This window comes from Mucilaginibacter sp. P2_D11, assembly GCF_056404435.1.
The window spans coordinates 286,992-402,334 of record NZ_JBFUEA010000002.1 but is presented as its reverse complement, the minus strand read 5'-3'; the positions used below and the strand labels follow the sequence as shown (position 1 = coordinate 402,334).

At 47.2% G+C, this 115,343-nt stretch carries 98 protein-coding genes and 1 tRNA gene (1 of these 99 only partly in view); 58 read left to right on the top strand and 41 right to left on the bottom strand.

Translation table 11 applies throughout. The features are described from left to right. Positions 1-4: 4 nt before the first annotated feature. Positions 5-463, bottom strand: coding sequence for a D-aminoacyl-tRNA deacylase (gene dtd / locus AC1DXC_RS04705; RefSeq protein ID WP_477457980.1), 459 nt, complete (start codon positions 461-463; stop codon positions 5-7). Positions 464-493: 30 nt separating this feature from the next. On the opposite strand from dtd, the gene AC1DXC_RS04700 reads away from it, so the two are divergent. Continuing rightward, positions 494-1,513 carry a hypothetical protein gene (locus AC1DXC_RS04700; protein WP_477457979.1) on the top strand — a complete coding sequence of 340 codons (1,020 nt, stop codon included), beginning with the start codon at positions 494-496 and terminating at the stop codon, positions 1,511-1,513. After that, positions 1,449-3,956 (top strand): hypothetical protein, encoded by a 2,508-nt coding sequence (locus tag AC1DXC_RS04695; protein WP_477457978.1) that lies wholly within the window; start codon positions 1,449-1,451, stop codon positions 3,954-3,956. The genes AC1DXC_RS04700 and AC1DXC_RS04695 overlap by 65 nt, the downstream gene beginning before the upstream one ends. Before the next feature lie 53 nt (positions 3,957-4,009). On the opposite strand, the gene rsgA is transcribed toward AC1DXC_RS04695, so the two are convergent. Further along, positions 4,010-4,927: a ribosome small subunit-dependent GTPase A gene (rsgA, locus tag AC1DXC_RS04690; protein WP_477457977.1), complete on the bottom strand. Its 918-nt coding sequence runs from the start codon at positions 4,925-4,927 to the stop codon at positions 4,010-4,012. Positions 4,928-5,175: 248 nt separating this feature from the next. On the opposite strand from rsgA, the gene thrA reads away from it, so the two are divergent. From thrA to AC1DXC_RS04670, 4 genes are all read left to right on the top strand, one after another. Then, positions 5,176-7,626 carry a bifunctional aspartate kinase/homoserine dehydrogenase I gene (gene thrA, locus AC1DXC_RS04685; protein ID WP_477457976.1) on the top strand — a complete coding sequence of 817 codons (2,451 nt, stop codon included), beginning with the start codon at positions 5,176-5,178 and terminating at the stop codon, positions 7,624-7,626. A gap of 51 nt (positions 7,627-7,677) precedes the next feature. Further along, entirely contained in the window at positions 7,678-8,664 is a 987-nt protein-coding gene (locus AC1DXC_RS04680; protein ID WP_477458015.1) for a homoserine kinase, read from the top strand. A gap of 102 nt (positions 8,665-8,766) precedes the next feature. After that, positions 8,767-10,077, top strand: a complete 1,311-nt coding sequence (gene thrC / locus AC1DXC_RS04675; protein WP_477457975.1) for a threonine synthase — start codon at positions 8,767-8,769, stop codon at positions 10,075-10,077. 2 nt (positions 10,078-10,079) lie between these two features. Continuing rightward, positions 10,080-10,457 (top strand): hypothetical protein, encoded by a 378-nt coding sequence (locus AC1DXC_RS04670; protein WP_477457974.1) that lies wholly within the window; start codon positions 10,080-10,082, stop codon positions 10,455-10,457. A 10-nt stretch (positions 10,458-10,467) separates the two neighbouring features. On the opposite strand, the gene AC1DXC_RS04665 is transcribed toward AC1DXC_RS04670, so the two are convergent. Next, positions 10,468-10,629 carry a hypothetical protein gene (locus tag AC1DXC_RS04665; protein WP_477457973.1) on the bottom strand — a complete coding sequence of 54 codons (162 nt, stop codon included), beginning with the start codon at positions 10,627-10,629 and terminating at the stop codon, positions 10,468-10,470. A 78-nt stretch (positions 10,630-10,707) separates the two neighbouring features. Between AC1DXC_RS04665 and AC1DXC_RS04660 the strand changes: the two genes are divergently transcribed. Further along, positions 10,708-11,313, top strand: a complete 606-nt coding sequence (locus tag AC1DXC_RS04660; RefSeq protein WP_477457972.1) for an HAD family hydrolase — start codon at positions 10,708-10,710, stop codon at positions 11,311-11,313. 187 nt (positions 11,314-11,500) lie between these two features. Here AC1DXC_RS04660 and AC1DXC_RS04655 read toward each other — a convergent pair whose 3' ends face one another. Next, positions 11,501-13,795: a TonB-dependent receptor gene (locus AC1DXC_RS04655; RefSeq protein ID WP_477457971.1), complete on the bottom strand. Its 2,295-nt coding sequence runs from the start codon at positions 13,793-13,795 to the stop codon at positions 11,501-11,503. A 62-nt stretch (positions 13,796-13,857) separates the two neighbouring features. Beyond that, positions 13,858-14,190 carry a hypothetical protein gene (locus tag AC1DXC_RS04650; RefSeq protein WP_477457970.1) on the bottom strand — a complete coding sequence of 111 codons (333 nt, stop codon included), beginning with the start codon at positions 14,188-14,190 and terminating at the stop codon, positions 13,858-13,860. Positions 14,191-14,328: 138 nt separating this feature from the next. Here AC1DXC_RS04650 and AC1DXC_RS04645 point away from each other — a divergent pair, with 138 nt between their 5' ends. The 5 genes from AC1DXC_RS04645 (at position 14,329) to AC1DXC_RS04625 (ending at position 18,565) form a co-directional block, all read left to right on the top strand. Next, positions 14,329-14,673 carry a hypothetical protein gene (locus AC1DXC_RS04645; RefSeq protein WP_477457969.1) on the top strand — a complete coding sequence of 115 codons (345 nt, stop codon included), beginning with the start codon at positions 14,329-14,331 and terminating at the stop codon, positions 14,671-14,673. 2 nt (positions 14,674-14,675) lie between these two features. Next, on the top strand, positions 14,676-15,383 hold the full coding sequence (locus AC1DXC_RS04640; RefSeq protein ID WP_477457968.1) for a peptidylprolyl isomerase: 708 nt from the start codon (positions 14,676-14,678) through the stop codon (positions 15,381-15,383). 479 nt (positions 15,384-15,862) lie between these two features. After that, positions 15,863-16,630, top strand: a complete 768-nt coding sequence (locus AC1DXC_RS04635) for an exodeoxyribonuclease III (protein WP_477457967.1) — start codon at positions 15,863-15,865, stop codon at positions 16,628-16,630. 39 nt (positions 16,631-16,669) lie between these two features. Continuing rightward, the gene (locus AC1DXC_RS04630; RefSeq protein ID WP_477457966.1) at positions 16,670-16,954 is read left to right on the top strand and encodes a hypothetical protein; all 285 of its coding nucleotides are present in this window, start codon (positions 16,670-16,672) and stop codon (positions 16,952-16,954) included. 42 nt (positions 16,955-16,996) lie between these two features. Further along, positions 16,997-18,565: a M1 family metallopeptidase gene (locus tag AC1DXC_RS04625; protein WP_477457965.1), complete on the top strand. Its 1,569-nt coding sequence runs from the start codon at positions 16,997-16,999 to the stop codon at positions 18,563-18,565. 3 nt (positions 18,566-18,568) lie between these two features. Here AC1DXC_RS04625 and AC1DXC_RS04620 read toward each other — a convergent pair whose 3' ends face one another. Together AC1DXC_RS04620 and AC1DXC_RS04615 are read right to left on the bottom strand one after the other, a co-directional pair. Beyond that, the gene (locus AC1DXC_RS04620; RefSeq protein ID WP_477457964.1) at positions 18,569-18,901 is read right to left on the bottom strand and encodes a HepT-like ribonuclease domain-containing protein; all 333 of its coding nucleotides are present in this window, start codon (positions 18,899-18,901) and stop codon (positions 18,569-18,571) included. Next, a complete protein-coding gene (locus tag AC1DXC_RS04615) occupies positions 18,898-19,311 on the bottom strand; it encodes a nucleotidyltransferase family protein (RefSeq protein ID WP_477457963.1) in 414 nt (137 codons plus the stop codon). Before AC1DXC_RS04615 ends, AC1DXC_RS04620 begins: the two co-directional genes overlap by 4 nt. Here AC1DXC_RS04615 and AC1DXC_RS04610 point away from each other — a divergent pair. Next, positions 19,290-20,198: an alpha/beta fold hydrolase gene (locus AC1DXC_RS04610; RefSeq protein WP_477457962.1), complete on the top strand. Its 909-nt coding sequence runs from the start codon at positions 19,290-19,292 to the stop codon at positions 20,196-20,198. The genes AC1DXC_RS04615 and AC1DXC_RS04610 overlap by 22 nt on opposite strands. A gap of 56 nt (positions 20,199-20,254) precedes the next feature. Here AC1DXC_RS04610 and efp read toward each other — a convergent pair whose 3' ends face one another. Beyond that, a complete protein-coding gene (gene efp, locus AC1DXC_RS04605) occupies positions 20,255-20,818 on the bottom strand; it encodes an elongation factor P (RefSeq protein ID WP_477457961.1) in 564 nt (187 codons plus the stop codon). A gap of 393 nt (positions 20,819-21,211) precedes the next feature. Between efp and AC1DXC_RS04600 the strand changes: the two genes are divergently transcribed. The 9 genes from AC1DXC_RS04600 to AC1DXC_RS04560 all read left to right on the top strand — a co-directional run bounded on the left by AC1DXC_RS04600 (position 21,212) and on the right by AC1DXC_RS04560 (position 32,278). After that, a complete protein-coding gene (locus tag AC1DXC_RS04600; protein WP_477457960.1) occupies positions 21,212-21,967 on the top strand; it encodes an ROK family protein in 756 nt (251 codons plus the stop codon). A 24-nt stretch (positions 21,968-21,991) separates the two neighbouring features. Then, a complete protein-coding gene (gene tkt, locus AC1DXC_RS04595) occupies positions 21,992-23,998 on the top strand; it encodes a transketolase (RefSeq protein ID WP_477457959.1) in 2,007 nt (668 codons plus the stop codon). Between the two features lie 91 nt (positions 23,999-24,089). After that, the gene (gene rpiA / locus AC1DXC_RS04590; protein ID WP_477457958.1) at positions 24,090-24,785 is read left to right on the top strand and encodes a ribose 5-phosphate isomerase A; all 696 of its coding nucleotides are present in this window, start codon (positions 24,090-24,092) and stop codon (positions 24,783-24,785) included. Between the two features lie 139 nt (positions 24,786-24,924). Further along, entirely contained in the window at positions 24,925-26,019 is a 1,095-nt protein-coding gene (gene tal / locus AC1DXC_RS04585) for a transaldolase (RefSeq protein ID WP_477457957.1), read from the top strand. Between the two features lie 164 nt (positions 26,020-26,183). Next, entirely contained in the window at positions 26,184-26,807 is a 624-nt protein-coding gene (locus tag AC1DXC_RS04580; RefSeq protein WP_477457956.1) for an HAD family hydrolase, read from the top strand. 1 nt (position 26,808) lies between these two features. Beyond that, positions 26,809-28,236 carry an NADP-dependent phosphogluconate dehydrogenase gene (gndA, locus tag AC1DXC_RS04575; protein WP_477457955.1) on the top strand — a complete coding sequence of 476 codons (1,428 nt, stop codon included), beginning with the start codon at positions 26,809-26,811 and terminating at the stop codon, positions 28,234-28,236. Between the two features lie 26 nt (positions 28,237-28,262). Then, positions 28,263-29,774, top strand: a complete 1,512-nt coding sequence (gene zwf / locus AC1DXC_RS04570) for a glucose-6-phosphate dehydrogenase (protein ID WP_477457954.1) — start codon at positions 28,263-28,265, stop codon at positions 29,772-29,774. A 4-nt stretch (positions 29,775-29,778) separates the two neighbouring features. After that, the gene (gene pgl / locus AC1DXC_RS04565; protein WP_477457953.1) at positions 29,779-30,507 is read left to right on the top strand and encodes a 6-phosphogluconolactonase; all 729 of its coding nucleotides are present in this window, start codon (positions 29,779-29,781) and stop codon (positions 30,505-30,507) included. A gap of 142 nt (positions 30,508-30,649) precedes the next feature. After that, complete coding sequence (locus AC1DXC_RS04560) at positions 30,650-32,278, top strand: NADP-dependent glyceraldehyde-3-phosphate dehydrogenase (RefSeq protein WP_477457952.1); 1,629 nt, start codon at positions 30,650-30,652, stop codon at positions 32,276-32,278. A 559-nt stretch (positions 32,279-32,837) separates the two neighbouring features. On the opposite strand, the gene AC1DXC_RS04555 is transcribed toward AC1DXC_RS04560, so the two are convergent. Together AC1DXC_RS04555 and AC1DXC_RS04550 are read right to left on the bottom strand one after the other, a co-directional pair. Continuing rightward, the gene (locus tag AC1DXC_RS04555; RefSeq protein ID WP_477457951.1) at positions 32,838-33,476 is read right to left on the bottom strand and encodes a DUF2306 domain-containing protein; all 639 of its coding nucleotides are present in this window, start codon (positions 33,474-33,476) and stop codon (positions 32,838-32,840) included. After that, entirely contained in the window at positions 33,473-35,395 is a 1,923-nt protein-coding gene (locus tag AC1DXC_RS04550; RefSeq protein WP_477457950.1) for a hypothetical protein, read from the bottom strand. Before AC1DXC_RS04550 ends, AC1DXC_RS04555 begins: the two co-directional genes overlap by 4 nt. A 183-nt stretch (positions 35,396-35,578) precedes the next feature. On the opposite strand from AC1DXC_RS04550, the gene AC1DXC_RS04545 reads away from it, so the two are divergent. Together AC1DXC_RS04545 and AC1DXC_RS04540 are read left to right on the top strand one after the other, a co-directional pair. Beyond that, positions 35,579-36,124, top strand: coding sequence for a peroxiredoxin (locus tag AC1DXC_RS04545; RefSeq protein ID WP_133226211.1), 546 nt, complete (start codon positions 35,579-35,581; stop codon positions 36,122-36,124). Positions 36,125-36,338: 214 nt separating this feature from the next. After that, complete coding sequence (locus AC1DXC_RS04540) at positions 36,339-36,923, top strand: carboxymuconolactone decarboxylase family protein (RefSeq protein ID WP_477457949.1); 585 nt, start codon at positions 36,339-36,341, stop codon at positions 36,921-36,923. A 252-nt stretch (positions 36,924-37,175) separates the two neighbouring features. On the opposite strand, the gene AC1DXC_RS04535 is transcribed toward AC1DXC_RS04540, so the two are convergent. Genes AC1DXC_RS04535 through AC1DXC_RS04520 form a run of 4 tightly spaced genes read right to left on the bottom strand, consistent with a single transcriptional unit; the run spans position 37,176 to position 41,802 of the window. Next, the gene (locus AC1DXC_RS04535; RefSeq protein WP_477457948.1) at positions 37,176-38,717 is read right to left on the bottom strand and encodes a DHA2 family efflux MFS transporter permease subunit; all 1,542 of its coding nucleotides are present in this window, start codon (positions 38,715-38,717) and stop codon (positions 37,176-37,178) included. 4 nt (positions 38,718-38,721) lie between these two features. Continuing rightward, positions 38,722-39,774: an HlyD family secretion protein gene (locus tag AC1DXC_RS04530; RefSeq protein ID WP_477457947.1), complete on the bottom strand. Its 1,053-nt coding sequence runs from the start codon at positions 39,772-39,774 to the stop codon at positions 38,722-38,724. A gap of 17 nt (positions 39,775-39,791) precedes the next feature. Further along, complete coding sequence (locus AC1DXC_RS04525; RefSeq protein WP_477457946.1) at positions 39,792-41,117, bottom strand: TolC family protein; 1,326 nt, start codon at positions 41,115-41,117, stop codon at positions 39,792-39,794. A gap of 22 nt (positions 41,118-41,139) precedes the next feature. Beyond that, entirely contained in the window at positions 41,140-41,802 is a 663-nt protein-coding gene (locus AC1DXC_RS04520; protein WP_477457945.1) for a TetR/AcrR family transcriptional regulator, read from the bottom strand. A 293-nt stretch (positions 41,803-42,095) separates the two neighbouring features. On the opposite strand from AC1DXC_RS04520, the gene AC1DXC_RS04515 reads away from it, so the two are divergent. Further along, positions 42,096-44,681, top strand: a complete 2,586-nt coding sequence (locus tag AC1DXC_RS04515; protein ID WP_477457944.1) for a PIG-L family deacetylase — start codon at positions 42,096-42,098, stop codon at positions 44,679-44,681. Between the two features lie 52 nt (positions 44,682-44,733). On the opposite strand, the gene pepT is transcribed toward AC1DXC_RS04515, so the two are convergent. Next, the gene (gene pepT, locus AC1DXC_RS04510) at positions 44,734-45,996 is read right to left on the bottom strand and encodes a peptidase T (protein ID WP_477457943.1); all 1,263 of its coding nucleotides are present in this window, start codon (positions 45,994-45,996) and stop codon (positions 44,734-44,736) included. Positions 45,997-46,073: 77 nt separating this feature from the next. Between pepT and AC1DXC_RS04505 the strand changes: the two genes are divergently transcribed. From AC1DXC_RS04505 to AC1DXC_RS04490, 4 genes are read left to right on the top strand one after another with little or no spacing between them, the layout of a single operon-like run. Further along, a complete protein-coding gene (locus AC1DXC_RS04505) occupies positions 46,074-46,793 on the top strand; it encodes a hypothetical protein (RefSeq protein WP_477457942.1) in 720 nt (239 codons plus the stop codon). Further along, positions 46,750-47,151 carry an MmcQ/YjbR family DNA-binding protein gene (locus tag AC1DXC_RS04500; protein ID WP_477457941.1) on the top strand — a complete coding sequence of 134 codons (402 nt, stop codon included), beginning with the start codon at positions 46,750-46,752 and terminating at the stop codon, positions 47,149-47,151. Before AC1DXC_RS04505 ends, AC1DXC_RS04500 begins: the two co-directional genes overlap by 44 nt. A 33-nt stretch (positions 47,152-47,184) precedes the next feature. Further along, entirely contained in the window at positions 47,185-48,930 is a 1,746-nt protein-coding gene (locus AC1DXC_RS04495; protein WP_477457940.1) for a M14 family zinc carboxypeptidase, read from the top strand. Continuing rightward, positions 48,927-49,532, top strand: coding sequence for a rhomboid family intramembrane serine protease (locus AC1DXC_RS04490; RefSeq protein WP_477457939.1), 606 nt, complete (start codon positions 48,927-48,929; stop codon positions 49,530-49,532). The genes AC1DXC_RS04495 and AC1DXC_RS04490 overlap by 4 nt, the downstream gene beginning before the upstream one ends. 325 nt (positions 49,533-49,857) lie before the next feature. Here the strand turns inward: AC1DXC_RS04490 and AC1DXC_RS04485 are convergent, their stop codons facing one another. Continuing rightward, complete coding sequence (locus AC1DXC_RS04485; protein ID WP_477457938.1) at positions 49,858-50,847, bottom strand: hypothetical protein; 990 nt, start codon at positions 50,845-50,847, stop codon at positions 49,858-49,860. 61 nt (positions 50,848-50,908) lie between these two features. Here AC1DXC_RS04485 and AC1DXC_RS04480 point away from each other — a divergent pair, with 61 nt between their 5' ends. Both AC1DXC_RS04480 and AC1DXC_RS04475 read left to right on the top strand, forming a co-directional pair. Next, positions 50,909-51,454 carry a hypothetical protein gene (locus AC1DXC_RS04480; protein WP_477457937.1) on the top strand — a complete coding sequence of 182 codons (546 nt, stop codon included), beginning with the start codon at positions 50,909-50,911 and terminating at the stop codon, positions 51,452-51,454. A 5-nt stretch (positions 51,455-51,459) separates the two neighbouring features. After that, positions 51,460-52,470: a dipeptide epimerase gene (locus AC1DXC_RS04475; RefSeq protein WP_477457936.1), complete on the top strand. Its 1,011-nt coding sequence runs from the start codon at positions 51,460-51,462 to the stop codon at positions 52,468-52,470. A gap of 8 nt (positions 52,471-52,478) precedes the next feature. On the opposite strand, the gene AC1DXC_RS04470 is transcribed toward AC1DXC_RS04475, so the two are convergent. After that, positions 52,479-53,222 carry a hypothetical protein gene (locus AC1DXC_RS04470; RefSeq protein WP_477457935.1) on the bottom strand — a complete coding sequence of 248 codons (744 nt, stop codon included), beginning with the start codon at positions 53,220-53,222 and terminating at the stop codon, positions 52,479-52,481. 223 nt (positions 53,223-53,445) lie between these two features. Here AC1DXC_RS04470 and AC1DXC_RS04465 point away from each other — a divergent pair, with 223 nt between their 5' ends. The 6 genes from AC1DXC_RS04465 (at position 53,446) to AC1DXC_RS04440 (ending at position 60,763) form a co-directional block, all read left to right on the top strand. Beyond that, positions 53,446-55,425, top strand: a complete 1,980-nt coding sequence (locus tag AC1DXC_RS04465) for a glycoside hydrolase family 97 protein (RefSeq protein WP_477457934.1) — start codon at positions 53,446-53,448, stop codon at positions 55,423-55,425. 348 nt (positions 55,426-55,773) lie between these two features. Then, on the top strand, positions 55,774-56,343 hold the full coding sequence (locus tag AC1DXC_RS04460) for a thiamine diphosphokinase (protein ID WP_477457933.1): 570 nt from the start codon (positions 55,774-55,776) through the stop codon (positions 56,341-56,343). A 69-nt stretch (positions 56,344-56,412) separates the two neighbouring features. Next, positions 56,413-56,871: a hypothetical protein gene (locus tag AC1DXC_RS04455; protein ID WP_477457932.1), complete on the top strand. Its 459-nt coding sequence runs from the start codon at positions 56,413-56,415 to the stop codon at positions 56,869-56,871. A 239-nt stretch (positions 56,872-57,110) separates the two neighbouring features. Then, positions 57,111-58,247 (top strand): DUF6515 family protein, encoded by a 1,137-nt coding sequence (locus AC1DXC_RS04450; protein ID WP_477457931.1) that lies wholly within the window; start codon positions 57,111-57,113, stop codon positions 58,245-58,247. Positions 58,248-58,392: 145 nt separating this feature from the next. Next, positions 58,393-59,517 (top strand): hypothetical protein, encoded by a 1,125-nt coding sequence (locus AC1DXC_RS04445; protein ID WP_477457930.1) that lies wholly within the window; start codon positions 58,393-58,395, stop codon positions 59,515-59,517. Between the two features lie 58 nt (positions 59,518-59,575). Next, a complete protein-coding gene (locus AC1DXC_RS04440) occupies positions 59,576-60,763 on the top strand; it encodes a class I SAM-dependent rRNA methyltransferase (protein WP_477457929.1) in 1,188 nt (395 codons plus the stop codon). 152 nt (positions 60,764-60,915) lie between these two features. On the opposite strand, the gene AC1DXC_RS04435 is transcribed toward AC1DXC_RS04440, so the two are convergent. Continuing rightward, entirely contained in the window at positions 60,916-61,392 is a 477-nt protein-coding gene (locus tag AC1DXC_RS04435; RefSeq protein WP_067188338.1) for an Lrp/AsnC ligand binding domain-containing protein, read from the bottom strand. A gap of 151 nt (positions 61,393-61,543) precedes the next feature. Here AC1DXC_RS04435 and AC1DXC_RS04430 point away from each other — a divergent pair. Next, a tRNA-Asp gene (locus tag AC1DXC_RS04430) sits at positions 61,544-61,655 on the top strand. 468 nt (positions 61,656-62,123) lie between these two features. Here the strand turns inward: AC1DXC_RS04430 and def are convergent. Further along, positions 62,124-62,696 carry a peptide deformylase gene (gene def / locus AC1DXC_RS04425; protein WP_477457928.1) on the bottom strand — a complete coding sequence of 191 codons (573 nt, stop codon included), beginning with the start codon at positions 62,694-62,696 and terminating at the stop codon, positions 62,124-62,126. A gap of 21 nt (positions 62,697-62,717) precedes the next feature. After that, the gene (locus tag AC1DXC_RS04420; RefSeq protein ID WP_477457927.1) at positions 62,718-63,947 is read right to left on the bottom strand and encodes a M16 family metallopeptidase; all 1,230 of its coding nucleotides are present in this window, start codon (positions 63,945-63,947) and stop codon (positions 62,718-62,720) included. Positions 63,948-64,082: 135 nt separating this feature from the next. Here AC1DXC_RS04420 and hpt point away from each other — a divergent pair, with 135 nt between their 5' ends. From hpt to AC1DXC_RS04390, 6 genes are all read left to right on the top strand, one after another. Further along, positions 64,083-64,625 (top strand): hypoxanthine phosphoribosyltransferase, encoded by a 543-nt coding sequence (hpt, locus tag AC1DXC_RS04415; protein ID WP_477457926.1) that lies wholly within the window; start codon positions 64,083-64,085, stop codon positions 64,623-64,625. A 102-nt stretch (positions 64,626-64,727) separates the two neighbouring features. Beyond that, on the top strand, positions 64,728-65,663 hold the full coding sequence (locus AC1DXC_RS04410) for a 2-hydroxyacid dehydrogenase (protein WP_477457925.1): 936 nt from the start codon (positions 64,728-64,730) through the stop codon (positions 65,661-65,663). Positions 65,664-66,066: 403 nt separating this feature from the next. Then, a complete protein-coding gene (gene greA, locus AC1DXC_RS04405) occupies positions 66,067-66,540 on the top strand; it encodes a transcription elongation factor GreA (RefSeq protein WP_477457924.1) in 474 nt (157 codons plus the stop codon). Positions 66,541-66,636: 96 nt separating this feature from the next. Then, entirely contained in the window at positions 66,637-67,047 is a 411-nt protein-coding gene (locus AC1DXC_RS04400) for an HIT family protein (protein ID WP_477457923.1), read from the top strand. Positions 67,048-67,144: 97 nt separating this feature from the next. Further along, positions 67,145-67,483, top strand: a complete 339-nt coding sequence (locus AC1DXC_RS04395) for a hypothetical protein (RefSeq protein ID WP_477457922.1) — start codon at positions 67,145-67,147, stop codon at positions 67,481-67,483. 62 nt (positions 67,484-67,545) lie between these two features. Then, complete coding sequence (locus AC1DXC_RS04390; protein ID WP_477457921.1) at positions 67,546-67,827, top strand: hypothetical protein; 282 nt, start codon at positions 67,546-67,548, stop codon at positions 67,825-67,827. Between the two features lie 172 nt (positions 67,828-67,999). Here the strand turns inward: AC1DXC_RS04390 and AC1DXC_RS04385 are convergent, their stop codons facing one another. Further along, positions 68,000-68,566 carry a hypothetical protein gene (locus tag AC1DXC_RS04385; RefSeq protein WP_477457920.1) on the bottom strand — a complete coding sequence of 189 codons (567 nt, stop codon included), beginning with the start codon at positions 68,564-68,566 and terminating at the stop codon, positions 68,000-68,002. 123 nt (positions 68,567-68,689) lie between these two features. On the opposite strand from AC1DXC_RS04385, the gene AC1DXC_RS04380 reads away from it, so the two are divergent. Beyond that, positions 68,690-71,860: an ATP-dependent DNA helicase gene (locus tag AC1DXC_RS04380; protein WP_477457919.1), complete on the top strand. Its 3,171-nt coding sequence runs from the start codon at positions 68,690-68,692 to the stop codon at positions 71,858-71,860. Positions 71,861-72,104: 244 nt separating this feature from the next. Here AC1DXC_RS04380 and AC1DXC_RS04375 read toward each other — a convergent pair whose 3' ends face one another. From AC1DXC_RS04375 to AC1DXC_RS04365, 3 genes are read right to left on the bottom strand one after another with little or no spacing between them, the layout of a single operon-like run. Beyond that, the gene (locus tag AC1DXC_RS04375; RefSeq protein ID WP_477457918.1) at positions 72,105-73,637 is read right to left on the bottom strand and encodes a carboxylesterase/lipase family protein; all 1,533 of its coding nucleotides are present in this window, start codon (positions 73,635-73,637) and stop codon (positions 72,105-72,107) included. 11 nt (positions 73,638-73,648) lie between these two features. Further along, positions 73,649-73,873: a hypothetical protein gene (locus AC1DXC_RS04370; protein WP_477457917.1), complete on the bottom strand. Its 225-nt coding sequence runs from the start codon at positions 73,871-73,873 to the stop codon at positions 73,649-73,651. 48 nt (positions 73,874-73,921) lie between these two features. Next, a complete protein-coding gene (locus AC1DXC_RS04365; protein ID WP_477457916.1) occupies positions 73,922-76,252 on the bottom strand; it encodes a glycoside hydrolase family 3 protein in 2,331 nt (776 codons plus the stop codon). Positions 76,253-76,676: 424 nt separating this feature from the next. Here AC1DXC_RS04365 and AC1DXC_RS04360 point away from each other — a divergent pair, with 424 nt between their 5' ends. Continuing rightward, positions 76,677-79,232 (top strand): DUF3857 domain-containing protein, encoded by a 2,556-nt coding sequence (locus AC1DXC_RS04360; protein WP_477457915.1) that lies wholly within the window; start codon positions 76,677-76,679, stop codon positions 79,230-79,232. Here AC1DXC_RS04360 and AC1DXC_RS04355 read toward each other — a convergent pair. Beyond that, positions 79,222-80,070 carry a 3-keto-disaccharide hydrolase gene (locus AC1DXC_RS04355; protein WP_477457914.1) on the bottom strand — a complete coding sequence of 283 codons (849 nt, stop codon included), beginning with the start codon at positions 80,068-80,070 and terminating at the stop codon, positions 79,222-79,224. The genes AC1DXC_RS04360 and AC1DXC_RS04355 overlap by 11 nt on opposite strands. Before the next feature lie 443 nt (positions 80,071-80,513). Here AC1DXC_RS04355 and AC1DXC_RS04350 point away from each other — a divergent pair, with 443 nt between their 5' ends. Beyond that, positions 80,514-83,801, top strand: a complete 3,288-nt coding sequence (locus AC1DXC_RS04350) for a PAS domain S-box protein (protein ID WP_477457913.1) — start codon at positions 80,514-80,516, stop codon at positions 83,799-83,801. Between the two features lie 203 nt (positions 83,802-84,004). Here the strand turns inward: AC1DXC_RS04350 and AC1DXC_RS04345 are convergent, their stop codons facing one another. From AC1DXC_RS04345 to porX, 3 genes are all read right to left on the bottom strand, one after another. Continuing rightward, positions 84,005-85,231 carry an alanine dehydrogenase gene (locus AC1DXC_RS04345; protein WP_477457912.1) on the bottom strand — a complete coding sequence of 409 codons (1,227 nt, stop codon included), beginning with the start codon at positions 85,229-85,231 and terminating at the stop codon, positions 84,005-84,007. 51 nt (positions 85,232-85,282) lie between these two features. Continuing rightward, complete coding sequence (tsaE, locus tag AC1DXC_RS04340) at positions 85,283-85,699, bottom strand: tRNA (adenosine(37)-N6)-threonylcarbamoyltransferase complex ATPase subunit type 1 TsaE (protein WP_477457911.1); 417 nt, start codon at positions 85,697-85,699, stop codon at positions 85,283-85,285. A 170-nt stretch (positions 85,700-85,869) separates the two neighbouring features. Then, on the bottom strand, positions 85,870-87,423 hold the full coding sequence (gene porX, locus AC1DXC_RS04335; protein ID WP_477457910.1) for a T9SS response regulator signal transducer PorX: 1,554 nt from the start codon (positions 87,421-87,423) through the stop codon (positions 85,870-85,872). 139 nt (positions 87,424-87,562) lie between these two features. Between porX and AC1DXC_RS04330 the strand changes: the two genes are divergently transcribed. The 5 genes from AC1DXC_RS04330 (at position 87,563) to AC1DXC_RS04310 (ending at position 93,006) form a co-directional block, all read left to right on the top strand. Beyond that, positions 87,563-88,792, top strand: a complete 1,230-nt coding sequence (locus tag AC1DXC_RS04330; RefSeq protein WP_477457909.1) for an HD domain-containing protein — start codon at positions 87,563-87,565, stop codon at positions 88,790-88,792. A 156-nt stretch (positions 88,793-88,948) separates the two neighbouring features. Beyond that, positions 88,949-89,992 (top strand): UDP-3-O-(3-hydroxymyristoyl)glucosamine N-acyltransferase, encoded by a 1,044-nt coding sequence (lpxD, locus tag AC1DXC_RS04325; protein WP_477457908.1) that lies wholly within the window; start codon positions 88,949-88,951, stop codon positions 89,990-89,992. A gap of 117 nt (positions 89,993-90,109) precedes the next feature. Beyond that, a complete protein-coding gene (locus AC1DXC_RS04320) occupies positions 90,110-91,507 on the top strand; it encodes a bifunctional UDP-3-O-[3-hydroxymyristoyl] N-acetylglucosamine deacetylase/3-hydroxyacyl-ACP dehydratase (RefSeq protein WP_477457907.1) in 1,398 nt (465 codons plus the stop codon). Between the two features lie 4 nt (positions 91,508-91,511). Continuing rightward, a complete protein-coding gene (gene lpxA / locus AC1DXC_RS04315; protein WP_133226287.1) occupies positions 91,512-92,297 on the top strand; it encodes an acyl-ACP--UDP-N-acetylglucosamine O-acyltransferase in 786 nt (261 codons plus the stop codon). Positions 92,298-92,385: 88 nt separating this feature from the next. Further along, positions 92,386-93,006, top strand: a complete 621-nt coding sequence (locus AC1DXC_RS04310; protein WP_477457906.1) for an ABC transporter ATP-binding protein — start codon at positions 92,386-92,388, stop codon at positions 93,004-93,006. A gap of 163 nt (positions 93,007-93,169) precedes the next feature. Here the strand turns inward: AC1DXC_RS04310 and AC1DXC_RS04305 are convergent, their stop codons facing one another. The 6 genes from AC1DXC_RS04305 to AC1DXC_RS04280 form a co-directional block, all read right to left on the bottom strand. Then, positions 93,170-94,480 carry an ammonium transporter gene (locus AC1DXC_RS04305; RefSeq protein ID WP_477457905.1) on the bottom strand — a complete coding sequence of 437 codons (1,311 nt, stop codon included), beginning with the start codon at positions 94,478-94,480 and terminating at the stop codon, positions 93,170-93,172. 729 nt (positions 94,481-95,209) lie between these two features. Beyond that, positions 95,210-96,307, bottom strand: a complete 1,098-nt coding sequence (dinB, locus tag AC1DXC_RS04300; protein ID WP_477457904.1) for a DNA polymerase IV — start codon at positions 96,305-96,307, stop codon at positions 95,210-95,212. 86 nt (positions 96,308-96,393) lie between these two features. Further along, positions 96,394-98,766 carry an alpha-L-rhamnosidase-related protein gene (locus tag AC1DXC_RS04295; RefSeq protein ID WP_477457903.1) on the bottom strand — a complete coding sequence of 791 codons (2,373 nt, stop codon included), beginning with the start codon at positions 98,764-98,766 and terminating at the stop codon, positions 96,394-96,396. Between the two features lie 103 nt (positions 98,767-98,869). Continuing rightward, positions 98,870-99,667, bottom strand: a complete 798-nt coding sequence (locus tag AC1DXC_RS04290; RefSeq protein WP_477457902.1) for an ABC transporter permease — start codon at positions 99,665-99,667, stop codon at positions 98,870-98,872. Positions 99,668-99,678: 11 nt separating this feature from the next. Further along, entirely contained in the window at positions 99,679-100,578 is a 900-nt protein-coding gene (locus AC1DXC_RS04285; RefSeq protein WP_477457901.1) for an ABC transporter ATP-binding protein, read from the bottom strand. Beyond that, the gene (locus AC1DXC_RS04280; RefSeq protein WP_477457900.1) at positions 100,572-100,784 is read right to left on the bottom strand and encodes a hypothetical protein; all 213 of its coding nucleotides are present in this window, start codon (positions 100,782-100,784) and stop codon (positions 100,572-100,574) included. The genes AC1DXC_RS04285 and AC1DXC_RS04280 overlap by 7 nt, the downstream gene beginning before the upstream one ends. 224 nt (positions 100,785-101,008) lie before the next feature. On the opposite strand from AC1DXC_RS04280, the gene AC1DXC_RS04275 reads away from it, so the two are divergent. Both AC1DXC_RS04275 and AC1DXC_RS04270 read left to right on the top strand, forming a co-directional pair. Continuing rightward, on the top strand, positions 101,009-102,019 hold the full coding sequence (locus AC1DXC_RS04275) for a sensor histidine kinase (protein ID WP_477457899.1): 1,011 nt from the start codon (positions 101,009-101,011) through the stop codon (positions 102,017-102,019). A 2-nt stretch (positions 102,020-102,021) separates the two neighbouring features. Continuing rightward, positions 102,022-102,747 (top strand): LytR/AlgR family response regulator transcription factor, encoded by a 726-nt coding sequence (locus AC1DXC_RS04270; protein WP_477457898.1) that lies wholly within the window; start codon positions 102,022-102,024, stop codon positions 102,745-102,747. A gap of 387 nt (positions 102,748-103,134) precedes the next feature. Here the strand turns inward: AC1DXC_RS04270 and AC1DXC_RS04265 are convergent, their stop codons facing one another. The 6 genes from AC1DXC_RS04265 to AC1DXC_RS04240 form a co-directional block, all read right to left on the bottom strand. Next, positions 103,135-104,511: a hypothetical protein gene (locus AC1DXC_RS04265; protein ID WP_477457897.1), complete on the bottom strand. Its 1,377-nt coding sequence runs from the start codon at positions 104,509-104,511 to the stop codon at positions 103,135-103,137. Further along, on the bottom strand, positions 104,492-105,076 hold the full coding sequence (locus AC1DXC_RS04260) for a hypothetical protein (RefSeq protein WP_477457896.1): 585 nt from the start codon (positions 105,074-105,076) through the stop codon (positions 104,492-104,494). Before AC1DXC_RS04260 ends, AC1DXC_RS04265 begins: the two co-directional genes overlap by 20 nt. Then, a complete protein-coding gene (locus AC1DXC_RS04255) occupies positions 105,073-105,633 on the bottom strand; it encodes an RNA polymerase sigma factor (RefSeq protein WP_477457895.1) in 561 nt (186 codons plus the stop codon). The genes AC1DXC_RS04260 and AC1DXC_RS04255 overlap by 4 nt, the downstream gene beginning before the upstream one ends. Positions 105,634-105,931: 298 nt before the next feature. After that, positions 105,932-106,489: an AAA family ATPase gene (locus AC1DXC_RS04250; RefSeq protein WP_477457894.1), complete on the bottom strand. Its 558-nt coding sequence runs from the start codon at positions 106,487-106,489 to the stop codon at positions 105,932-105,934. Between the two features lie 3 nt (positions 106,490-106,492). Further along, positions 106,493-107,137 (bottom strand): nicotinamide riboside transporter PnuC, encoded by a 645-nt coding sequence (gene pnuC, locus AC1DXC_RS04245; RefSeq protein ID WP_477457893.1) that lies wholly within the window; start codon positions 107,135-107,137, stop codon positions 106,493-106,495. 167 nt (positions 107,138-107,304) lie between these two features. Next, positions 107,305-109,368 carry a M13 family metallopeptidase gene (locus AC1DXC_RS04240; RefSeq protein ID WP_477457892.1) on the bottom strand — a complete coding sequence of 688 codons (2,064 nt, stop codon included), beginning with the start codon at positions 109,366-109,368 and terminating at the stop codon, positions 107,305-107,307. Between the two features lie 584 nt (positions 109,369-109,952). Here AC1DXC_RS04240 and AC1DXC_RS04235 point away from each other — a divergent pair. The 3 genes from AC1DXC_RS04235 to AC1DXC_RS04225 are packed head-to-tail and all read left to right on the top strand — an operon-like array spanning position 109,953 to position 113,215. Beyond that, positions 109,953-111,092, top strand: coding sequence for an acyl-CoA dehydrogenase (locus AC1DXC_RS04235; RefSeq protein ID WP_477457891.1), 1,140 nt, complete (start codon positions 109,953-109,955; stop codon positions 111,090-111,092). Positions 111,093-111,148: 56 nt separating this feature from the next. Next, on the top strand, positions 111,149-112,381 hold the full coding sequence (locus AC1DXC_RS04230) for a peroxiredoxin family protein (protein ID WP_477457890.1): 1,233 nt from the start codon (positions 111,149-111,151) through the stop codon (positions 112,379-112,381). Between the two features lie 42 nt (positions 112,382-112,423). Beyond that, complete coding sequence (locus AC1DXC_RS04225) at positions 112,424-113,215, top strand: hypothetical protein (protein WP_477457889.1); 792 nt, start codon at positions 112,424-112,426, stop codon at positions 113,213-113,215. Here AC1DXC_RS04225 and AC1DXC_RS04220 read toward each other — a convergent pair. After that, positions 113,212-114,771 (bottom strand): glycoside hydrolase family 10-like protein, encoded by a 1,560-nt coding sequence (locus tag AC1DXC_RS04220; RefSeq protein WP_477457888.1) that lies wholly within the window; start codon positions 114,769-114,771, stop codon positions 113,212-113,214. The two genes, AC1DXC_RS04225 and AC1DXC_RS04220, sit on opposite strands and share 4 nt — an antisense overlap. Before the next feature lie 256 nt (positions 114,772-115,027). On the opposite strand from AC1DXC_RS04220, the gene AC1DXC_RS04215 reads away from it, so the two are divergent. After that, positions 115,028-115,343, top strand: partial view of a hypothetical protein gene (locus AC1DXC_RS04215; RefSeq protein ID WP_477457887.1) — the beginning only. It continues 593 nt past the right edge of the window; the window shows 316 of its 909 coding nt (coding positions 1-316); its start codon is at positions 115,028-115,030; its stop codon lies off the right edge, out of view.

Sequence of the window (115,343 nt, the reverse complement as noted above, 5' to 3'; positions counted from 1 at the left end):
TGGCTTAGTGGTTGTCTTTATCTTTAGTATCCATCACAATGGTTACCGGTCCATCGTTCAATAGGCTTATCTTCATATCAGCTCCAAAAATGCCGGTTGCTATCTTTTTACCCATGAGGGCTTCCAGCACGGTTATCATTTTCTCGTACATTGGTATGGCCTTATCCGGCCTGGCCGCACGGATAAACGAAGGGCGGTTGCCCTTTTTGGTTTGGGCGAAGAGCGTAAACTGCGATATCAGCAATATATCGCCACCAACATCAGCAAGGGCTTTGTTCATCAGGCCGCTCTCATCGCCAAATACGCGCATACCTACAATTTTTTGTGCCAGCCACTGCAGGTCCTCATCCGTATCGGCATCCTCTATGCCCACTAAAACCAAAAATCCCAAACCAATTTGCCCGGTTACGTTGCCATCAACCGTGCAGCTTGCCTGTGTAACGCGTTGTAGTACTGCGCGCATAGTACTTTATATTTTAATACTTTTGAAACAATGAAATTACGCTGCCTGCTGTTTCTACTAATATTGTTTACTGCCTGCAAGCGGCACCACAAGGTAAACGTTTCTTTTTATTATTGGAAAACCGTTTACAGCCAAAACCCGGCGGAGCAAGCCCTCCTGAAAAATCTGCACGTAAGTCACTTGTACCTGCGCGTGATGGATGTGGATTTAAATGAAGAGGGCCGCCCCATCCCGGTATCACCGATTACCTTTAAACAAGCCGTACCGACAGGCCAAAAAATTGTGCCGGTGGTGTTCGTCGTAAATGATGTGTTGAGAGGAATATCAAAACCAGCTATCGACGACCTGGCCCGCCGGATTGCCGCCTTTGTTAAAGGCAAAATGGCCCAATCGGGCGCAAGCGGCTATAACGAGCTGCAAATTGATTGCGATTGGACCGCCACCACGCGCGACAACTACTTTTACCTGCTTAAACAAATTGCCCGGCAACCGGGAGCATCGCAAAAAACGCTTTCAGTTACTTTGAGGCTGCACCAACTAAAAAACCTACGTAAAAACGGCATCCCGCCTGCGGATAAAGTAATGCTGATGTGCTATAACATGGGCAATCTGCGGCTATACGGCAAGCAGAACTCGATACTGGATATAAACGAGCTGAAGAAATATGCTAATGACAACATAGCTGATTATCCTATATCATTAGATGTTGGCTTACCCCTGTTTAGCTGGGCTGTTGTATTCCGGAATAAACAATATGCGGGTATCTCAAAAAGTATAAAAAAGGATGATTTAAATAACAAAAAGCACTTTATCTTTATAGGGAACAACATTTACAAAGCAGCAGAAAGCATCCCGGAATTTGGACTAGAGAAAGCCGACGAAGTACGTTGGGAGGCTACTTCTTTGGCCGGTTTAAAAACCGTTTCGGGTTACTTGTCGCCATTAATAAAAAACGATTCGCTTAGCATTATTTATTTCCATTTAGATGAAACGGTTATTAAGCCCTACAGCTACCAGCAAATTGAAGAGGTTAACGATATATACCGTTAGCACGCTTGGTGTCTTCCTTATAGGTATTGGCATAGATATCGCCTGCGGGCCAGAGGCGGATCCCTACGATTATTATACATCGTTTTTTCATGCCAACCTGCCCAAAACCGATGCTTATTGGTCGTTTTATTATAACGGATGGACGTTTTTAAATGATGATACCGAACAAGTAAGCGAAGCCGATATTAACTCAAGGGAATGGGCTGAATACCTTAAAGCCGGGGTGAAAACAAAGGACGTAAAGCACGCTATGTATGAATTGCCCTACCGAACGGATTCGTTGCTGCTTGCACAAAACCGTTACATTACCGGTAAATTACCCGATAGCCTGCAGCACAATACCTTCCTGAAGGTGCTGCTTACGCCTCGAAAAACTAACGCGCTTAAATATTACCACTTCTCAAAATCGGTACAGCAATTTACTGCACACAATTACGACCGCTCCTGGGAGCCTTATCCAAAAGATACAACGCTGATGAAGAAGCGTGCCCAGGAAGCTTTTACAATGGCCGGTACAGAGCAAGACCAATTTTTAAAACTCCGTTATTATTATCAGTCGCAGCGTTTATTTCACTACTCGGGTTTTATAAAAGAGGCTGCTGGTGTTTATGATAAGTACATTACGAAGTTTCGTTCTGATAGCCATGTGATGGGCTGGGCACTATCGTTAAAAGCAGGCGAAGAATTCCGTTTACACCACAGGGAAACTGCAGCCTACTTATTCAGTAAAGTTTTTGCCCAATACCCCGAGCGGAGGATATCTGCCTATTACAGCTTCAACTGGACGGGTGCGCCACTGGAGCAGGTTATCCGCCAGGCAAAAACACCTGCCGAAAAAGGATTTATTTATGGCATTACCGGGTTTCGAGATGCACATATCGGCCTTAGTCACCTAAGCAAAGTATACCAGGCCGATGCGCATTCGGCCCTCATCAGCGTATTGCTGCTGCGCGAAATAAATAAGATAGAAGAAGGGTACCTAAACGCCCAACTTACCGGCAGTAACGAATACGGGCCGGCTGGCTACTACGAACACCGCCAGCAAGACAGCGCGAGGCGGGCGTATGTCAATTACATCCCCAAGTTGAAAAGTTTTTGCGATAAGCTGGCCACTGATAATAAATACCCAGAGCCAGCTTTGGGCCACCTGTCTTCGGCATATCTTTCCTGGATACAGAAGGATTCCGTAGCGGGTTTTAAATCATTAGCTGCCACAGATGGCATGAAGCTGCGCCCCAAACTTTACGACGAAAAGCAGATGATTTCGCTGCTGCTGTATTCGCAAACCATTAAAAGCATCGATACCGCTACCGAAAGCAAGCTATTGCCGGCACTAGCCTGGCTGGAGGGAAAAGTAAGGCAGGAGCGCACGCTGAAAAAGGACACCGACAAATATTGGGGCGATTATGCGTTAAAATATTACTCGGCCTCCTCGCGCGATTTTTATGCCCGGATACTGGCACCCGCCTACCTAAAGCAAAAAGACACCGCGATGGCGGCCTTATGCATATTGCGCAGCGAGAAGACGGTAAAACGCAAATACTCGACAGCGTACAGCTTAGGGTTTGATATGCCATCTTTTTGGCAAAATGAAATGCATTCCTGGCATTTCAACAAAATACTGCGCTGGCAAGCCGATGGCGCTAAAAGGCCATACCTGCGTTTGCTGATGGATAACATGAGCCGCCAATACGTAACCAACACTTACGATTTGCTGGGCACGGCTTATCTGCGCGAACACAAATATGCCCAGGCAGCGCGTGCGCTAAAGCACATTAACGAAAAGGCTTTAAACCAGGTATCGCTTGTAGGCATGAATGCGCACGAATTCCCCGTGGCGTTTGCCGGCCGGCTGAACGATTATCCCAGGGCATCAACATCAAAAAAAGTGGAGGGCTACAATCGCCTGCAATATGCCCTAAGCATGGCCGCCCTGCAAAAGCAAATTGCCGCAGGCAAACCAGCCGCCGCCACCTATTATAAAATGGCAAACGGCCTATACAATGTTACCTATAATGGCAACGCCTGGTTTTACACGGCTTACAGCAGGGCAAGCGATGACAATACCCGGACTAATGGGTTTTATTATGATAACGATTACCTGCATGCACGCAAAGCCGAAGCTTATTTTTTAATGGCCCGCAAGTTGAGCAACGATGCCGAGTTTAAAGCCCGATGCACTTTTATGGCTGCAAAATGCCGCCAAAAAAGGGCAGTTTTCCCGCTCTATCCAGATTGGATAGACAATGAAACGCAATACAATTTAGCGTTTAAAAAGTATGAGGCCCGGGTAGATGCCTATAATTTGGGCCTCAGACAAAATAGTTACTTTCCCGATTTAAAGGCCAATTATTCAAAAACGAAGTTTTATAAAACAGCGATAAGTGAATGCAGTTACTTCAGGGATTTTTTAATCGGCAGTAAGCCTAAGCCGCAGAAGTAAAAGGATATTGTTTTTAGTCTTGGCTCTTGCCTCTAATGATCCTGCCTCTTCCTTTAAGCCCTCGTATCGTTGCCGTTATAAATACTCAGGTAGCTATCGTAACGGGATATAGCGATATCACCTTCTTCGATAGCCTCAAGCACAGCGCAGCCCGGCTCATTGATATGGCGGCAATTGTTGAAACGGCATTGGTTCATCCGTTCGCGCATCTCGGGAAAGAAGTGGCCAAGTTCCTGTTTTTCTATGTCGATAACGCCCAGTTCGCGAATGCCCGGGGTATCTATAATATAGCCACCCTGCGGCAGTTCAAACATTTCGGCAAAGGTGGTGGTGTGCATACCCTTGTCGCTCCAGTCAGAGATCATGTGGGTACGCAGATCTAAATCGGGTAGCAATCGGTTAATCAGGCTTGATTTTCCAACGCCCGAGTGGCCGGAGAAAAGCGTCACCTTATCTTTCAACAAATCCTGAACAGTATCGATATGCGTCCCCTCCAATGCCGAAACCGAGTAGCATTTATAGCCGATGTTCTCGTAAACAGCCTGGTATTCGGCCAGTATTTCCAATCCCTCGTCGCTGAAAAGATCGAGTTTATTGAATATCAGGCAGGCGTTTATACCGTAGGCTTCGGCAGTAACTAAAAAGCGGTCGATAAAGCCTAAAGAGGTGCGGGGCGATGCCAGCGTTACTACCAAAAGTGCCAGATCCAGGTTGGCAGCGATAATCTGCGCCTGCTTGCTTAGGTTGATAGATTTGCGGATGATGTAATTTTTGCGCTGGTGCAGGTTGGTTACTACCCCCGTTTCCTGCTCGGGCTCCATTTCAAAATCTACGATGTCTCCCACGGCCAATGGGTTGGTGGTGGTAATACCCTTGGTGCGGAATTTTCCTTTAATACGGCAATCTATAGTCTGTTCCCCGGCTTTCACCTGGTACCAGCTTCCGGTTGATTTTGTTACGAGCCCCTGCATACGGCCGCAATTTAGGAAAGATAAACAGGCAATTAAAAATAAAATCGCCCGGGCATTTGTTTATTAGGAAATAATCTACTTACTTTACCGACATTATATATGACAACTAACAACACCACAATTACAACTATTATTACCACCGGGATAAAACTTGGAGGAAGATAATCGTATGGTGTAAAACATAAAGACAAACCAAATGAAAGCCTTCCTCCGCAAAGAGGAAGGCTTTTTTATTTTTTATCGCAATAATGAAGGTACTAAAATTCGGGGGAACCTCGGTCGGATCGGTAAGCAGCATCAAGACACTGCTGGATATTTTAAAGGAAGAGAACAATAACGGCAGCAAGCCGGTGGTAGTATTATCGGCCATGAGCGGCATTACCAACCTACTGATTTCTATGGCAGAAGGTGCGGCGGCCGGCAAAGAGTTTACGGCAGAACTGGCCGAACTGGAACGCCGCCACTTTGAAGTGGTAAAGGCACTGCTGGATATTCAAAACCAAAACCCTGCTTACACGCGCCTAAAGATCCACTTTAACCAGTTAGAGGAATTGCTGCAGGGTGTGCTTACCCTGCGCGAGCTTACCGCCAAAACCCGCGATACCATCCTCAGCTACGGCGAGCGTTGCTCGGCTATGATGATTGCCAAGATTGCGGCGCAGCATTTCCCCGAAGCCATATTCGTTGATGCATCAGAACTCATCAAAACCGATAGCGCATTTGGCAATGCCCGCGTTAATTTAGAACTTACCGACCGCCTGATACAAGGCTTTTATGCCGAGAACAGCGACAAGCTGTTGGTTGTAACCGGCTTTATCGCCGGTAACGAAGCAGGGCAAATAACCACCCTCGGCCGTGGCGGCAGCGATTATACCGCAGCTATATTCGGCTCGGCACTGAATGCACAGGAAATACAAATATGGACCGACGTGAACGGCATGATGACCGCCGACCCGCGCATGGTGAAAAAGGCATTCTCGCTGGAAGAGCTCACCTATACCGAAGCAATGGAGCTATCGTACTTTGGCGCCAAGGTAATTTACCCACCAACAATGATCCCGGCTTTTTTGAAAAAGATACCTATCGTCATCAAAAACACCTTCGAGCCGGAGTTTGCAGGAACGGTTATCCGTCACGATTGCAAATCATCTACCCTGCCTATCAAGGGTATCTCCTCCATCAATAACATCAGCATCCTCAGCCTCGAAGGCAGCGGCATGGTGGGCAAATCGGGCTTTAGTGGTCGCTTGTTCTCGTTGCTTGCGAGGGAGCAAATCAATATCATCCTCATTACCCAGTCGTCATCAGAGCACAGCATCACCTTCGCGGTACAACCCACTGATGTAGGCAAGGCACAATTACTGATAGAACAGGAATTCGAGCTGGAGCTATTAGCCAACAAGCTGGAGCCGCTGGTGGTAGAAAAAGGCCAGGCCATATTAGCCATCGTAGGCGAAAACATGAAGCAGACGCCGGGCGTAAGCGGCAAGCTGTTCCATGCGCTGGGGCGTAACGGCATCAACGTACGGGCCATTGCGCAGGGCTCGTCGGAGTACAACATCTCGGTCATCATCTCCGCCACCGACCTGGCAAAAGCCTTGAACGCGGTACATGATGCCTTCTTTATCGAGCTAACCAAAACGCTGCACGCATTTTGCCTGGGTACGGGCAACATCGGCAAAACATTGTTTAAGCAACTGGCAGATAACGCCGGATTTTTGCAAAAAAATAACGGAATACAGGTTAAAATAGCGGGAATAAGCAACACCCGAAAAATGGTGTTCAGCAGCGATGGCTTGCCATTGGATAGCTGGGAAGATGACCTGGAACAATCGCACCATGTGGCTGATTTGAAAACCTTCATCCACCACATGAAAGAGATGAACCTGCCCAACTGTGTGTTCATTGATAACACTGCCAGCCCAACCCCGATAGGCTTCTACGAGGAGATTTTTAAATCGAACATCTCCGTAGTTACCTGTAATAAGATAGGCAACTCGGCAAGCTACAGCCAATACAAAACCTTCAGGGATACCGCGCGCCGCCACGGGGTGGATTTCTTTTACGAAACCAACGTTGGTGCAGGCCTGCCAATCATCCGTACGTTAAAGGATTTGATGAGCAGCGGCGACAGGGTGCAGCGCATCGAGGCCATCCTTTCGGGTACCATATCATACATATTCAATTACTTTAAGGGCGATGCCAATTTCCACGATGTGGTGAAAGAAGCCCAGGAAAAAGGCTATACCGAACCCGACCCGCGCGATGACCTCAGCGGCAAAGATTTTATGCGCAAGATGCTTATCCTGGCCCGCGATGCTGGCTACGAAATGGAAGCAAGCGATGTGCTGATAGATGCCATACTACCCAAAGCCTGCCTGGAAGCGCAAACCGTAGACGATTTTTATGCTGCTTTAAAAGCAGAAGATGCTTTCTTTGCAAACTTAAAAAACACTGCCGAAAAGGATAAAAAAGTGTTACGTTACATCGGCAAACTGGAAAACGGCAAAGCATCTATCACCCTGCAAATGGTTGATGAGGCCCACCCGTTCTATATGATGAGCGGCAGCGATAACATCATCTCTTTTATAACCGACAGGTACAAAGAACGCCCGCTGGTAGTGAAAGGCCCAGGCGCAGGTGCCGAAGTTACCGCCGCTGGCGTATTTGCCGATTTGATAAACGTAGGAGCAAATTAGACGCAAGAGTTTTAGAACCAAGAGACAAGAAAAATGGCGAAAGCCTTAGTTATGAGTAACGATATACAAGATTTAAAAGAACCGGCTGTGGCACATACAAAAGGGTTAGATAGCATTCACGTTTTCGCGCCGGCCACCGTTGCCAATGTGGTTTGCGGTTTTGATGTGCTGGGCTTCGCCGTAAACGAGCCGGGCGACGAGGTAATTATGCGTCGGACCAATAAACCCGGCATCACCATCAGTAAAATTACCGGCGATGATGGTCGCCTGCCGCTTAACCCGGCCAAAAATACCGTAAGCGTAAGCGTACAGCATTACCTTCAAAGCGTTGGCCGTACAGATATCGGTTTAGATATCGAGCTGCACAAAAAAATGCCAATCGGCAGCGGGCTGGGTTCCAGCTCGGCCAGTACGGTTGCGGGCCTGTTTGCCATTAAAACCCTTTTGGGCGATGAAACGGATGCAGCCACCTTATTGCCTTTCGCTATGAAGGGCGAAGAAATGGCCTGCGGCCACGGCCATGCCGATAACGTTGCTCCGGCCTTGTTAGGCGGCTTTGTGCTTATCCGCAGCTACGAGCCGTTGGATGTGGTACGTTTGCCGCACCCGGCAGGCCTATGGTGCGCCATCGTGTTCCCCGATGTGGACGTGCCTACCCGCGAGGCCAGGCAAATCATCCGCAATAAAATCTTCATGAAAGATGCCGTTACCCAATGGGGTAACATAGCCGGCCTGGTGAGCGGCCTGTTTATGCAGGATATAGACCTGATTGGCCGCAGCATGAAGGATGTTTTAGTTGAACCCGTGCGCAGCATGCTGATCCCTGATTTTTATATCATGCGCGAAATAGCGATGGAAATGGGTGCGGTAAGCTTCGGCATATCGGGTTCCGGGCCATCGGTTTTTGCCTTTACAAGGGATGAGGAAACCGCCAAACGCATCACGCAGAAATTACAACAGCACTTAACCGGCATTAAAATAGGCTCCAATGGTTATGTATCAACCATAAATGATGCGGGGCCAAGGGTGATAGGGTAGGTTGATTTCGGATTTCGGATTTTCAAATTCGGATTCCAAAATCTCTCCTAAAAACACAGTCTTAATAAATCCGATATCGAACATCCGAACTCCGAAATCTAAATGAAATTTTACAGTACCAATAATACAGAACTAAGGGTTGGCTTCAAAGAAGCCGTTTTTAACAGCATGCCGCAGGATAAAGGGCTTTATATGCCCGTAGAGATACCGCACCTGGGCGATAAATTCATCCACAACCTGGATCAATACACCCTGCCCGAGATTGCTTACCATGTGGCGCAAACCCTGTTGGGCGATGATATCCCCGCTGCAGACCTTAAAGCATTAATCAAAGAAGCTATCAACTTTTACGCGCCTGTGGTAAAGCTGGAAGAGAAAGTAAACGTGCTGGAGCTTTTCCACGGCCCATCTTTGGCCTTCAAGGATTTCGGTGCGCGCTTTATGAGCCGCGTGATGAGCTACTTTTTAGAAGATGGCGAAAAGCAACTGGATGTGCTGGTAGCCACATCGGGCGATACCGGCGGCGCCGTTGCACTTGGCTTTTTGGGCGTACCCAATACACGTGTTACCATCCTTTACCCTAAAGGGAAGGTAAGCGATATACAAGAGTTACAACTCACCACCAATGGCCAAAACATCCGCGCATTGGAAATTGACGGTACCTTTGACGATTGCCAGGCCCTGGTGAAACAAGCCTTTACCGATGCCGAGCTGAACGCGAAATTTCGTCTTACCTCGGCCAACTCTATCAATATCGCGAGGCTCATCCCCCAAACATTCTATTACTTTAATGCTTATGCGCAGTTGTTGAAACGTGGCACCAGCAAAGTTGTGTTTGCAGTACCTAGCGGTAATTTCGGTAACATCGGCGCGGGCTTGCTGGCCTGGAAGATGGGCCTGCCGGTAGAGCGATTCATAGCGGCAACAAATGCTAACGATACTGTGCCCGAGTTTTTAAAAACCGGCGTGTACCAGCCAAAGCCATCGGTAGCAACGCTATCCAACGCCATGGACGTAGGCAACCCAAGCAACTGGGTGCGTATTGCCGATTTGTTCAAAGAAGACCCTGAGGCATTAAATGCACTCATTGCCGGTTACACTTACAGCGATGAGGACACATTGGCCGCCATACAGGAGATATTTGATAGCTACAAATACGTGGCATGCCCACATACCGCCATCGCCTGGAAAGCACTGAAAGCTTATCAACACGAAAACAAAGCGGAAGACACTGCTGGCGTATTTTTATCCACCGCACATCCCTGCAAATTCCCGGATGTGTTTACCGAACAGATAGCCGGCGAAATTGCCGTGCCCGAGCAGGTAAAAGAACTGGAAGAAAAAGACAGCAAGGCCGTAAGTTTAGGTACTGGGTTTGATGAATTTAAAAGATATTTGCTGGAAAATAATTAAGCATGAGCAAGATTGGCCTTAAACAGGCTTTGATAATATTAACCCTGCTTGTTTTTGGGTTGAGCAGTTGTAAAAAGAAAATGCCTTTTACCCGCGATGGTTGGAACGACGGCGACGGCCTCGACTTCCCCAACCGGTATATGATGGTGGAAGATTTGATGGCTACGCATAAGCTTAAAGGCATGACTTATAAGCAAGTGGTGCGTTTGCTGCATTCGCCGCAACGCCACAGCCATACTGATAAAAGCTTTTATTACGACATTACCCTCGAAATGAAAGGCATCGATACAGCTTATTTCAAAGGCTTGCTGTTTAAACTAAATGACGATTCGGTAGTAACGGATGTGCGGGTTTTTGAGAAAACCGCTAAGAAGAAATAGAATAAGTAAGTTACTTCAGCCATTTAGATAAGTGCTGCCTTGCTTCTTCAGTTGATAACACTTCCCCGTTATTATATTGCTCCACTCCCCTGTTGATTTTATCGATCAGGACTAGTTCGTCTATGATATCGTGCAGGCTGAATTGTGACGGCAAATTATCTACTATTCTCAAAACATCTTCCTTTTTCAACATAGCATAAAAATAACAAGGCTATTTTAATTAAAAGTGTTTATTTAGCCTAAAATTACCATGATCAACACCATCATATTCGACCTCGGTGCAGTACTTATCGACTGGAACCCCGATTACATGTACCGGACTATTTTTAATGACGAGCAGGAAATGCGCCATTTCCTCACTAACGTTGCTACTTCCGACTGGAACGAAGAGCAGGATGCCGGCCGCTCCTTACAGGAAGGTACCGAATGGCTTATAGCCAAACACCCGCAGCACGAAGAAAACATCCGCGCCTTTTACGGCCGTTGGATAGAGATGCTGGGCGATGCTTTTGAAGGCACGGTGGAGATATTTAAAGAGTTGAAAGAAAGTGGCAAATACAAAATATACGCCCTTACCAACTGGTCGGCCGAAACTTTCCCGCTGGCGCAGGAACGGTTTGATTTTTTGAACTGGTTTGATGGCGTTGTGGTATCCGGCGCTGAAAAAATGCGCAAACCCGCGCCTGAGTTTTACCAAATCTTATTAGATAGATATAACGTAAACCCGCAAGAGTCTCTCTTTATCGATGATAATTACCGCAACATCCTGGCAGCAGAAAAAATGGGAATTAATTGTATCCATTTTACATCGCCGGAGAAATTGCGAGAGGAGTTGGTTGCTAAAGAAATTCTTTAGTCATTTTCTGAACTCGAATTTTAAGGAATTAACGAATTATCAGAATTGATATAGCTGCTTACATAAATTCTGCCCATTCCTATAATTCCTTAAAATTCGAGTTCAGACAAAATTGCCGATAAAACAGCAAAGCCCCGCAAGATTCAACTCTCGCAGGGCTTTTGCTTATGATTAATTGTTGTTTTGGCTATTTGGTACCAAACGGCAGGTAAAAGCCGAAGGTAATATTACGCCCCGGGTTGTACACGCCAAAGGTAGGGTCTTCCTGGCTGTAACGGCCCGGCCTCAAGCGGCTAAGCGCATCATAGTATCGCTTATTAGTAAGGTTATTGCCCGATACATAAACCTTCAAAGGCTGCGCGCCAAGTTTAAAGGTTGCGCCAATACCCGCATTCAGCAAGGTGTAGGCATCTGCCGGGGTTTCAAAGGTAGCATCGATACGGGTTTGCTTAAAGAAGTTATCGATGCCGGCAGACAGGTAAAAATCTGATAAGCCTTTTATCTTCGGCTCGAAACGAAGGGTGTTGTGCAACACGCCTGCGGGTATCAGCGGCAACGGCCTATCGAAACTTTGGTTTTGCGCTCGGGTGTAGCTAAACGTATTCTCAAAATGCAGGAATGATACCGGGTGCAGCGTCAGGTTTCCTTCAAAGCCATATAGGTTAGCGTTTACCTGGCCGTAGCGGTAGGCATCGTAGCTGCGCGGCAGGCCGGTGGCTTCGTCGGTAACGGTTATTTGCTCGTTATTGGTGTTTGATGCGTAGATGTAGTTGTGGATGTAGTTTTCGTAAATGCCAAAACTACCCGTTACGAAACCCGAGCCATATTCTAGTGTGGCATCGGCCTGGTAGCTGCGCTCGGGCGCCAGGCTGCCGTTGCCAATCTCATAGCGGTTGGTGCCCTCGTGCACGCCGTTCGAGCCAAGTTCGGCAGGGTTTGGCGCGCGGAAAGCGGTACCGGCGTTTGCCTTAAAGTTGAGCACATCATTAAAGGTATGGGTGTAGCCAACCGCGCCGCTCAGGTTGCCGAATTTATTATCGAAGCCCGTGAAAACTTCCTCGCCATCCACAAACTGCTGCTTGCCTTTGTTCTGAATATAATCAACCCTTAAGCCCGCGCTGAAGGTGTTCTTGTCCCAGATTTTTTTGATGTAGCCGAAAGCGCCGGTGCTATATTCGTCATAGGCGGGCACCAACAGCTCCACGCCTTTGTTTACGCTGTGGCCCAGGCTGGCGCTAAGGCCTATAACGGGGTGCCAGCCATCAAACTCGCGCATGTAATACTTGGCATCCAACGAATAGGTGTTCAGGTCGAAAAATAAAACCGGGGTTGGGTTATCCTCCAGCTCGCGGCGTTGGTTTTTCTGGAAACCGAGGTCGAGCTTCAAGGAGTTGCTGCCGAATATGAAGTTGTTGTTTAACGCTAATTTATAATGGCGGATATCCTGTTTAGGGTAATCAAGCGTGCGGCTGGTATTGTTGCTGTACAGGTCGTCGCCGGGTTCGGCATCAAAAAAGCCTATGTTGGTTTTAAAGTATGAGAAGTTAAGATGCGAGTACCCCCAGGCCTTGTTTACGCCCAGCATACCGTTAACATCGGTTTGGTTAAAGCCGCTGTTTTGGAAATAACCTGCGGGCGTATTGTAAGAGTGCGCATTTTGGTAAGTGCCGCGCCCGCGCCAAACAAAGCCATTTTCATTACCGGTTAGCATCAACGAGGTATTAATAAGGCCGCTATTGGTAGAGTAATTGCTCAACACTTCGCCTTTAACAGTTCCCTCTGCCGGAGAGGGCGGGTCGATGATATTGATAACGCCGCCTAAAGCATCTGAGCCGTACATCAACGATGCCGCGCCGCGCAGTACCTCCACCCTTTCGGCCTGGAACTGGTCTATTTCGATGCCATGCTCATCGCCGAATTGCTGACCTTGCTGCTTAACGCCATCGCTTAACGTAACCACGCGGTTATAGCTTAAGCCACGTATAACGGGTTTTGAGATAGCCTGGCTGGTGGTTATCTGGCTAAGGCCAGGCACTTGCCGGGCAAGGGCATCGATCAAATTGGTTGATGCACCCTGCAACTGTTCCTTGCCAACCACGGTGGCCGATGTGCTGTTGCTGCGGCTGCCGGCGGTAATAGGCGTACCGGTTATCACCACTTCGTGCGCCTCTACTATGCTGGTCTGCATGGCAAAGAGCAAAGGCGTGGTAGAAGCAAAATCAACAGTTTGGGTAATGGTTTTATAGCTTACGTACTGCACCTGTACTACATATTTTCCCGTTGAGGGTACCGAGCGGAAAACGAATTCTCCGTTGGCATCGGTTGCTACGGAAACGTGCAGGTCGGGGATGCTGACCACGGCGCCGACGAGCGTTTCGTTGGTTTTGGCATCAACCACTTTACCTTTAATAATATTAACATCGGCAAAGGCCGCAATTTGTATAAACAGGAGAAAAAGGGAACTAATGAGTTTCAGTTTCATAATAAATAAATTAAGATCCGTGAAAATGCCACCGCAAGGCAGCTTAATTAAGAATTTGTTGATTATGAAACAACGGGAGGAGCACGCCCGGCAGCTAAAATGAGGGCTATGCTGGTAAATTCGTAAACGGGAGATTTAAAGGTATGCGTTGTGGTTATCAGGGTATGCGTATAAGCCACATGGCCCGATAGTTCCATTGCTACATGATGCATGCTGTCGCAAACCTCGCACTTCTCTTTTACGATGGTATGGGTCGAGGTTTTACACTCGTGACAAGATGTGGCATGCACATTTTTTACCTGGTTGTGCTGGTGGGCATAAACCATATACTGGCCTGTTGCAAAGCAAAGCAGTAATGCCCAGGCGTAAATAATATGGAGTGTGCTTTTTTTCACAACAAGTGGTATGCTTTTGGCAATTTTATGCAAAGCTAACTAATAATATGCCAACGCGATGTTTGCATGGTAACAATATTGTTAGTTGTGCGTAATCATGACAATTTTAAACAGCGCCGGCTGCGTATATTTGCCTGCATGAAACCTGCCGAAATTAACCAGAAGTTTGCCCAATTACAGGACCGCATCGCCGCCGACTTTGATAACGAAAAGCCGGATATTAAAGTACTGCTATTTTTGATTGGCGTGCAGGAATTGGGCCAGGGCCCCCGCAAATTCAACAAAAGGCAAAAGGAAGAGCTGATGCACATAGCCAATTGCAAGCTGTTTAGCCAGATGGGCTTTTACGAACTGGAAGGTCAGGACCAGGACGGTTGGCCACATTGGAAGTTGGTGAAAACGATTCCCAACTATGCTATTTTAGAGCAGGAATTACTCATTAAATCGCTTATTGTTACTTATTTCGAAGAAAACGGATATTGAACATGAAAAAACTCTTTACCCTTAGCTTACTCCTGCTTACAGTGAGCATTGCCTTTGCAAAGCCACCGAAGAACCAATACGTACGCATACGCACCCGCTATGGCGATTGCATCATACGCCTGTATAACGAAACGCCGCTGCACCGCGATAATTTTATTAAGCTGGCGAAACAGGGCTTCTATAATGGAACGCTATTCCACCGGGTGATACAGAATTTTATGATACAGGGCGGCGACCCCGATTCGCGCGATACCAGCAAAGCAAAGTCAGGCGCCGAACTGGGCAACGGCGATGTGAAGTACACCATCCCCGCCGAATTCCGCGATAGCCTTTTCCACAAACGTGGCGTTTTAGCTGCCGCGCGGGATGATAACCCCAAAAAAGCATCCAGCGGTTGCCAGTTTTATATTGTGGAGGGTAAGCGCTTCACCCCTGGTCGGTTAGATACGCTGGAGAACACCCGCCTTAAGGGCCGTAAGATACCCGCCTGGCAGCGCGACATTTACACCACGGTCGGCGGCTCGCCCCACCTCGACCAAAACTACACCGTTTACGGCGAGGTAGTAACCGGCATAGATATGGTAGACATTATAGTGGCAGTAAAAAAGGATGCCCGCGACAGGCCAATCGTAAACATACCGATGACGGTGGAGGTGCTGAAAAAGAGCGAGTGCAAGGCTTTGGATAAATTGCTTAACCCGGGCCGCTGAAGCCCCCCCGGCCCCCTACCGCGTGCCGCCTTCAGCTTTAGCGGTGGCGCAAAGCTGGAGCGTTTGATTGGCAACAGAGCTGGAATTTCCTGGAAAACTGTAGCTAAGCAAGCGCAATTTATTGGAAAAAGCTGGAAATTTTTTTGCGGCCCGAACACCGGCTTTTAGGCAAAAACAGCCATTCCATGCAAATTTCGCCCTTTTTAGGTTTTTAAAGAAAAAGCTATAAAAAGCACTAAAAACACCGAAAAAGCTCCGAAAAACTCGGATTTTTTACGGTGTTTTGGCAAATTTACGCTGGTGGCAGAGGCGATTTCACGGCATGTATGCTCTTCCCTCCATGGCCCAATTCCACCAATTTTTCCAACATTTCTATAAAATAAACCTGGACAAGCAAACACGCCAAAACCCGTGTTACCCTTCGGGAGTTTTTTTACTACTTTTACTTCGGCCCCTTTAGGAGGCTGGGGCTCTTCATCATGAAAATAATCACTTACAACGTTAACGGCATCCGTTCTGCCATCAATAAAAACTGGCTGGCCTGGCTGCAGGCTACCGATGCAGATGTAGTTTGCCTGCAGGAAATAAAAGCTACGCCCGATGTACTCACCGACCTGGGCCTGATAGATGCGCTTGGCTACCAGCACTTCTGGTTCCCTGCGGAGAAGAAGGGCTATAGCGGCACCGCAATTTTCAGCAAGATATTGCCCAATCATGTAGAATATGGCTGCGGCATCCCCGACTTCGACCGGGAGGGACGCTGCATCCGGGTGGATTTTGATGAGGTATCGGTAATGAGCGTTTACTTCCCATCCGGTTCCAGCGGCGATGAACGGCAGATATTCAAATACCGTTTCCTTGATGAGTTTGGCAAGTACCTTACTCTGCTAAAGGTAGAGCACCCTAAGCTGGTGGTCTGCGGCGATTACAATATCTGCCACCGCGCTATCGATATCCATAACCCAAAATCGAATGCCAATTCATCAGGCTTTTTGCCCGAAGAACGGGAGTGGATGGAGAACTTCATCGAATCTGGTTTTGTAGATACCTTTCGCCATTTAAATAAAGAGCCGCACAACTACACCTGGTGGAGTTTCCGTTCCGGTGCACGGGGCAAGAATTTGGGCTGGCGCATTGACTATGCCATGGCGAGTAAAGAACTGGAGGGGAATATTAAACGGGCGGCCATATTGCCAGAAGCAAAGCACTCTGACCATTGCCCGGTATTGCTGGAGTTGGAGTTTTAGCCCCCTAACCCCCTGAAGGGGGGACAGAATTTAATTGCTATGCACGAGAACCTGCCTTTAGTTAAATATTGGTTTCAATTTGACCACCCAACCGATTCGATGGATAAATTATCTTTCGGTGTGACCGCATATAATTATGAGGATGCCATTAACTTAATCCGTGATGCTTTTGAAAAATCTGAACTCCCGCCTATTAAGTCTTTTTTTGAAAATACAGACGTATTTCAATTGGATGAAGCTGGGAATCCGATCTACCCGGAAAACATGCCAGGCAATTTTAGGGGTATTTGGTTTCCAAAAGGATTGGGTTTAGCAAATAAATAACTGCCCAATATTTCATTACATTCGTTTCTCTAATCATTAGCCATGCGTAAATATTGCCTGTTTTTATTTAGCCTGATACTTAGCTTATCCGCAAAGGCCCAGCAACCTGGCGCTCCCATCGATGTACAGCATTACAAATTTGCCCTGCAACTAAACGACGCCAATAACAATATCAAGGGGCAGGCAACGGTGCAGGTTAAATTCCTTAAAACGGTCAATGCCTTCAGCCTCGATTTGGTTAAAAAGAAAGCCAACGGCAAAGGCATGCTGGTATCATCCGTTACTGAACAGGGCAAGCCATTATCGTTTAAACAAGATAGTACCCACCTGGTTATCACAGCAAAGGCTAACACAAGTAGCGCCCATACCTATACCATCAAATACAGCGGTATACCTGCCGATGGATTGATTATCTCTACAAACAATTACAAGCATCGCACCTTTTTTGGGGATAACTGGCCAAACCGCGCCGAAAACTGGCTGCCTTGCGCCGATCATCCTTCAGATAAAGCCGCTGTGGAATTTGTCGTGACCGCCCCCGCTCACTACAACGTAGTAGCTAACGGCCTCAAGCTGAAAGAGCAAACGCTGCCCGGTAACCTAAAGCTGACGCACTGGAGCGAAACGGCACCCATCTCTACTAAAATTATGGTAATTGGCGTAGCCGACTTTGCTATCGACCACACCGGCGATGTAAATGGCATCCCCGTTTACGCCTATGTATTCCCGGAGGATAAAGAGGCTGGATTTAAAAGCTACGCCTACGCTACCGAGATACTGCCCTTTTTTATTAAGAACGTTGGCCCGTACGCGTATAAAAAACTGGCCAATGTACAGTCTAAAACAATCTTCGGCGGCATGGAGAATGCGGGTTGTATCTTCTATTATGAAGAATCGGTGAAAACCCCCACTATCGAAGAACTGATGGCACACGAGATTGCCCACCAGTGGTTCGGCGATGCCGCCAGCGAAAAAACATGGCCAAACCTGTGGCTGAGTGAAGGCTTCGCTACCTATATGACTAACCTATACCTCGAAAGCAAATACGGCACAGAAAAACTTAAGCAACGCCTGGCGGCAGATAAGGGAACAATATTCGCTCTGGAGAAAACACATTTCGCTGCTGTTGTTGATACCACTATAACCGGCAACTATATGCAACTGCTGAATGCCAACAGCTACCAAAAAGGCGGCTGGGTGCTGCACATGCTGCGCCGCAAACTGGGCGATGATTTATTTTGGAAAGGCATCCGTAATTATTACGCGCAATACAAAGATAAGAACGCCAATACCGACGACCTCTGCACAGTAATGGAGCAAGCCAGCGGCGTAGATTTGAAACAATTCTTCAAACAATGGCTGTACACGGCAGGGCATCCCGCATTAATGATTGAGAAATCTTACGATAAAGCATCAAAAACTTTAACGCTGCACATCATCCAGAAGCAGGACACCGTTTATGAATTCCCCCTGGAATTCACGATTGACGGAAAAGCCGGCATCATCCGGGTAACAGAAAAGGAAATGACCATGAAATTTACCGCCGATTCGGGTGACATCGTATTCGACCCGAATGTTAACTTATTGGCAACGATAAAGGTTGTTGACTAGACGTTAAAGTTTTATTTCGTTCAACTGTTCTTTCAATAGCGGAAGATCAGCCTTAACTGTAGTGTATATTGTGGCTGCAGAAACGCCAAAGTATTCGTGGATTAATTTATTGCGCATTGCTTTCATCAATCGCCATTGAACGCTTGGATTGGCTGCTTTGGTAGTTTCAGAAATTTTGGTTGCTGCTTCGCCTATAATTTCAAACCGCCGGATAACAGCATCCTGCATCATCATATCGGTGGCAAAATCAAACTCAGTTTTGGTGCCGATATAACTTTCTATAATTTCTATAGCATCTAAGATATCTTGCACATAAATCTTATCGCTCCTACTCATAAAATGGCGATTGCAGATTGCAAAACTTCCTGCCTGATAGACGGTTTGATGGCGCTGTATTCAACGAGGTCTACTTTGCGGTGGGTCAGTTCGGCTATTTCCTCCTCAAGCGAGAGCAGTTTAAATATAGTAAACCCAGTATCTCCCTCAATTAAAAGGTCGATATCGCTGTCAGCATTATAATTCCCTTTGGCTATGGAACCAAAAATGGCGGCGCGTTTAATGAAGTAGCGCTTTAGCACAGGTAAAATAAGTTGCTTGTATTTCTCTATTTCCTGCATAATCAAATGTAAAACATTAACACCAAACAAAAAAGCCTCCAAAAAGGACGTCACTTGCCTCTCATGCGCTTTAATGATACATTTGCCGCAACCTAATTGCCATCGCAATGCAAATAAAACATACTTCATCTTTTAAAAACCCGGAGCAAGATACCGCCTGGTTTAAAAACTGGGTTGCCCAACTGGAACAGGCCAACAACAAAACCTACGAACGCATCTCCGTTAAAACATCGTTAGGCCATACGCAGGTATGGGGTGTAAATACGCAGCTTAAGGAAGCCGAAACTTTGGTGATATTTCCCGGCGCGCGTACCACTTCGCTGTTTTGGGATTTAGATAACGGGCTGGCCAACCTGGGCACGCCGTTGAGAATATATCTGGTAGAAACCAACGGACTGCCCAACTTGAGCGATGGCAGCACGCCTGATATTAAATCGAATGGGTATGGTGAATGGGCGGCAGAAGTATTGGATAAACTGAACATCGGCAAGGCTTATATCGCCGGGGCTTCGTTCGGTGGGCTGATAGCGATGAAACTTTGCATCACGCAGCCGCAAAAAGTGCAGGCTGCATTTTTACTTAATCCGGGCTGTTTGCAGTCCTTTTCGCTCACTTTAAAAAACCTGTACTACAATTTGCTCCCCATCATTTCTCCCAGCGAAAAAAACGTACGGAAGTTTTTGGATAAGGCAATCCTTTGCAAGCCAACACATCAAATTTCCCCGGCAGCCGAACAGTTGCTGATCGATTATGAAGTATTTGCAATAAGCCGTTATAAGGATAACACCCAAAAACCTTACGACATGAATAAGGAACTATTAAAGATAAATACGCCCACCTACCTGCTGGAAGGTACTGCCGATATATTATTCCCTTACCAGAAATCAGTTGAGGCAGCCAAAGCTAAAATCCGCAGTTTAAAAGATGTTAAAGTGTTTAATAATGTAGGCCACGGCATCGAGACCTACGCGCCGGCAATGGCCTATATCGGTGGGGTAATAGAAAGCTTAAAATAAAAAAGCCTCCCAAAGAGGCTTGAAATTTCTTATTCCCCTTCGGAGACCGGGCAGACTTACCCTTTCACCCGCTCAACATAGGTACCGGTAGCGGTATCAACCTTTACTTTGTCGCCTATATTGATGAATAAGGGTACGCGTATCTCGGCACCGGTTTCAACGGTTGCATTTTTTTGCGCACCTGTTGAGGTATCGCCTTTTACGGCTGGTTCGGTGTAGGTTATCTCCAATTCGGCAGAACCGGGGATAGAACCCATTATCGGCTCGTCGCTTTCAAAAGCTACGATTACGTTAGTGCCTTCTTTCAAAAATTTAACCGCAGTGCCGAATAATGACTTGGGCACGTTGTGCTGGTCGTAAGTGGCGTTATCCATCACCACCAGCGCATCTCCGTCTTCGTACAGGTATTGGTAATCGCCGGTCTCTACGCGGCGTATATCCACCTCTTCATCGGTACGGAAACGGTATTCAACCAGTTTCCCCGACCGCACGTTACGCATACGTGCCTGGTAAAATGCACGCAGGTTGCCCGGCGTGCGGTGTAAAAACTCTTCTACCTGTACCAACTCCCCGTTAAACTTAAGGATGTTACCGTTTTTTATATCAGATGCCTTTGCCATATCAAATTTAAGATTGAGGGGTAAAATTAATTATCTGAGCGTAAATGTGCAAATGAGGAAGATTGGATTTCAAATGTGCAAATAAGAGAAATAACCCTGTTATGCCTTTTTTCATCTGCACATTTGAAATCTGCACATCTGCACATCGTTTCCTCAATGTCAAAAAAGTCATTTTTTGCAATAGTTGACCAACCTTTTTAAAATAAAGGACTTAATTAGCCAAAGTTAGGTCGTAAGAAAACGTTTTCGTGCTTTGTGGGTATTAATATTGGGTTAAGATTTAATAAAGTATAGTGTTTTGATATACATTTTATGCTTATTTATTATTAAAAATGTGATATTTACAAACTCTAAAACCAGAGCAAAGCATACGACCACTAAGATCACCGGTTCATGAAGACAACACCTGCCCAGTTAAAGATACTTTCGATAGATATCGGCGGTTCCAGCATAAAGGCTACCATATTAGATAGCAAAGGCAATCTGAAGATGGATTATAAGAAAGTGGTAACGCCCAAGCCAGCCAATCCGGAGAATGTTATCAAATCTATCAACGTACTGGTAAAGAATTTCCCAGGCTACGATAAAGTTTCTGTTGGCTTTCCGGGGTATGTACGCAACGGCATAGTTAAAACCGCGCCCAACCTGGGCAACGATCTTTGGAAAGATGTAAACTTTAAGACTAAACTGGAAGAAGCTTTGGGTAAGGATGCACAGGTAGTGAACGATGCAGACATGCAGGGCCTCGGCGTAGTAAGCGGCAAAGGCCTCGAAATGGTGATTACCCTGGGTACTGGTTTTGGTACAGCATTATTAATGGATGGGCACCTGCTGCCGCATTTAGAGGTAGCGCATCACCCTGTATCAAAAGGCCGCGATTATGACGAATACATAGGCGATATAGCCCTTGATAAAGAAGGCGTAAAAAAATGGAACAGCCGTATTAAAAAGGTTTTCAAAATTCTGAAAACTGTGTTTAATTACGACTACCTATATATAGGCGGAGGCAACTCCGATAAGCTTACTTTTAAGCTTGATAAAAATATGAAGATAGTAACCAATGCGGATGGCATAAAGGGCGGGGCGAGATTATGGGCAGAAGATAAACACCCGGTTACCCATACAGCAATGGCAACCCCAACAAAATAAATACCCCTCTTTTTTAATACAATAATGGAAAAACCAAATCAAGCACTCGAGACATTAGCGATAGATACCGTAAGGATCCTTTCTGCAGATGCCGTACAAAAAGCAAACTCAGGCCACCCGGGAACCGCAATGGCGCTGGCACCAATGGGCCACGTATTGTGGACCAAGTTTTTAAATTACAACCCCAAGAACCCCGATTTCGCGAACCGCGACAGGTTTATCCTTTCTGCAGGACACGCTTGTATCTTGCAATATAATTTCCTGTACTTAACAGGTTACGATTTGAGTTTAGACGACATCAAGGCATTTCGCCAGATGAACAGCAAAACCGCCGGTCACCCGGAATACGGTTTGGCTCCCGGTGTAGACGTTACTACCGGCCCATTAGGCCAGGGTTTCGCCAACGGCGTAGGTTTTGCTATCGCGCAAAAACATTTGGCAGCGCGCTACAATAAACCGGGGTTCGACCTTTTCAACTATAACGTTTACGCGATAGTGAGCGATGGCGATATGATGGAAGGCGTAACCTCAGAAGCGGCTTCTTTAGCAGGCCATCTGCAACTGGGCAACCTGATCTATTTATATGATGATAACCACATCTCGATAGAAGGCAGCACCGATATCGCCTTCAACGAAGATGTAAGCGCGCGCTTCCGCTCTTACGGCTGGCATGTGCAGGAAATATCGGATGTGAACGATACCCACGCTTTAGAGCTGGCTTTGATCAATGCAAAATCCGAATCGCAGAAACCATCGCTTATCCGCGTACGTTCGCTGATCGCTTACGGTAGCCCTAACAAATCAGGCACTGCAGGCTCGCACGGTTCGCCACTGGGTGCCGATGAAATAAAGCTGGTAAAAGAATTCTTCGGTTTCGATCCGGAGAAATCATTCAATGTACCAGCCGAAGTTTTAGAATACTACCATGCCAAAGGCGCACGCGGCGAAAAAACCGAAGCCAAATGGAACGAACTGTTTGCTAAATACAAAGCGAAATTCCCGGAATTAGCTGCTGAATACGAAACCGCAGCATCTGGCGAACTGCCTGCAGGTTGGGCCGATAAGCTGCCAACCTTCAAAGCATCCGACCCTAAAATGGCAACCCGCCAGGCATCGGGTAAAGTGCTGAATGCAATCGCTGCAGGCCTGCCAAATTTAATTGGCGGCGCAGCAGATTTAGCCCCATCTACCGAGACCAACCTGAAAGAGTACGATTCATTTACTTCGGAAAACCGTGCAGGCCGCAACTTCCACTTCGGTATCCGCGAGCATGCCATGGGTTCGGCATTGAACGGTATGTCGCTTACAAAAGGCGTGCTGCCATTCGGCGCTACCTTCCTGCAATTTGCAGATTATATGCGCCCGCCGATCCGTTTGGCAGCCATTATGAAGATCAGCCCGATATTCGTTTACACCCACGATAGTATTGGTTTAGGAGAAGATGGAACAACGCATCAGCCTATAGAGCATTTGGCAACATTGCGCGCTATCCCTAACGTAACCGTTATCCGCCCTGCGGACGCCAACGAAAGTTCATTCGCCTGGAAGGTAGCCATAGAGAAAAAAGGCGGCCCGACTGTATTGATATTCACCCGCCAGGGCCTGCCAATCCTGGATCAGGATAAGTACGGCAAAGCATCAGGTGTAGAAAAAGGCGCTTATGTATTATCAGAAGCCAGCAAAGGCATTGACCTGATACTACTGGCAACAGGTTCTGAAGTAGCGTTGATTATGGATGCGCAAGCTAAGCTGGAAGCAGAAGGTATCTCTACCCGCGTGGTAAGCATGCCATCATGGGAGCTGTTCGAAGCGCAGGATGCCGCCTACAAAGAATCGGTACTGCCTAAAGCAAGTCGCAAACGTTTAGCTGTAGAAATGGCATCCCCTATGGGCTGGCACAAATACACTACAGACGAAGGCGACACGCTTTGCATGACCACATTCGGCGAATCGGCACCGGCAGAAGACCTGTACAAACACTTCGGCTTTACGGTAGATAATGTAGTTAAAAAAGCGAAAGCTTTGTTGTAATTAGATACAAGAGCTAAGAATCAAGAAACAAGACGGTTTGAAATGCATTCTGTCTTGTTTCCTGGCTCTTGCCTCCTGACTCTCAGAAAGAATGAGTTTAATAAGCGAACTTAAATGGTCCTCCGAAATTATCAACCCAATTGGTAAGCAAAAAGTAGCGCAGCAAATTGCCGCAATGGTGAAGGACCGCGATATACTGGGCGTGGGTTCGGGTTCTACGGTTTATATGGCCTTGCTGGCGATTGCCGAGCGCATCAAAGCCGAAAAGCTGAATGTGCTTGCCATACCAACATCAATAGAAATATCGATGTTTTTGAGCAAGCTGGGCATACCCATGACCACTTTGTATGAGCATACGCCCGATTGGCTTTTTGACGGTGCCGATGAGGTTGACCCTAAAAACAGCCTGATAAAAGGACGCGGTGGGGCCATGTTCAAAGAGAAACTGTTGATAGCCAGCAGCAAGCGCAGCTATATTATTGTAGACGATAGCAAGATAGTAGACAAGATAAATACCAACTTCCCTATCCCTATTGAGGTATTCCCGCAGGCATTGCTACACGTGGAAGCTGAGCTAAAAAAACTGGGAGCCAACAGCATTATAATCCGGCCTGCCAAAGGCAAAGATGGCCCGGTGATAACCGAGAACAACAATTTGATACTCGATTGTTATTTCAACAATGTACCCGATACTATGGAACGCGATATAAAAGCCATAACGGGCGTAATAGAAAGCGGGCTCTTTATGGGTTTTGAACTGGAGATTTTGGTAGCTAGCAATCGCTAACGCTTTTTTACGCTGGTATAGCACAATAAGGAGATTTGCTTAACAAAAGACAGCAGATTAATTAAGAACTTTACATAAACAACAAGAGGCTATTGACCTCAGTAACAACACAAAACGAACATTTTTAATACACCAGAATATGGCAAACAACGTTAAACAAATACATGATTTCGGCCAGAGCATTTGGCTTGATTTTATCGACCGCGAGATTATCTCTTCGGGCAAACTGCAAAAACTGATAGATGAAGACGGCGTAAGAGGCGTTACCTCTAACCCCGCTATTTTCGAGAAAGCCATCACCGGCAGCTCGGATTATAATGAAGACATCAAAACCCTTGGTGCCGAAGCAAAAACTACCGAAGAATTATTTTTTGGTTTAGCAGTAAAAGATATACAGGCAGCCTGCGCTTTGTTCGAAGGCGTGTACAATGAAGAAGTTGTAGGTGCGGATGGTTACGTTAGTTTAGAGGTATCGCCGTTTTTGGCGCTTGATGCCGAAGGTACTGCTGCACAGGCAGAACTGCTTTGGAAACAGGTTGACCGTAAAAACGTAATGATCAAAATTCCGGGCACTAAACCGGGGTTAAAAGCCATACAGGAATCTATCGCCAAAGGCATTAACATCAACGTTACCTTGCTTTTTGGTTTAGAGCGTTACGAGGAAGTAGCCAACGCCTACATCGCAGGTTTGGAAGAGCATTTAGCCGCCGGCCACAAAATTGCGCATATATCATCGGTAGCAAGTTTCTTCCTAAGCCGCATCGACGTGGCTGTAGATCCATTGCTGGAAGCAAAAGGCGCTAAAGAATTGGTTGGCGAGGTTGCTATCGCGTCGGCAAAAAAAGCATACGAAATTTACAAAAGAGTGTTCAGTGGCGAGCGTTGGGAAAAATTAGCCGCCGAAGGCGCAAAACCACAGCGTTTGCTTTGGGCAAGTACCGGCAGCAAAAACCCTGCATTTAAAGATACTAAATACGTTGAGGCTTTGATTGGTCCGGATACCGTTGATACCGTTCCTTTGGAAACTGTAGACGCGTTCCGCGACCATGGTATCGCTGCCAACACCCTGGAATTAGGTTTAGACGAAGCAACCGCAACATTGGCCAAACTAAAAGATTTAGGTATCGACCTTGATGCCATCACCCAGCAACTGGAAGATGAAGGTATTGAGAAGTTTAACAAACCTTTCGAAAAATTGCTGAAAGCGATAGAAGAACAAAAAGAAAAGGTTTAAGCCTTTTAGCTTTAAAAAAGCGAGGGCATTGTGCGACTCCCCTCTTGAGAGGGGGCAGGGGTGTGTTAATCCGCGTGGTTAACACACCCCGCCACCGCGCTAAGCCCGGCACACGCCCCTCTCTAGAAGGGAACTGAAGATAAAACCTCACACATCTGCCGATAATGAAATACACCGACCTGAAGATCCTTTTTTTTGACGTAGGCGGCATCTTGCTGACTAACGGCTGGGGCCATGAATCGCGTAAGGAAGCAGCGAAGAAATTCGGGCTGGATTACGAGGAAGTGAACGCCCTGCATAACTTCATTTTTAATGTGTACGAGATTGGCAGCATCACGCTGGATCAGTACCTGGATACGGTGATATTTAACCATCCCCGCGAATTTGTGCGCGAGGATTTTAAAGAATTCATGTACGCGCAATCGAAAGAATTGCCTGATATGCTGAAGTATTTAAAAGAGTGGAAAAAGAACTGCGGTTTCCGCGTCATTTCCATTAATAATGAGGGCAAGGAACTGAACGATTACCGCGTAAAGAAATTTAAACTGCACGAAGCGTTTGATGCCTTTATCTCGTCGTGCGAGGTAAAAATGCGTAAACCCGACCCGGGCATCTGGCAATTAGCTATGGGTATTGCCCAGGCCTCGCCAGAACAATGCGTGTATTTCGACGACCGCATTATGTTTGTAAAAACAGCCGAAAAGCTGGGCATCCGCGCCTTTCAGCATACCGACTTCGAAACAACTAAAAAAATATTAAACGATCTTAAAGACGAAAACCTCAAATAACATGAGCGCAACAACAGATAAATATGCCTTTGGCATGATAGGCCTGGGTGTTATGGGCCGCAGCTTACTGCTCAACATGGCCGATCACGGCTTCGCGGTAGCAGGGCATGATAAAGATGCCGGCAAGGTATCTTCCTTAAACGAAGAAGCAGGCGATCGCAAAGCAAAGGGCTTTGGCGATGTAAAAGAGTTTATAGCAAGCCTTACTACCCCGCGTGCCATTATGATGCTGGTACCTGCCGGTAAAATTGTTGATGCCGTAATTGAGGAGCTAACTCCCTTGCTGGAAAAAGGCGATATTTTAATCGATGGTGGTAACTCACACTTTACCGATACCAATCGCCGGGTAGAAGAACTGGAAGCCATTGGCCTGCACTTCTTCGGCATGGGTGTATCTGGTGGTGAAGAAGGCGCGCGCAAAGGCCCAAGCATGATGCCGGGCGGCGATAAACAAGCCTACAATGTAATGAAGCCGATATTTGAGGCCATTGCCGCTAAAGTGGACGGTGTGCCTTGCGTAACCTATATCGGTCCGGGTGCATCGGGTCACTTTGTGAAGATGGTACACAACGGTATCGAGTATGGTATTATGCAATTGCTTGCCGAGACCTACGAGATCATGAAAAAAGGCTTGAAGCTGGATAACGACACCATCGGTAAAATTTTTACCGAGTGGAACGAAGGTCGCCTGCAGTCTTTCCTGTTAGATATCACCAAAGATATTTTCAAATATAAAGCCCCGGGTACCGACCATTTATTATTAGACGACATTAAAGATGAGGCCCGCGCCAAAGGTACCGGTAAATGGACCTCGCAAAGCGCTATGGATCTGCAGGCGCCTATCCCAACGGTAGATACCGCGGTATCGATGCGCGATATGTCTAAATACAAAGCTTTGCGTACAGAAGCAGCCGGCATCTACAGTACCGAAGACCATCAGGCTATAGAGGGCAATACCGAAGAACTGGTTGCTGCGCTGGAGCAGGCCTTCTACTTCACTATGATTATTAGTTATGCGCAAGGCATGCATATGCTATCCAACGCATCAACCGAGTACAAATACGAACTAAAGCTGGACGAGATAGCCAAAATATGGCGCGGCGGTTGTATCATCCGCTCTAAATTCCTCGAGAATATTTACGGCGCATACGGTAAAGACCAATCGCTGGCCCATTTACTGCTCGATGCAGATGTAGCCGCTTTGGTACAAGGCACACTGCCGGGCATCCGCAAAATTGTGTCATCGGCAGTGTCGGCAGGTATTGCTGCGCCTGCATTTGCTGCTTCCTTAAGTTATTTCGATGCTTTCCGTAGCGAACGCATGCCATCGAACTTAACCCAGGCGCAGCGCGATTATTTTGGCGCACACACTTACGAGCTGATAGGCAAAGAGGGTACCTTCCACACGCAATGGGTACCTAAAAGCTAATTTCCGAACCAATAAAAATTACGACAATGAGTAATGTAAAATCCGAGCCTACCATATTTATCATTTTCGGCGGCACGGGCGACCTTAACTCCCGCAAGATTGCCCCGGCCCTTTACAATCTTTTTTTAGATGGCTGGATGCCGAAGCAGTTCTCCATCATCGGCACGGGCCGTACGAAGCTTACCGATGAGCAGTTTAGGGATAATTTGCATAAGGATATCGACCAATTCTCGCGCAGCGGCAAAACGGACGCCAAGAAGTGGGCCGAATTCGTAAAGAACATCTATTACCAGGTATCAGACGCTACAGATTTTGAGACCTATAAAGAATTTGGCAAGCGCATAGACGCGCATAACGAAGAATGGAAAGCCACGGCCAACGTGTTGTTCTACCTCGCCGTTGCACCAAATTTCTTCCCGATAATCGCCTCCAATATCCATAAAGCCAAACTGGCCGAGGATAAGAACAAGGTGCGCATCATCATAGAAAAACCTTTCGGCCACGATTTGGAAACCGCCAAAGAACTCAACGAATTGTTAAAAGGCATTTTCGACGAGTGCCAGATTTACCGTATCGACCATTACCTGGGCAAAGAAACCGTGCAGAACATTATGGCGTTCCGTTTTGCCAACTCTATTATGGAGCCGCTTTGGAATCGTAACTATATCGAACACGTGCAGATATCTGTAACCGAGCAATTGGGCGTGGAAGACCGCGGTGATTATTACGATGGATCGGGCGCTATGCGCGATATGATCCAAAACCACCTGCTGCAGCTGCTTTGCCATGTGGCTATGGAGCCGCCGGTTAGCTTTGTTGCAGATGAAGTGCGCGACCGCAAGGTGGATGTGCTTAAAGCCATGCGCCGTTTTACACCCGAAGATGTTCGCAATTCTGCAGTGCGCGGCCAGTACGGCAGTGGCTGGATGAAAGGCAAGGAAGTGCCCGGCTACCGCGAAGAAGCCAAGGTTGATCCTAATTCTAACACCGAAACCTTTGCAGCCTTTAAGTTTTTTGTAGATAACTGGCGCTGGCAGGGCGTACCGTTTTACGTGCGAACCGGCAAGAGGATGCACCAGTCGTCATCTGTTATTTCCATACAGTTTAAGGATGTGCCGCATTTGATATTCCCAACCGAGGCGGCGGAAAGCTGGCAGCAAAACAGGCTCATCATCAGCATACAGCCCGAGATGAGCATCCGTTTGCAGGTGCAGGCCAAGCGTCCGGGTATTGATATGGTACTGAACGTGGTTGATATGGTGTTTGACTATAAAGGCACTTACACCAACCAGGCACCCGAAGCGTACGAAACTTTAATACTGGACACTATGCTAGGCGACCAAACCCTGTTTATGCGTGGCGACCAGGTAGAGGCCGCGTGGGAACTGGTAATGCCGATACTGAACACCTGGCACAATAAAAAGAGCCTAAATTTCCCTAATTATTCTGCCGACTCGTGGGGGCCGGAATCTGCTGAGGCATTAATCGCCCGCGATGGTTTCAACTGGTTCACCCTGCCAGTAAACGGTAAAAAATAAGTTTATGAAACTGAACGTATTTAAAACTGCTGATGAAGTACTGGCCAGCCTGGCGGAATTCTTCGCCAACACCGCTGCAGCGGCCATAGAAAAGAACGGCCGCTTCAGCGTAGCCTTAAGCGGCGGCAGTTCCCCAAAAAAACTGCACGAATTACTGGTAAGCGAGTATCGCGATAAGATAGAATGGGAAAAGGTATGGTTCTTTTTTGGCGATGAGCGCGATGTGCCTTTGAGCGATTCGCAGAGCAATTACCTGATGGCGAAGAATACACTGTTCGACCCGCTGGGGATTAATCCCACCCACGTATTCCCGGTACAAACCGAACTGGGTGCCGAAGAAGCCGCCAAGCAATACACGGGCAAGCTAATCGAATTCTTCGACGGGCATAGCGCCAGTTTCGACCTCGTTATCCTTGGTCTGGGCGATAACTCGCATACCGCATCGCTGTTCCCGCACACTTCGGTACTACAGGATGAAAGCGCATCGGTACAAGCCCTTTACATCGACGAGGTAAAAATGAACCGCATTACCTTTACCGCTCCGCTCATCAACAACGCGCATCATATTGCGTTCCTGGTGTATGGCGAAGGCAAGGCAGAAGCGGTGAAACATATTCTGGAAGATGAAGAGGATATCGAGCTATATCCAGCACAGCTCATTGTAGAAACCAACAATGGCGATTTGCAATGGTTTTTGGATGACGGTGCGGCAGCGAAGCTGGAAAACAAATAATAAAAACGCCTCCTAAACGGAGGCATTTTTGTTAATAACCTTTTCAACACCACGTTATCGTCAATTTCCAAAACCCATAACACTCCGTTCTTGCTTTCCCCTGCAAACAATCGTATTTTAGCGTACATCAAAAGCCCTATCTATGCAAGATTATCAACAACAACTCCTCAGCATGTTTGTGCCCGAGGAGGAAATTCCCGAGCAGCACCGTATAGAAGAAATCCACCAGCGCGAATACTTAGTTAACGGTGAAATGCGCCGATGGGACGGCGACGTAAGCGAGGTTTACTCACCCGTAATGTTGCCCGATGCAGATGGCGTACTGAAACGCAAGTTGATTGGCACCTATCCCGTTTGCGGAGAGTACGAAGCCATGGAAGCGATGGAAGCTGCCCTGAAAGCCTACGACAACGGCCGCGGCGAATGGCCAACCATGAGCATTGTAGACCGCATTAAATGCATGGACCAGTTCGTGTATAAGATGATAGAGCAGCGCACGCTCATCGTAAAGCTTATTATGTGGGAAATCGGCAAGTCCTATGTCGACTCGGCCAAGGAGTTCGACCGCACGGTGGAATATATCAACGCAACTATAGATGGCTTGAAAGATATCGACAGGCAATCTTCCCGTTTCGAGATGGCGGAGGGGCTGGTGGCGCAAATACGCCGCTCACCGCTGGGCGTGGTACTTTGCATGGGGCCCTTCAATTATCCGCTGAACGAAACTTTTACCACGCTCATTCCAGCCCTTATCATGGGCAACACCATATTATTTAAACCACCTAAGCATGGTACACTATTGCACTACCCGCTGCTGGAGGCCTTTAGGGATGCTTTCCCGAAAGGCGTGGTGAATACGGTTTACGGTCGCGGTGCCGTGGTAACGCCGGGCCTGATGGCAACCGGCAAAATCAACGTGTTAGCCTTTATCGGCAGCAGCAAAGTTGCCAACGACCTGAAGAAGCGCCACCCAAAGGTTAACCGACTGCGTGCGGTGCTGAGCCTCGATGCCAAAAACGCCGCCATCGTTACCAAACATGCCGATCTGAAACTTGCCGTTAGCGAATGTATCTTGGGCGCACTATCCTTCAACGGGCAACGCTGCACGGCTATCAAGATCATCTTTGTACACAAAGAAGTTGCCGACGAGTTTTTGAAACTATTGAGCGAAGCCGTAAGCACGCTGAAACCAGGCCTGCCCTGGACAGAGGGCGTAAAGCTTACCCCACTACCCGAGCCGCACAAGCCTGCGTACCTCAAAGAATGCATCGACGATGCCATTGCAAACGGCGCAAAAGTAATCAACGAACACGGCGGCGTAACTGCAGAGTCGTTCGTGTTCCCGGCGGTGGTTTACCCGGTTAACGAGAAAATGAAACTATACCGCGAGGAACAGTTTGGCCCGATAATTCCGGTGATACCTTTTGAGGATTTGGAAGAAACCATCGAATACCAGATCGATTCGCCGCATGGCATGCAGGTAAGTATCTTCAGTAACGATGCTAAAGAGATTTCGGCGCTGATAGATCCTTTTGTGAACCTGGTGAGCCGCGTAAACATCAACAGCCAGTGCCAGCGCGGCCCGGACGTGTTCCCTTTCACCGGGCGCAAGGATAGCGCGGAGGGTACGCTTTCGGTACATGATGCATTACGATCGTTCTCTATCCGCTCACTGGTAGCCACCAAACTCAACGAAAGCAATAAACAGCTCATCAATGAAATCGTAAACGATAACGACTCCAATTTTTTGAGTACGAAGTATATTCTGTAGTCGATAGCTGATAGTCCATGGACGATAGCTCAAAAGGGGCTTGCCATGGGCTATCAATCATTGATTTGGTGCAACAACACGCTTTCGGGAGCCTGGCGTTTTTCCAGGTTTTATTTGATAGAAATTTTGTGCAAACCCGGCTAAACCGGGGCGGCGGCATCGTAACCATGCACGCCAGTTGCGTGTATTACCACTTGCGAAAATTCGCCAAAATACCTTAAAAAACCTGTGTTTTTCTGTGTTTTTCTGTGGTTTTTTTGCCTTTTTGTGTTTTTTAGGGGGTTTTCTTTGCAAACACAAAAACGGCCAAATTTGCACGGAATGGCTGTTTTTGGTTAAATTAACGTTTTCGGGCAGCAAAAAAATTTCCAGGTTTTTCCAATAAATCGTCCCTGTTTAGCTGTAGTTTTCCAGGAATTTCCAGCCCTTTTTATGCGGTTAGGCTTTTTGAAAATGGCCATTTTACAAGTTCTCTCCCCACGCCCTTTCGCCAACCAACCTGGTTTGTTCAAGATGCCGGCTTTACTGAGCGCCGGCTTCAGTAAGCCCGTGCCATGGACTATCGACTATGGGCCATGGGCTTTCTTGCCTCGTACCAATTGATGACCTCCGCCACCAGTAAATTAGGCACCCAACTGGCAAAAGCGATGATGAGATAATTATGCTCAAAGTTTACGCCATGCCCGAATGTGCTGAACAGCCAAATGTAAAACCTCAGCGTAACCGCCCCGAAGGCCAGCGCATAACTACGGCGCATCATCATCTTATGATCGCCTATACGGCCCTGCATTACCAACAGCCAGGCGGCTAAGGTGCTAGCTACCCAAAGCGTGTTTTGTATTAAAAAGGATGCGAATACACCGGGTCCGCGGTTTACGAAGAGCGTCATTACATAAGCCCCGGGCGCGGCGATAAACAAGATGCCGAAAACATACACCTTCCCCAGTGTTTTATGTAATGGGCGGTTGTTGTACACTCGTTTTGAGAACTGGAAAAAACCGATAATGAGGATAACACTACTCGCAAAAATATGGCAGTAAAAGGCCGGCAGGTACCAGCCCGTATCTACGGCATGCTGCTTAATCCGCAGGAAAAAACTATCGTGCTTAAAATCAAGGTATTGTATAAAGGTACCGGCGCTTAGCACCAGTACCCAAAAAAACGCAAAGTACCATAAAACCCTTACTACGATCCTCATCGCGAAGCTACAGTGTTGGGTTTGGTTATTTTCAGCTTATTGTTAATCCAGTTGATGTTGTATTTGTCGATAACGGTCAGCGAGTCATCTACGTTGGCGTTTAAAACGGTATCGGCACCGGTGTACCTATATTTTGAGAATATGGTGGCCCAGCGCTCATCCTTAAACTGGTACTTGTAGCCGGCGTATATCTCGTTCTTCATTATATGCAAAATCTCGGGCGTAGTGTAGGCGATTGATTTTCGCTTGCGGTCGCTGTAATCTTTGCCGTAAGTGGTAATTACGTAGCAGCTTTGCAGGTACGAGTCGTCTAATTTGGCATATTTGGTAGGAAATAGGCGGTTATTATCCAGAGCAACCAGTTTGCCTTTCTCTATTTTGAGGTAGTAATAATACGGGCCTTCTTCTATGTATTGATGTTCGGCCAGCATATCCTGGTCAAGCTCTGCAGTAGTTTTGAATTCGAACAACGTATCGTTGATGGCTTTGATGGAGTTCTCACTGCAGATGCCCGATAGCTCGCCGCCGCCTTCCCCGTCGCCGAAGTAGCTGCTGCCTTCGAAACCCAAAATACGGTTTTGCCTTTTATCTACCAGCAGTAGTTTCTTGCTTTCGTACAAACCGCCGCGCCCTCCCAGGTAATCGTCCACTACCGAGTAGAACGCGCTTTGGAACCAATTTTCTGCTTTGGCCTCACTACCCTTATATGTGAAGGCGATGGAACGGCTGCCGTCTTCCATTTCCATGTCATCCGGAAGTTTACGCAATGGGTTAGGAAAATCTACAAATTTTTGCAGTAGGTTCAGCTCAACCATATAAGCCGGCGAAATTAGTAAAGAGGGATTCACTTCCCTGTCGTTATACTCCATGGTGTTTTTGGTGCTGGCATCGGATAGTGTAAACTCGCCCGAAAAATGCTTCACTTTCTGCAATACATCGCCTACCTTAAAATCTACCAGCTTATCACTTATGGTATAATCTTTTTTAAGGAAAGCATAATCATCTCCCTTTTTCAGCAGTGCCAGGTTATCGGCATCATTCAGTGGCAGTACCTGTTCGTACTCAGCAGGCACAACCAGTTTGCCGGCCATATTGTAATACCCCAATTTGCCAGCCTTTTCCACTTCTATGAGGCTATCTATCGTGCCACCTATGTTGTGGATAAGGTCGTATTCTACCGGGATAATTTCTTTCAGGTCGGGGCCAACCAGGCCCATCTTAAAATCCGACCGCTCCCGGTTATCGTCGCCGGTTCGTCGGTCCTCATAAAAGAACCCCTCGGCCATTTTACCTTTTATCACATAAAACCAGGCTTTCTTATCTACATGCTGAAACCAGGGAACACTATCGTAACGGGTCTTTAAAGTTGCCGCAACCCTAAATGCCGCCAGAGTTTCCGCGCTGAAGAGCTGTGTTTCGGGCACAGTGGCGTTGATTACCTTATTTTGATACAGGGCGTAGTCAGAAGCAAAATCGTCAACCTTGGCCGCTACTATTTTATATTGTTTGCCATCCACCTTGTGCAGGGTAAAGTTGATGTGCGATGCAGCACCGGGAACGCTATCGTGCTTGAATTTTGCGGGGACAACGGCCACTATTGCCTGTGGGTTAGTAAAATCGACACCGGCGGCATCCACGTCGAGCCCCACTTTAAACAGGGGCTTGCCTTTGCCGCCGAGGGTGCTTTTGCCGGCAAGTACTTTGATAAGGGTTTTGTTGGCGGCGGTATTGGGGTCATCCTCAAAAAAGGCCAGGGCCGATTTGGTGTGGCCGGCTTTTACCTGGGTGTTAAAATCCTTCAAAAAGGCTACAATGGCGGCTTTTTCGGTAGTTTTTGCAGTTTTACAGGCAGCTATAAAAACACCGCAGGCGACGGCAACAGTAAACACAGCAACAATAAGGATAGGCTTGGTTTTCATGCGATAATGATACACAAATAAAATTATTTATGAAATGAATAATTCTGCCGTAGAGACGCAAAATATTGCGTCTCTACATCTTACCCACCTATAGACATCCTCTATAAGCTATAGATATTTCAGATAAAAGCCTCCGCTTTAAAAGCGTATATTTGTTGCATAAATTTTAATAAAACATCCATTATGTTAACAATAGGACAACAATTCCCAAAGTTTTCTAAAATAGCCGTAACAAGTCTTGAAAAAGGCAAAGAGTTTGAAACCATCACTTCAGACTTTTTAGTGAATGATGATAACGTTTGGACCGTAATGTTCTGGTGGCCAAAAGATTTTACTTTTGTGTGCCCTACAGAAATTGCCGAGTTCAACAAAAACTACGGCGAATTCCGCGACCGCGAAACCCGTTTAATTGGCGCTTCTACCGATTCTGAATTCGTACACGCTGCCTGGAGAAGGGACCACGACGACCTGCGCGATCTTAAATTCCCAATGCTGGCCGATACTTCGAAATCATTGGCAGAAGACCTCGGTATTTTAGAGCCTAACGAGAAAATTGCTTACCGCGCTACTTTTATTGTTGACCCTACCGGCATCATCCGTTGGGTATCGGTAAACGACCTGAGCGTTGGCCGTAACGTAAAAGAAGTTTTACGCGTGCTTGATGGTTTGCAAACCGATGAGCTTTGCCCATGCAACTGGGAAAAAGGCCAGGAAACCCTTACCGTTTAATATTAATACCCCTCTATATATAGCCCTTGCACCCATTGGGAGCAGGGCTTTTTTATACCATAACACATTCGTTTAGCCTCACCTAAACGGCGAAGCCCTCATGAAATAATCCTCTCCAAAGGAGAGGACTTCAATAAAAAGGAGAATTCATTTTATGAAGGGTTGGGATGAGGCTGCCGTAAAGCCTTTCTAAACTCACCACAACATATTTACCATGAACGAGAGTACCGAACTAATACAAGAGATATTGCAAAGCCTTGGCCTTGATGCCGCTTACCGCACCGCCAGCCTTACGCTGCTGGAGAAGGGCGAATCGCGCTACCTGCGCGATTTTAAGCTGAATTTCACCAGCACCCTTACCTCGGCCCACCTTAGCGAAAAAGAATGCGCCCTGCTTGGCCTAAGCACAGCGGTAAACAACAACAACCTGTCGCTTACCAACTACTATACTAAATACGCCGAAGCGCAAGGTGCCACTGCCGCAGATGTGGCCGAAGCCGTGGGCTGCGCATCGTTGCTGGCATCAAACAATATCTTCTACCGTTTCCGCCATTTTACGCAGAAAGAGAAATACACCCAGATACCGGCGCGCATCCGTATGCAGCTGATGATGAAACCGGTAACCGGTAAAGAGTTTTTTGAATTGATGAGCCTGGCCATTTCTGCCGTAAACGGCTGCGAAATGTGCGTAAACGCGCACGAAGACTCGTTGATAAAGCTGGGCACTACCGAGGAGCGCATTTTTGATGCCGTGCGCATAGCCTCGCTGGCAACCGCAACAGGTAAAATTATTTTCTGATAACGATTAGAAACAAAAAGGGATAATTATACATGCCCTTTTTGCTAATACTGTTAAGATGAAAATAATATGAAATTAAATTTGGGTTTGTTAATTAAAAACAACTAATTTTATAGCATAAGATTATAACACCTCTCCTATTCATAATTTTTATTAACTACAACTTTGTGAACCCGGGAGAGGGATTACAAATTTAATTGTTGATTTTTTTGGAGAAACCGTTCAGCTGATAAAGCTGAACGGTTTTGTTTTTTAGTGCGAGTCTGCTACTGCTTTTAGCTTCTTAAAAGGCTGCAAGTACAGCAGTGGTATTGAAAATAGCATCACCAGGCCCGATATCCAGTAGGCATCATCGTAAGTAAGCAGCATGGTTTGGCGCGTTACGGTGCCTTCTATCGCCGCATAAGCCATATGCAAGGCATCAGATACCGATTTGCCTTTGGCCATAAAGGCATGCTGATACATATTAAGGCGCTCGGTGAACGCCGGGTTATAAGGGTTGATATAGGTAATCAAATCGCTGCGGTGCTTGCCCATGCGTATGTGGATAATGGTAGTCAAAGTTGCGATACCAAATGAGCCGCCCAATTGCCTCATCATGTTGTTCAACCCCGAACCTTGCCCAATCTCAGGGCCTTTCAAATCGGCCATGGCAAGGGTAGTCAGCGGTACGAACAACAGCGCCATACCCACGCCGCGTATCAATAAGGGTACAAGCACATCACTTTGCCCCGTTTGCAGGGTAGAGTTGCTCAGCATCCAGGTGAATACGAAGAACAGGAACATCCCCGCAGTAGCCATAAACTGGGCCGGGATACCTTTGTTGAGCATCTTGCCTATAAAGGGCATCATAAATATGGTACACAAACCACCGGGGAACAACAACTCGCCTGTTTGCTGCGCGTTAAAGCCGAGCAAATTCTGACAAAACACCGGGAACACGAATACTGAACCGTAAAGCCCAAACCCCAGGATAAAGGACGTAAACATCCCCACCGAAAAACTTCGATGCCGCATAATGCTAAAGTTTACTATCGGGTGGTCGGTACTTAGCTCACGCCATATAAACACTATGGTGCCTAATATGGCCGTCACAGTTAAAACAGTGATATAGGTAGTTGCAAACCAGTCTTCCGACTCCCCTTTTTCGAGGATAGTTTGTAAGCTACCAACAGCTACTGCAAGCAAGGCAATGCCCCACCAATCGATGGGCTTCTTCTCCTGCTTGGGCGTTTCGTTGATAAAGGTGTACGTAAGGAAGATAGCCAAGGCCCCCACCGGGATGTTTACGTAGAATATCCATTGCCATGTGTAGTGCTCGGTAATCCAGCCACCTATGGTTGGCCCAACAGTTGGGCCTACTACTGCGCCTAAGCCAAATAAGGCTGTTGCGGTACCAATTTGCTCACGCGGCCAGGTTTCTATTAATATAGTTTGCCCGGTAGATATTAAACCACCACCGGCAAGGCCCTGTAATATACGGAAAGCAATCAGCTCGTTTAGCGTTTCTGCGTTGCCACAAAGGAACGAGGCAATGGTAAATACGATGATGGAGGCCAGGAAGTATTGCTTGCGGCCAAAGCGCCCGCCCAACCAGCCCGACATGGGCAGGATGATAACGTTTGCCACCGCGTAGCCGGTTACCACCCAGGCAATATCCTCCAGCGTAGCACCCAAATAACCTTGTATTTTAGGTATCGCTACGTTTACGATGGTGGTATCAATCAGCTCCAGGAGCGATGCCATAATTACCGTAATGGTAATTATCCATTTTTTAAAGCCAGTTTCAGCCATTGTATTAGTTGTTTGTAATCACCGAAACATCTACGCTCATGCCGGGGCGCAGTTTCGCTAAATCTTCTTTGCTTCCGCTCAGTTTAATTTTTACGGGTACGCGCTGTACTACTTTCACGAAGTTACCGGTTGCGTTATCCGGTGGCAGTAAAGAGAACTTAGCACCTGTAGCAGGCGAAAAGTTATACACTTCGCCCTCAACTTTTAAGCCTGGGTAAGCATCCACCTTAACATCAACTTTTTGCCCGTTGCGTATTTTATCCAATTGGGTTTCCTTAAAGTTTGCGGTGATGTAAAGGCTGTTATCGTTCACTACCGAGAACAGCGTTTGCCCTGCCTGTACCAGCTGGCCAACCTGCACGTTCTTTTTAGCGGCAAGGCCGGTAGCCGGAGATTTTACCTGGGTATAAGTAAGCTGGAGTTTTGCATAATCTATATCAACCTGCTTTTGGGTTACGCCGGTATTGGTAACCGTTAACTGGCTGCGGCTGGTAGCTACCTGCTGCAAAGCGGCTTTGTACTTGTCTTTTGCAGCATCGTAGTTGGCCTGCGCAACCTCAAGATCGGCTTTAGCCTGATCGAACTGCTGGCGGGTTACCGAACCATCCTGCACCAGGTTGGCATAACGGGCGTAATCTTTTTTCACTTTATCTAAGCGTGCACCGGCCGAGGTAACCTCCGCTTTCGCACTTGATGAATTGGCAGCGGTGGTTGATATCTGCGATTCGCCCACGCCAATGTTTGCGCTTGCGCCAACCTGTGCGGCTTGTGCCTGCTCTAATTTCACGCGGTAGTCGCGGTCATCTATCTTCACCAGCAGCTGGCCTTTGGCTACATGGGTGTTTTCTTCGAACATAATGCTATCCACATAGCCACCCACACGGGCTACTACCGGGCTTATGTCGCCATCTATCTGGGCATCGTCGGTATCAACGTGCTTGCTGAAATATATATATTCTTTTACGCCGAAAATGATACCACCGATAAGTATTACCCCTAGTATGATAGGAAGTACTTTATTAGGTTTCTTTTTGGTTTCTGTTTCTGGAGTTGCCATCGTATTTTGATTTAGTATTATTTGTTAAGAGTTCCGGTTGATTTTAATAAAGTGTAGTAAGCAAGGCCTGCATCTGCTTTGGCCAGTTCCAGGTTTATTTCGGCCTGGTAAAGTAAGGTTTGCGCATCGGCACGGTCGGTAGCCGATGATATATTGCTCTTGTATTTCGATTCCAGTATCCTGTTATTTTCTGTAGCCTGGTTTATAGAAGTTTGCAGCAGGGTTATCTTATCCAGCGCCGTTTTGTAGTTCTGGTAGCTTTGGTTCACCTCGTTTTTGATACGGTCGCCGGTGATGCCTTTGTCTATGATGGTTTCCTGTTGTTGCAGACGTGCCTCGGTAAGCTTGTTTTTATTGGTCCAAAGGCTACCGAAGTTCCAGCCGAGGGTGAGCCCTACCGATATCGGCGTAATAAATTTGCCGCTTTTTGGTATAGGGTTGTCCGATAACCCCACGTAGTAAGCACTGCCCGCTGCCGACAGCGTAGGCGATGTATTGGCTTTGATACTTTTGATGTTTACATCAGCTACCTGGGTGCGCAGGTCCATCTGCTTCAGTTCGGCACGGTGTGCAAAGGCGCTATCTAAATAAGTAGTAAGCGGTGCTGCTGTGTTGGCAGCATCGTTTATCTGCGCAATGTTCAGCTCGGTAGTTTCGGGTAGGCCCAGCAACACATCCATGTTATAATTGATGATGCGGCGGTTGTTCTCCAGGTCTATTCCGTTCAGCTCAATATTCGAGCGTTGCAGCTGGAAACGCAGCACATCGTTTTTGGTAACCAAACCCTGATCAAAGAAGCGTTGGGCCTGTTTTATCTGCGCATCTATCGTAGCCAGGTTCTGTGTCACTACCTTTTTTGCCTGCAATACCTTATAAAGGTTATAGTAGGCGCTGATAACGTTGTAGGCGATCTCGTCGCGGTCGTTCACGGCATCAAGGCGTGCCACCTGGGTAAGCAAGTTGGTGCTTTCGCGGGCGTATTTTAGTTTGTTGCCGGCCCATATTACCTGGTTGAGCGATAGCGTACCTAAGTATGCATCCGCGTTAGAGGGCAGGTTTACCTTGTCTTCGCCAAGGGTAAGGCTATTAGCGGGTATTTCGGCGTGGTTGTAACCAAAGCTTGCCTTGCCGGTTGGCAGTGCCTGATCTTTAGCTTGCTCAAACTGCGATACCGCACGGTCGATTTTCGATTGCGATAGTTTAAGCGTTTTGCTGTTGTCCAATCCCAGCTTAACGGCTTCGTCAAGCGTGATGGTCCTGTCTTGTGCCGCTGCCGGGTTGGCAATAAGCAATGCCGTAAATATTACGGCGATGCTACCCGCGGCCTTAACAGTTCTTTTCAATAGGTGAGGTTTCAAGGGACTATTATTTATGGTTGTCATGTGAGTTTTGCAAATAAGCTTTCAAAAGGTTCTTCAGGTATTTTTTAAGGCGGGGTTTCAGCTTGTCTTCCTGCACCGCTCCGTCTAACACATCGTAGCCTAATACTACTGATGAAATGTTCGGCGTGTTGATGATATAGTTTTTTGTACCGAATAATGTTGCTACCAATAGTTCCTGGTCGGTATCCGGGTTAAACTCGCCACTTTTTACGCCACTGGCAATAATGCTCTGAAAAACCTTAACGTTTCTCAGCACAATAGCGGTTATCCTATCCGTAAGATCTGATTTCTTTGTTTTGGATATTTCGCGATGCAGCATAATGTGAAAACAATTGTTGTTCACCACTTTCTCTACATAGCTTTCTATGTACTTATCCAGCTTTTCCCAGGCCGATATGCTGGTGTCGTTACCAATTTCGGCCAGGACTTGTTGAAACATGGCTATACGGCGTTCAAAAATTGCCAGGAACACGCCTTCTTTAGAGCCGAAGTAATAATTAAGCATGGCCATGTTAACGCCGGCCTCGCCGGAGATAGCACGGGTTGATGCACCATCGTACCCAAATTCTGCAAAGATTTTTTCAGCGACATCAAGGATATGATCCTTTTTATCTGTCTTATCTTTTTCCATTTCTTTTGTTTTCACGATGCAAAATTAATCAATCGTTTGATTAATAAAAATTTGTTGTGTCAGTTTTGTGTAAGACATTAACCGGGATTAAGCGGATTTGCGCGATTTATTGGATTTTATCTGCCTCATGGCATTTGTCCATCCCAACGACGATAAACTACGGTTCGAAATCCGGATTACTAATTTACCTAACCAAAGGTCAAAATCCCCTAAATCGTACAAATCTGCTTAATCCCGGTTCGGTCACCCCCATATAATATTATTGCTACACCATCCGCCCAATAGGTGTTTATAATATATTTGTTCTTATGAAGCGTATTTTGCTGTTTACCATCGCCTTATTTATTGTCAATCAAAGCCTTAAAGCCCAAACCGCGCCGCCAAGCGATATCGGCACCATACAACAAAATTTCAAAAAACTGAATGTTTTGGGCAGCGTACTATACATAGCCGCCCACCCCGACGACGAGAACACCCGCCTGCTGGCCTACCTGGCGCAGGAGAAGCATTACCGCACGGGTTATCTTTCGCTTACCCGTGGCGATGGGGGGCAAAACCTGATTGGTACTGAGCAGGGTGAACTACTGGGACTTATACGCACACAAGAATTGCTGGCCGCTCGCAGGGTGGATGGCGCAGAGCAGTTCTTTAGCCGCGCTACCGACTTCGGTTTTTCTAAGAACCCCGAAGAAACCCTGAAATTTTGGGATAAGGATAAAATACTGGGTGATATGGTTTGGGTGATACGCAAATTCAGACCGGATGTGATGATATGCCGCTTCCCTACTACGGGTGAGGGTGGCCATGGCAACCACACGGCTTCGGCAATATTGGCGCAGGAAGCGTTCAGCGCAGCGGCCGATCCAAAACGCTACCCCGAGCAACTGAAACACGGCGTTACCCCATGGCAAGCCAAGCGTTTGCTTTGGAACACCTTCAACTTCGGCAATACCAACACTACATCCGAGGACCAGTTTAAGCTGAACGTTGGCGGCTACAATCCTATACTGGGCCAAAGTTATGGCGAGATTGCTGCCGAAAGCCGCAGCAACCACAAAACGCAGGGCTTCGGCTCGGCCAGGCAACGCGGTGACGTATTCGAGTATTTTAAGACTATTTTAGGTGATGCCCCAAAAACCGACCTGATGGATGGCGTAACTACCACCTGGGCACGCATCCCCGGCGGCGCGCCGATAGGCGAAGAGCTGGCTGCTATCCGAAAAAAATTTAATGATGATTCGCCGCAGGCTTCCGTACCCGCATTGATAAAACTGCTGGATAAGGTGGATTTAGATTTTGCGAAGGATAAAGCTATGCAAACCGTGAGGCTGAAAGCCGGAGCCGTGGATGATTATACCTATTGGCATCAGCAAAAAACAAATGAGTTGAAAGACTTGATTGCGGCTTGTGCTGGGTTGTGGTTTGAGGCATATACCGCCGAACCAACCTATGCACAAGATGACCAAATGGCTATCCGCACGCAGGTAATCAGCCGCAATGGCTTGAATATCGTATTGAACGGATTAGAACTTATCCAATCCATGGACAAAGCAAACAGCCCGGCAAGCGCGAATGGCAGCAGGCCCCTTACGCACTACGATTTGGCGGTTACCAATAAGGCAATTCCGGCCGGCGATTTGCAAACATTTAATAATACCTGCGTTACAGGCGGCGTTTCGCAGCCTTATTGGTTAGAGGAGCCGCACCCGATAGGCAGTTACTATATAGATGATGATAATAAAGTAGGTAACCCGGAAAACCCCGACGCACCTACGATGAAGTTTTCCTTCTCGATTGCAGGCAAGCCCATGACCTTCTACCGCACCTTGCAATACAAATACGTCGACCCCGCACGCGGCGAAATTTACCAGCCATTGGAAATTGCCCCGCCCGTTACTGCCAACATTACCGAAAAGGTTTACGTTTTCAACGGTCCGCTACCCCAAACCGTTCAGGTGAAATTGAAAAGCTTCACTAACGCCGATGGCAGCGTAAGCATAAAGCCCATCGCGGGCTGGAAAATAAGCCCCGAAAAAATAGACTTTACGGGCAAGAAAAAAGGCGACGAATGGACCGTAGCATTTACAGTTGTGCCAACGGATGGTAAATCAAACACCGCCAACCTGGATGTAATTACCACAGCAAACGGCAAAGCATTCAGTCAGGGTTTGCTCAATATCAAATACAACCACGTGCCGGCTATTACCATATTCCCGCCGGCGCAGGCCAAGCTGGTGAATATCGATTTGAAAATTGCAGGCAAACGCATCGGATACATTGGCGGTGCGGGCGATTTGGTGCCCGATGCGCTGCGCGAAGTAGGCTACGAGGTGCATCAACTTACCGAAAGCGAAATACTGAACGGCGACCTCAGCATTTATGATGCCATCGTAACCGGTGTGCGTGCCTACAACGTAAACCCACGCCTGGCATACGAGCAGCCAAAACTGATGGAATACGTAAAGAATGGCGGCAACCTGGTGGTGCAGTATAATAACAACAACGGTTTGGTTACTAAAGAAATCGGCCCCTACCCATTCAAGATCGTAAATGAACGCGTAACCGATGAAACCGCGCCGGTAACCATCCTTGATAAAAACAACGCTATCCTGAATTACCCTAACCAGATAAGCCAGGAGGATTTTAAAGGCTGGATACAGGAGCGCAGCGTATATATGCTCAACAACATCGACCCTAAATATAAAACTCCACTACAAATGGGCGACCCCGGCGAAGGCCAAAGCAACGGCGCTGTTGCCGTTACCGAATATGGTGACGGTAGATTCGTGTACACCTCGCTGGCGTTCTTCCGCCAGCTGCCTGCCGGCGTGCCGGGCGCGTACAGACTATTTATTAACTTGCTGAGCAAGCCAAAGAATACGATAGGGCAATAGCGTTTCAGTATTTGCGCCGGGAGGTTGCTCTCTGTCGTCACTTCGGGGGAGGCTAAAGCGCAGTGCTTCGCTCCGCCCAAATACTGCATAAATGCAAAATGGTATCAACTGCCTTCTGCATATCCTGTATGCTCACCCATTCCTGCTTGCCATGGAAAGCGTGTTCACCGGCAAAAATATTGGGTGTAGGCAGCCCCATAAATGATAAGCGCGAACCATCGGTACCGCCACGTATGCTGCAAAGTTTAGGTTCCATTCCGGCGCGGCGTATCGCTTCTAATCCGTAGTCTACAATCTGTGGGTGTTGCGCCAGCACGTTTTTCATGTTTCGGTACTGTGGTTTTACCTCCAGCGTATAGCTTGCGTTGGGGAAGTTTTTCAACACGTTGGCTGTAATCTGCCTGATGACGTTAGCATGGCTGGCCAACAAATCCTCCTCAAAATCGCGTATGATGAAATCTATGGTGGCGGTTTCTACATGCCCGGCCATATCTACCGGGTGCACAAAGCCCTGCATGCCCTCCGTTCCTTCGGGCGATAAATCATGGGGCAGCGCGGCGATGATCAGTCCTGCAATTTTAATGGCGCTTTCCATTTTCCCTTTGGCAAAACCCGGGTGCGAGCTTACGCCGTTAATAGTAAGCCTGGCACCATCTGCCGAAAAAGTTTCGTTCTCGAGGTTGCCGGCGCTCTCGCCATCTATGGTGTAACAGGCAAATGCACCTATCTTCTCTACATTAGCTTTATCCACACCACGGCCAATCTCCTCATCAGGCGTAAACAATATCTTTATCGTGCCATGCTTTATCTCAGGGTGATTTATCAACTGGTAGCAGGCATCCATTATCTCGGCAACGCCGGCCTTGTTATCGGCACCCAGCAGCGTAGTACCCGATGCCGTTATAATGTCATTGCCCAGTTGGTTCTTCAAATCGGGGTGTTCGGCCATCCGCAAAACCTGGGTGCTATCGTCGGGAAGCACGATATCAGCTCCGCTATAATTATGATGCACCAATGGTTTTACGCCGGTGCCGCTGCAATCGGGTGCGGTATCCATGTGCGAGCAAAAGCAAACTACCGGTACATCCGGCTTATCGGTATTGCTGGTGATGGTGGCGTAAACATAGCCATGCTCATCCAGGTGCGCATCGGCCAGGCCTATCTCCAGCAATTCGGCAACCAGCAACCGGCCCAGGTCTTTCTGCTTTTCGGTAGAGGGGCAGGTTGGCGATGCGGGGTCTGATTGGGTATCGATAGCAACGTAGCGCAAAAATCTTTCGGCCGTTGTATAACTTAGTGCTGTGTTAAAATCCATAGAAAGCCTATATTAGTAAAAATTTATTGTGCCTGCGCCAGGCTGCGCAATTTGTGAATAATCTTAACTCAATTAGTTTGAAAAAGTATATTTTATTTGTTGCTGTCGTATTTGCTTTTGGCAAGGCTTGGGCCCAGTCCGGCTACAATTATAATAGCTTCGGCATAGGTGCCGGTGCCGGCCTGGTACACCCCCTGGCCGATCTGAAAAAAGGGTTTAACAACCAGGCTTACCATGGCGATTTTACCTATTACTACAACCCATATATGCCTATCGTGCTGGAATTCCAGGTTGGCAAACTCAGGGGTGGGGGCAATACCGTAGCCGAGGACAAAGATACCCGCAAATTCGAGAACAAATATAAAGTGCTGATGCTGCACCTCAACTATCAGCTGGGCGATGCCATCGATTATTACCGTAGCGATTTCCTAAACATCGTCAAGAATTTTTATGCCGGCATAGGCGTGGGTGTTATTTTTAATAATGTAGCCACCAATCGCTACAGCCTTATCGACCCGAGCTACCGTTTTCCCGGCGCCGATAAAACGACCAACATGATCGTGCCACTGCGTTTTGGCTACGAGTTTAAGATATACGATTATTACGGCGTGCCTAAGTTTGCCATAGACCTGGGCTACCAGCACAACGTTACTTTTGGCGAGGGCTTGGATGGGTACGATGACCCTACCTCAAAATTCAAGAATAACGCGCTGGATCAGTACCGCCAGATTAGCATAGGCTTTAAATACAATTTTGGCCACCAAACCAGTTACGATAAATCTATCGGGGGGAATTGAGTTGAATATCGAAGAGCTGCGCGATTATTGCCTTGCTTTGCCTGCGGTTGAAGAAGGATTCCCCTTTGGAGAAGATACGCTGGTGTTTAAAGTTGCGGGCAAGATGTTCTTACTGATAGGCCTCGCCGATGGGCAGCACTTCAACGCCAAATGCGACCCGGAGCGCGCGATAGAGCTGAGGGAACAATACGCCGAAGTACAGCCCGGCTACCACATGAGCAAAGTGCATTGGAACACCGTTTTTATGGGCGGCTCGCTTACGCGCAAGCAGCTGTTAGAGTTGATAGATCATTCGTACGATCTGGTGCTGAAAAGCCTCCCCAAAAAGTTACAGGCCGAAATAGCCGCTAACCAATAATTGCCGCAACATGCGCCTTATATTTGCCGCAACATGATGAAGAAAATACCGGCCCTGCTGCTTTGCCTATTTCTTTTTACGCAGGCAAACGCCCAGCTCACCCCTTTTGAACTAAGCAAGGATAAAAACTACTCGGCTACGCATGCCGAAGCTATTGCTTATTACCAAAAACTGGCGAAGCTATATCCGCAGATGCGCATGATTGATTATGGGATGACGGATGTGGGCAAGCCATTAACACTGATAGTGCTATCGAAGGATAGAGTATTCAACCCTGCACTCATCAAAAAACAGGGCAAACGCGTGCTGCTGATCAACAACGGCATACACCCCGGCGAGCCCGAAGGCATCGATGCCAGCATGATGCTTACGCGCGATCTCCTTAAAGGCAACAAGCTGCCCAAAGATGTGGTGATATGCATTATAGCGGTATATAATATTGATGGCAACATGAACCGTGGCCACTCGCGCGCCAACCAGAACGGGCCCGATGCTTATGGTTTCCGTGGCAACTACCGTAACCTGGACCTTAATCGAGATTTTATCAAAGCCGATAGCCGCAACGCCCTCGCCTTTACGCAGATACTCAATACCTGGCAGCCCGAAGTACTGCTGGATAACCACGTAAGCGATGGTGCCGACTACCAGTACGTAATGACGCTGATAGAAACACAAAAAGACAAGCAAAACCCTTTACTAGCCGATTATACCGCCAAAGTTATGACCGCCGACTTATACAAGGGTATGAAGAAAAGCGGTTTTGAGATGATCCCCTACGGCGCAGGCGAAAGCGGCCTGCCGGATAGCGGTATTGTAAGTTTTATGGAAACGCCAAGGTTTTCTACTGGTTTTGCCGCCCAGCACAATATGATCAGCTATATGACGGAGACGCATATGCTGAAACCCTTCGACAAACGCCTGTATGCCACCTACAACTTTATGGAGCAGCTGATAGCCATTTGCCAGCGCGATGCCAAAACCATAGGCGAGTTGCGCAAAAAGATTGACGCCCAGGTAAGCAAGCAAAAATCTTTCTCTCTGGCCTGGGCCCTGGACCAAAGCAAGGTAGATACCATTACCTTTAAAGGCTACCAGGCGGCATATAAACCCAGCGAAGTAAGCGGCCTTCCCCGTTTGTATTACGACCGCAACAAGCCCTACACCAAAACCATCAAATTCTTCAACACTTACAAGGCTACCGTAACAGTAGATAAACCCGTTGCCTACGTTATACCGCAGGCCTGGGGCAAGGTAATAGACCTGTTTAAATTGAACCGGGTGGCGATGAAGCGGCTGACGCACGATACCACGCTGAACTTGCAGATGTATTACATTGCCGATTACAAAACCGGCACACGGCCTTACGAGGGGCATTATATCCATACCGGCGTAAAGCTTACCCCGGTAGATAGCAAAATTAAATTTTACGCCGGCGATTACGTGGTATATGCAAACCAGCCCATCAACCGTTACATAGTAGAAACGCTGGAGCCGCAGGGCGTAGATTCGTTCTTCGCCTGGAACTTCTTCGATTCGGTGTTGGGGCAGAAGGAATACTTCTCTGATTATGTTTTTGAGGATATTGCGGCCGCGCTGCTAAAAACCGACCCTGAATTGCGCAAGAAGTTGGATGAGGAAAAAGCAAAAGACCCCAAACTGGCCGGCAACGCCGATGCACAGCTTAATTTCGTTTACCGCAATTCGCCCTATTTCGAAAAGACTTACCTGCGCTACCCCGTAGGCAGGTTACTAACTGATACTAAACTCGACCTGAAATGATGGAATACCTTACGATGGCCCCCGTGGCATCGGTAATTTTTGTACTAACGCTGGCCACATCGCTATGGGCATTTTCCGACCCTAATATCTACGCCAAATTTATCCTCAACCCCTACGAAGTATCGCGCGGGCACCGGGTTTTCACCATCATCACCAGCGGCTTGATACACGCGGACTGGAACCACCTGCTTTTCAACATGTTATCCTTCTACTTCTTTGCTTTTCAGCTGGAAGCGATGCTGGGGCACTGGCAGTTTGGCGTGCTGTATTTCGTGAGCATGATCCTGGCCGATTTGCCATCCATCCAAAAACATAAGGACGACTCGTGGTATAACAGCCTGGGCGCTTCGGGTGCTATCAGCGCGGCGCTCTTCAGCTTTATTTTATTTCATCCAAAGGCAGATTTGAATTTGCTGTTTATCCCCATCCCGATAAAGGCATACATTTTTGGCGCTTTGTACCTGGTTTATTGCCATTTTGCAGCAAAGCACGCCCGCGATAACATCAACCACGATGCGCACTTATTTGGCGCGCTGAGCGGTATCCTGATTACCATTATCCTCCACCATACCATCATCAGCGAATTCGTTAACCAGTTTTAGGGGGGTATTTTTTCCAGTTTTTGTTTTATAGAAAATTGAAAAAATGTTTAGGATTGCGCCGACATCCAGGAGCGTCGACATCCCATATTTTTATTTTTGAAGCCCCTTAATTTTTACAAAAACCCTTAAAAAACCTGTGTTTTTCGGAGTTTTTTGGTGTTTTTCGAAGAAAATCATAATGCCCTTAGTTGAGCGGAGCGTCTATTTTTACGCAATTGAAGGCCTGGAATCGCAAAAAAATTTCCAGCTTTTTCCAATAAATCATACCTTTTCACGCATGGTTTTCCAGGAAATTCCAGCTTTGGAAATGGCACGGGCCTCTGCTTTAAGGGTGCAGCGTAATGTCCGAAGCCGGGATGCGCTCACCATCGGCATCGAACAAAAAGCTGATGGGCTGGTTGGGGTTTTTGATGATTTCCAGAAGCAAAAAGCCCCAGTTCTTCCAGAAGCTTTCCAGCACTTGTCCGTAAGTTTTGTTGGTCCAGTCGTCGAATAGCGGTTTACTGCTGATGCCGCGCAGGGGCATAGCCTCCACGAAAATATCTTCTCCAACCGGCATCACCTCATACTCGGGCAGGCGGTTGAACAGGTAATTAGAATAAAACACCCTCGCCGAAAACTCTTCGAATTGGATGGGGTGCAGCGTATCGTTTTTCAGTTGCTCATAAAGCTCGCGGTGGTAGCTGCCGTTGGCGCCGTTATCCTGCAGGCACATCACCAGTCCAAAATCGCCTACGCGCAGGGCAAAGGTTTGAGTGTTTATCTCGTCACGATAGCCAAACTCTTCGGCATGATTATCCACCTTAAACAAAAACAGGCTGTAGGGCTTAAAACCATCAAAAGTTATGGGCAGGTTGATGCTCTGCAGCATCAGGTGCAGGTGGCTGAATTTATGGATGATGGATTGCGAGATGTTGAACTCTTCGCCCTGTGCATGCTGAAGCTTTATGCCGGCCTGCAATTCGTTAAAAACAATACCGTACAAAAGTTTGCATACCCATTGGAAAAGCCTCAGTTCGTCCAAAGCTTTTACCCCCTCGTAGCCGAGGGCAAATGCGGCGGCAATCTCCGCTTCCAACGGCTCCAGGTAGTTTTCATTTACGGCCGCAGAGCAGGGGATCTTCAGATCCTTATAGGTAGCAATGCTTTCGTCGAGCAGCTTAAAGGGCTTATCCTCCAGGCTATAACGGCTCATCAGCCATTGCGGAAACACCTGTATCTTTTCTTCGGCGCTGCTTAAGGTATCCCCCGTTAAAAAACATTTGGTGTTGCTGAAATTGAAGGTGCTGAAGGGGTGGTAAATTTGTGCCGCCATGGCGGCAAAGATAAGCAGGTTTCAGACTTATTATTTTAGCTTTGGGTTTTATGTAGTAAAAATGACTTTATCCCTCTTAAGCCTCTCGCAAAACGAGCACGAGATTTACAAGCGGACACAATATCGTTTAAACGGCAATTCATCCACCAAAGATGAGTGGCAGGACGATATGTTAATATTGGATAATTATAAGGCCATCCATAGCGAATACCTCCGCATTTTCCATGAAGCAGAGGATGAAGCCACAAGGCTCGAAGCAATCAAAAGGTTGGTTTATCTGAATTGGGAATCGATAGTAGAACCTGACTGGCTCACAGGGATAGACGATTTGGACGAAGACGTTATTTTTGAATCGTACAAAATTCTGAACGACTATATGAAACAGGGCAAGTTCGATGCAGAGTTTGCCTGGATGCTAAGCCATTACGCCGTTTGGGATTACGCCATCCTGCAATTCGTTGAACATAAACTCCCCGAGTTGACACAATTCGTACAAACTATAGATATTTCTAAAAAGAAGTTCCCCGCCGTGCAGCCCGCAGGCACATTCCATAACCGCGGCCAAATGGGCATTTACTGGGAACTGATGATAAAACCCGACGCTTAACCATCATGAAGCTTACTTACCAGCCCTTCGAGCTACAGCTAAAACACACTTTTACCATCGCCAAATTCTCGCGCACCTCTACACCGGTTATGCTGCTGCAGGTTGCGCACGAGGGTCACACCGGCTACGGCGAGGCCTCTATGGTGCCCTATATGGGCGAGAGCTACGAAACCGCTAAGGAATTTTTAGCTAAGGTTGATGCCGCAGAATTTAAATATCCGTTCGATTATAGCGCGATTACCGCCTACCTGGACAGCCTCGCGCCGGGTAACCCCGCCATAAAAGCGGGCATTGATATTGCCCTGCACGATCTGGATGGCAAGCTGCAAGGCAAGCCCTGCTGGGAGCTGCTGGGCACTGATCCGGCCAAGATGCCCATCACCAGTTTTACCATCGGGATAGATACCAAAGAGGTCATCATCCAAAAACTGAAGGAGGCCGCCGATTTCAAGATCATCAAAGTAAAGCTGGGGCGCGATAACGATAAGGAGATCATCCAAACCATACGCTCGGTAACCAACGTACCGCTCTTTGTAGATGCCAACCAGGGCTGGACCGACCGCAAGCAAAGCCTCGACCTGGTTTACTGGCTAAAAGAACAGGGCGTGGTTTTGATAGAACAACCGATGCTGAAAACCGACGTGGATAGCAACGCCTGGCTTACCGAGCATAGTCCGCTCCCGCTTATTGGCGATGAAGCCGTGCAACGCCTGCCCGATGTAGAGAAAGCCAATGGCGTTTACCATGGCATTAATATCAAACTAATGAAATCTGCCGGGATGCACGAAGCCAAGCTGATGCTGGATAAAGCCCGCGAACTTGGCCTGAAGGTAATGATAGGCTGCATGACCGAAACCAGCTGCGCCACCCTCGCCGCCGCCGCCCTTGCCCCACAATGCGATTTCGCAGATTTGGATGGGCCGTTCCTCACGAGTAATAATCCCTACAAACTGCCGGAGTTTATTGATGGGAAGTGGATGTTGAGCGATATGCCGGGGTTGGGGATAGAGGGATGAGAACCTAATTACAAACGACTTTTAACTCGAGCTACTTTATCGAAATAAATATTGGCACTATCTATATCTGTAGATTTTATTCCTGTCATGACGTCGTCAGTGATAAAAAAAGAGTTTGTGATTAAATGCGCTTTATTGCTTTTTCCGTAACTATACCAAGCATAGGCTTTAATAAATACTGAGTCCTGTTTTATCGCATTAACGGGTATCCCCCAATAAGGTAAAATTGCTTTGTTTCCTCCAGGTACTACACGGAATTTTTCGCCAGTGCCAGGGTCTATATGAAAATGCCCATATTTTCGAGATATTAAATCTACTCGAAATTTAATATCTCTGATAACACCCTCATTAAGCACGGCTATCGAAATAATTATATCATAAGTGTGTTCAGATTTGCGGTTAATCGGTTTAAATTCTGGACTTCCCGGAACTATTGCCACCATAGGTTTGACAACCGGAAACTCGTTTTTTTGAAAGACTTTGACGGTATCTTTTTCTTTTTTTATAATATTTATAGGGATAATACGAGAAAAACTCGGAACATCTGTTGTGGGTTCTTTTTTATTTGACTCTATAATAAAATTTATTATTCCTGCAATTATGACTAGTGTAAGAATCATTAAATACTTGAATTTTTTCCACCCTTTAAAGGATCGCTCAGCGGGCTTTGGTATCTGACTGACACCAATTAAAACAGCTATTATAATTCCCCAAGCGGCAAGCGTCATAATTAATGCTAATATAGTTAACAAAAATCATTTTTTGTTTTCATGGGATTACCAGTTGTCTTCATTTTAGCTTAATTATAAATTTAACCGTTAGCTATAACAGATTTAGTTAAATAAGCAACATATGTTATAGTCTTAAAGCAACATATCTTATTAATGGCAAAATCAAACTACAAATCGTTAAATATTAATTGTCGTTATAACAATAAAACATTTAATTTCATCGCACCATTTTTATCGTTCGCCCATGAAATCACGAATCTTATTGCTGCTGGCCGCGCTGCCCTTTTTTGCAAACGCCCAAACACCAACCAAAACCTACCACATCAAATCTCCGGATGGTAAAATAGATATGACCGTTAACGCCGGCGCCACCATCAACTGGGCGGTAAAATACGCGGAGGCGGACGTGATCACGCCATCTAACGTATCGCTGGTTTTGGGCAACGGCTCGGTATTGGGCCTCAATGCCGTAGTAAAAAGCGACAAGACGAGCAGCAAGGACGAATACTTCAATACCCCCATTTACAAAAGGGAGAAGGTACACGATAATTACAATCAGCTTATCCTGAAGTTCAATGGCGATTATGGGCTTATCTTCCGCGCCTATAACGATGGCGTTGCGTACCGGTTCACTACGGAATTCAAGGAAACCATTACCCTGAAGGATGAGGAGGCGAACTTCAATTTCGCTGCCGATAACCAGGCCTACCTGCCCTTCGTGAACGATTTCCGCGCCAAGGATAAATGGAACACCTCCTACGAAGCGCACTACGATACCGTAAATGTATCCGCAGTAAAAAAAGACACGCTGGCATTTTTACCCGTGCTGGTAAAAATAAACGATAACCTAAAAGCCGCCATTTTAGAAGCCGATATTGAAGATTACCCCGGCATGTACCTTACAAATGGCAAGGGCAACAGCCTGCACGGCACCTTTGCGCCTTTCCCGCTCGACCAAACAGCAGGCGGCTACGCCAACATGAACTACATTGTAACGCGCCGCGCCGAATACATGGCCAAAACCGACGGCACGCGCTCGTACCCATGGCGGGCGGTAATCATCAGTACCGAAGATAAACAGCTTGCCGATAACGATATGGTTCAGAAGCTGGCATCGCCATCGCGCGTGGCCGACCAAACCTGGATAAAACCCGGCAAAGTAGCCTGGGACTGGTGGAACGACTGGAACATCACGGGCGTTGATTTTAAAGCGGGTATCAACGTACCCACTTATAAGTACTACATCGATTTTGCTGCGGCCAATAAATTGGAGTACATCATCATAGACGAGGGCTGGTCGAAAGATACCGACCTTAACCAGATATCACCCGATATCAACATAGAAGAACTGGTTGCTTACGGCAAGGAGCGCAACGTGGGCATCATACTATGGGCAAGCTGGTTTGCCACCATGCAGCAAACCGATGCCGTGTTCGATAAATATGAAAAAATGGGCGTGAAGGGTTTCAAGATAGATTTTATAGACCGCGACGACCAGTTTGCCGTAAACTCTTTGTACGATATTGCCCAAAAGGCCGCTAATCATCACTTATTGGTAGATTATCATGGCATGTACAAGCCATCGGGTTTGCAGCGCACTTTCCCCAACATCCTCAACTTCGAGGGTGTAAAAGGCCTCGAAAACATGAAATGGGGCGTAAATAACCAACCGGGCTATGATGTGAGCATCCCCTATATCCGCATGCTGGCCGGTCCGTTAGATTATACGCCCGGCGGTATGCGCAACGCCAACAAGGGAGCCTTCCGCCCTGTAAACAGCAACCCTATGACACAGGGCACCCGCGCCCATCAGCTGGCGATGTACACTATCTTCGAGGCGCCTTTGCAAATGCTGGCCGATAACCCAACCACCTACAAAAAAGAACAGGAAAGTACGGATTACATCGCATCGGTACCCACCACCTTCGATGAAACCGTTTCATTGGATGGCAAAGTGGGCGAGTTCGTGAGCATTGCCCGCCGCAAAGGCACTACCTGGTACTTAGGCGCCATGACCAACTGGGACGACAGGGAAATAACTATCGATCTGTCTTTCCTGGGCGAAGGCAGCTACAAAGCCATCATCTTTAGCGATGGCGTAAATGCTGACCGTAACGGTACCGATTATGTGCGCAAGGAAGTAACGCTGACTTCAAAAGATAAGTTAACGGTAAAACTGGCCTCCGGCGGCGGTTGGGCAGCGAGGTTTGAGAAACTGAATTAAGGGTCGATTTATTTACAAAACATCCCGTCGTCATGCCGAATTTATTTCGGCACCCCACACGGCAGGTGGGCGGCATGCATAGCGGTTAAGCATAGTGGTTACTTTTATGATGGAGTGCTGAAAAGATTTCAGCATGACGGTTATTCACAAAATACCCCCCGTCGTCATGCCGAATTTATTTCGGCACCCCACACGGCAAGTAGGCGGCACGCATAGCGGTGACTTTTATGATGGGGTGCTGAAAAGATTTCAGCATGACGGTTTTTTATAAACTGCGGCCGTCGTCGCGCCGAATTTATTGCTGTTTATTTCGATTACCTTTGCCTGTATAACACCTATCTGATAAAAATGTCGTCGCACCACATCGTACGCGAAAAGCAGGAACCTGCCCTACTGGCCCTCGGGTTAGACACCTTCGACCCCGAACTATTGGGCCAGCTGCTGGAGTGGAGCCCAACCGTTATCTGCACGCCAGCCACTGCCGAGCAAATAAACGCTTATGGCATTAAGATAGACATCGTAATAGCCGATGAGCCGGAACCGGGGATGCAGTCGGATGTGAAATTAATCCCCACCGGAAACGGCGATATCATCAGAGCGGCTTTAGATTACCTCATCGCTTCGGGTTATGGCGCCGTAAATATCATCACCGATGAGTTTGTACTGGCTGATTTTGAAGCACACGCGGATAAAATAAACTTGGTGATATTTTGCGGGGAGAGGAAGATATTTCCGGTTACTAGCGGCTTCAAAAAATGGAAACCAGCGGGGGAGATGGTGGAATTGCTTTCTGCGCCAAGCGGCTTAAAAACCGAAGGGCTGAACCAGGTAAGCGACGGGGTTTATCAAACTGCCCTCGATGGGTTTTATACGCTGCAATTTAGCCAGGCTTTCCTTTTCATAGCAGAGCAGCTTTAACACTCGTTGAACCAGCTGTATTAGCGTAACAAATAACTGCGCCAATCATCTAATTTTAAAATAACCAACATGAAAAAAATCTTACTCCTTGCAGCCATCGTAATCGTTTTTGCATCCTGTACCGAAAACTACTCTAATGGCGAACGCATTGGCGTAATTACGCAGGTATCTAACACCGGTGTTTTCTGGAAATCGTACGAGGGGCACCTTAATGTAACCCAAACCGGCATGAACAGTAGCGTGCCGTTTGATTTTTCGATAGATAATGACCACGAGGACCCTAAAGTAGTAAAGACGCTTTTGGATGCTGCGCAAAACGGTTGGAAGGTAAAACTGCTCTACCACGAATCCCGGGGCAAAAACTGGTTCGACAACCGTGGCGAAACCAACCATTTTATTGAAAAAGTGGAAGTGCTTGATAAAAATATGGCATCATTGTTCAATAACAAAAGCCAGCCTGAACGCCAGGGCCATATCATCGATACGATTTATGTTGTGATTGATAAATCGCAATTGAAGAAGAAGTAAGCTTCTGGGTGATACGGCTATAATTTACTGTGGCCGGTGAGATTAACGTAGAGACGCAATATTTTGCGTCTCTCGCTATTCATTACAGCGCATTTGGTTTTATGCGGCGCTCTCAGACGCAAAATATTGCGCCTCTACGGGCACAAAAAATAATTTAACACCAATTAAACCGTTGATAGTTATCTTAGTCTGTAATTATATCCGCGTAAAAACGGGCAACAACAATCATTCAAAACAAGATGACATATAAAAAATTCCTTTCGATAGCCTTCGGCGGCCTTTTACTGGCCTCGTTGGCTTTACCTGCAGCTGCACAACGCAGAGGCGGCGGCGGTGGTGGTGGCGGCTTTAGTCGCGGTGGTGGTGGTTCGTCGGGCGGTGGGTTTAGCCGTGGCGGCGGAGGCTTCAGTCGCCCATCTGGTGGTGGGTTTAGCCGTCCATCGGGTGGTGGTAGCTTTAATCGCCCGTCTGGCGGTGGTGGCTTCAACAGGCCAAACAGCGTAGGCGTGGCCCCACAGCGTGGCGGCTATTCGCAAGGCGGCGGCTTTAACCGCAGCCCACGCGTAAACGGCGGCGGTTTCCAATACAACAGGCCAAACGGCGGCGGCTTCAACAGGCCAAATAGTAGCTTCAACAGGCCGGGCGGCAACTACGGTTACCGTGGTGGCAATTACGGCCGTGGCTCTTTCGGCAATCGTGGCGGCAACTATGGCCGTGGCGCATATGCATACCGTGGCGGCACTTATCGCGGCGGGGTGTACCGTGGCGGCACATGGGGCCGCGCATACTATGGTCCGCGTTATTTCAACCGTGGCTACTATAACTACCGTGGGTATTATAACTCTTACTATTTCCCGCGCATCGGGTTCAGCATAGGCGTGTTGCCATTCGGTTACTACCCTTTCTATTGGGGCGATAACCAATATTACTACAGCGATGGCCTTTACTATCGCCAGTATAACAACCAATATACCGTTGTGGAGCCGCCAGTGGGCGCACAGGTAAACTCTTTGCCATCAGGCGCGGAAGCTATCACTATCAACGGTGAGCAGTACTACGAAGCCAATGGCGTGTACTACCGCGCAGTTACTAAAGACGATGGCACCCAGGTGTACGAAGTTGCCGGCAAAGACGGCGAACTGAATACTGCCGACGGCCAGGACGATCAATCATACCAGGGCAACGATGCACCGCTTAAAATTGGTGATGTGGTTGACCAGTTGCCGCAAGATTGCCGCAAAATAAAGGTAAACGGCGAAAAACTTTACGTTGCCCCGGATGGTACTTACTTCCAGGAAGCATTGGACGAGGACAACAACACCGTTTACAAAGTAGTTGGCTTACCGTCAGACGATGACGCTGTAAGCGGACAATAATAGGTTATTACATAATAAAGAAAGGGTACTCCGGATTGCGGGGTGCCTTTTTTGTTTAGGGCTGATTCTGAAAGGCCAAGAATTGTCGAAGGAATTCCTTCATAGCTATAATTCGAATTATTTTCTGAGACGTAATTATTGTATCTTGTTAGAAAAACCAGATATGCGCCCTATAGATACGGATGACTACAATATTGTAAAACTATGCTGGGATAGTAAAAGCGATAAACTTGCTATCCTCCATATCAAAAACGATAGGTATTGTATAGATATTCATGATAAACAAGGCCTGGCATGCAAAACTGTAAACTCGTGGCTTTACGTTCATAAACCGGTACGCGACGACCTTCACAAGCAGGATGACAATATTGCCGGCTTTAAAACCCTCAAACAGCTTTGTGGCTTTGAATTGGACTGTGAGAAAGAAATTATTCTCGTTGCAGGAGTTTTTGCGGATTTTTTAGATTGGAATGTAAAATCCGACCAACTAAGAAAGCCGCGTTACGTTGGCAATTTTTTACGGCTTTATAACCTGAAAGGAGAGCTGATACATGAACATAAATTCGAAGTAAGCGATAGAAGCCCAATGAGTTCTTCTTGGCTTTTGGGCGATAGACAGATTTTGACCTACATGCAGAATCAATATCATCCCGGTTACGATGTAACGGTATTAGTATGGAATTACGAAAACAAATCCGCTTACTCGTTAGAACTATTGGATAACGAACAAATCCAATTAACAGCAGAGTGCGACTTTGAATATATCGAGGACCCCGCCACCCACCGGCAAAAAAAACTATTTGGTTTTTTCGGTAAAAATCCAACTTATGGCGTTTCCTCTACACGCGTTATAGACCTTTCGGATTTGAATACGCTGAAAATTGTTTACGCATTGGATGATTATGGCGACGGCAATCCAATGCATTTAATATTCAACTCATTGGGCGATAAGGTTTGCTACTTGCAGTATAATTCTCCTGGTAATATTGTAATATTCGAACACTCCCTTGCGTCGCCTCAACTCGAACCTAAAATCATCCCTACACACCTTCATCATAATATTGGCATAGTAGAAGCACATTACCTCACCGACGAGAAAGTGTGTATTGTTACTGGTGATACTATAGTTGTTTTTGATTTGACTGCTGAGCGCAAAGAAAATACGATACGCCGCGATAGCGTATCGCCATATGTATTTTCCACTTCTGCCGTTTACTATTTCCGGCACGGGGAGCTGTTGCATTATCCCGAAGAAGAAACGCCAGCTTAGCTATCTTGCCTTCCATTTTATTCTCCCCACCCTATATTATGTTTCTTAACTTTGCCCCATGATTGATGTGGTATTAAAAAAGGGGAAAGAGAAAGCGGTGTTGCACCGCCACCCCTGGGTGTTTTCGGGCGCCATAGAAAAGGTGAAAGGCAAACCAGCCAATGGCGAGATCATACGCCTGCTGAGCAGCCAGGATGCTTTTTTGGCTTACGGGTTTTACAATAGCCAATCGCGCGTGGCAGTACGCCTGCTGGAATGGGACGAAACGGTGGCCGTAGACGATGCCTGGTTCCGCGAAAAAGTGCGCACCGCTGTTGCCGGGCGCGCCCATATCCTGGCCGATGGCAGCACCGATACCTGCCGCCTCATCTTCAGCGAGTCTGATTACCTGCCCGGCCTCATCGTAGATAAATACGCGGGCCATTTGGCTGTACAGGTGCTTACATCGGGCATGCAGGATGCCATGCCGGTTATTATAGATGAACTGAATGCCCTGCTTAACCCGCTAAGCATATTCGATAAAAGCGATGCCACATCGCGCGCGCACGAAGGGCTGGAAACCACCAACGTGCTGCTTGCCGGCAGCCAACCGCCCGAACTGGTGATGGTAAAAGAAAACGGCATCGCCTACGGCATCAACATCGCCGAAGGGCAAAAATCGGGCTTTTACTGCGATCAGCGGTATAACCGCAAGCTGCTGGCTAGCTACGCCGAAGGCCTGAAGATATTGGATTGCTTTAGCTATACCGGCGGCTTTACGCTGAACGCCCTGCGCGAAGGTGCAGCATCGGTTACCAGCGTAGATAGTTCGGCCCTGGCTATTGAAACTTTAACGGAAAATATCCGCCTGAATGGCTTTGGAGAATCGGTGCATAGCGCCATCAAATCAGATGTAAACGCCCAGTTGCGCAAATTTAGAGACGAGGGAGAGAAATTCGATATCATTGTGCTGGATCCGCCTAAGTATGCGCCATCGCGCTCGGCATTGGATAGGGCTTCGCGGGCTTATAAAGATTTGAACCGATTGGGCATGCAATTATTGAATAGCGGTGGCCTGCTGGCCACTTTCTCCTGCTCGGGTGCTATGGATATGGAAACCTTTAAACAGGTGCTGGCCTGGGCCGCGCTTGATGCAGGCAAGCAGGTGCAGTTCATTTACCAGTTTCACCAGCCCGAAGATCACCCTGTGCGGTCATCCTTCCCGGAAGGGGAATATTTGAAGGGCTTGCTTTGCAGGGTGTGGTAAACAGCCCCGTCGTCCTTGCGAGCGATAGCGTGGCAATGACGCTCCATTAGGGCAAAAAAATATCGAGCAGCGAAGTATTAGGCTTCATTGTTCGATATTTTCAAAATTTTAGGGCAGAGGGGCGCTGCCAACCGGATAAACTTAAGTAAACGTTATTCCAAAGTAATCTGCCTTTTGATGCTTTCTTCCAGTGAAATAAAGGTCTCGGTACGCTGTATGCCCTTTACGCTTTGTATCTGCTCGTTCAATACCTCACGCAGGTGGTTGGTATCGTGGCAAACAATTTTGGCGAAGATACTCCAGCTACCTGTGGTGTAGTGCAGCTCCACAATCTCGGGCACCATTTTCAGCTGTTTTACCGCCTCGTTGTACTGCGAGCCCTTTTCCAAAAAGATACCTAAAAACGCAGTAACGTCATACCCAAGCTTCTGCGGGTTCACTTCAAGGCTTGCACCCTTTATCACGCCCAATTCTTCCAGCTTTTTCATCCTAACGTGGATGGTTCCGCCAGAAACAATCAACTCTTTTGCAATCTCCGTATATGGTGTTGTTGCATTTTTCATCAAAATCGACAGAATTTGTATATCCAGATTGTCAATTTCTAAATTTTGGGGTTTTCTGTGAGGCATATATTTTAATATCTATATTCAAATACAAGTTTAATTAAAATTAAAGTAAAAATAAAAATATTTTGTTGAAATATTTGCAAGGAATGGTAAAGTCCTTTAAATTTGTATTAAGCAAATGAGAATTGCTGATTGTTCTTTTAAAAAAATAAATTGTTGGGTGGTGAAATTTTTGGCAGACACACCTCCTTGTCGCGGTGGCGGAGATAATGGAAAACCCGAAGCGGGCTAACCACTCTGTGAAGGTTCGAACCCTTCCCCAACAGCAAGCTAAACGCAAGGTTTAGTTTATATCCTGTAGGATGGTGAAATTTTTGGCAGACACACCTCCTTGTCGCGGTGGCGGAGATATTGGGAAACTCTTAGCAATAAGAATAACCACTCTGTGAAGGTTCGACCCCTTCTCCTACAGCTCTTCTCATAATTTAGGTTTATAATTGGTTAGTAAAGGCCCCTGCCCATCAGGGGCTTTGCTGTTTTATAAGGTTTTTGTTTTCGCTGATTTTTCAATGTTTTTTTCCGCCCCCTGATTTTTCGCGTATCATTTATTATCGGTGCTCAAGAGGGCTCCGCAGCTCGTAGGATTTAAGGATGACCTGGTTTACTCGCTAATGAGCGTGCAGGGGGGATGGCCGGAGGTTTAGGCAAAAGTATTGTACAGAAATGCAGGCAGCATATTTCGCTGCCTGGCTCACAGCGTAAATTAACCGGCAGCTGCCGCAATCTGTTTTCGCTTACCGCCCCTTTTTGGCGTCGGGGAATTTCATGCGGTAATCAACATCAACGGCACCTTTAGAGATATCGTTCAGCTTTTTTTCAATCAGGCGTTTGCGCAGGGGGCTTAGCTTATCGGTAAAAAGCTTACCTTCTATATGGTCGTACTCGTGCTGTATAACGCGGGCCGCCATACCTTTAAAGGTAGCTTCGTGGTGTTTCCAGTCCTCGTCGTAGTAACTCATGCGGATAACCGGCTTGCGCGATACATCCTCCCGTATATCAGGTATGCTGAGGCACCCCTCGTTGAACGACCACTCGGTGCCTGTTTCTTCCAGTATTTCGGCGTTGATGAATGCCTTTTTAAAGCCCGCTAACTCAGGCTCTTCATCATCGAAGGGCGAAACATCCACCACGAATAAACGCATGCTCATGCCTATTTGCGGGGCAGCCAGACCAACGCCGCGCGCGCCGTACATGGTATCGTACATATTGCTAACCAGTTCTTTTATATGTGGGTACTCATCAGGCTCAATAGCCGGGGCCTTACGCCTCAAAACCGGGTCGCCGTATGCTACGATAGGATATTTCATCCTGCAAAAATAAGCGATTTATTACTTAGGCTCAAATAATAAGGTTATCATACGGTCATTATCAAAAATTTCGTTGCTAATTTCAAGCAGGCTTTCGGCTGTAACAGCGTTGATCTTATAGAAAATATCCTCCAGCGAATCAATGCGATTAAAATCGAGCAGGCTTTTGGCCATACTGATAATGAGGCTCATGCGGCTCTCTTCGGCCAGGGCTATCTGGCCTATGAATTTCTCCTTGGCTTGCTTCAATTGCACGGTGCCTATCTTGTTATCGCGCAGTTTTTTCAACTCTTTGTGTACCAGCTTAAGGGCTTTATCGGCTTTGCCGGCGTCCGTGCCGAAATAGATGGAGAAGATGCCCGTATCGGTAAGCGAGGTGTAATTGCTCTCGATAGTGTATGCTATCCCGTGTTTCTCGCGAATTTCAAGGTTTAGGCGGTTGCTCATGCCCATGCCGCCAAGCAGGTTGTTCAGCAACAGCAGGCCGTATTTGTTTTGATGTGCCGATGGATAAGCCCGGCCGCCCAAAATGCAATGCGTTTGCGATATGGGCTTCTGCACCACATGGTACCCACCAGGTGTGGCGGGCGGCGTTATGCGGTGTTTCTGATGGGTGTTCTCGGGCACCAGCCCAAAGTATTTCTCGCAAAGCTTTATCAGTTTGCCAAACTCATAATCGCCGTAAACCGCAAACACCATTTGATGGGTGTTGTTATTGGCTTGCATAAATGCTGCGATATGCTCACGGTTGATAGCAGCTACAGATTCTGGCGTGCCCAGGATATTCTGGCCTATTGGGTGCCCGGCGAAAAGGCACTCCTCAAAATCATCTTGTATCGCTTCTTCGGGCTGGTCGAGGTAGCTGGATATTTCGTCCAGTATTACGCCGCGCTCTTTTTCCATCTCATCCTCGGGGAACGTAGAGTGGAACAGGATATCTTCGAACAGGTCTACCGCGCGCTCCAGGTGTTGTTTCAACAGCGAAGCGTGTATGCAGGTGTACTCTTTGGTGGTGTAGGCGTTAAGATCGGCGCCAACCAACTCCAGCCGGTTAAGTATCTGGGGTGTGTTGCGGCGCTCGGTTTCTTTAAAAAGCATATGCTCTATAAAATGCGCAAGGCCCTCCTGCTTAGGCAGCTCATCGCGCGAGCCGGCATTTACTATAAAGCAGCAATGCGTTATGGGCGATGGCGAATATTTGAATAATATGCGGATGCCGTTGGGCAGGGTGTGGACGTAATGGTCTGTCATTCGGCCACAAAGATAATGTTTAAATCAATTGCTGCGCGCCATACAGGCCTAACAGGCTGTTTCACAATATTGTTTTTTAACTTGGGTGATGATAATTTTACATGCATTTAAACATATTTATTTTATTTTAGTACGATGAAACTACAGATAGCCGACCTGGAATTTGAGCCGCTGATATCATATGAGGAGATACAACAACGCATTAGTGAATTAGCGCAGCAGCTAAACGAAGACTTTGCAGGTAAGGAGCCCATATTTGTAGGCATATTGAACGGCAGTTTTATGTTTATTGCCGATTTGGTGAAAGAGATAACGCTGCCCAGCCAGGTTACCTTTACTAAGCTGGCTTCGTACTTCGGCGGTGTATCCAGCACGCAAACCATCCGCGACGATTTCGACCTTACCGGCAACATAGAGGGTCGCGACATTATCCTGATAGAAGACATTATAGATACCGGCAACACCATACGCTATCTTATAGAAAAACTAATGGTTCGCAAACCCGCCTCTATCACTGTGGTATCGCTGCTGTTTAAGCCCGATGCCGTTATTTATAGTGTGGAGGAATTGAAATATGTAGCTTTCCAGGTGCCGAATGATTTTGTGATTGGCTACGGGTTGGACTACCGCGAAATGGGCCGCAACTTAAAAGGCATATACCGCAAAGTGGGCAAATAGCCTCGAAGCTTTCGCTTTCCGTCATCCAATAAACACATCTTTGGCCTGCGCTGAATAATACCTGCGTATTTTATAAATTTGCCTTCCTCAAAAATTAAGGCATTGAAAAACAACATCCTCATCGTTGATGATATACACCCGGCTTTTATACAACGTGTAGAAGCAGCCGGTTACGCCTGCGATTATCAACCCACCATCACAACCGGCGAAGCCGTAGCCATATTGAACCGTTACGACGGCCTGGTTATCCGCTCCAAATTCCGGGTGGATAAGGCAATAATAGATGGCGCACCCAACCTGCGCTTTATTTGTCGCGCCGGGGCGGGTATGGATAATATCGACGAAGCGTACGCCATCCAACAAAACATCACCCTCATCAACGCCCCCGAGGGCAATTCTGATGCAGTGGGCGAGCATGCCATAGGCCTGCTGCTATCGCTAATGAACAACATCAACATAGCCGATGCGCAGATACGCGCGGGCAGCTGGCAGCGCGAAGCCAACCGCGGCCACGAGCTGAAAGGAAAAACGGTTGGTATTATTGGCTACGGCCACATGGGCCAAAGCTTTGCGCGCAAGCTATCGGGCTTCCAGGTGGGGGTGTTGGCTTATGACAAATATAAAACCGGCTTTAGCGATAAATATGCCCGCGAGGTAAGCATGGAAGAAATCGTAAGATACAGCGATGTGCTCAGCTTCCACATCCCGCTGACTGCCGAAACCAACGGACTGGTTGACGATGAGTACCTGTTCCATTTCAAGAAGCCTATTTTCCTCATCAATACCTCGCGCGGCAAGGTGGTGAAAACAAGCGCGGTATTAAACGCCATCAGGCAAGGTAAAATCATCGGTGCCGGACTAGATGTGCTGGAGATTGAGAAATTCCCGGCCCTGAGTGAGCAAGCCTGGTTCGACGAGCTGCGCCAATCCGGGAAAGTTATCCTTAGCCCCCACGTAGCCGGCTGGACCTTTGACAGCTACCGCAAAATAAGCGAAGTAATGGCGGAGAAACTGGTTGCGTTGGCGTTGCCGATGTAGAGACGCAAAATTTTGCGTCTCGGAACGAACGTATGTTCCCGGTACGAAATCTCCGAATGTGCTACGGGAGACGCAAAATATTGCGTCTCTACATTCCCAATCGGTGTAATCCTTTTAATCATCTTCAATCGGTGACAAAAAAATCGGTGTAATCCTTCTTAATCATCTTTAATCGGTGCCAAAAAATCGGAGGAATCTATCTAATCGGTGGAATCGGTGACAATAAAATTTGGATATTAAAACTTAATTACCTTATCTTCGTTTTACACTAAACAAGACTATGCAGGCCCGGCCGACGTAGTCTTGTTTGTTTTTAAGGCCATCACGCTCTTCTATTTTGCTATAAATAGTAGGGCGGTTTTTTTTGGCACATAACGTAAATAAAATTTAATAATACTGTACAATGGCAGAGGTTTCTTACTACACCAAAGAAGGTTTAGAAAAATTAAAAGAAGAATTACAAAGGTTAAAAACCACCGGCAGATCTGATATATCCAAACAAATTGCAGAGGCCCGCGATAAAGGCGATCTTTCTGAAAATGCAGAATACGATGCCGCTAAAGAAGCGCAGGGTTTACATGAAGCTAAAATAGCCCAAATGTCGGAAACGTTGGCGAATGCACGCTTGCTTGATGAATCAAAACTCGATGTATCAAAGGTTTTGGCTTTATCGATTGTAAAAATAAAGAATTTAAAAAACGGCGCTACCATGAGTTACCAGTTGGTATCTGAAAGCGAAGCCGATATGAAAACCGGCAAGATTTCGGTTGCGTCTCCTATAGCTAAAGGCCTTTTAGGCAAAAAAGTAGGCGAAACTATTGAGATAACGGTACCCGCAGGTAAAATAGAATTCGAGATACTGGAAGTAAGCCGATAGTGAATGGTTGCTTGGGCGAGCAGTGAATTTTGCTCATCCAAAACCAGGCATTCCAAAACCACTCTCTTAATCAACTACTCACCAATCAACTTAGAAATGACTATCTTCTCAAAAATAATTGCAGGCGAAATACCGGCCCATAAAGTTGCCGAAACCGACGATTTTTTGGCGTTTTTGGATATCAGCCCGCTGGCCGAGGGCCATGTGCTGGTTATCCCCAAAAAGGAAGTAGATTACATCTTCGACCTGGACGATATCACCTACAACGAACTGCAGATCTTCACCAAAATCGTAGCTATTGGCATTAAAAAAGCCATCCCATGCAAAAAAGTGGGTGTAGCGGTGATAGGGCTGGAAGTGCCGCATGCGCACATACACCTTATCCCTATGAACCGGGTTGATGATATGAACTTTGCCCGCCCAAAACTAAGCCCGAGCCAGGAAGAGTTGGCTGCAACGGCCGAGAAGATAAAAGAAGCTTTGAAAGTGGTTACGCACGAGGGCTAAACTTTTGATAAAGCATTAAAATTAAGGCGATGGGGTAACCTCATTGCCTTTTTTGCTTTAGAGAATCTTAAATTTATTGCGAACAACATATATACCTATGGATTTAGAAGAAAAAAAAAGCATTGTAGCTTCCTTTCCATCAAATCATGCTCGTGCTGAATTGGGGATAATACTCACTAAAGGCGAATACGCCATCTTTGAAAAAGGAATATATGCTGGCAGCATGGATGAAAAGTGGAATATTTTCGTACTGAATAATGTGTTGGTGTTGCAACGCAGTTGGACAGGAAATTGCATTTATAAAGTTAACGTTGAGCAGCACGACGGCTCGATTATCCTTAAAGATTTTGAGGTTAACAGACACCCTGAGCAATATCGCGGAAAAAACATCGAAGAAGACATCGATATTTTAAAACGGGTACTTAAAATCTTTTAACGAGAAAGGACCTTTATATCCAACCAAAGTTAATACTGCCGTTAATACGAGAAATTGTCGAATTGGAAGATCCGGAAGATAAAAGCACCAAGATGGTAGATTCCCGTTCTGTAGGCCAGGTGCTCCACATGTACAATATTTTAAGCACCACGCCCAATGATGCTCTTTTTGTGGTTAATGGGTGGCAGCAATTCAGCAAAAATCTGTCGGGAAGGGCTCATGTAGAATTGTTAACGAGTGTATATATGGCAGATAAAGAGCGTAATTTTTATAAAACATTATATTTCGATGAAGGTGCCACGGCATTACTTGGGATTATTATTATTGAAAAAATAAAAGAGTGACCCCTGCCTATTATTTATAATTTTTTTTCCAGGCCAAATCCGCTTCATCTTGTGAAATAAGCCTTCCATATTCAATGTCGGACTCACTTAATTTAAGCTTAAGCACCCGCTCTTCGGTTAACTGAATCAAGTCGTTATCAATAGCGGGTATAGCTTTGTTTAAATTCGTCCGTTAGAAATTTTTATCTGTCAATAAGCGCTTCTTTTTCAATACTTCTATGATATACCGGGCTTCGGCTTCATCCAGGTCGTTGCCGAATTTTACGGTTTTTAAGCCGTAATCAAACCTAATGGTGCCCGAGTCGAGATTGTAAAACCCACCCCGCCTTCTCTGCCTGTTCTGGAAGCCGCTGTACATCGAAAACTCTTCCTCCATGCGGATGTGCTTCACCTCATTAAGGTCGTATATCCTGGGCGATTTAAGGAAGAGGGCCTTGTTGCGTATAGAAATGATGCCCTGCCCTACTTTAACGATTTCTTTTCCCAATAGCATGAAAAGGATGGTCCTTGCAGCAAAAATTCCGCCCACCGTCCACCCGGCCAGCCACACCATCGAAAATAAATCGGGGCCGCCATCTTTCCCCAGGGTAGCCAGCACGGTGGTTTCACCAAAAAACCAGCCGGTCATCCAAACGCAGAGGAACAATAAGACAAAGAAATTCTTCTTACCGGGTATGATGATTTCTGTCCGGTCGAAATCATCGTTGATTATTGCGCGGCCGCCGTAAGGTGTTTCCATCTGTGATATGTGTTAGGGTTAATTGCAGATAAAAGTAGCGTTACCGCCGGTAAAAGCCAATGTTTGCAACATTATTTTTAGCCGACCTTTCACGCTATTATTTTTAGTAATTTTACATTAATCATGATACAGCCTACCGTCAATAAATATAACGCCAAATTCCGCGAAGCGCTGGCCGGACTAAACCCCGAGCAGCTGGCCGCCGTAAATAAAATGGATGGCCCGGTGCTGGTAGTGGCCGGGCCGGGCACGGGCAAAACCCAGATACTGGCTGCCCGTATAGGCAAGATTTTGACCGATACCGATGCCCAGCCCAACGAGATACTGTGCCTTACTTATACAGATGCAGGCGCGGTTGCTATGCGCAAGCGCCTGTTCGAGTTCATCGGGCCGGATGCTTATCGCATTAATATATACACCTTCCATGCCTTTTGCAACGAGATTATACAGGAGAACCTGGAATATTTTGGCAAGCTGAATTTGGAATCATTATCTGATTTAGAGTCGGCCATGTTGTTCCGCGAGTTGGTGGATGAGTTTAGCAAGGACCATTTGCTGAAACGCTTTACGGGGGATATTTACTACGATGCCCCGCGCCTGAAAACATTGTTCTCTACCATGAAACGCGAGAACTGGAGCCGGGATATGATTGAGCAAGCCGTGAAGGAATATTTGGACGATTTGCCCAACCGCGAAGAATTTATTTACAAACGGGCCAACGCCAAGGCGGGCATCAAAATTGGCGACCCGAAACAAAAGGATATCGACAAAGCCAACGAAACCATGGCTAAGCTGCTGGCAGCCGTTGCCGAGTACGACAACTACTCCGCCAAAATGAAAGCCCGCGGCCGGTACGATTATGACGACATGATCATTTGGGTGCTAAAGGCTTTCCGAGAGAACGAAGAGATTTTACGCAAATACCAGGAACGCTACCAGTATATTTTAGTAGACGAATTCCAGGATACCAGCGGCTCGCAGAACGACCTGCTGAAATTTTTGCTGAATTACTGGGAAACGCCCAACGTATTTGTAGTGGGCGATGACGACCAATCTATCTTCAAGTTCCAGGGGGCAAACATGAAGAACATCCTCGATTTTGCCGGGGATTACGTTAGCGCCCTGCACACCGTGGTGCTTAAGCACAATTACCGGTCCAACCAGCAGATATTGGATATATCAAAAGCGCTCATTAACAACAACCGCGAGCGGCTCACCGCCCAGCTACGGCTTGATAAAAACCTGAAGGCATCGCACCCCCGTTTCGATACCCTGGCAGTTGAGCCGGTAATACAGGAATACGAAAACCCGGCGCAGGAACTGGTGAACGTAGCCTTGCAGATAAAGGACTTAGTAGATGGTGGTACTGCGCCCGGCGAAATAGCCGTGATTTACCGCAACCACAGCCAGGTAGAAGAACTGCTTACCTACCTGGAGGCACAAAAGATAGCCGTAAACACCAAACGCAAGATTGATGTACTTACCGTACCCTTCGGCGAGAAGATTGTGAACATACTACGGTACCTGGCCATGGAGCTAGATTCTCCGTATAGCGGCGATGAGTTGCTCTTCGAGATACTGCATTACGATTTGTTCGACATACCGCCCATAGAAATAGCCAAAGCCAGCGTAGCTGTTTTTAAGGAGAACTTTGCCACCGCCCGTAACAACGAACCCGTGACCAGTCTGCGCCGCCATATCCACGAGATGCGCATCAGCCAGCAAGGCAGCCTGTTTGGCCAGCAACCCAACCAGGCCATGAAATTCCTGGTGAGCGATATAGACGAACTGTTGAAATCGGCGGTGAGCGTAACGCTGCAGCAGTTTTTTCAGGATGTAGTTACCAAAATGGGCATCCTTAAATACATTATGCAGCAGCAGGATAAGGGCACGCACATGCAGGTGCTGACCAGTTTCTTCGATTTCCTGAAAGATGAGAGCCGCAAGGACCCTGAACTAAAACTATCCGGCCTTATTGCCACCATTGAACTGATGAAGAAGAACAGCATCCGGCTGGAACTGAACAAAGTTATCTTCTCTGACAATGGCATCAATTTCCTTACCGCCCACGGCTCCAAGGGCCTCGAGTTCGAACATGTATTCTTCATCGGCTGCGATAAAAAAACATGGGACGGCAAAGGCCGCAATTATGGGTTCAGTTACCCGGATACCCTCACCAGTTCGGCATCTGACGATATTGCCCAAAAAGAAGAGGCTCGCCGCTTGTTTTATGTGGCGATTACGCGCGCCAAGCAACATCTGCATATATCTTACGCGGGTAAGGATGCCAAGGGTAAGGACCAGGAACCCTCGCAATTCATCGGCGAGATACTGGCCGATACCGATTTGCAATTAAGCTTCCCTAAGGTAAGCGACACGGATATGCTGGGCTTCTTTGCCACGCAATTTAGCGAAGCAGATAAGCCGGTGGTTGAACTGCTGGATAGGAACTACATTAACCAGTTGCTGCAAAACTATACGCTATCAGTTACGCACCTTAGCAACTACCTCGATTGCCCGCTTCGGTTCTACTTCCAATGCCTCATCCGTGTGCCATCGGGCAAAAGCCCCTCGGCTACTTTTGGCCAGGCCGTGCACTGGGCGCTCAATAAAGCCTATCGCAAACTGCCCGATTACGGCAACGAGTTTATGCCCACGGCAGATTTTGTGCAGGAGTTTAAATGGTATATGTACCGTAACCGCGATTCATTCACCAAAACAGATTTTAAGCTACGGGTTGATTACGGCGAAAAGATACTGCCTCCCTATTACGAACTAAATGCGCCCACCTGGAACAAAATAGCCCAAACCGAGCGCAGCATCAAAAACATAGAAGTTGGCGGCGTGCCCATAAAAGGCAACCTGGATAAGATGGAGTTTGATGGCAAGAACGTTACCGTGGTTGATTATAAAACCGGTCGTGTACGCAATGCCAAAGATAAACTAATGCGCCCCACCGATGAGACCCCCAACGGCGGCGATTACTGGCGGCAGGCCGTCTTCTACAAAATATTGGTAGATAACGACCGCACCAACGATTGGGAAGTAATAAACACGGTATTCGATTTTATAGAACCAGTAAGCGATGAATATTTTAAAGAAAAGATAGTCATCAGTCCGCAGGATATTGAACAGGTTACACAGCAGATAACAACGGTTTATCAAAAAATAATGAACCATGAGTTCAGTACGGGTTGCGGCAGAAAGGAATGCGATTGGTGCCACTTCGTAAAAAGCAATTTTAAACAGCCGGGCGGTATCCTGGAGGTTGCCGATGGCGAAGAGGCCGAATAACCAGAAATAGCGTTCACAGCGTTCATGTGTGCGCCGTGAACACCGTGAACGCTTTGCAATTCGCAGGCAATCAGCGTGTTAAAAATTTCAGGCAAGTGTCAAAATCGTGTCACCGCCACTGTTGTTCCAATCTGTTATTTTTGCGCAAAAAAGGCTGCTTTGTTATAGAAGAATCCTACCATAAAGCAGCTACAAAGAAAGAAGTGCGGAGGCTGCAAAGGCTTTGTTTTTGAATGCTATTCCGTTATTTCCTCATATCATTTACCATAAATTCAAGCGCGGCTTTATCGGGCAGTGAAACGGCGGCTGGCTTATCACCCAATATCATAGTTTGGTTGCCATTGCTGTTATAAGCCGGCCATGCGGGCAGGCCAGGTCCATTGGGGTTGCCGCTTTCGGCAAAGTTTACCCAGTAGGAGGATATGATATCCGCCAGTTGCTGGTCTACCGGCTCAAAGGGACGGTTTAAAAACTTGAGATTATTGAATACGTAACCTACCTCGCCTGTATGGAACGCACCATATTTCTTAAAGTCCTCTGTAGCCGGCATGCGGCGGGTAAAGCGGTACAGGTAAACTTTGGCTTTGTTTTTGGCGCTTTGCGTATTGGCCCAGGTAAAATTCTGCACGCCGAACATTCCATCGCGCGACATATTTATCTGCGACCGTTGGGCCTCCGCGTCGGTATTGCCGGGGTAAAGTTTCAGGAATTCGGCAGCTTTGTCTCCAAAGCGCTTTTGTATGCCGGCGGTGTAATCTACTGCGTTTTTTAGGGTACCGATAAAGGCATCGTCCTCATTCCAGCCGGTAAGCAGCGGAACCTGATTCTCTTTATTGGCCGCGAAGATATCAGCAGGTACCTGCGGCAAAAAGTAACCGTCTACTATCGGCCGGAAATTATTTTGCTTTAATAGTTCCTCGGCAGGCAATTTCCGTAAATCAGCCAGGCTGCCGGCGTGCAGTGCCCCGGCGGCTTTCAACCCGTCTTGTTCTGCCTGCGCTAAAGTTACACCGCTGCCCGGGCCAGGCACCATGTGTGCGCCGCTTTCGGCAATGGCTCCTTTAAACAGGCCTTTTGCCAATGGCGATGCCACCAGGTAGTTTACGCCATAAGAACCTGCCGACTGCCCCGCAATGGTCACATTATCCGGGTCGCCGCCAAAAGCTGCTATGTTCTTCTTCACCCATTTAAGGGCTGCAAGCTGGTCCATCAGTCCGTAATTGCCAGAAGTATGGTTAGGCCATTCTTTAGTCAGTTCCGGATGCGCAAAAAAGCCGAAGATACCCACACGGTAGTTGATGCTCACCAGTATAACGCCTTTTTTAGCCAGGGCTTCGCCATCGTAAATGGGCACGTTGGTGCCGCCGCTTACAAAGCCGCCGCCGTAAATCCACACGATAACCGGGCGTTTCTCCGATGGCGTTTTTGCGCCGGTCCATACGTTAAGGTACAGGCAATCCTCGCTCAGCGGTTCATCCTTTATTAAAAATTCGCGGGTGTAAACGCCAAACTCATTGGGTTTACCCTGCATAGGCATCTTAGAAAAATCGGTACAGGCCTTAACGCCGCTCCAATGTGCAGTTGGCTGCGGCGCTTTCCACCTCAGGTTACCCACAGGCGGCGCAGCGAAGGGGATGCCTTTGAATATATGTACGCTGGCATCGCTGTTATCGGTGCCCGATATTTGCCCGGCATCGGTTTTTACGGTGCTGAAAGGGTTTTGTGCCGAGGCAATGGCGCACAACAGGATAAGCGGCAGGATGAGGAAGCGTTTCATTATGGTGTTGGTTAGTATTCAATTTCGCAGTTTAATCCAAGAGCTGTTGCCCGCTGAAAAAATTCATTAGCTAAAGGTGCGTCATCAATTTCAAAAGCGACCTCTTTACCGTCAAGTACATCGAGCTTATTTCTTTGCGCTTCTTTTAAAGTCGTTTTTAACAACTCTCGCTGTAGTAGGGTAAATGCAACTTTTTGCATCCCGCTCCGCCAACTTTTAACTTTTACTTTCGGCATAAAGATTTGACAACTCTTTAAGAGTTGTCAAATCTAAGTTAGGCTATTTTATGGCTTTGCCCCACCCTTTACATATTTTGCTGTACGTGCATCTCTTATCACACCTTTCCAGTTCAAGCCGTAACCGAAATCGTAGGCGTGGCCTTCACTGTCTACATATACTTTCATATCGTGCGGCACATCTTCAAACTGGGCTTCCACGGTTTTCATATCCAAAGGCATTTGCAAAGGCAACAAAGCTGATGGCTCTGCCTTGCCGGTAAGGATATCCAGGCTGGCCTGGCCCTGCACGCCAAAATCGGCAATGATGGCACTGGCCTGTTTCTCCAGTTCGGTAAATACCATTGGGTTGTTGACATTTATCGATACGATTACCGGTTTGCCTTTCATTTTGGCATAGGTATCAGTCACCATCGCCAAATCGGTTACGTTGGTAGAGGTTTCCGATTTGCCTTTGTAAGTGCGGTTGGTAAAGTTCTCCAGCGGGTCGCCGCCGGCGATGCTGGTATCGCGTGCGGTTGTGGCGGTATAAGTGCCGTATTGTAATGATACGGGCAGGTAGCCATTGCCGCCTGCTGTCACATCATCGGCATTATAGCCGCCATGGCCAATCGGGCTGGCAATAAACACCAGCGCATAATCGGCAGAGTCGGGATTGTCGGTCACCTTGAAATATTTCTTTACCGTTTCCATATTTACCGGGTATTCGGTTTTTTCGGGATAAGGCATACCCAGGAAGTTCTTACCTGCAGGGGTGAATTTTTTGGGCACATAAACGGTTTTGCCGGTTTGCAGGGGCAATACGCCACCTTTGTTCTTCAGCATCACGATAGATTTTAGCTGTGCCTGGTAACCAGCCGCCATAAATTCAGGGTTCCCTACGGTTTTTTTGGTAAGATCAACATCCAGGTATGGGTTTTCGAACAAGCCGGTACGGAAAATCCCCCGCAGCAAACGCACCGCCGATTGCTCGAAACGGGCACGCATAAAGGCCTCGCCATGTTCTTTAACGCCCATTTGGTAGGCATCTATTACGGGCACCATATCGTTATTGCCGCCAAACTGGTCTACGCCGGCCATTAGTATCTTGTAATGGCGCTGGGCAATGGTCGCTTTTTCCATCCCCCATGATTTACCTGAAAGGAAGCTGTTGATAACGGTTTCGTCGCCGGTTACCAGCCAGTCGGTACATACCACGCCATCGTATTTGTATTTGTTGCGCAACAAATCGGTAATAATGTATTTGTTATAGTTATTGGCTACGTCCTCGTGATTTTTGGTATCCTGCTTCCAGCTGATGGTGTAGTAAGGCATCACGGCTGCGGCTGCGCCGGTTTTGCCGTTCAGCTTAAACGCGCCTTGGGTAAAAGGGATCAAATGCTGCTGGAAGTTGTTGCCCGGGTACACGGCATATTTGCCGAAGCCGTAATGCGCATCGCGCCCGCCTTCACCTGCGCCGCCGCCGGGCCAGTGTTTAACCATGGCGTTCACGCTGTTAAAGCCCCAGCCATTTTTAATTTCTTTATCGCCGGTAGAAGTTTGGAAACCATCGATATAAGCCCTCGCCATATCGGCAGCCAGTGCGGGGTCTTCGCCAAAGGTGCCGCTAAAGCGGTTCCAACGTGGGTCGGTAGCTATATCAACCTGCGGCGATAGGGCGGTGGCGATGCCCAGCGCACGGTATTCCTGCGCGGCAATATGCCCGAAGCCCTGGGTAACCGATGGGTCGAACGTAGCAGCCATGCCCAGTGAGCCGGGCCACATAGAGATATTGCCCCCTGCGCCGGCATTGAATTCGGCGTTGGCTACCGTACCGTGGCGCGGGTCGGAACTATTATTGTTCGGGATACCCAGGCCAATGCCTTCTACCAATGCTTGTGCATTATTATTCCACCTGGCGGCAACTTCGGGGCTTTGCACCGAGGTGATGAGCACGTGGCGTACGTTATCGTTTGTTAAAAACTTCTTTTGCTGGTCTGATAAATCCCAGGCGTTAAGGCCGCTTTCGGCCAAATTTTTCCCATTATAAGTACCCGCGAAGGGCCCTACCGGGATAGATGGTATCATTTGGTGGCGACTGTACAGCATCAGCCCGGCAATTTGCTCTACGCTCATTTTGCCGGCGAGGTCCTTAGCGCGTACATCTACGGGCAGGCGCCAGTCTTCGTATTTATCCAGTTTGCCGTTTTTGTTGAGGTCTTTAAACGCCAGGCCGTCAACCGTCAGTATTTTTACGCCCGATGTTGCCGAGTAGCCCAGCTTTTGGCCGCCGGTATTAGTAACCGTAACTACGTCGCCGTTTTTGCTCTCGGTGTATTTTGTTTGTGCCGATGCAAGGGCCGGTAGCAAGCCAATCAGCAGGAGGTATTTTCTTTTCATATATTGAGGTGTGTTATTTTTTTTTAACCACAGAGATTCACAGAGAAAAACAGAGTTGCGCAGAGATTTCCCATCTTGTTAAAGTTTTAGCATGGGTTTATAAACGCCAAAAATGGCTCTGTGCACCTCTGCGAAAACTCCGCGCCCACTGCGGTTAAATATCTTAGCCGTGAAATTTCTATTTATTATTGGTTTATTTAATCGGCACAAAAAAGACTATGTGTCAATATTACACAATGGTATAAATTTAATTTTTAAATAGCAAGTGCTTAGCGCATTATGCCATCATTATTTTTTTGGCGAGCGTTTGTTGCCAGCATTATATAACAATCATTTAATTTTTAAACTATTGGTAAATAATTTAAGATTTGTTATTTTCATGGCTGGTATGCGTAAACTATTTGTCCCCTTATTAATTGCCGCCATGAGCGGTTTACTGCTTATTTTGGGTCTGCCCGCTGCGCGTGCAGGTGCTCCTGTCGTGCATATTTCGGCAAGGCCTGCCTGGCTCAATACCTTCAAACTTTCTGATAAAAAACTCCCCGCCCGGCAAGTTACCGGCGGCTTCTTTTACCAGCTTTTTGAGGAGCAGATACAAGTAGAGAAACAAGCCGACTACAAGCATGTGATACGCGAGATCGTATCCGAAGCAGGCATACAAAACGGCTCGGAAATTTCTATCTCTTTCGACCCATCTTACGAACGGCTGGACGTTCACGACATCACCGTTTGGCGAAACGGAAAAGCCGAAAGTCGCCTCGGCCCAAAATCGTTTAAGGTAATTGCCGATGAAAAGGACCTATCCAAATTTATCTACCAGGGCAGCTTTTCGGCGCTTTGTATTTTAGATGATATCCGCAAAGGCGACCGTATAGAATATGCCTACACCATCACCGGCCGCAACCCTATATTCGGCAACAAATACACCGATCGGCTTTACATGCAGGGCATGCAGCCTTATGCGCAGCTTTACAAAGCCCTGCTGGTATCGCCCGCCCGCAAACTGAATTTCAAAGCATTCGGCAACGCTGCACTTACCCGTCCTACAGATAAGAATGGCCTAAAATGCTACGAATGGAATCTTTTGCAGGCGATGCCTCCACCCGATGCCAGCGGCACGCCCAGTTGGTTCAATAACTACAGCTACATACAGGTAAGCGATTACAGCAGCTGGCAGGAAGTGATAGATTGGGCCCTCAAGGTAAACCCCATAGCCACCAGCCTGAAGGGTAACCTGGCAACCCGGGTGGCTAAGCTAAAGGCCGATGCCGCAGGCGACAAGGAGAAGTATTTCCGCAGCGCGGTGCAGATGGTGCAGGATGAGATACGTTATATGGGTATAGAGCTGGGCGAATATTCGCACAGGGCTAATACCCCCGAAAAGGTGTACAATCAGCGCTACGGCGATTGCAAGGATAAGGCCCTGCTGCTGGCTTCGGTTTTGATGGCCAACGGCATTGATGCACATATGGTATTGATTAACACTGATGCCGAAGCTAAGATTGATGCATATATTCCCTCGCCAACCGTTTTCGATCATGCGGTTTGTGTGGCTACCCTCAACAATAAGCCGGTTTATGTAGATGCTACTATAGCCTACCAGCGCGGCAGCGGCACTAACTTATACTTCCCCAATTATGGTAAAGGCCTGGTATTAATGGCCGGCAATACCGCTTTGACGGCTATTACGCCAACTAAGGCAGGCAAGATGATGGTTGTCGAAACCTACAAAGTGCCTGCGGGCCAGAAAGAGAGCACTTTGCTGGAGGTGACAACTACCTATACGCTTGCCGAAGCCGACCGTATGCGCGACAGGCTGGCAAGCGGCAGCATAGCCGAAACAGAAAAAAACTACCTGGATTATTACGCCAAAAGTTACCCCAAGATAGAGTTTGCGGCAGACTCAATTACCGTTAAGGATGATGTAATAAAAAACGAGCTTATTACGATAGAGTATTACCGCATCCCCGGCTTTTTTAAGGCCGACAAAGAACCCGGCAGGTACACGGCTTCTTTTTATGCGGGTGCTATAAACGATCAACTTCCGGCCATTAGCGGCAAGGTGCAAATGCCTGCGGCTATTGGTTACCCGGTGAATATTGAACACTTAGTACATGTAATAATGAAAAGCGGCTGGGATATAGCTGAAAGCAGCAGCAGCATACAACGCGATGCCTATGGCTTCAATTCGAGCACCTTGGTGCGGGGCGATACGCTTACGCTCGATTATAATTTCCGTACGCTGAAAGATTTCATAGCGCCTGATAAGCTTGATGAGGCACGTACAGATGTAAAACAAATAGCAGATAATGAACTGGGGTACAGCTTCACTTATACGCCCGATATTAGCCGGGTACCCTTCCAACTCAACTATAGTTTGATGATATTTGTACTTGTGCTGGCAGCAACCCTTGCATGGCTGGCCATAAAGCTTTACCGTACCGAAACCCGCGCTGTGGTTTTTGAAAGAGGCGCAAACTTTATACCGGTAGGGGGCTGGCTTATTCTTATTGCTATCGGGTTGGCTATTACACCATTCGCTGTAGCCTACACCATGGCCGATAGTGGATCCCTCGATTTAAGCAAATGGAACGCCCACCCCAGCAACTCCAGCGACATTGCTTTTAAAGCTTTGTTTTTATTTGAGGTTGCCGGCAATGTAATTTTAATAGCGTTTGCTGCTTTTTGCTTTGTTTTGCTTGTAAACCGGCGCGATGTGTTGCCCCGTTATATTATCGGGTTTTATGCATTTGTGGCATTATTTGCAGTAAGCGACTATTTCCTGGTGATAATTGTAAACGGAGGTGTGTTGGATAGCACGGCCTTGTCCATGATCAGAAAAATTATCTATTCCGGTATCTGGATAGCCTATTTCAAATCATCTGAACGAGTTGAACAGACTTTCGTTGTGCCCTACCCCGCCCACAATTATAGCTACGAAGAAATTGAAGAAGACAAGAACGCCAACCTTATTGCTTAACCAGCTCTACCGGCAGTTGGGTGATGGGCTGTATCTGTATTTCTTTAAAAAACACCTCGGCCCCTTCAGATTGTATTTGCAATTTGCCTTTGGTAAGCGGCTGCGGTTGCCCGTTCTCCATCTGCCTGCTGTGGTATAGTACCATCATCACTTTATCGTTTATTACGTGGATGCTGGTATCGCCGTTGCAATATAAATCAAGCGTGTTCCATTCGCCTTTGGGGTTTTCGGCATCGCCGCCTTTAATGCAATGCCGGCCTTGCGGGCTACCTTCGCCAAAGTTGTTCACAATGCCGCCAACATTATAAATATAATCCTTCTGGTAACGGCGTATAACAGGTATATCGGCCATGCCGCCCGCTACGCCCCAGTAATCGCCGCAGTTGCCCTGCTCTATCTGGAACTCCTGCGATCGCATCCAGGCACCGTAATCGGCACCGTATTTCCCAACCGAATGATATAAAAGGCCGCTATCCATCTTCTGCCCTTTTTTTTGCCCCCAGGTAAGCGCGCCCCATTTAAATTGCAGCTGCAGGTGGTAATTGGCATACTCCTTTTTTGTGGAGATAGCACCCCAATTCTCGCCCGATACGCGTATAACCCTATCGCCATCCTGTTTTACTATTGTGAATACTTGTTTGGGGTCGCTGTTTAAGCCTATAGGAGTGCGGGTAATAAAATTACCTTTATCATCCAGGTCGGGTCCGATATAGGTATCCCATCCGCTGAGGTCCCTGCCATTGAATAATACCTCCCATTTATCAGATTTCAGCGATGCGGTGGTGCCAAAGATAAGGGCACAAAGCAGTAGCGTGGATAGTGGTTTAGCGGGTTTCATAACAGGGGTTATTGAAGTACCTAATATAATCATATTACCGCACAAACATGCAAAATGTAACAGTGCTGTATTAATATTTATAGTCGATGTACATTTGAAAATATATGTGCTTACTGCTTCGCGCACAACAACCTAGCCGACTACAAAACAATGGCTCGCATAACCCATAAAGCATAAAAACCATTAATAAAATACCCCTTTAGCGAATAATTTAAATAACTTTCCATCGGCCACTACGTACAACATCCAGAACCCGTAGTTTTTATCCGTCGCGCCCTGCCGCAATCGCAAGTGATTTTTGGCTTGGTTTTACCTTTAAAGTACGCGATGCCCTAAAACCGGAACCCTAAATTAACTTTACTAAATTTCGAAACGAATTATAGACCACTAAGCCCCGGGGTTAGGTTATATTAATTTTTTGCCGATACCCACCGAACTACCACATGATAAACCAAAAGCTGTTAGGGATTGATACCCGCATAGAAAAACTATTGGAAAATAGTTACTTCGGGCTCATGCTGCTGGATGAGTTGCTTGTGGTGACCTATGGTAGCTGTTCGGCGCGAAAAATCAACGGTTGGGGCGATACCGATTTACCCGATAGACCAATCGTAGATCTGATACACCCAGACGACAAGGCATACGTTTATATTTTAATACATAGCGTTTCAGATACCGGAACCCCTCAAAACTGCAGTTTCAGGTTAAAACATGCCCGTGGCCATTACGTTTGGCTGCAATGCACCTTTACCAACATGTTTAACGAACCCGGCATTGAGGCAATAGTTTGCAATTTTGCCGACATCACCGCACAAAAAAAAATCGAATCGGAATTCAGGCAACAAACCGATCAAATAAGCGGGCTGCTGGAAACCATGAGAGACGGCTTTATTGCGCTAGACGAAAACTTGTGCTATACATATGTGAATAAACAGGTATTGAAAATGATGCGGCGAAACCTGGAATCGCTTATTGGGAAACACATTTGGGATGTTTATCCGGAGACCATTGGCACAGCAACGTATGATGCCATACAAACCGCCTTTACCAAAAAAATATATGTTTGCAATGAGGATTTTTTCCCAGTCTCGCAACGCTGGCTGGAAAACCGGGTTTACCCCTCTGCAGGGGGCATATCCATGTTTATACGGGATATTACCAAACAGAAAAAGGAAGAGCAGCACCTAAAGCTCTTAGAATCGGTAATCACCAACACCAGTGAGGCCGTTTTGATAACAGAAGCCGAGCCTGCCGATGACGCCGGCGCGCTTATTTTATATGCAAACGAGGCGTTTACCAGCATGACCGGCTACGCCGCCGAAGAGGTGGTAGGCAAAACGCCCCGTATTTTACAAGGCGCCAAAACGGATAAGGCCGAAATTATCCGACTGAGCGAGGCGATGCGCCTATGGCAACCCTGCGAAGCCACCCTGTTGAATTATAAAAAAAACGGCGAAGAGTTTTGGGTTAACTTCACCCTAACCCCTGTTGCGGACGAAAAGGGATTTTACACGCATTGGATATCCGTACAGCGCGATGTGACAAAACGCCGCAACCAGGAATTGCAGGCTGCGCTGCTGACCAGCGTCAGCATGTTGTTTAACGAGGCTACCGCGCTGCAGCCCTTGCTTGAGAAATTACTGCAGCACCTGGTAGACTACGGCCATTTTAAGTTCGCCGAGGTATGGCTCATTGGCGCCGATAAAAATAAGATAAGCCTGGCATCGCATCTGGAGCCAATGCCGGAGATGGCTGTATTTTATCATGACACCCGGCATATCAAAAGTTTCGTAAAGGGCGAGGGCCTGCCCGGTGCAACCTGGAAAACTAACCAGATACAATTTTGGGACAGGCTGGACGAGCGCGAAGATTTCTTGCGGCACGATGCCGCCAAAGAAGCCGGGCTGAAGAAAGCTTATGCAATACCCTTAATTTCAGGTAAAGAAACTATAGGCGCATTGCTTTTGGGCCTGGGTGCCGGCGAAAAAGCCGATGCTAACCTCATTACCGTGTTCTCGGCGTTCAGCACGCATTTTGGTGCCGAAATAAAACGTAAGCAGTTGGAGCAAGAGTTGAACCAGGTATTTATCTCTGCCCCGGATATCCTCTGCATCATTGGCACCGATTACCATTTTAAAAGGGTAAACCCGGCCATGAGCACGCTGCTGGAATATACCGAAGAAGAGATACTTGCTAAAAGGCTTGGCGATTTCCTGCACCCAGACGAGTTGGAAACCAGCAGGGCGCGGATGCAAAGCTTTATTGGCCAGAAACAAACGCTGTACTTCGAAAACCGGTTCGTAACCCGATCAGGCAGGGTGATATGGTTATCCTGGACGGCCAGCAACTCCGCCGAGGAAGGGCTGATATTTGCCGTTGGAAAAGATATTACTGATAAAAAAAGGCTTAAAACCTTGCTGGATAAAGTTACCAGCCTGGCCCAGGTTGGCGGCTGGGAAATAGATGTAGCGAAAGGCACGATGTATTGGTCGAAAATAACGCGGCGCATACATGAGGTTACCCCTGATTATCAACCCAACACACAAACCGGCATCAGTTTTTATCGCGAGGGGCATGACAGGGATACCATCGTACGCTCGATAGATGCCGCTATAAACGAGGGTGCCGCTATAGATGTTGAACTACAAATTGTTACCGCCAAAGGCAACACCCGCTGGGTACGTGTAGTGGGCGAGCCCGAATTTGTTGATGGTAAATGCCAGAGGGTTTACGGGAGTTTCCAGGATATTGATGCAAGGGTGAGGGCAGAAATAACTGCCAAAACAGCACTGGAAGAACGTAACATTATACTGGAGAGCATAGGTGATGCTTTTTTCGCGGTCGACAAAAACTGGGTGGTGAATTATTGGAACAATATGGCCGAGAAGGTGTTGGGCAAGCCCAAAAGCGAAATGCTTAACCAAAACCTTTGGCAAGTTTTTGCCGATTCCATCGATTCGGCATCCTATCAGCAATATCATAAAGCAATTGACACAGGATGCGCCGTACATTTTGAAGACTACTACCCCCCATTAAAAAAATGGTACGAAATAAGTGCATATCCATCAATCAACGGGCTTTCGGTATATTTTAAGGATATAACCACCCGTAAGATAACGGATTCCCTTTTAATGGATTCAGAAAAGCGATACAGCGAGCTGTTTCAGTTAAGCCCCCTGCCAAAATGGGTATTCGACCTCGACACCCTTAAGTTTTTAGATGTAAACAATGAGGCAATACAACATTACGGCTACTCGTACGAGGAGTTTTTATCCATGACCATAAAAGACATCAGGCCGCCGGAAGATATACCCGCGCTGGATGTAATTTTAGACGAATATAACAACACCGCGCAGTTTAATGCAGCGGGCAGCATACGGCACAAAAAGAAAAACGGCGAAATTATTCTGGTAGATATAAAAAGCAGCGACATTAATTACAAAGGGAGAAATGCCCGGATGATAGTTGCCAATGATATAACCGACAGGCTGCATTACATAGAGGCCATAGAGCAACAGAACGAAAAACTGAAGGAGATATCCTGGCTGCAATCGCATGTGATAAGGGCGCCGCTTGCCCGTATTATGGGCCTTTTACCGCTGCTTGATGATGCCCGGGACAGCGAGGAAGCCCGGACGGAAATATTAAATTACCTCAAACTATCTGCCGACGAACTGGATAACGTGATACGCGACATAACCAATAAAACCGGCGTAGTGCCTTATAAATAACGCCAGAGCCTACTGCTTTCAAACCAAAGAAGCCTGCCTGTTGCCACAAAACACCCTGGTATTCAGTGCACCCCCTTGGGGTTTTCAATCCGCCGACTTCTGTTAATTATCCAATAATTTCGCGAATCCTGCAAACCTTCGTAAGCTTTTTTGTGCTGCTTTTAAACCGTTTTTTTTCGGCGATGAAAACCCAAACATATAAATTAGTGGTTTGCGGCAACAAGCAAATCCAAATCTTTACAGGGGATGCCAAAGCGTTCGCCCATATGCTTGTTGGTGAGGTGGCCCTGGTAAATATACACCGCATTGCGTATGCCCGATTTTTTCCAGATAACATTCTTTAGGCCGCCCTGCTCACCTATATCCAATAATATAGGCGCGAAAATATTGGTAAGTGCATAGGTAGCCGTGCGCGCCACGCGTGAGGCGATATTTGGCACACAGTAGTGTATAACGTCATATTTCCTGAACACCGGGTTGGTGTGGTTGGTCACTTCTGATGTTTCGAAGCAGCCTCCCTGGTCTATGCTTACATCTATGATAACCGAATTGGGTTTCATTTTGCTCACAGTAGCTTCAGATACCAGGCAAGGGCTACGGCCATCGTCGGCACGCATGGCGCCAATAACTACATCACATCCCGTAACAGCTTTCTCCAATACGATTGGCTGTATCACCGAAGTAAATATGCGGCTGCCGATATTATTCTGCAAACGACGCAGTTTATAGATAGATGGATCGAAAACTTTGACCTCGGCACCCAGCGAAATAGCCGTGCGCGCAGCATATTCGCCAACAGTGCCCGCGCCCAAAATCACGATCTCGGTTGGTGGTACGCCGGTTATGCCACCCAACATTAGCCCTTTGCCGCCGAAGATATTGCTCAGGTATTCGGCCGCTATCAGGATGGATGTAGCACCCACTATCTCGCTCATCGCACGTACTACGGTAAGCGTGCCGCCCTCGTCTTCAATATTCTCGAAACAAATGGCGGTGATTTTTTTGGCTAATAAAGCGTGCAGGCATTCGGGCTGCAGTGTAGAAACCTGTAAAGCAGAGATTAATAATTGCCCCGGCCTCATCATAGCAATCTCAGCGATAGTAGGCGGCGCTATCTTGATGATGATATCGGCTTCGTAAACGCGTTTGGTATCGTACACAATCTGGGCACCCTGTTCGCTGTAGTTATTATCAGAAAAGTTGGCTGCCTGGCCGGCATTGCTCTCTAAAAGCACATCGTGGCCGTTGTTTACCAGCAACGCTACCGAAAGCGGGGTAAGCGGAATGCGGTTCTCCTGGAACGAAATTTCCTTGGGGATGCCGATGTACAGTTTGTTCTTTTTGCTTTTAACCTCCAGCATCGATTCCTGGGGTTGCAACAGTGCCTGGCGGGCAACATCAGAAAAGCCGCTATATTTTCCTGAACTCATTTTATCTTATTTTCCGGATGATGAAGATAAGAAAAACAACGGGTTAAAGCATCAAATGTTTTCCACAGTTATCTGCCGCGCGCCTTCTTCGGTAACGGCTATGCGGATGCCGGTATATTGGTCGGGTATCAGCCCGGCAATTTTCTCGGGCCACTCTATAAAGCAGTAATTGTCGGAAAAGAAATACTCTTCATAGCCCATATCCAGCGCTTCGCCCTGTTCTTTCAGGCGATAAAAATCGAAATGGTAAACGGGGCCATCGGTGCCGGCATATTCGTTTACGATAGAAAAGGTGGGGCTGGTAACCTCATCTGTTACGCCCAGCGATGCACAAAGCGTTTTGATAAGCGTAGTTTTGCCCGCACCCATATCGCCATAAAACAAAAATATCTTATTGATGCCGGCGTATTGCAGTATCCCGGGCGCTGCGCCTGCCAGTTCTTCGAGGGTGTTGATGTGGATATCCATTACTTTCTCTTTAAACCGTCATTGCGAGGAACGAAGCAATCCCGAAGCCTCACCCTGCCCTCTCCAAAGGAGAGGGTTCTCTGTTAAAGTCCTCTCCTTTGGAGAGGATTTAGGTGACGCTAAATAGCTGTTCCTCGCAATGACGCTTGGGGAATGTGGTTACTTATTTCCTATTTAGGCCCGTAAGTTACTATCGGGATAATCATTTCTTCCAGCGAGATGCCACCATGCTGGAAGGTCTCGTTATAAAAATTAACAAAGTGGTTATAGTTATTCGGATAAACGAAATAGCTATCGCCTTTGGCAAACACAAAGCTGCTGCTTACATGCAACTTGGGCAGCATGGCATCGTGCGGGTTGCGTATATGGAACACCTCCTTGGCGTTGTAATTAAGGTTTTTGCCTTGTTTATAGCGCAGGTTAGTGTTGGTGTTACGGTCGCCGATGATTTTGCTCGGGTTCTTTACCTTGATGGTACCATGATCCGTTGTGATGATAACCCTCACCTGTTTAGATGCCAAAAACTTCAGCAGATCGAACAGCGGCGAATGCTCGAACCAGGATAAAGTCAACGAGCGATAAGCAGCGTCGTCGCTGGCCAGTTCACGTATCATCTGCATATCGGTGCGGGCGTGGCTCAGCATATCTACAAAGTTGTAAACCACCACGTTCAAATCGTTTTGCATCAGGTTGTTTACAGATTCGTTCAGCGCGCGGCCTTCGTCTATATTCAATATCTTATGGTATGAGTGCTTTATGTCGCGCCTTAACACGCGTTTTAGCTGGTCGGCAATAAAATCTGCCTCAAACAGGTTCTTGCCGCCTTCGTCCTCATCGTTCTGCCACATGCCGGGGTAGCGTTTCTCCATATCCAACGGCATCAGGCCCGAGAATATGGCATTGCGCGCGTACTGTGTGGCGGTTGGTAAAATACTGTAGTAAGTATCTTCTTCTTCCAGCCTGAAGTACTCTGATATGATGGGGTTGATGATCTTGAACTGATCGTAACGTAGGTTATCAATCAATATAAAGAAAACCGGCCCGTTGCCATCAAGCTTAGGGAATACTTTCTTTTTGAACAACTGCGGCGACGAGGTAGGTGCGGTATCGGGGTTTTTAATCCAATCGAGGTAGTTGCGCTCTACGAATTTGCAGAACTGCACATTGGCCTCTGCTTTTTGCAGGGTTAGTATCTCGTGCATCCCGGCATCCTCCAGGGTTTCCAGCTCCAGCTCCCAGTATATAAGTTTCTTGTACACATCTACCCATTCCTGGTGGCTCAGGTTATCGTTCAGCGTCATGCCCAGCGTGCGGAAATCCATCTGGTAGGCCATGGTGGTTTTCTCGGTTACCAGGCGCTTGTTCTCAGTAAGTTTTTTGATGGTCAGCTGTATCTGCTTGGGGTGCACCGGCTTAATGAGGTAATCGTCGATCTTAGAGCCAATGGCATCCTCCATCAGGTACTCTTCCTCGTTCTTAGTTATCAAAACAATAGGCACATCGCTGCGGATATTCTTTATTTGCTGTAAGGTCTCCAGCCCGGTTAGGCCGGGCATATTTTCATCCAGGAAAACCAGGTCGAAGTATTGTTTTTTGAATTCGTCTAAAGCGTCGTGGCCATTGGTTACGGTGGTAACTTTGTAGCCCTTTTCGGTCAAGAACATGATATGCGGCTTCAACAAGTCAATCTCGTCGTCGGCCCACAATATGGAGGTATCTTGCATAATATATCTAATTTTACCCCTCTATAACCCCGGGGTAGTATAATTTGTTGTAAAATTATACAAAGGTTTAACATATATTAACACTAGCATGGTGCTTGTTTTGTCATAATTAGGCACTTTTGCATACTATAACGCCGCATTGAACAAAAAGAAGATTATAAACGACCCCGTGTACGGGTTCATCAGCATACCGAGCGATCTGGTTTTCGACCTCATCGAACACCCTTACTTCCAGCGGCTCAGGTATATCAAGCAACTGGGCATGACGCATTTGGTGTACCCCGGTGCATTGCATACCCGTTTCCATCATGCTATTGGGGCCATGCACCTTATGGGTACCGCTATAGAAACCCTTTGCAATAAAGGCTGCACCATCACTGCGGAAGAAAAAGAGGGCCTGCTGATAGCCATCCTGCTGCACGATATTGGCCACGGCCCTTTCTCGCATGCGCTGGAGCAAACCATCATAGAGGGCATCGACCACGAACATATCTCCATTTTGCTGATGGATAAGCTGAACCGGCAATTCGACGGGCAGCTTTCGCTGGCGATAGAGATATTCAAGGGTACTTATCATAAAAAATTCATGCATCAACTGGTATCCAGCCAACTGGATATGGATAGGATGGATTACCTTAACCGCGACAGTTTCTTCACCGGCGTATCTGAAGGGGTTATCAGTTCTGACCGTATCATCAAGATGCTGAACGTGAAAGACGATAACGTTACCGTAGAGGAAAAGGGCATCTATTCGATAGAGAAATTCCTGATAGCCCGCCGCCTGATGTACTGGCAGGTGTACCTGCACAAAACCGTTATAGCGGCAGAACAGTTGCTTTGCAAGATATTCAACCGCAGCCGCGAACTGGCGCTTTTGGGTCAAAAGTTCAATATCACCCCCGCGCTTAGCCACTTTTTAGATAACATTATCCCCCGCGAGGCCTTTGCCGGCGAAAGCATACACCTGGATATTTTTGCGAAACTGGACGATACCGATGTAATGGCTGCCGTAAAGGTGTGGGCCGATAGCAGCGATTTGGTGCTGAGTACCCTGTGCAATAACTTTATTCAGCGCAAGCTTTTCCATGTGGATATGGCATCTACCCCGCCCGATGAGGAGTTTGTAGCCGGGCTAAGGCGCAAGGCTGCGGCCATGTATAATAATATTACCGAGGAGGAAGCTGGCTATTTTGTTTTTACCGACGTAATACGCAACAACGCCTACAACAAAGGTGATGGCAACATACAAATATTGATGAAGAACGGTGCAATAACGGATATTGCCCTGGCCAGCGACAACAGCAACCTTGAGGCATTAACCAAAACCGTAAAAAAATATATACTTTGCTACAGTAAAGGGCTTGTCTGAACTCGAATTAAACGAATTTAAGGAATGGGCAGAATTAAAATGCCAATCCAAAAGCAATTCTGTTAATTCGCTTAATTCCTTAAAACTCGAGTTCATAAAAAATGGGTAATGTTAATAGGGCATAAACAAAACGTAAAATAAACATAAATTTGCAGGATGCAATTTACCGCTAAGGACATAGCCTTTATGCTAAACGGAACTGTTGAAGGCGACCCGCTTGCGGCCGTTAGCCAGCTCGCTAAAATAGAAGAGGCGCAACAAGGTTCGTTATCCTTTTTGGCCAATCCAAAATATGAGCAGTATTTGTACACTACAAATGCATCTATTGTTATCATTAATAACAGCCAGCAAATAACCGGGCCGGTAAGGGCATCGCTAATACGGGTGGAGAATGCCTACAGCGCTTTTACCCTGCTGCTGGAACAATACAACACGCTTAAATTAAATAAAAAAGGCATAGAGCAACCCTCATTCATCCACCCCTCGGCACAAATTGGCCAGGATGCGTACGTAGGTGCTTTCGCCTATATCAGCCAAAATGTAAAATTGGGAAATAACTGTAAAGTGTACCCAAATTGCTACATTGCAGATAATGTAACCCTTGGCGATAATGTTACTTTATTCCCTGGTGTTACGGTTTATTTTGATTGTGTTATAGGCAACAATGTTATTATCCACTCGGGCTCAATAATCGGCAGCGATGGTTTCGGCTTTGCGCCAAAACCGGATGGCACCTACAACAAAATACCGCAGATAGGTAATGTAATTATTGAGGATGATGTGGAGATAGGCTCTAATACCACTATCGATAGGGCCACTATGGGCTCTACCATTATACATAAGGGTACCAAGCTGGATAACCTGGTACAGATAGCCCATAATGTGGAGATTGGGGAAAACACGGTTATCGCCGCCCAAACCGGTATTGCCGGCAGCACCAAATTAGAGAACAATGTGATGCTTGGCGGGCAGGTGGGTGTTGTAGGCCATATCAGCATAGCAAAGGGCACGCAGGTGCAGGCGCAATCGGGTGTTAGCCGCCCTATAAAGCGAGAAGGGCAAAAATGGGGCGGTTCGCCGGCTTTGTTATACGGCGACAATATGCGGTCGAATGTAGTGGTAAGCCGCCTGCCCGAATTAGAAAAGAGAGTTTTAGAATTAGAAAAGATAATTACGGAATTAAGGAAGAACGTTCATTAGTTTTTCTGGTTCATTAGTTCACTGGATCATTAGTTCATTAGTGCCAATGTGGCAACCGGACTATCGACCAAAACAACCAATGAACCAATGATCCAATGAACCAATGAACTACATAAGATGAATGTAAAACAAAGAACTATTAAAGAGCCTGTTTCTGTTTCGGGCACAGGGCTGCACACCGGCGAGTTTGTTACGCTTACCTTTAACCCCGCGCCGGAGAAACACGGTTACAAATTCCGCAGGGTAGATTTACCCGGGCAACCCATCATCGATGCCGATTGCGACAACGTAACTGATACCTCGCGCGGCACCACGCTCACCCAAAACGGCGCAAGTGTAAGCACTGTGGAGCACGTGCTGGCTGCAATGGTTGGTTTGGAGATAGATAACGTGCTGATAGATATTAGCGGCCCCGAAATGCCGATAATGGACGGTAGTTCGATACAATTCATAGATGCCATAGAGGCCACAGGCTTTACCGAGCAGGAGGCCGACCGCGAGTATTACCACATACCTTACAATATACACTACACCGAACCCGACCGCAAGGTAGAAATGGTGGCTATGCCTTTAGATACCGATTATAGGTTTACTTGTATGGTTGATTATAACTCGCAGGTTTTAGGTAGCCAGCATGCTACTATATCGGCTATCAGTGAGTTTAAAAAGGAAATAGCATCCAGCCGCACTTTCTGCTTTTTGCACGAATTAGAGGCTTTGCTTAAGCACGACCTGATAAAAGGCGGAGACCTGAACAACGCCATTGTGGTTGTTGATAAAGATGTAGACGAAGAAGAGCTTGCCCACCTGGCCAAACTGTTCAACCGCAAGGATATCAGCGTAGCACCGCAGGGGATATTGAACAACATAGAACTGCGCCACCAGAACGAGCCGGCACGCCATAAGCTGCTTGATATGATAGGCGATTTGGCACTGGTTGGTGTTCCGTTGAAAGGGCATATTATGGCCGCAAGGCCGGGCCACGCCGCAAACGTTGCCTTTGCTAAAAAGATAAAAACGCTTATTAAAAAAGAGCGCAGCCGCAAACATGTAAAGGTGTACGATCCAAACATGACACCCGTTTACGATACGGTGCAGATAATGAATATACTGCCTCACCGCCCGCCATTGTTGTTGATAGATAAGATATTAGAGCTATCAAAGACGCATGTGGTAGGTTTAAAAGCCGTTACCATGAACGAGCCGTTTTTTGTTGGCCATTTCCCGGGAGCGCCCGTAATGCCGGGGGTTTTGCAGATAGAGGCCATGGCACAAACAGGCGGTATTTTGGTGCTGAACACCGTACCCGACCCGGAGAACTGGCTTACGCTGTTCCTGAAGATAGAAAACGCCAGGTTTAAAGACAAGGTTTTGCCTGGTAGTACGTTAATATTCCGTTGCGACCTGGTTGCGCCCATACGCCGCGGTATTGCGCAGATGAAAGGCATAGGCATGGTTGGCGAAAAGATTGTGGTAGAGGCCGAGCTAATGGCACAAATAGTAAAATATAAATAGAAGCATGATACAGCCCTTAGCATATATACACCCCCAGGCCAAAATTGCAGACAACGTAGTTATTGAGCCTTTCGTAACCATCCATAAAGACGTGGAGATTGGCGAAGGTACCTGGGTGGGTTCCAATTCGGTGATAATGGATGGCGCACGCATCGGCAAAAACTGTCGTATTTTCCCGGGCGCGGTTGTATCTGCCCCACCACAGGATTTGAAATACAAAGGCGAGCCAAGCACCGTTACCGTTGGCGATAACACCGTTATCCGTGAATGCGTAACTCTTAACCGCGGCACCGCCTTAGATAAAAACACCACCACCATAGGCAGCAACTGCCTATTGATGGCTTATGTGCACGTAGCGCACGATTGCGTTATAGGCGATAACGTTATCATAGCCAATGCCGTACAACTGGCGGGCCACATTAATGTGTACGATTACGCGTTCATTGGTGGCACCTCTGCCGTGCATCAATTCGTAGAGATCGGCGCGCACAGTATGATATCGGGCGGATCGCTGGTACGTAAAGATGTGCCGCCTTTCACCAAAGCCGGCCGCGAGCCATTATCTTATATCGGCATCAACTCGGTTGGCTTACGCCGCAGGGGATTTTCGGCAGCTACCATCAACGAGATACAGGAGATATACCGTATCATTTTCCTCAAAAAATACAACATGACCAAGGCTTTGGACATCATCGAAGCCGAGTTTAACCCAACCGTTGAGCGCGACGAGATAATCAACTTCGTACAAAACTCACAGCGTGGTATCATGAAGGGTTTTGGGAGTATCTAAATAGCGGATGGTTCATAGTTGATGGTTCATGGCAGAGAAGAAAAAGGAGCTTACTATGAACTATCACCCATGAACTATAAACCAACAAATGAACATCTCGCTCAAAAACATAGGCCGCAGGTTTAACCGCGAATGGATATTCAAGGGGATTGATTATACTTTTGCCGATAGGGAAAGTTACGCCATTCTGGGCGCTAATGGTTCGGGGAAATCAACCTTGCTGCAGGTGTTGAACGGAAGTTTGGCACCATCTGCCGGAGATTTGGCTTACACCTACAACGACAAGTCCGTGGAGGCAGAAAATGTATTCACTTACCTTAGCCTTGCCGCGCCCTACCTGGAGTTGATAGAAGATTTCAGCCTGAGCGAAATCATCGATTTCCATTTTAAATTCAAAAACTACAAACCGGGGCTTGATAAACAGGCCGTTGCTGATACGCTGGGCCTGGCGGGCAGTCGCAACAAGCTTGTCAAATATTTTTCATCTGGCATGAAACAGCGGCTTAAACTGGCCCTTGCGTTCTGCTCGGATACCCCCATGCTGATGCTTGACGAACCAACCTCCAACCTCGATACCCAGGGCATCGATTGGTACCTGGGCCTCATAGAGCAATACAGCACTGGCCGCCTCACCATCATCTGCTCTAACCAGGAGCACGAATACAGCTTCTGCAAAAACAAGCTCAGCATTGCCGATTATAAGGCTTAAGGTCCAAACCCAACTGCTACCGATTATCTCTAATAAATAGCTTTGTGCGTTTGGTGCCCACGAAATCGCAAATCTTTGCGCGCTTTGCGGTTAAATCCAGAACGCTATAAACAAAAAAGGGGCGCAATAGCGCCCCCTTTTTATAAACACGTTCGATGTATGGTTATAGCTCTTCGTCGTGCTGGCTCATATCCAGACCAGCTAGTTCGTCGGCTTCAGATACACGCAACTTGCTTATCATATCGGTTACCTTCAATAACAGAAGAGACCCGAAGAAAGCAAATGCCGATACCGATACTAAAGCCACCACATGTTTAACAAATAAGGCGGTTTCGCCGTAGGCCAAACCTTCTGCACCAAAGCTGTTAACGCTTTTGGTTGCGAAGATACCGGTCATCAGCATACCTACCATACCACCAACACCATGGCAAGGGAAAACATCCAGCGTATCATCGATGTTTGTTTTAGAGCGCCATATAACTACCAAATTACTTACCACAGCAGCAACAATACCTACTATTAATGAGCTTGATACGGTGATGAAGCCGGCAGCTGGGGTTACAGCAACCAAACCTACTACCGCACCAATACAAGCACCCATTGCAGAAGGCTTTTTGCCTCTCAAAATATCAAAAAATATCCATGACATGGCCGCAGCAGCCGAAGCTGTTGTTGTAGTTGCCAAAGCTGTAGCAGCCAGTTCGCCCGAACCTAATGCAGAACCTGCATTGAAACCGAACCAACCGAACCAAAGCAAACCTGTACCTAATATTACGTAGCTGATACGCGCAGGAGTGTGCGCTTCTTCTACTTTATTACGTTGCTTAAGGTAAAGAGCCGAAGCCAAAGCTGCCCAACCAGCGCTCATGTGTACCACGGTACCGCCGGCAAAGTCTAACACGCCGTATTTAAAGAAAATACCATCCGGGTGCCAGGTAGCGTGCGCTAACGGGATGTAGATAATAACGATGAAAAGCGTAATGAAGATAAGGTAAGAGTTAAAGCGGATACGTTCTGCAAATGCACCGGTAATTAACGCAGGTGTAATAACCGCGAATTTTAACTGGAACATGGCGAACAGGATAACCGGGATGCCGGGTGCTGCTGCCCATGCCACGCCAAGCGTGTTCTGCATCATGAAGAATGATTTAGGGTCGCCAATGATACCCCATCCCTTAACATCATCGCCGAAAGCCATGCTGAAACCGAATACTACCCAGATGATAGTGATAAGGCCCATACAAACAAAGCTTTGCAGCATAGTAGAAATTACGTTTTTCTTGCGCACCATGCCGCCGTAAAAGAAGGCAAGACCCGGTGTCATTAATAATACAAGCGCGGTAGAGATAAGCAACCAGGCAATATCGGCACCAACGTAGGTTGTTGCGGGTTTAGCGGCAGCTACGTTGCCCGGGAACATAAAGGCCAGGATAACTACGATTACGAGTATGCCGAATGGTACAATTTTTTTCATTTTGTTGTCGTGATAAGTGATTAAATTAAAATAGTCGGGGCGCCCTGGTGGTGGGCGTTAAACAAGAGTGGAAACAATAACGGCATGCCATTCCTTGGTACTTCCTTTCGGGCCCTTTCATATACGAAGGGGTTATCGGTAAATATCAATCAGGAATAGCGGCAGTTTTTTGCTCCAAATTTAACCTTACCAAAAGGAGTGGTACGGGAACAACATTAGCTTGGTTAGCCGCTCAATAGCTAAATCATGCCAATGGTAATCGCTTTTCAGGTATAAGAAACCTGAATTTAAAATGGTAATCGCGTCGCCGGATAAAGACTGGAAACGGATTTTGTTGGTTTGGAAACTCCTTACACGGCTTTTAAGGTAAAAAGCTGCGCTGATACTTCGCCTCTCTTGGTTTTGCCTGTAATTTGTAAGAGAATCTATAGAAGATGTTTCCTTTTGTTCGAAAAAAGGAAGAGAAAGCAGAAAAAATGCCTCGAATAGCAAGAAAAAAGTTAAAATATGTCTATATTTCCTTAGAGGCATAATCTAAAAGTAGAATAATAAAATGAAAATGACAAAAAAAATGACAATTTTTTATTATTTCTTTTTAAAAAGCATCATTCGTTGCCATTTTTACTAAAATAACTACGCAAACCGTAGGATATATTGACAAAAGCGCATTATATCTGCCCGTTTTATCAAAAAATCACAGGCGAAAAGATATGGGAACAGAAAAGTACTTTAAAATAATTCGAGCTGGCCGGAGGGGCCCTTTTCTCTTATTTCCGGGGCGGAAAAGTTAGAAACCGTTATACCCAGCAACCGCACGCTGCTATCATCCACATCCGTGGCGCGCAGCAGGCTTTTGGATGTAGTAGCAATGGTGTGCAAATCATCCAGCCCATCCGGGAATGATTGGCTGCGCGTTATCTGCCTGAAATCGCTGTATTTTACTTTCAGCGTTATGGTGCGGCCCTTCAGTTCGTGCTTTACAAGCCGCTGATGTACCAACAGGGCAATCTTGTCCAGCTCGGCTTCCATTTCATCTAATGCGCTAAGGTCGTACAGGAAAGTGTCTTCGGCGCTTACAGATTTGGTTTCGCGGTGAGGCTGCACTTCGCGCTCATCAATGCCTCTTACTATATTATAATAAAAGGCCCCAGCCTTGCCAAAGTGACGGATTATATGCTCCAGGGTAAGCTGCTTAAGGTCGGCCCCGGTAAACAGGCCCAGTTTTTTCATCTTATCGGCCGTTACCTTGCCCACACCCCAGAATTTCTCGACCGGTAATTTTTCTATGAACGATGCCAGCGACGAGGGGCCGATGAACGTAAGGCCATCCGGCTTTTGCATATCAGAGGCTATTTTGGCCACGAATTTATTTACCGATACGCCCGCTGAAGCAGTGAGGCCAAGCTCATCTTTTATGGCTTGTTTTATGGCTTTGGCAATATCTATAGCCGAGCCTATGCCAAGTTTATCTTCGGTGACATCCAGGTAGGCCTCATCCAGGGAAAGCGGCTCTATCAAATCGGTGTACCGGCTAAATATCTCACGGATATGCTGCGATACCTCTTTATACGCCGCGAACCTGGGCCTTACGAAGATGGCATGCGGGCAAAGCTGCAAAGCCCTTCTGCTCGACATAGCCGAACGCACGCCGAATTTACGCGCCTCGTAACTTGCCGTAGCCACTACGCCGCGAGCATCGGGCGAGCCACCAACCACCAGGGGCTTGCCGCGGTATTCGGGATTGTCGCGCTGCTCTACCGACGCGTAAAAGGCATCCATATCTATATGGATAATCTTACGTCGGGGCTGCGCTTGTTTTTCTTCCACCTGTAATGCCGGGTAAACGAATTAAATCTGTGTTCTTTGGCGTAAAATTAAAACACAAATACCGCAAAGATTCCATAACGGGGATATTAAATACTAAAGCTATTCTTGCCGCCCTTCAGCGGATAGCTTTTACCTTTCCATATCAATAAGCCATCTGTACGCATCGGTAAATTTATCGTAATGGCCCATTTACTGCCCTTTTTGACGTAATCAACAGCAACCACGCCGTTGGGGTGCGGTATCTCTCCGCCGGCATTCACCATTTTACCCAGGTGCGGCTCTATCTTTATTTTGCTGAAGCCCGGGGCATAGCTATCTATCCCCAGCACCGTTCGGAAGAACTCGATATTGGGACTGGCTCCCCAGGCGTGGCAATCGCTGCGGTTATGCTCCAGGTCGGATATTTCCGCCCAGGTAGTCAGGCCCATCTTGATGTTGTCGCGCCAAACATCCAGCCAATCCATGTAATCATTCCCCAGACCGCCTTTTACCAATGCCTGGTGTAGGTAGTATTTAAAGTAAATGGTGCATTTCACCAGGTTGCTGTCGGTCGCTATTTTTTTTGCCAGGGGAGCAGTGTTTGCGCCCGCTACACCGCTCAGGATAGCCAACGCATTGGTATGTTGCGAGTAAGTGAGCTTGTCGCCTGCATCGGCGTAAAAACCTTTGGTTGTATCCCAATACTTGCGTTGAATCGTTGCCTTTAATTTAGCAGCGGCGGCGCGGTATTGTTGCGCATACACCGGCATGCCTATTTTGGCCTCCATTTCGGCTGCCTGCTGGTAGGTCCATAGCAGTTGCATATCCAGCATAGCCGAGTTGCCGTTGGCATCCTTAGGCGGCTGGCCAAAATCCCAGCCTTTGGTGCCCACCCAATCTACAAAACGCCAGTAGGGTGGGTTTTTAAGCGAGCCATCTGCCTGTTGATACCGGGCGAAGAAAGCCAGCACCTGCCGCGTACCATCGAGTTTTTCTTTTACGAAGGCCTCGTCGTTGCGGTACATCCAATAATCGTGCAGCATGCTGATGTACCAGAGCGAGAAGGTAGATATAATTTGCGGACTAAACGATGGGTGCCTGCTCAGCGTAATTCCCTCCGCCAGGCGCGAATGGTCCATTTGGTTGAGGGCGTTGCGGGCCAGCCGGTCGTCGCCGGTATTGTAATAGGAAACGAGGGCCTGTATGCGCCCGTCGCCTATGTATTGCAGCTGCTCGTAATAGGGGCAATCGAAATAGGTTTCCACGGCGCAGGAGCGGGCGGTGCGAAAACCGATATCCAGCATTTGCTGCAGTTCTGGATTGCCGGCGTTCAATTTGGCCTTGAATTTAAAGGGATAGCCGGTAAAGGTGCCGTAGATATCGTTAATGGTCAGCGGCTCATCTTTAGTAGAGATATTCACCAAAATGTAGCGATAGGTGCGGAAAGCCAGCGTAGTGAAGCTTTGGCTAACCGAGCCATTAGAAATGATGCTATCCTTTCGGCCAACGAATTTGTAGCCATCCACATCGTTGCGGTTAGGTTTTACGATTTGATAGGTATTGCCCACGTTTTTCATAGGCGATTCGCAATAGGTGAAGGAGATACCGGCATTATCACCCCCGCTAAAATTTAGGCTGAGGTAGGCGTTGGTAAGGAAGGACTGGTCTAACAGCAGCGAAGCTTTGGTATTGGCCGGAATGGTAAGCGGCGCGGTACCTGAGAGGAAAGTCGCGGGGACGTTAACACCGCTCGCCTTGCGCACTGCCATCAACCGTTGTTGTTTCAATTCCATTTGCGGTAAGGATGAGGGTACCAGCATCCAGCCGAAAGCATTGGTGATGCCTTTGGGGTTTCCCCTGTCTATTTTTTGGGCGTTGAGCCAACCATTATCGCTATCCTGCCAGTTTTTGACGGATTTGTGCATATCCACCAGTTCGCCGGGGCCGGCAACGTAATAGGTGCTATAGCCTACACCTAATACAGGTTTATAGGCATCGTTGCGGATGCATTTCCAGCTGTTATCGGTGTTCAATACTTCTTCTATGCCGGTATCGCCTTGCAAAATAAAGGCGGTTTGCTGCGATATCTGCGCTTCGGGGCGGTATTCGCCATCGTTCCACACTTCGGCCGCGATGGTGTTTTTGCCGCCGATTAAGTATGGGGCAATATCCACAGTTTCGTAGTTCCAGTAATAAGTATCGCCACGGGCGGGTCCAAGGGATACGAGCGTATGGTTTACGTATAGTTTATACCGGTTATCTGCCGATACATGCACCACGAACTTCGCCGGCTTGGTGGGCAAATCCACAGACTTGCTGAAATAATAAACGCCGTAGCCCTGCGCCGGCTGGCTGGGCACAGTTATCCAGGAGGCTTTCCATGGGTTTGCTAACAGCACGGGGTTGATATTTTGCGCAGGCGCGGTTAAGCACAGTGCAGTACATGCCAGTGCCAGCAGAGTTGTATGGATACGTTTCATTGTTGCGGATAGGATGATAACAGGTTCACTAAAGGTAAAAATTTCGGCAACAAAAAAGGCGCGATAACTCGCGCCCTAAATATTTAATTGTTTATTGGAATCCCTATTTCACGCTCTTCCTTTGTACGATGAAGTACCCCGCTATAAAAACCACTACCGATACGGCCACCGCAACGAATACGTCTTTAGTGAATATATCTATCGCAATGTCCTGGGCGGGCCCCCTTTTGTTTTTGAACATACTACTTAAGGCTACCATAGGGTGCGCATAGGGCAGAGTATAAGCATACTCCCAATCTTTGGAAGCTGCTGTGATACCAACAATGGTAAGTATGAAACCAATGCCCATCGGCTTCAAAAAATCGCTCCAGAGGAGGCTCATCAAAAACTGAATAGAAAGGATGCCTAACGACGAAAGGAACAGCTTGAAGTACACCTGCGTAAGCACCCATTCCAGATGGTAAGTATTGAATTTAAGCTCGGGTTTCAGCAGGCTTAGCAGATTGCCGAAGCCGATAGTGAACAGCACGAACAAGGCCAGGCACAATAAAATCAGGAAAACCGCGTAAGCAAACTTTGCCCCGTAAACCGACCAGCGCGAAATAGGCAGGCTGAACAGCGTTTTCCAGGTATCGGCCTTATGCTCTAAGTTGTTTACAGAATAGGCAATAAATATGGTGTACATCGGTAACAGCAGGGTGCCCATTACGCCCAGGCTTACCAACGCGAATTGCAGCCACAGCATCATGCCGGGCATCGCCACGAATTTCTCGCTCTTGAAGTAAAAGATAGATAAAGCCAACAGGCTTATCAAAAATGGCAGTATAATGGCTCCCCAGAAACCGGCGGTTTTGCGGCTCTTGTAAAACTCCGACCGGAACGATAGTAAAAATCCTTTCATGTCTTTTCTGGTTAATTGCTTTTGGTTATAGACAGGAACAGGTTCTCCAGGTCTTTATGTTGTTTGTTGATGGCGAAAACCGTGATGCCGTTTTGGTTAAGTAGCCCGTTTACGGTACCCATTTGCTGTTTAGATATAAATGGTACGGTGAGGCTATCGTTGTTCACGTTTGCTACCTCGTAACGGTTGCGTTTCAGCAGGTTTGCTGCATCAACCACGTTATCGGTTTCAATGTAAATCATGGGCTGGCTTATGGCTTCCAAATCCTTGATATCTCCCTGGAAAAGCAGTTCGCCATTGTTGATGATACCTACGTGCGTGGCCATCTTCTCTATCTCGGCCAGCAGGTGGCTGCTGATGAATACTGTTGTTTTGTGTTCGCGTGTTAAACGCACCAGCAATTCGCGTATTTCGATGATACCGTTCGGGTCGAGACCATTGGTGGGCTCATCCAGTATCAAAAGCTTAGGGTTACTTAATAGTGCCAGCGCAATACCCAGGCGTTGTTTCATCCCAAGCGAATACTGGCCGGCCTTTTTGCCGGCGGCATTGCTTAGCTTTACCAGCGCCAGCATCTCATCTACGCGGGCATCGCTTACGCCCAACAACATAGCGCGGTTAAGCAGGTTTTCGCGGCCCGTCATGTGAGCGTATATAGCGGGTTGCTCTATCAACGAACCAATTTCTGATAATATGGCTATGCGGTTGGTTTGCAGCTCTTTCTCGAAAACAAAAATGCTGCCCTCGTCTGTCTTTAACAGATTAAGCAGCATTTTGATGGTGGTGGTCTTCCCGGCGCCGTTTGGGCCTAAAAACCCGTATATACTTCCTTCCGGAACTTGTAACGATAACGATTTAACAACCTGCTGGCTGCCAAAGCTGAACGATAACGCCTCGGTACGAATTACCATACGTTCTCTTTGCTTACAGATACAACTGTTTTTACTAAGCTTATGCCTTTTACGAAAAGCGATTTGGCTTGTGCGGCAGATGCATGCGCGGCTGTAAATTCTTGTGTTTTTTGTTCAAACTGGTAGCTAACCCCCATCACTATGGCAAAAAGCACTGGTGCTAATAATAAGATGAATGGGTTTGAATTTGAAACTAACTTTTTCATTGTCGTGATTGTTTTGATAGTACAAAGGAATACTAAATAACTTGCCTGCTAAAATCAATTAGACCAACAGGCAAGAATTGTAGATGAACGCCTTTTTACGGCCCGCGGCCCGTTCATCGGTCATAAATGCCCGTTCGTCGAAAAAATGCGCTTGCGGTTGTAATCCGCGGGCGTTTTTGGCATCAAAATGCTACTTTAGGCACAGTGGAAACTGTTTATATGGCATGAAAAAGAACTGGCAAATATTCTGGCATGCGTTTTTTTGGGTGAGTGTGATCTCGTTCTTCATGTTTGTGGTGTATAGCGGTGGAAAAAGCACGCTGTATAACTTATTCGTGATTTTTGTAATCTTTGGCGGGGTAAACATAGGGCTGTTCTACCTTAACTACCTCGATTTTATCCCCCGCTTTTTAGATAAAAAGAAGTATTGGCAATTCGTGGTCACCGTTATAGTGGCGGTTGTTGTTTTCGGTGTTGCCAAGTATGGGTTGGCATTGCTGTTTAAGCCTATTATTCTGGTTCGCATGAAAAAGGAGATAAGCTTTTGGCAGTACTTCGAGAGCACTGTGTTCGCCAGCATCATCTTTATATTCCTCAGCACGGTATTCCGGTTTTCAGTAGACTGGTTCCTGAACGAGCGTATCCAGCGCGACCTGGAGAACCAGCGCCTCAGCGCCGAGCTATCCTTTCTTAAATCGCAGATAAACCCGCATTTCCTGTTCAACTCGCTCAACAGCATTTATTCGCTGGCCTACCAGAAATCAGATACCACGCCCGAGGCCATCCTTAAGCTATCCGAGATTATGCGGTACATGCTTTACGAGTGCAACGATAATAAGGTAGAGCTAAGCAAAGAACTGCAATACCTGCAAAACTATATCGATTTGCAGAAGATACGTTTCGGCAATAAGGCTTTCATCAATTACGAGGTACATGGCGAGGTTACCAATCAGCATATCGTGCCGCTACTGCTGATATCTTTTATAGAGAACGCCTTTAAGCATGGGGTAGCAAACGACCCGGCATCGCCCATAGTACTGAAGATAAATCTGAGCGACAGCCACCTATATTTCTTTGTGCAGAACAAGAAGCACTCGCATAACCGCGACGCATCAGGCGGCATTGGCCTTATCAACGTAAGGCGGCGGCTTGATTTGTTGTACCCCTATAAATATAATTTAGAAATACGCGACGAAGCAGACACCTACACTGTACAATTATCCTTAGTTTTATAACCATGATCAGATGCCTTGTAGTTGACGATGAGCCCCTGGCCCTCCATATACTCGAAGATTATATCTCCAAAATACCTTTCCTGAAATTGATAAAGGCCACAACCAACCCTATAGAGGCCCTAACCATGGTGCAGGATGGCGGCATTGACCTGGTTTTTTTGGATGTGCAGATGCCCGAGCTTACCGGCATACAATTCCTCAAAATATCCAACGGCAAAACAAAGGTAATACTGTGCACTGCCTACCCGCAATACGCGCTAGAAGGTTATGAGCTGGATGTGATAGATTACCTGCTGAAGCCCATCGCTTTCGACAGGTTTTTTAAATCGGTACAGAAGGCGCAAACGGTGATTGCCCCGGCCGCAAAGCCCGCAGCAGCACCAGAACCCACCAAGCAGGACGACTTCATGAGCGATTTCATCTTCGTGAAAACCGAGCATAAGATACAGAAGGTGTACCTGCACGATATCTTGTTTATAGAAGGGCTTAAGGATTACATCTCCATCTTCACCCCGGCCGAGCGCATTATTACGCTACAAGGCATGAAAAAAATGGAAGATGCGCTGCCCGAACGCCATTTTATGCGCGTACATAAATCATACATTGTTGCGCTAAACAAAATCGACAGCATAGAACGCAGCCGCATCTTCATAGGCGACAAGGTAATACCCGTTGGCGATACCTACCGCGAAGATTTCTTTAAGATAATTGACGGGAAGAATATTTAAACCCTCTATGATTTTTGTCCAGTTTTATTTTATAGAAATGTTGGACAAAACCGAGTGAAATCGGGCAGGCCCCGGGAAAACATACATGCCGATTTTCCCCCTCGACGCTGGCTTAAATTTGCTAAAACGCCTTAAAAAATCTGTGTTTTTCTGCGTTTTTCGGAGTTTTTAATGCTTTTTTATGGCTTTTTCTTTGCAGGCATCAAAGGGCCAAATTTGCATGGAATGTCTGTTTTCGCCTAAATAAGGTGCTTTTGAGGTCGCAAAAATTTCCAGCTTTTTCTAATAAATCGCATCGGATTAGCTGTGGTTTTCCAGGAAATTCCAACGCAAAACGCCCTGCCGGCAATAGAGTGGGCAGGGCGTTTTGCGTATTTAAAAGGGCTGTTAATTAAAGCTTACCCCGGTATAACTTGCGTTGATGACGATTTTGTTTGATGAACCGTTGCTGCCAACGTAGCCTTTGTAGCTTTTGGTTGATGACCAGCCCCTGTCCTCATCAGATGGCGATTTTGAGGTTACCTTTACCCTGTCGTCATCGTAGTTGAAGCTTCCGAATTTGGTAGTTACGTCAAAGTTAAAGTTTTCCAGCTGTTTAAAATCGAAACTTATTTTGGTGAACTGCGCATCTACATTAATGGCTTTCACGGTTTTATCTATCGTGCCTATCCTGAACCCGTCGCCATATTTCACGGTTACGTCTGCCGAGCCTTTAAGCCTGTCGATACTGATGCCTCCAAATTTGATCTTGGCATCTACATTGTTTGCAGCCCCCAATTTTAACTTGGTAAACGACACGCTGATCTTTCCGCTATTAAAAGAGCTAACAGAAGAGTTTCCATCTCCAAACCGCAGGTCAATCTCGTTTTGAGCGTTTGATAGTTGCCCGGCAACTAAGCTGCCGTAAGATACTTTTGCAAACACCTTGCCCGAAAGATCCGGCAGGATAACCGCACCAAACTTATTATCGATATCGATAGAGTTGCCGGCAGGCATGTACACAGTATAGTTTATTTCGATGCTTTGGTGCCTGCTGCTACGGTTACCACCATTATCGTACAATTTTGTGCGGAACGACACCATAGAGCCCACCTTGCTATCCTCGATGCTCGATCCGTTTATCATGTCGTTTACCGCATCTGCATCATCCGAGCCGAATTTCATCTGCACATCTACCTTAAACTCGTTTTTGGCCCAGGTATTCACCGTAATTTTGCCGAAGCTGTTGTTTATCTGCAAAACATCGTTGGCGTCTACGCTGTAGGTTTTGCTGTAGTTTTTTATCTTTTCTACCTGGTCGCCGGTGTTCACCGTGCTGCTGTATCCGCTGCTATCGGTACTAAAGCTCATGTTGCGATAGCTGCCCGAATCGGGCACCATGCCCATAAAGCTACCTGAGAAATTCTTACCGAAATCTACGCTGAAGTTCTTGCCGAAATCTTTCCCAAAATCCTTACCAAATTCTTTAAAGTCCTTACCGAAGTTTTTAAACTTCATTTTGAACTGTTTGTTGAATTTTTTAGAGGCCATGGCCAGTTTCTGCTGGCTTTTATCCATACGCAGTTTGGTCATTTGTTTCTGCAGTTTGCTCATTTGCTTTTGCAGGTCGGCCATCTGTTTTTGGAAGCCCTTATCGCCGATCTGTTCGGTTTGCGGCGTAGCGGTTTGCGGCATAGCCGATGTTGACTGCGCAAAAGCTACTGTGCTTAAGGCAATGCCTGCAATTAATGCAAACATCCGGCTGTTAAATATCTTTAGTTCCATTTTGTTGTTGCTTTTTGCTTTGGTTAAATTGTTCTATCACACTCAATTGCTGATTAAGCACCTCCGATTGTACCTGCAAGTTCCGGATCATTGCACGTAAAACACGTTCCTGGTTAGGGCTGGTGGCTAAATCTGTACTTAGTTTTTTATAGTTGGCCTGCATTTTGGCCAGTTCGTTGCTAAACTCGTTGTAAAGCTGCGGATCGAATTTGGCTACCTGCTTCAGCTCTATTTTCCTGGTTTCTATCAGCGATGCGTATTGCGCCTGCTGTTTGGCATAGGTTGGGTTAATGCTCTTTAGGTCCACCTCGGCGGTTTGGCCGTTGCTGTTTTTTTGGCTTTGCACATATACGCCGAAACCTATACCCATAACCACTATTATCATGGCGGCTACCCTTAGCACGAAGCCAAGGGAGAATGTTTTGGCTTCCCGCTTTTTTGGCAGTTGCTCAGCCTCCCAGGCATCCAGTTCTTTTGAGATGTTGTCCCATATACCGGCGCGGGGTACCAGGTCATCAAATTCTTCCCTGTTATCGCCGATAAAATCTTCCAAACGCTTGCTCATTTTGTTATTCCTTTCCTAATTAGTATCTCGTTCAATTTCCTTTTTGCCCTCAGGAACTGCGTCCTCGAGGTGTTTTCTGTGATGCCTAATACCTGGCCAATTTCTTCGTGATCATACCCCTCTAATAAGTAGAGCGATAATACCACCCGGTAGCCATCGGGCAACTCTTTCATGGCATCCTTTACCTGTGCCACCTTATATTGTACATCGTCGTCGTTCCAGGGCTCTTCGTCGGCTACGTTATCCAAATGGCCGTCTTCTATCTCTACCAGTTCCAGCTTGCGCTTGCGCAGCAGGTTTATAGAGCGGTGCACCACGATCTGTTTTAGCCAAAGCCCGAAGGTGGTCTCCTGCCTAAAATCTTTCAGCCGGTTAAACGCATCGGTAAAAGCTTCCTGCAGCACGTCTTCGGCCTCGCCAATGTTGCCCACTATCCTAAAGGCAATGTTCAGCATCGCTTTAGAATATAGTTTGTACAACTCGAAACAGGCTTTCTTGCTTCCCTGCTTACACTCAACTACCAGTTGATAATGCTTATCTACAAATACAGCTTCCAATTAATTTTGTGAGGTTTCAAGTTAAATGACGCGGGGTATTTTGCAACGTTGCATACAAGATTAAAAAAATACACGATTTATCGATTTTTTGATTAACACGATAAAATAAAGAGGAATTTTATTCGTTACCGGCGACTTTAACACGATTTAAGGATTGAAAGATTAAGCAGGATTAAAATGGTAGGGATGATGAGGCGCAGATAATCCTATCAAATCCATTAATCCTTAAATCCTGTTAAAATATCCCCGCAAATAATCCTGTCAAATCGCTTAATCCTTAAATCCTGTCTGGTCGTGTCTAAATCGTGTTTGCAAGGTAATTATCTATAGCCTCAACAGCATTATCATACCTGTCTTCTCCTGTGCCGGTTATCAAAACATAATTGGCATGCAGTTCTGTAAGTTCCTTGTACCATACATCCATAAAGTGCTCGCGCATGTGCGGGAAATCGCGCAGGGGATCATCTTCCCACGGGAGGTCGATAGCCAACAGCAAGTACAGGTCGTAAGGATGTTTGGGCAATTCTTCAAGCACCACCAGCGGAGATTTGCCGAAAGAATAATCGCTCCAGATTTTTACGGTGATGAACGTGGTATCGCAGATGAGCAGCTTGTTGGCCTGCGGCAGTATTTCTGCCTCCAGGGCCAGCTGGCCCTCAAACATGTTTATCTCATCCTGCCAGGTGGGCGGGGCGGTAAGTTTTTCGCAATAGCCGCGGGCAAACTCGGGCACCCAGGCGGTTTTGTAGTGTTGCGCCAAAAACTTCGACATGGTAGATTTCCCCGTAGATTCGGGCCCAACCACGGCTATTTTTATGATATCGGATGTCGGATGTTCGATCTCGGATTTTTCCATTAGCTATTCTAAATTCTGCTCCCCCTTCAGGGAAATGCGGGGATTTTTATATTGCTTATTCCAATCGATATGCCCTTTATATGCAATAATAAGCAAAACCACATAAAGCAAAGCCGTAAGATAAAGGCTCTTGTATAGGTAAAGCGGCACGTAGCAGGCATCTACAAACACCCACATAGCCCAGTTTTGCAGCACTTTACGCGTCATCAATAATTGTGCAACAAAACTTATAGCCGTGCAGCAGCCATCTATATAGGGCACATTGGTAGGTGTAAATTTATCTAATACCAGGCCAAGCACAAGCGCAAGGCTAATGGTTGCAAGGGCGGTGAATGCCAGTTCTTTGGTAGTTAAGCTTGTAATTGGTTTTTCGTCCTTTTCAATCTTTTTGAGCCAGAAGTACCAACCGTAAACGCTGGTGCTCAAAAAATACATTTGCAGCGCAGCATCGCCATATAATTGGTTTTTGTAGAAAACGATGGTGTATGCCAGCACGCTGATGATAGCTACACTCCAGTTCCAGATGCTTTGCTTTGCTGCCAGATAAACGCATGCCGCGCCTGTAACTGCACCCACCCATTCTAACAAGGTAGTATTCCTTATTTCCTGAATCAGTTGCTGGCCTACGGACAAGCTTGATGCGTGCATGCTGTAAATATAGGTTTTTGTATGAAAGACATCGTCATTGCGAGGAAAGCGAAGCTCCGAAGCAATCCCCGGTAAGCAGGTCCGATTAGCAGGGCGGCTCTACTTGCCGATGGTTGCCACGCTATCGCTCGCAATGGCGATGTGGTAAATTGAAAAAAATAAAAAACTTACCAGATCTTCACCCTTTTGGCAGGATCCAACCACATTTTATCGCCTTTTCTAATGCCGAAGGCTTCGTAAAACTCATCCACATCCGTAAAGGGACCATTCACGCGCATAAAGCCGGGCGAGTGCACGTCAGACATGAGCTGGCTCGCCAGTGCTTCGGGTCTATCGTGCCCGAGCCAACCCAGGGCGTATCCTAAAAAGTAGCGTTGCAGCGGCGTAAAGCCATTGATGGTTTTGCCATCTTTATATTGCTGTGTTTTTTTGAAGGCATCCAGGCCGATAACGATGCCGCCCAAATCCGCCATGTTTTCGCCGAGGGTAGCTTGGCCGTTTACGTGTTGGTCGCCAATTTTATAGCCGTTGAACTGGTCTACCAGCATCTGCGCGCGCCGGGTGAACCGGACCGAGTCGCGCGGTGTCCACCAGGTTTTAAGGTTACCTTGCTCGTCGTACTGGCGGCCCTGGTCGTCAAAACCATGGGTAATTTCGTGCCCGATAGTTGATGCTGCTGCGTAGCCGTAAACCACGGCATCATCTATATTCTCGTCCAGCGCGCCGGGTATCATAAAAATGGCTGCCGGCAGGGTAATGTCGTTGTTAGATGGGCTGTAACCGGCGTTATAGGTTTGCGGCGTCATAGACCATTCAGTGCGGTCTACCGGTTTGCCCAGCTTTTCTGCACCCAGTTTATGCAGGAAATTATGGGCGCGCATTACGTTTTGCACGTAAGATACCCTATCGATAGAAAGGTTGGTATAATCTCTCCAATGATCTGGGAAGCCAACTTTCGATACAACTTTCGCCAGTTTGCTATAGGCCCTGGTTTTGGTAGTATCGCTCATCCAGTCCAACTTCGCTATATGCTCTTTAAAGGTGCCGCGCATTGCCTCAACCAGGTTTACGTAACGCTCCTTGGTTTTCTCGGGGAAGTACTCTTTAACGAATATCTGGCCAAGCACTTCGCCCATCAGCCGGTTTTCGGTATCCAATACGCGTTTCCAGCGGGGTAGCTGCGCCTTGCTGCCATACAGGGCCGTGCCGAAGAAACGGAAGTTCTCCAAATCGAAAGCTTTGCTCAGGTAAGGGCTCTCATCTGTTACCAGGTTTTCTTTGAGGTAGTTTTTCCAATCGGCCAGGCTGAATTTGGTTAGCGCCTCGCTCAGGGCCTTATAATACTCCGGCTGACCTACGATAACGGTGTCGATGTTTTTGTAATCCATTTGCTCAAACGCATCCTTCCAGTTGATCGCAGGGGCAAGTTTGGTTAACTCGGCAACCGTCATCTTGTGGTAGTTGTCACGCGGTACGCGCAGATCTGCAAGTTTGCGCGAGTTCGTCGCCAGGAATTTCTCCAGTTCGTACGTTTTGTTAGCTGCTGCAGTTGCGGCGGTAGCGTCCAGGCCGATAAGCTTGTACAGGATGGGTAAGTGCTTCTGCTCATAATCTGTGCGGATATCCACGCTGTGCTTATCGCTGTTGAAATAGTAATCGCGGTCGGGCAGGCCAATGCCGGCCTGGTATAGCTGCAGGGCCATCTTGCTGCTGTTCATATCATCCTGCCCCACATAACTGCCGATGGGGGTTGATACGCCGATGTTGTTAAGGCGCGCAAATTCGGCCACCAATGTTTTGGTATCGCTTATTTTATCTATGCGGTCGAGCTCATCCTTAAGTGGTGTGATACCTTGTTTTTCTATATTCACAGTGTCCAGCCCGCTGTAGTAAAAATCGCCGATTTTTTGGATGTTGCTCCCTTTATCCGCATTGGCCTTTAGGGCATCCTCATTTATCTTTTTCAGTTTGTCGCGCAGGTCATCTATCACTACGTTGCCTATGCTCCATGATGAGTAAGCAGCGGGGATAGGATTTTCCTTCACCCACCTGCCGTTGGCGTATAAAAAGAAGTCATCTCCGGGTTTGGCGGTGGTATCTATGTTCTTGAAAACGCGGTCGTTTTCGGCGTAGAGTTTTGCCTGGTCGCCGCTGCCGTTTTTGCAGGCGCCCAAAAGCGATGCGGCAATGGCAAAAAGGGCCATAGCGCGGGTGTTTGTTTTTTTGATCATATTTTAGATGGTGTATGTAAAAAAATACAGGAGGTGTATGTAAAAACAGAAAATCAATGGCGGATAACTATACATAGTTAACATTATTTCATTTTAATAGCAATAGAAGAATCCCTGAAAAATTTATCTTAAATCAATTTAAACACAAAAGTTGTAAGGGTTTTGCGAGGTAGAAAATTGCATGTGTATTTATTTCATTTATTAAATATCTAATTATCAGTAAGTAATGTCATTTATTGTGTCAAATGAACAATTTGGAAATTCGACAAACACCATCTTTATGTTTAAACATGGGCCTCTAGCTTGTAAAAAACATGGCTTTAATTTTGTTGTAAACCAAACAGCCCTGCATCATCCTATAAAAAACATAAAAGCATCTACCTATGCAAAAACGTTTTCAGATGTTCAGGCTTAATTGAATTCTCAGTAGCCCAAGTTGAGATGATTTGTTCTTTTTTTTGGGTTTAATCAATAGTTTAAATTAATTAGGGGAAAAGGGAGCTTCCAAAAGGCTCTCTTTTTTTGTGCCTATAATTTTGCTATGCGTGCATAATACTTTAATTTAGGCTCACCAAAACACACCCATGCAGTTTGAACTTACCGAAGAACAATTGATGATACGCCAGGCCGCGCGCGATTTTGCGCAAACGGAACTAAAACCCGGCGTAATAGAGCGCGACGAGCACCAGAAATTCCCAGCCGAGCAGGTAAAGAAGCTGGGCGAGCTCGGGTTTTTAGGCATGATGGTGTCGCCCGAGTATGGCGGCAGCGGCATGGATGCCGTATCCTACAGCATTGTGATGGAGGAACTATCCAAAGTGGATGCATCGGCATCGGTAGTGGTATCGGTAAATAATTCGCTGGTTTGTTATGGGCTGGAGAAGTATGGCAGCGAAGAGCAGAAACAAAAGTATTTGATACCGCTGGCGCAGGGGCAAGTTATAGGTGCGTTTTGCCTTAGCGAACCTGAGGCCGGCTCCGATGCTACCTCGCAGCACACCACCGCCATAGATATGGGCGATCATTATCTGCTCAACGGCACCAAAAACTGGATAACTAACGGCAGCACGGCATCTACCTACATTGTTATGGCTCAAACCGATGCCTCCAAAAAACACCGCGGCATTAACGCGCTCATCGTAGAAAAAGGAATGGAGGGCTTCAGCGTTGGCCCCAAAGAAAATAAGATGGGCATCCGCGGCTCTGATACGCATTCGCTAATGTTTACCGATGTTAAGGTACCCAAGGAGAACCGTATTGGCGAAGAAGGGTTCGGCTTTAAGTTTGCCATGGCCACGCTGGAAGGCGGACGCATCGGCATCGCATCGCAGGCACTGGGGATAGCGGCGGGAGCTTACGAGCTATCAGTACAATACGCCAAAGACCGCAAGGCATTCGGCAAAACCCTGGCCGATTTGCAGGCCATCCAATTTAAACTGGTCGATATGGCTACCGAGATAGAAGCAGCCCGCCTGCTTTGCTACCGCGCGGCATGGCTAAAGGACAATCATTTGCCCTACGCACAGGCTGCATCTATGGCCAAGCTCTTCGCATCCGAAACCGCTATGCGCACAACCATAGAGGCCGTGCAGATACACGGCGGATACGGTTTTGTAAAAGAGTACCATGTAGAGCGGCTGATGCGCGATGCCAAAATAACGCAGATTTACGAGGGGACATCCGAAATTCAACGGATTGTCATTTCCCGCGAAGTTTTGAAATAGTTAGCTGCTTTTATTACTTTTGAAAAAGTATATCAAATTAGTAGACTATTTTATTCATGATAAAGAAAACCCTTCTTGGCGCGGCAGTTATTGCTTCGCTATCTAATATAGCTTCGGCACAAACTAAACTGGCTACCGGCGTATGGCGGGGCGCGCTAAAAACCGCGAGCGGCAACGAGATTCCCTTCAACTTTGAGGTTAGCGGCAGCGGCAAGCAGCAACTGGCCGTCATCAACAGCACCGAGCATTTACAGGTGCCTAATGTAACCGGCCTTGGCGATTCCGTATTCATCAAGATGCCTTTGTTCGATTCGGAATTTAAACTGAAGCAAACCGGCCAAACACTTAGCGGGCAATTTATCAAACACCTGGGCGTACGCGATGCCGCCATGGAATTTACCGCCACGGCTGCTACCCCTTATCGGTTTTTTAAGGATGGCGAAAAACTTGCCTTTGACGTGAGCGGCCGTTGGTCGGCTATATTTGGCGAGGGAGCGGAGCAGGACACTACGGTTGCCGAGCTTAAGCAAAGCGGCGCCAAAGTAACCGGTACCTTTTTAACCACCACCGGCGATTACCGCTTTTTGGAGGGCACCGTTGCCGGCAATCAGCTTTACCTAAGCTGCTTCGATGGCGGGCACGCCTTTTTGTTCACCGCAAAAATAAACGACGATAAAACCCTGACCGAGGGCAAATTCTTTTCGGGACTTACCGGCAAGGACGTGTGGACCGCAGTACGCAACGAGAACGCCAAATTGCCGGATGCGTACTCGCTGGCGGCCTTAAAACCCGGCTATAAAAAACTGGCTTTTAGCTTTAAGGACATTACCGGTAAAACCGTTTCATTGGATGACGAACGCTTTAAGAACAAAGTGGTTATCATCCAGATAATGGGTTCCTGGTGCCCCAATTGTATGGACGAGACCGCCTATATGGTAAACTACTATAAAAAATTCCATAAAAAAGGGGTTGAGGTTGTTGGCCTGGCCTACGAGCGCACTACCGATTTTGCCAAATCGCAAAAAACGGTAGCGCAGGTTAAAGACCGCTTCAACATCCCCTACCCGTTATTGATTACCGGCTATACCAGCAATAAAGACGAAACCGCCAAAAGCCTGCCCATGCTTACCAAAGTAGTGGGCTTCCCCACAACCATCATCATTGATAAAAGCGGCGATGTGCGTAAGATACACACCGGTTTCAGCGGGCCGGGCACCGGGCACTACTACACCGAGTTCATCAACGAGTTTGAGCAACTGACGGAAGACCTGCTGGCCGAAAAGATATAATGCCCGGCAAAACAAAAGGCGATAAAATGTACTTTTGATAGCATGCAGCAAACCCTCCATATCCTCAATGGCGATGCCACTTTAGCCGGTTTTGAGCAGGCGGATATAGCCGGCGATGTGATGATATGGCGCGAGGTGCTGTCTGAAGGGCCGGTTATGGCCAATGTAGCTTCGGCGGCATTTTGGCAACAGCGGGCCGATTGGATAAGCGAAACCTTCGGCGAAACGCCGGCGGGCTATCACGATAGCATGGTGGTACCGCTGGAAATGTTGAGCCGGCATTACGAAGAAATAAACCTGTGGTTCGAATTCGATTTGCATTGCCAGGTAAACCTGCTGGCAGCCATGATGCTGCTTAACCAGCAAACCAACTTGTCGGCGCCCGAAGTGTACCTGATAAGCCCCGCTGACTTCCCCGGTATAGAAAGCTTTAACGGTATGGGAGAATTGAACGGCGAACAACTGGATTACCTGTACGATAACATCCGCGTTCAACTAAGCGAATACGATTTTGCCCTTGCCACCGAAGCCTGGGCCCTGTATGTAGAGGGCGATGCAGCTAAACTGGAGGCCTGGCTTACCGAAACTACCTTTTGGGGCAATATGCCTAACCTTGAACCGGCTATGCGGGCACACCTGAAAAGGCTGCAATTTGACGCCGAAGGGCTAAACTATATCCACCGTAAACTACTGGGTATTTACAACGATGGCATCCGCAGCAAACCGGCCATCTACCAATCCTTCTGGCATGATGAAAAGATATACGGCATGGGCGATAGCCAGCTGGACATTTACCTGCAGCAATTAGCCGATAAGCAGCTCATCAGCCTTTAAAGCACAGATGCAGGTACCGTAACAGCCATTGGGGCTGTTCGTTCGCTTTCGTTCTTCAGCCTGTCTATAGCGGTTACTACGTAAAAATAAGTCTTTCCGGGCTGCACGGTGGTGTCCTGGTAAACGGTGTCTGTATTGTACTGTATATGCAGGATGTTGCGCGGGTCGCCCAGGTCGAATTTCTCGTTCACCTGGAAACGATAGATAACGTACCCGTAAACCGGCTCATTGTCGGCAGCAACCAGGGGCGCGCTCCATCGTAAAACGGCACTTTTCCGTTCCAGTCGTGCTGTAAAAGCCTGCGGCGTATTCGGCGGTACCGAATCCAACCAAAGCATAGGCGGCGGTAGCGCCGGGTAGCGGTAAAAATCTGTCCTCAGCGAATCGGTAAGGTGGTTGGCATTATTGGTGATAGACAAGGAGCGGAAGAAAACGCTACCCTGCGCCCGTGGGTTGGCGCGGATGAGCCTAATTTGGTTAGGTATCTCTGATGGGTTTTTGTAGGCGAGGCTGCGCGGCTCGTAAAAGCGGTACGGTGCCTGGCCTATGTACAAATGGCGGTTGTAAGTGTTATTGCTCCACCAATCCAGCAGTTTTTCGAATGCCGCCAGGCGGTAGCCTATGTGCCAGTACAGCTGCGGGTTTATATAATCTATCCAGCCTTCCTGCATCCATTTGCGGCTATCGGCAAAGTTTTCTATATATGATGAGCCGCCTGCTGTTTCAGAGCCATCCGGGTGCTGGCTTTTGTTGGCCCATATGCCAAATGGGCTTATGCCAAATTTCATGGTGGGCTTATATTTGTGTATGCTATCGCCCAGCATCTGTATCAGCTTATCCACATTATCGCGGCGCCAATCTTTTACGTTGTCGAAATCCTGGCCGTACTCGGCGTATGCCTCGGCATCGTTTATCACCTGCCCTTTTGCGGGGTAAGGATAAAAGTAGTCGTCCATATGTATGCCATCCACATCGTAGTTCTTCACTACATCAAGCACCACCTGCACAATATATTCGCGCACCTCGGGCAAGCCGGGGTTAAAAAGCTTTATGCCTTCGTAGGTAAAAAACCACTCGGGTTTGGTACGGGTGATGTGGTCCGGCGCCAGGGCATAAAATTTATTATCGAAAGTAGCACGGTAAGGGTTAAACCAGGCGTGCAGCTCCATACTGCGTTTATGGGCCTCGGTTATTGCAAATTGCAAGGGGTCATAATCGGGGGTTTCGCCTTGCTTGCCGGTGAGGTATTTAGACCAGGGCTCGCGGCTTTTGGCGTAGAAGGCATCGGCAGCGGGCCTCACCTGAAACATAATGGCATTGATGCCGGCCTGCTGGTGCGCGTTTAGCTGGTTTACCAGATCGCGCTGCTGGCTCTCTGCCGTACCGCGCGCGTTCTGCGGCCAATCCAAATTAGACACCGTGGCTATCCACACACCTCTAAACTCGCGCTTGGGCTGTGGGCGGAGAGAATCTGTTGCAACAACAGCCTGGGCAAGCGTACGCGCCGAAATCAACACAGAAAGAACGATAGCAAAAAAGTATTTATAACGTAGCATCAAGCCGGTATTTTATTAAAAGCTGCAAAGATATAAACTCATTACTAAGCCGTTTTATTATTAAGCATAATATTTGCTTCAATTTTATGTTTTAGTTATTTACCCGATTTTTAAAATCAGAAGCTAAAATTTATGTGGTTTAACAGATTTTTTTACCTTAGCACAAAATAAACCCCTATATTTAATCAACAACCACAGGTAAAACCCTAAGCTTATTAAATAGTTTAGGTTATATTAAACTTAACAATCGATTACGATGGAAAAAGAATACGGACAAGCACCTAAAAAAAATTCGAATGTAATTTACTTTTTGATTGCGGTAGTGGTAGCCTTATTGGGTACCGATGTGTACCTGTACATGCAAAAAAGCAAATCGGATACTAAGATAGTTTACCAGAACGACGAGAAAACCCGCCTGCAAACCGAGCTGGATAGTCTGGAAGCACAGATAGAACAAGTAAACGCCGGCCGCGCGCAAATGAGCACCGCCATGAAGGCCGAAAATGACGCATTGAGGGTGAAGATAAAAGTGCTTCGGCAGAAGCTGGCAAAAGGCAAGCTTACCGTAGCCG

What these genes read in the sequence shown, in the direction of transcription:
- AC1DXC_RS04695 (WP_477457978.1), top strand. Translation starts at nt 1,449, where the DNA reads ATGAAACGGTTATTAAGCCCTACAGCTACCAGCAAATTGAAGAGGTTA.
- AC1DXC_RS04260 (WP_477457896.1), bottom strand. Translation starts at nt 105,076, where the DNA reads ATGAGCAAGCGTTTGGAAGATTTTATCGGCGATAACAGGGAAGAATTT.
- AC1DXC_RS04625 (WP_477457965.1), top strand. Translation starts at nt 16,997, where the DNA reads ATGCGTAAATATTGCCTGTTTTTATTTAGCCTGATACTTAGCTTATCC.
- AC1DXC_RS04540 (WP_477457949.1), top strand. Translation starts at nt 36,339, where the DNA reads ATGAACGAGAGTACCGAACTAATACAAGAGATATTGCAAAGCCTTGGC.
- thrC (WP_477457975.1), top strand. Translation starts at nt 8,767, where the DNA reads ATGAAATTTTACAGTACCAATAATACAGAACTAAGGGTTGGCTTCAAA.
- AC1DXC_RS04640 (WP_477457968.1), top strand. Translation starts at nt 14,676, where the DNA reads ATGAAAAAACTCTTTACCCTTAGCTTACTCCTGCTTACAGTGAGCATT.
- rpiA (WP_477457958.1), top strand. Translation starts at nt 24,090, where the DNA reads ATGAGTTTAATAAGCGAACTTAAATGGTCCTCCGAAATTATCAACCCA.
- AC1DXC_RS04480 (WP_477457937.1), top strand. Translation starts at nt 50,909, where the DNA reads ATGACTTTATCCCTCTTAAGCCTCTCGCAAAACGAGCACGAGATTTAC.
- AC1DXC_RS04615 (WP_477457963.1), bottom strand. Translation starts at nt 19,311, where the DNA reads ATGAAGTATGTTTTATTTGCATTGCGATGGCAATTAGGTTGCGGCAAA.
- AC1DXC_RS04490 (WP_477457939.1), top strand. Translation starts at nt 48,927, where the DNA reads ATGATGGAATACCTTACGATGGCCCCCGTGGCATCGGTAATTTTTGTA.
- AC1DXC_RS04670 (WP_477457974.1), top strand. Translation starts at nt 10,080, where the DNA reads ATGAGCAAGATTGGCCTTAAACAGGCTTTGATAATATTAACCCTGCTT.
- tal (WP_477457957.1), top strand. Translation starts at nt 24,925, where the DNA reads ATGGCAAACAACGTTAAACAAATACATGATTTCGGCCAGAGCATTTGG.
- AC1DXC_RS04680 (WP_477458015.1), top strand. Translation starts at nt 7,678, where the DNA reads ATGAGTAACGATATACAAGATTTAAAAGAACCGGCTGTGGCACATACA.
- AC1DXC_RS04235 (WP_477457891.1), top strand. Translation starts at nt 109,953, where the DNA reads ATGCAGTTTGAACTTACCGAAGAACAATTGATGATACGCCAGGCCGCG.
- AC1DXC_RS04635 (WP_477457967.1), top strand. Translation starts at nt 15,863, where the DNA reads ATGAAAATAATCACTTACAACGTTAACGGCATCCGTTCTGCCATCAAT.
- gndA (WP_477457955.1), top strand. Translation starts at nt 26,809, where the DNA reads ATGAGCGCAACAACAGATAAATATGCCTTTGGCATGATAGGCCTGGGT.
- AC1DXC_RS04420 (WP_477457927.1), bottom strand. Translation starts at nt 63,947, where the DNA reads ATGACAGACCATTACGTCCACACCCTGCCCAACGGCATCCGCATATTA.
- AC1DXC_RS04475 (WP_477457936.1), top strand. Translation starts at nt 51,460, where the DNA reads ATGAAGCTTACTTACCAGCCCTTCGAGCTACAGCTAAAACACACTTTT.
- AC1DXC_RS04435 (WP_067188338.1), bottom strand. Translation starts at nt 61,392, where the DNA reads ATGCCTCACAGAAAACCCCAAAATTTAGAAATTGACAATCTGGATATA.
- AC1DXC_RS04385 (WP_477457920.1), bottom strand. Translation starts at nt 68,566, where the DNA reads ATGGAAACACCTTACGGCGGCCGCGCAATAATCAACGATGATTTCGAC.
- AC1DXC_RS04700 (WP_477457979.1), top strand. Translation starts at nt 494, where the DNA reads ATGAAATTACGCTGCCTGCTGTTTCTACTAATATTGTTTACTGCCTGC.
- AC1DXC_RS04545 (WP_133226211.1), top strand. Translation starts at nt 35,579, where the DNA reads ATGTTAACAATAGGACAACAATTCCCAAAGTTTTCTAAAATAGCCGTA.
- AC1DXC_RS04350 (WP_477457913.1), top strand. Translation starts at nt 80,514, where the DNA reads ATGATAAACCAAAAGCTGTTAGGGATTGATACCCGCATAGAAAAACTA.
- thrA (WP_477457976.1), top strand. Translation starts at nt 5,176, where the DNA reads ATGAAGGTACTAAAATTCGGGGGAACCTCGGTCGGATCGGTAAGCAGC.
- AC1DXC_RS04375 (WP_477457918.1), bottom strand. Translation starts at nt 73,637, where the DNA reads ATGAAACGCTTCCTCATCCTGCCGCTTATCCTGTTGTGCGCCATTGCC.
- efp (WP_477457961.1), bottom strand. Translation starts at nt 20,818, where the DNA reads ATGGCAAAGGCATCTGATATAAAAAACGGTAACATCCTTAAGTTTAAC.
- AC1DXC_RS04485 (WP_477457938.1), bottom strand. Translation starts at nt 50,847, where the DNA reads ATGGCGGCACAAATTTACCACCCCTTCAGCACCTTCAATTTCAGCAAC.
- AC1DXC_RS04220 (WP_477457888.1), bottom strand. Translation starts at nt 114,771, where the DNA reads ATGCTACGTTATAAATACTTTTTTGCTATCGTTCTTTCTGTGTTGATT.
- AC1DXC_RS04400 (WP_477457923.1), top strand. Translation starts at nt 66,637, where the DNA reads ATGACTATCTTCTCAAAAATAATTGCAGGCGAAATACCGGCCCATAAA.
- AC1DXC_RS04630 (WP_477457966.1), top strand. Translation starts at nt 16,670, where the DNA reads ATGCACGAGAACCTGCCTTTAGTTAAATATTGGTTTCAATTTGACCAC.
- AC1DXC_RS04395 (WP_477457922.1), top strand. Translation starts at nt 67,145, where the DNA reads ATGGATTTAGAAGAAAAAAAAAGCATTGTAGCTTCCTTTCCATCAAAT.
- AC1DXC_RS04645 (WP_477457969.1), top strand. Translation starts at nt 14,329, where the DNA reads ATGAAACCTGCCGAAATTAACCAGAAGTTTGCCCAATTACAGGACCGC.
- AC1DXC_RS04360 (WP_477457915.1), top strand. Translation starts at nt 76,677, where the DNA reads ATGAGCGGTTTACTGCTTATTTTGGGTCTGCCCGCTGCGCGTGCAGGT.
- AC1DXC_RS04345 (WP_477457912.1), bottom strand. Translation starts at nt 85,231, where the DNA reads ATGAGTTCAGGAAAATATAGCGGCTTTTCTGATGTTGCCCGCCAGGCA.
- AC1DXC_RS04440 (WP_477457929.1), top strand. Translation starts at nt 59,576, where the DNA reads ATGATTGATGTGGTATTAAAAAAGGGGAAAGAGAAAGCGGTGTTGCAC.
- pepT (WP_477457943.1), bottom strand. Translation starts at nt 45,996, where the DNA reads ATGGATTTTAACACAGCACTAAGTTATACAACGGCCGAAAGATTTTTG.
- AC1DXC_RS04450 (WP_477457931.1), top strand. Translation starts at nt 57,111, where the DNA reads ATGACATATAAAAAATTCCTTTCGATAGCCTTCGGCGGCCTTTTACTG.
- lpxD (WP_477457908.1), top strand. Translation starts at nt 88,949, where the DNA reads ATGCAATTTACCGCTAAGGACATAGCCTTTATGCTAAACGGAACTGTT.
- AC1DXC_RS04250 (WP_477457894.1), bottom strand. Translation starts at nt 106,489, where the DNA reads ATGGAAAAATCCGAGATCGAACATCCGACATCCGATATCATAAAAATA.
- AC1DXC_RS04455 (WP_477457932.1), top strand. Translation starts at nt 56,413, where the DNA reads ATGAAAAAAATCTTACTCCTTGCAGCCATCGTAATCGTTTTTGCATCC.
- rsgA (WP_477457977.1), bottom strand. Translation starts at nt 4,927, where the DNA reads ATGCAGGGGCTCGTAACAAAATCAACCGGAAGCTGGTACCAGGTGAAA.
- AC1DXC_RS04225 (WP_477457889.1), top strand. Translation starts at nt 112,424, where the DNA reads ATGCAGCAAACCCTCCATATCCTCAATGGCGATGCCACTTTAGCCGGT.
- AC1DXC_RS04495 (WP_477457940.1), top strand. Translation starts at nt 47,185, where the DNA reads ATGATGAAGAAAATACCGGCCCTGCTGCTTTGCCTATTTCTTTTTACG.
- AC1DXC_RS04610 (WP_477457962.1), top strand. Translation starts at nt 19,290, where the DNA reads ATGCAAATAAAACATACTTCATCTTTTAAAAACCCGGAGCAAGATACC.
- AC1DXC_RS04295 (WP_477457903.1), bottom strand. Translation starts at nt 98,766, where the DNA reads ATGAAACGTATCCATACAACTCTGCTGGCACTGGCATGTACTGCACTG.
- AC1DXC_RS04230 (WP_477457890.1), top strand. Translation starts at nt 111,149, where the DNA reads ATGATAAAGAAAACCCTTCTTGGCGCGGCAGTTATTGCTTCGCTATCT.
- AC1DXC_RS04355 (WP_477457914.1), bottom strand. Translation starts at nt 80,070, where the DNA reads ATGAAACCCGCTAAACCACTATCCACGCTACTGCTTTGTGCCCTTATC.
- tsaE (WP_477457911.1), bottom strand. Translation starts at nt 85,699, where the DNA reads ATGGATATCCACATCAACACCCTCGAAGAACTGGCAGGCGCAGCGCCC.
- AC1DXC_RS04460 (WP_477457933.1), top strand. Translation starts at nt 55,774, where the DNA reads ATGTCGTCGCACCACATCGTACGCGAAAAGCAGGAACCTGCCCTACTG.
- AC1DXC_RS04310 (WP_477457906.1), top strand. Translation starts at nt 92,386, where the DNA reads ATGAACATCTCGCTCAAAAACATAGGCCGCAGGTTTAACCGCGAATGG.
- AC1DXC_RS04560 (WP_477457952.1), top strand. Translation starts at nt 30,650, where the DNA reads ATGCAAGATTATCAACAACAACTCCTCAGCATGTTTGTGCCCGAGGAG.
- dtd (WP_477457980.1), bottom strand. Translation starts at nt 463, where the DNA reads ATGCGCGCAGTACTACAACGCGTTACACAGGCAAGCTGCACGGTTGAT.
- AC1DXC_RS04270 (WP_477457898.1), top strand. Translation starts at nt 102,022, where the DNA reads ATGATCAGATGCCTTGTAGTTGACGATGAGCCCCTGGCCCTCCATATA.
- porX (WP_477457910.1), bottom strand. Translation starts at nt 87,423, where the DNA reads ATGCAAGATACCTCCATATTGTGGGCCGACGACGAGATTGACTTGTTG.
- lpxA (WP_133226287.1), top strand. Translation starts at nt 91,512, where the DNA reads ATGATACAGCCCTTAGCATATATACACCCCCAGGCCAAAATTGCAGAC.
- AC1DXC_RS04285 (WP_477457901.1), bottom strand. Translation starts at nt 100,578, where the DNA reads ATGGTAATTCGTACCGAGGCGTTATCGTTCAGCTTTGGCAGCCAGCAG.
- AC1DXC_RS04320 (WP_477457907.1), top strand. Translation starts at nt 90,110, where the DNA reads ATGAATGTAAAACAAAGAACTATTAAAGAGCCTGTTTCTGTTTCGGGC.
- pgl (WP_477457953.1), top strand. Translation starts at nt 29,779, where the DNA reads ATGAAACTGAACGTATTTAAAACTGCTGATGAAGTACTGGCCAGCCTG.
- AC1DXC_RS04240 (WP_477457892.1), bottom strand. Translation starts at nt 109,368, where the DNA reads ATGATCAAAAAAACAAACACCCGCGCTATGGCCCTTTTTGCCATTGCC.
- AC1DXC_RS04280 (WP_477457900.1), bottom strand. Translation starts at nt 100,784, where the DNA reads ATGAAAAAGTTAGTTTCAAATTCAAACCCATTCATCTTATTATTAGCA.
- AC1DXC_RS04620 (WP_477457964.1), bottom strand. Translation starts at nt 18,901, where the DNA reads ATGAGTAGGAGCGATAAGATTTATGTGCAAGATATCTTAGATGCTATA.
- zwf (WP_477457954.1), top strand. Translation starts at nt 28,263, where the DNA reads ATGAGTAATGTAAAATCCGAGCCTACCATATTTATCATTTTCGGCGGC.
- AC1DXC_RS04660 (WP_477457972.1), top strand. Translation starts at nt 10,708, where the DNA reads ATGATCAACACCATCATATTCGACCTCGGTGCAGTACTTATCGACTGG.
- AC1DXC_RS04370 (WP_477457917.1), bottom strand. Translation starts at nt 73,873, where the DNA reads ATGCCGAAAGTAAAAGTTAAAAGTTGGCGGAGCGGGATGCAAAAAGTT.
- tkt (WP_477457959.1), top strand. Translation starts at nt 21,992, where the DNA reads ATGGAAAAACCAAATCAAGCACTCGAGACATTAGCGATAGATACCGTA.
- AC1DXC_RS04535 (WP_477457948.1), bottom strand. Translation starts at nt 38,717, where the DNA reads ATGGCTGAAACTGGCTTTAAAAAATGGATAATTACCATTACGGTAATT.
- AC1DXC_RS04580 (WP_477457956.1), top strand. Translation starts at nt 26,184, where the DNA reads ATGAAATACACCGACCTGAAGATCCTTTTTTTTGACGTAGGCGGCATC.
- AC1DXC_RS04305 (WP_477457905.1), bottom strand. Translation starts at nt 94,480, where the DNA reads ATGAAAAAAATTGTACCATTCGGCATACTCGTAATCGTAGTTATCCTG.
- AC1DXC_RS04600 (WP_477457960.1), top strand. Translation starts at nt 21,212, where the DNA reads ATGAAGACAACACCTGCCCAGTTAAAGATACTTTCGATAGATATCGGC.
- AC1DXC_RS04555 (WP_477457951.1), bottom strand. Translation starts at nt 33,476, where the DNA reads ATGAGGATCGTAGTAAGGGTTTTATGGTACTTTGCGTTTTTTTGGGTA.
- AC1DXC_RS04515 (WP_477457944.1), top strand. Translation starts at nt 42,096, where the DNA reads ATGAAGCGTATTTTGCTGTTTACCATCGCCTTATTTATTGTCAATCAA.
- AC1DXC_RS04290 (WP_477457902.1), bottom strand. Translation starts at nt 99,667, where the DNA reads ATGAAAGGATTTTTACTATCGTTCCGGTCGGAGTTTTACAAGAGCCGC.
- AC1DXC_RS04465 (WP_477457934.1), top strand. Translation starts at nt 53,446, where the DNA reads ATGAAATCACGAATCTTATTGCTGCTGGCCGCGCTGCCCTTTTTTGCA.
- AC1DXC_RS04655 (WP_477457971.1), bottom strand. Translation starts at nt 13,795, where the DNA reads ATGAAACTGAAACTCATTAGTTCCCTTTTTCTCCTGTTTATACAAATT.
- AC1DXC_RS04275 (WP_477457899.1), top strand. Translation starts at nt 101,009, where the DNA reads ATGAAAAAGAACTGGCAAATATTCTGGCATGCGTTTTTTTGGGTGAGT.
- AC1DXC_RS04550 (WP_477457950.1), bottom strand. Translation starts at nt 35,395, where the DNA reads ATGAAAACCAAGCCTATCCTTATTGTTGCTGTGTTTACTGTTGCCGTC.
- AC1DXC_RS04380 (WP_477457919.1), top strand. Translation starts at nt 68,690, where the DNA reads ATGATACAGCCTACCGTCAATAAATATAACGCCAAATTCCGCGAAGCG.
- AC1DXC_RS04365 (WP_477457916.1), bottom strand. Translation starts at nt 76,252, where the DNA reads ATGAAAAGAAAATACCTCCTGCTGATTGGCTTGCTACCGGCCCTTGCA.
- pnuC (WP_477457893.1), bottom strand. Translation starts at nt 107,137, where the DNA reads ATGCACGCATCAAGCTTGTCCGTAGGCCAGCAACTGATTCAGGAAATA.
- def (WP_477457928.1), bottom strand. Translation starts at nt 62,696, where the DNA reads ATGAAATATCCTATCGTAGCATACGGCGACCCGGTTTTGAGGCGTAAG.
- hpt (WP_477457926.1), top strand. Translation starts at nt 64,083, where the DNA reads ATGAAACTACAGATAGCCGACCTGGAATTTGAGCCGCTGATATCATAT.
- greA (WP_477457924.1), top strand. Translation starts at nt 66,067, where the DNA reads ATGGCAGAGGTTTCTTACTACACCAAAGAAGGTTTAGAAAAATTAAAA.
- AC1DXC_RS04530 (WP_477457947.1), bottom strand. Translation starts at nt 39,774, where the DNA reads ATGGCAACTCCAGAAACAGAAACCAAAAAGAAACCTAATAAAGTACTT.
- AC1DXC_RS04265 (WP_477457897.1), bottom strand. Translation starts at nt 104,511, where the DNA reads ATGGAACTAAAGATATTTAACAGCCGGATGTTTGCATTAATTGCAGGC.